The sequence below is a fragment of the Micromonospora sp. NPDC049081 genome (genome assembly GCF_040648835.1).
Classification (GTDB): domain Bacteria; phylum Actinomycetota; class Actinomycetes; order Mycobacteriales; family Micromonosporaceae; genus Micromonospora; species Micromonospora antibiotica.
Window position 1 is genome coordinate 557,244 of the sequence record NZ_JBEZEK010000002.1, and the last position, 98,781, is coordinate 656,024.

Genomic DNA, 98,781 nt, shown 5'->3' on the forward strand with positions numbered 1-98,781 from the left:
CCTGCGGCGACGGGTAGAACGGCGACAGCCAGACGGCGTCGACACCCAGCTCGGCCAGGTGCCCGAGCCGGGCGGTGATGCCGGGCAGGTCACCGATGCCGTCGCCGTCGGAGTCGGCGAAGGACCGCGGGTAGATCTGGTAGATGACGGCTTCGGTCCACCATCCGTGGGCCACGCCCATGGACTGGTCCTGCTGCCTCGCGTCGGTGTTCAGAGCCTTCTCCCTGTGTCGAACGTGCCGTGCCGTGCGGGGGTGAATCCGTTCAGTGTGCCCGGGGAGGGGCGGTCGATTCCCGTACCACCAGCCGAGTGGGCAGGATCACCGGCGGCATCGGTGTGGTGCCGTCGCCGCCGGCCCCGCGGGGAGCCGGCACCCGTCCGGCGTACGGCTCGACGGTGCCGGTGCCCAGCGGATCGAGCAGCAACCGGGCGGCGAGGCGGCCCTGCTCGGCGGCGGGCTGGGCGATGGTGCTCAGCCCGAGCACGCCGGACAGGTCGTGGTCGTCCACGCCGATCACGCTGACGTCCTGCGGCACCCGCAACCCGGCGTCGCGCAGCGCGGTCATCGCGCCCATCGCGATCTCGTCGCAGGCGGCGAAGATCGCCGTGGGTGGTTCGCCCCGGGCCAGCAGTTCGACGGTGGCCTGGTTGCCGCCGTCGATGGTGAACTGCGACTCCATGTCCAGGCTGGGATCGGGGCGCAGACCCGCGCGGCGCAGCGCCTCCCGGTAGCCCCGACGACGGTCGGTGTGGGTGGTGAAGGCCAACTCGTCGGTCGGGTCGCCGGAGATGTGGGCGATCCGTCGGTGGCCCAGGTCGAGCAGGTGCCGGGTGGCGGTCCGGGCCGCCGCGACGTCGTCGATCCGGACGCAGGGCCAACCCGGCACCGTGCTGCCGGAGCTGATGGTGATGCCGGGCAGGTCCAGCTCGGCCAGGGCGGTCAGGTCGGCCGGCCGCAGCGGGGTGGCGACCAGCACGATCGCGTCGACCCGCTTGTGCAGGTTGGCGGTGCGCAGCACCCGCTGCCGCACCTGCTCCCGCCCGCCGAGGTTGTAGAGCAGCAGGTCGTAACCGGAGTCGTGGAGGAACTCCTCGACCGCCTCGACGACGGTGCCGAAGAACCAGCGGGTGATCCGGGGGACCACCACGGCGACGGTGCCGGTCCGGCCGCCGGCCAGTCGGGAGGCGCTCGGCGACACCGCGTACTGGAGCTGTTCGGCGGCGGCGAGCACCCGGCGGCGCGTCGCGGCCGACACCGTCGGCAGGCCGCGCAACGCCCGTGAGACGGTGGCGGTGGAGACCCCGGCCAGCCGGGCCACGTCGTCGATCCTGGTCACGCTGTGGTTCCCCCGCTCCGCGCCGCCCTCCGCCGCCGCCCGGTGCTGCCGGGCGGCGGCGAACGGACCTCAACCCTTGACGCTGCCGGCGAGCAGACCGCGCACGAAGAAGCGCTGCAACGACAGGAACACGACAAGCGGTACGACGATCGAGACGAACGCGCCGGCCGTGAGCCGCTGCCACTCGTTGCCCCGGGTGCCGGCCATCTCGGCCAGCCGCACGGTGAGCGGGGCGGTCTCGTTGCCGCCCCCGGCGAAGATCAGTGCGACCAGCAGGTCGTTCCAGACCCAGAGGAACTGGAAGATGCCGAAGGCAGCCAGGGCCGGGGTGATCAGCGGTAGCACGATGGTGCGGAAGATCTTGGGGTGGGTGGCCCCGTCGACCCGGGCCGCCTCCATCAGGTCCCGGGGCAGCTGCGAGACGAAGTTGTGCAGCAGGAACACCGCGAAGGGCAGCGCGAAGCAGGTGTGCGCGAACCACACCTGGGCGAACTTCTGCTCGTCCACCAGGTTCCAGGCCGGCATCAGCTGCACACCGGCCACGGTGACCCCGGTCGAGAAGAACTTCAGCAGCGGCACCAGGGCCATCTGCAACGGCACGATCTGCATCGCGAAGATCGCGATGTAGAGCCAGTCCCGCCCCCGGAAGTTGATCCAGGCCAGTGCGTACGCGGCGAGCGAGGCGAAGGCCAACGGGAACAGCACCGAGGGGATGGTGATGGCCAGCGAGTTGATGAAGTAGCTGGCCAGCTGGCCCGACGAGGAGGAGGAGCCGAAGAGCACGTCCTGGTAGTTCTCCAGGGTGAACTGCGGGTCGGTGAAGAACGTCCACCAGCCGGTGGACTTGATCTCCGCCTCGGGGCGGAACGAGGAGATGAACAGGCCGAAGGTCGGGATCGTCCAGAGCAGTGCGATCACGATCGAGACCAGGGTGGCGGTGCGGCTGTTGAGCCGGTTACGGACCCGGCCGGCGGTGGTGGTCGGTTTCCCGGCGGCCTGGGCCCCGGCTCCGACGGTGGGCGTGGCGGTGGTCATCTCAGCCCTCCCGCTGTTGACGCAGGTTGCGGATCTGGTAGATCACGATCGGGATCACCAGGATGAAGAGGAAGACCGCCAGGGCGGAGCCCTGCCCGTTCTCGCCGTACCGGAACGCCTGGTTGTACATCTCGTTGGCGATCACGCTGGTGTCGTAGTTGCCGTTGGTGGCCGTCCGGACGATGTCGAAGACCTTGAGCGTGGCGATCGACAGGGTCACCACCACCACGATCAGCGCCGGACGGATGCTCGGCATGGTGATCTGCCAGAACATCTGCCACGGGCTGACCCCGTCGAGGCGGGCCGCCTCCACGATGTCCGCCGGGATCGCCTTGATCGCCGCGGAGAGCACGACCATGGCGAAACCGGCCTGGATCCAGACCATGATGACGATGAGCAGGAAGGTGTTCAGCGGTGAGTCGAGCAGCCACTGCCGGGGTTCTCCGCCGAGGCTGACCACGACCTGGTTGAGCAGGCCGATCTGGTCCTGGTCCTCGCTGCGGTAGGCGTAGACGAACTTCCAGATGATGCTGGCGCCGACGAACGAGATCGCCATCGGCAGGAAGATCAGTGACTTGGCGATGGACTCGAACCGGGCCTTGTCCACCATCACGGCGTAGAGCAGGCCGAAGCTGGTGGCCACCAGCGGCACCAGCAGCACCCAGATCAGGGTGTTGAGCAGGACCCGGACGATCGAGTCCTCGGAGAACATCCAGCTGTAGTTGCTCAGCCCCACCCAGTCTTTGCTGCCGGCGTCCATGAAGGAGAGCAGGACGGTCCGCAGCGCCGGCACCACCAACCCGATGCTGAGCAGCAGCAACGTCGGCAACAGGAAGAACAGCGCGAACAGCCCCTCCCGCGGCTTGCGTCGGCGGGGCAGTGGACCACCGCCGGTCGAGGCGGCGACCAACTGCGCCTCCCGACGGCGGGCGAACCAGGCCGGCACCACGTCGAGGAGCAGGAGCAGACCGCCCACCACCGCGACGAAAGCGATCAGCCCGTACATCAGCATGAGGAACTTCGGCTGTTCCTCAGCGAAGTCGAACTCCATCGACCCTCCCTCTCAAGGGTTCGTTACCCGACGGTGGCCCGGTCCGTCACCACGGACCGGGCCACCGTCTCAGCTCACTTCCAGGTGCTCTCGATGCCGTTCAGCACCGTGTTGGTGTCCTTGCCGTTGATCCAGTCGACCATGCCCTTCCAGAAGGTGCCGTTGCCGACGGCGGCCGGCATCAGGTCGGAACCGTCGAAGCGGAACACGGTCTTCGGGTCCTGGAGGATGCCCACGGAGAGCTTGTCCACCGGGTTCGGGACGTTGGCCAGGTCGAGCTTCTTGTTCGCCGACACCCAGTCACCGATCTTGGCGCGGCTGTTGGCGTACTCGCCGGAGGCGAGGTAGGTCTGCACCGCCTGGACCTCGGGACGGTCGGTGAAGGCCGCGACGAACTCGCCGCCACCCAGCACCGGCTTGCCCTTGGCCGGGTCGATGGACGGGAAGTAGAACGCGAAGACGTCGCCGTCCTCGGCCACCTTGGTGCCCTCGGGCCACTGGTTGGCGTAGAAGGACGCCTGCCGGTGCAGGGCGCACTTGCCGGTGGTGATCGGCACGCCGGCCTCCTGGAAGGAGGTGGTGGCGATGCTCTTCACGCCGCCGAAGCCGCCGTTGACGTACTTGTCGTTCTTGAGGATCGTGCCGGCCCGGTTGAGCGCGTCGACGACCTGCGGGTCGTTGAACGGGATGCCGTGGGTGGTCCACTTGTCGTAGGCCTCGGGTCCGGCCGTACGCAGCAGCACGTCCTCGATCCAGTCGGTGGCCGGCCAGCCGGTGGCGTCACCGGACTCGATGCCGGCGCACCACGGCTTGGTGCCGCTGGCCGCGATGGTGTCGGAGAGCTTGATCAGCTCGTCCCAGGTGGTCGGGGTCGACCAGCCCTTTTCCTTGAAGGTCTTCGGCGAGTACCAGACGAACGACTTGACGTTCGAGCCCAGCGGGGCGCCGTAGAACTGGCCGTTGATGGTGGTGTACTTCAGCCAGTCGGGGGAGTAGTTCGCCTCGGCCTCGGTCTTGGTGGCGGCGGAGACCGGCTTGAGGTTGCCGCCGTCGACGAACCGCTTGATCAGGCCCGGCTGCGGGATGAAGGCGATGTCGGGCGCGTTGCCACCCTGCACCCGGACGGGGAGCTGGGCCTCGAACTCGCCGGAGCCCTCGTGGTCGATCTCGATGCCGGTGCAGTCCTCGAACTGCTTCCAGGACTGGGCCAGCCGGTCGGCCTCGATGTCCCGGATCGACGAGTAGGCGGTGACCTTCTTGCCGTCGAGGTCGCCGTACTTCTCATATGCGGCGCACTCGGCCGAGCCCGCGTCGCTGCTCTTCTTGTCGTTGCCGGTGCCACAGGCGGCGGCGCCGAGCGCCAGCCCCAGCACGCCGGCGATCGCGAGAGCCTGGCGTGATCTGGCAAACGCCATGCCGTTCTCCTTCCTTGCCGGCGCGCCCACAGGTGGGGGAAACCCGACGCCGGTCCGATGAGTCGTCCCCACATGTAAGCGCTTGCATCCCGATCGGTCCACCCCCTGGTGGACACGGCCCGGTAACAATCACGAAACCCTCTCACCGCAGGTGGGCGCGCTCCCACCCGTGGTCACCGAATAGGGGTGGGCAGGGGTCCGTACCGCTTCCCATCGATGGCGATATCTGCCACCCTCAGGGCAGGATATCGAAGAATCTCTACATCGGAGGTGCTGGATGCGTAAACGGTGGTGGAGTCTGCTGGCAGCGTTCCTGCTGGTCACCGGAATCCTGGTGCCGGCCGGCCCGGCGTGGGCCGCACCCACGTTCAAGGTGCCCTTCCCCTGCAACCAGTCCTGGTCCGGCCAGACCCGGTCGGACCACAGCCCGGCGAACGCGATCGACTTCAACCGCACCGACGACGTCGGTGACCCGGTGGTCGCCAGCGCCCCCGGCACCGTCGACCGGGTCACCGACCTCGGCGGTACGAGCTACGGCAAGTACGTCCGGATCGACCACGGCGGCGGCTACACGACCTACTACGCCCACCTCAACGGCTTCAACGTCTCGGTCGGGCAGCAGGTCGGCTACGGCAAGGTGATCGGCTGGGTCGGCTCCACCGGCGGCTCCACCGGCCCGCACCTGCACTACGAGCAGCGCCTCAACGGCGACGACATCAAGGTCAAGTTCAACGGCACGGTCGCGCTGTACTGGGGCACCAAGACGTACACCAGCGGCAACGGCTGCTCCAGCGGCACCGGGTCGGGCACGGTCGACACCGCCGGCACCCCGCTGACCGTGCGGTCCGGGCCGGGCACCGGCTACGCCTCGGTCGGCACGGTCGCCGACGGCACCAAGGTCACCATCGGCTGCCAGACCAGCGGCACCACGGTCACCGGCACCTACGGCACCAGCGCGATCTGGGACCGGATCGGCTCCGGCCGGTTCATCGCCGACGCCTACGTCTACACCGGCCACGACGGCTACATCCCGAACGTGCCCCGCTGCTGAGACCGGACCCGTCGGGCCGGGGGCGGACCCGCCCCCGGCCCGACGACGACCCCCGGGTCGCCCCGGGGCGGCGACGTCAGCTGTTGAGCTGCCAGATCGAGAAGTTCAACGCGGCGGCGAAGGTGACCCAGGCCCAGTAGGGCACCATCAGGGCCGCCGCCGGCCGGGAGATCCGCCAGAAGGCGACCACCGTCACGGCGATCGCCAGCCACATCAGCACGATCTCGGCGAAGGCCAGCCCGTAGCGGCCCGCGCCGAAGAAGAGCGGGGTCCAGATCGCGTTCAGCACCAGCTGGGCCACCCAGGCCCAGACCGCCGGGCCGAAGCCGACCCGCCGCCAGACCAGCCAGCCGGCGACCGCGATCATCGCGTAGAGCAGGGTCCAGACCGGGCCGAACAGCCACGAGGGTGGGGCCCAGGCCGGCTGGCGCAGGGCGGCGTACTCGTCGCTGGTGCCGGACACCCCCAGCCCGCCGATCGCGGCGGCGACGGTGACGGCCGCGCCGAAGGCGAGCAGCATCCACCAGGTCCGCGCGGTGCCGGTCCGCCGGTCGCTCCGGGTTGTCTCCATGGTCAAGATATTTCCCCGGTACGCCCCGGCAAAAACCCGCCCCCGGCCCGGCGTGGGCCGGCCCGGTCGCGTCACCGGGCAGCGGTCGCCCCGGGCGGGGTACCACCCCCGCACAGCATGACGCCGGGGTCGTCGATGCCGGAGGCCCCTGTCTGGGAGGACGGGGCTTCCGGGGGCGACGACCCCGGCGGGTCAGGTGCGGGTACCGGCGTCAATTGAAGATGCTGACACCACCCGGGCCGACCAGAAGGCCGACCACGATGAGGACGATGCCCCACAGGATCTGCCGGCGGAACAGCGCGAGGATGCCGGCGACCACGAGTACGACTGCGAGAATCCAGAGAATCAGCTCCATGGCTGCTGAATACCCGGCGGCCCGATCCCGAAAACCTGCTTCTCAGTCGATTTGATCTCCCAGGTGGAAGACGCTGTACGCCTGCTTGATCACCGGATGGGCGACGTTGCGTACCCGCACCCCGCCGGGCGTGACACCGCGTTCGGTGCCGGCGTGCGCGTGGCCGTGCAGGGCGAGCGCCGTCGGCGCCGAGTCGATCGCCTGACCCAGCTGGTACGACCCGAGGAACGGGTAGATCTCCAACGGCTCACCGGCCAGGGTGTCCGGTACCGGGGCGTAGTGGGTCAGCGCGACGAGCAGGTCGCAGTCCAGCCCGCGCAGCGCCTCACCCAACGCCGCCGCGCTCTCGTTGCTGGTCCGGACGAACGACTTCATCTCCGGCTCGCCGAAGTCGCTGGCGCACCGGCCGGCGAACCCGCCGCCGAAGCCCTTGACGCCGGCCACCCCGAGCCGGCCGCCGGGGCACTCCAGCACCGTGCCGGTCCCCTCCAGCACGGTGATCCCGGCATCCTCCAGCACCTTGACCACCTGCGGCACCTGGTCGCACTGGTGGTCGTGGTTGCCGAGCACGGTGACCACCGGCACCCCGAGGCCGCCGAACTCCTGGGCGACGCAGCGCGCCTCGGCCTCGGTGCCGTGCCGGGTCAGGTCACCGGCGAGCAGCAGCACGTCGGCGCAGTCGGGCAGCTCCTCCAGGGCCGGGCGGAACCGGCCCAGCACGTCGGCGTCCAGGTGGACGTCGCCGACGGCGGCGATCCGGATCATCGGGTCCTCCTCACGGCAGCTCCTCGACCTGGGCCGGCGCCTGGGCGCGGATCACCCCGATGTCGCTGGTGATCGCCTCGTCCGGGAACCGTTCGGCCACCCGACGCAGGATCTCGGCCCGCCGTTGCGGGCTCTCCACCTCGCCGGTGAGGACCAGGCCGCGTTCCCGACGGGCCACGGTGATGCCCTGCTCGGCGACGTCCGGGTCCTCGGTCAGCAGCCGTTGGATCGCCGCCTCGACGTACTCGTCCGGCGGGCCGGCGCTGTGCTCGGTCACGGGGTCTCCCTCTCCTCGGGGATACGGGCGTACGGCACCGGCGTCCCCCCGTACGGGACGACGTCGAGCCGGTCCAGCAACATCAGGAACGCTTCGGCGTACGGCGAGTGCTGGGTCTCCTTGCGTACCCGCTCCCAGTCGATCTGTTCGCGCAGCGACCGGGCCAGCGGCAGGCCCCGGGCGAAGTCGCAGTAGTGCTGGGAGAAGCTGAGCAGCTTGTGCACCATCAGCCGGGTCGCCGACAGCACCGGCATCCGGATGGCGTCCACCGGGCGGATCACGGTGTCGGCGAGGGTCTCGTGCGTGACCGGGGTCTCCACCGGCCGGTGGATCAGGTCCACCATCCGCCCGTCGTCGTAGACCTTGACCAGCCAGTCCTCCGGCGGGCGTTCGGCGGTGAAGCCCTCGTCGGTCAGCGCCTCCAACGCCCGCTCGACGTGCTCCTCGGGGAGCAGGAAGTCCACGTCGTGCTCGCTGGAGTGGCCGCCGTGCGCATAGACGGCGAAGCTGCCGCCGAGCGCGAAGGGGATCTCGTTCTGCTTGAGCACGGCGGCGACCCGCTTGAGGGTGTGCAGGAGGCTGACGTCCCCGCGCTCGGCCATCTGGTCTCTCCCGTCGTGGATGGTCGGTGGGAAATGACGTTGCGTACCCGGCTGCCCGCCCGCCCACACCTGGGCCGGTGGACCGATGCGGTCATCGCGCCCACCGGGCACCCGATCGGACAGCGGGTGTGCGCGGGTCGGATAGTCTGTGCAGGGTGGCCAGATCACGGCGCGCGACCGACGGTAGGCCCCGACTGCGTCGCGTCGCGTTGATCGGCATCGACGGTTCGGGCAAGACCACCCAGGCGCACCGGCTCGCCGCCGCGTTGACCTCGGCCGGGCGGCCGGCCACCTACCACCGCAACGCGAGCGGTCGGCGTTGGCTCGGCCGGGTCGCCCACCGGTTCGGCCGCTCCGACGCACAGGGGCTGGTGGGCCGGGACGGGATGCTCGCCGTGGAGTCCGTGCTGCGCTGGCTGGCGATCGCCGCCGCGCTGCTCAGTTGCCTGGTGACCGGGCGGACCGCCGTGATGGACCGCTACTCCGCCTGCCAGTACGCCAGCATCCGGGCGCACGGTGGCCAGCGGTGGGAGCGGCTGGCGCGGGCCGGCTACCGGGTCTTTCCCGCGCCGCAGGTCACCTTTCTGCTCACCGTCGACCCGGTCGAGGCGTACCGGCGCATCGAGCGACGGGGTGAGGACCACGAGACGATGGGCTGGTTGACCGCCGCCGACGCGGCCTACCGGTCGTTGCCCGAGTACCCGGGTTTCGTGGTGGTCGACGCGGGAGGCGGGCCGGACGAGGTGTCCCGGCGGATCCGGGCGCACCTGGCGCGTTGGCTGCCGCCGGAGGAGGGGGCCGTCCCGGTGGCCGTCGATCCGCCGGACGACACCGGACCGTCCGCCCCGGCGACCGACGGCGTCGGGCGGGAGCCGGTCGCCGCCCAGGCCCGACCGTAGACCGAGGCGATTCCACCGGACCGGCCGAGGTGCGTCAGGCTGCGCAAATGGGAGTCTGTGCCGGAACGCCCCCGGTGCCGGGGGATACTTCCTGTCGGATACGCGCGGTCATGGTTGACGGCTCGCGGCTCATGAAAGTAAGTTTCATCCGTGGCGAAGAGTCCGAAGATTTCTGTGAGTCACGAGCCGGGTGGGCTGATCGTCCACATCAGCGGCCTGCTCCCGTCGCTGTCCCCCGCCGAGCAGCGGGTCGCCCGCCTGGTCGTCGCCGACCCCGCCGACGCCGCCCGACGGACCATCACCGACCTCGCCACCGCCGCCGAGACCTCCGAGGCCACCGTCATCCGGTTCTGCCGGTCCGTCGGCATGGACGGCTATCCGCAGCTGCGGATCCGGCTCGCCGCCGAGGCCGCCCGCCGGATCGAGCCGCCGGACGCCCGGGTGGTCGGTGGGGACATCCCGCCCGGCGCCGACCTGGCCCAGATCATCGCCACCATCGCCTTCAACGACGCCCGGGCCGTCGAGGAGACCGCCCAGCAGCTCGACCCGGCCGTCTGCGAGCAGGTCGTCGAGGCGATCGTCGGCGCGGGCCGGATCGAGGTCTACGGTGCCGGCGCGAGCGGGTTCGTCGCCTCCGACTTCCAGCAGAAGCTGCACCGCATCGGCCGGATCGCCTTCTCCTTCCCGGACGTGCACACCGCGCTGACCTCCGCCGCGCTGCTCGGCAAGGGCGACGTGGCGGTCGGCATCTCGCACACCGGCACCACCTCCGACGTGATCGAGGTGCTCGAACAGGCCCGCACCCGGGGCGCGGTCACCGTCGCGCTGACCAACTTCCCCCGTTCGCCGATCACCGAGGTCGCCGACTTCGTCCTCACCACCGCCGCCCGCGAGACGACGTACCGCTCGGGCGCGATGGCAAGCCGGCTGGCGCAGCTCACCGTGGTCGACTGCCTCTTCGTGGGGGTGGCCGCCCGGAACCGGGCACGGGCCCGCCGGGCGCTGGAGGTCACCGCCGAGGCGGTGCGGACACACCGGGTGGGCGGCAGCCGGAGGCGTTCGTGACCACCGGCCCGACCCGGCCGGACGACACGGTGGAGCAGCAGGGCACCGAGGGTGTGGTCGACCTGCGGCCGGTGGTCCGGGTCGGTGCGCCCACCGAACGGCGCAACCCGCACAGCACCGATCTCGACCTGATGTCGACCCGCGACGTGCTCACCGTCATCAACGACGCCGACCGGAAGGTGCCCGCGGCGGTGGCGGCCGTGCTGGACGAGATCGCGGTGACCGTCGACCTCGCGGTGACCGCGCTGCGCGGCGGGCACCGGGTGCACTACTTCGGCGCCGGCACGTCCGGCCGGCTCGGAGTGATCGACGCCGCCGAGCTGGCCCCCACCTTCAACTCGCCGCGCGGCTGGTTCTGCGCGCACCTGGCCGGTGGCCCGGACGCGATGTGGCAGGCCGTGGAGGACGCCGAGGACGACCTGCGCGGCGGCGCGGCGGAGGCCGCCCGGTGCGTGGCCGCCGGGGACCTGGTGGTCGGACTGGCGGCCAGCGGGCGCACACCGTACGTCCTCGGTGCGCTCGGTGCGTCCCGGGAGCGCAGCGCCTCGACCGTGTTGCTCTGTGCCAATCCGGAGGTCCGGGCAGCCGGCGAGGTCGACGTGGTCATCGGGGTCGACACCGGCCCCGAGGTGGTGACCGGTTCGACCCGGATGAAGGCGGGCACCGCGCAGAAGTTGGTGCTGAACACCTTCTCCACGGCGGTGATGGTGCGACTGGGTCGGGTCTACTCCAACCTGATGATCGACATGGTGGCCACCAACGCCAAGCTGCGGGGCCGCATGATCTCCATCCTGATCGAGGCGACCGGGTGCACCGAGGAGGTCTCCCGGCGGGCCCTGCACGAGGCCGACGGCGACCTCAAGACCGCACTGGTCTCGCTGCTCTCCGGCGCCGAGATCGCCGTGGCACGGGCCGCGCTGGCCCGTACCGCGCACCAGGTCCGTGGCGCGATCGCCCTGCTCGCGTCCTGATCCGTCCCGGTTCCCACCCCCGTGCCGTTCCCGACCCCTGCCGTGGCGTCCCACCGGCCCGGACGCCGGGCCGCAGTGATGGAGAACACCGTGCCACCGGGACGTCCGTCACGACGCCGATTGTTGTTCGGGGCGTGGGGTAATCCAGGAGTGCCGGATGAACCAACCGGTCCACCGGCCCGTATCTGGCAGTGACCGGGATCGCCGTCGGGCGGTGACGAGGGTCGCTCCGGGTCGGAGTGTCGCAATGGCGCGACACTCGGAATTCGGTCGGCGACACCACGTCCCACCAGCGCCGACCCGGAGGACGTCAGCAGTCCCACGGGGAGGCTGACAGCAAACGTGGACCGGGCTTTCAGCTGGCACTCAGGCATTCGTGACACTTTCGACTCACGACATGGAATCCCCGACCCGTCCGAACTGTTGTGCAGGTGTCAGCACCGGCTGGGCAGCGGGGGAGGGCTGATGGACGTGGGGATGGCAAGGAACCGGGCAACCGGCGCGAGCGAGGGGACCGTGGACACCGTGGACAAGAACATCGGCATGCGAACCGACGAGGTCGCCGAGGAGCGTGACCTGGTCGGCGTCTACCTTCACGAGATCTCCCGGACGCCACTGCTGGACGCCGCCAAGGAGGTCGACCTCTCCAAGGCGATCGAGGCCGGGCTCTACGCCGAGCACCTGCTCGGCGAGGACCGGGTTCCCGACGGGGCCGACCGGGACGACCTGGAGCGGCTGGTCGTCGAGGGGGAACGGGCGAAGGATCTCTTCATCCGGGCCAACCTGCGGCTGGTCGTGTCGATCGCCCGCCGGTACGTGCGGTCCGGGATGCCCATGCTGGATCTGATCCAGGAGGGCAACACCGGTCTGGTGCGCGCGGTCGAGAAGTTCGACTACGAGCGGGGCTACAAGTTCTCCACCTACGCCACCTGGTGGATCCGTCAGGCGATCAGCCGGGCGATCGCCCAGCAGGAGCGTACGGTGCGGCTGCCCGTGCACCTGGTCGAGGACGTCAACCGGATGCGCAACGTGGCCCGCCAACTCACCCGTGAGCTGGGCAGCGACCCGGAGCCGGAGCAGATCGCGACGGCACTGGGCGTCACCGTGGAGCGGGTCAACGAGCTGCGGCGCTGGTCGCAGGACACCGTTTCGCTGGACACCCCGGTCGGCGACGACGGTGACACCAACCTCGGTGACCTGGTCGCCGACAGTGACGCCCCGTCGCCGGAGGACATCGTCCTCACCGGGTTGGAGCGGCAGCGCATCGAGGGTCTGCTCAACCACCTCGACGACCGGTCCGCCGGCATCATGCGGGCCCGGTACGGCCTGGAGGACGGGCGGGAGCACTCGCTGACCGAGGTCGCGTCGCGCTTCTCGCTCTCCCGGGAGCGGATCCGGCAGTTGGAGATCCAGGCGCTCGGCCGGCTGCGCGAGCTGGCCCGTGCGGAGGGCCTCCAGGCGGCCTGAGTCGGCCCGGTCGGGCGTACCACCCGACCCGAACCGAGCGGCCCGTCAACGGTCTGAGCTGGTAGTAATGACGGCGAACGGCCGGCGTCCGATAGGGGGACGCCGGCCGTTCGCCGTTGCCGTACCGGTCAGCGGACCCGACCGTAGCCGGCGATGCTCATCATGTTCATCTTGCGTTTGAGCACGTTGCGGCCCGCGCTCGGCGCGTCGATCACCTGACCGTCGCCGACGTAGAGGGCCACGTGCCCCAACCCCGAATAGAAGACCAGGTCACCGGGGCGTAGCTCGCCACGGCTGACCCGGGAGGTCGCGTTCCACTGCATCGCCGCGTTGTGCGGCAGCCGCTTGCCGGCGGACCGCCACGCGGCCAGGGTCAGGCCGGAGCAGTCGTACCCGTTGGGTCCTTCGGCCCCCCAGACGTACGGCTTGCCGATCGCGCCGTAGGCGTACCGGACGGCGGCTCCGGCGCTGCCGGAGACGGCCGGTGCGTCGGGGGTGTCGGCGGAGGCGGAACTCTTCGGCTTCTTCACCGGTGCCTCGGTCGCCCGACCGTACGCCGCCCGGCGCATCTCGTAGAGCTCCGCCAGGTCCTGCTCGATGCGCTTCTTGGTCTTGGCGACCGCCCGGGACTGGGCGGCCTGCCGGGCCAGGGTGCTGTCGAGGCGGGCCTTCTGGTCGAGCAACGCCCGCTGGTCGGCGGTGTACCCGTCGATCTGCTGTTGGCGGTGCCGGGTGAGCTGGTCGAGGGTGCCGAGCCGGTCGACCAGCGAGCCGCCGGCCGGGTCGAGGATCGCCTCGGCGGTGCGCAGCCCACCGGTCTTGTAGGCGGTGGCGGCGATCTGCCCCACGGCGGCGCGGCTCTGCGCGGCCTGGGCCTCCAGCGGGCCGATCCGCGCGTGCAGACCGGCTGCGGTGGCCTGGTTCGTCTTGATCTCCTCGTTGAGCTTGTTGTACGACTCGACGATCCGTTCCAGCTCCGCCGAGGACCTCTCGATCCGGGCGGTGAGGTCGGCGACCGACGGTTCGGCCCGGACCGGCGCCGACGGGGCGATCAGCGCGGCCGACAGGCCGGCGACCGCCAGGGTTCGCAGCAGCATCCGTAAGGACGACAAGAGCGGAAGACTCCTCTCCCACCGGTCACCGGAGGATGCTGAGCCCCCGGTGACACCGGCCGGGCCCGTCCGGATGGACGGCCGTTTACCGTGCCGGCCCGATCAACCTAACCTGTGGCGGGAGTGACGCGCAGACAAAGCCGCGGCGAATGTTGGCGGAGCGCTGCGGCGGGTCGTTGTGGCAGGTGACGCCGGTGGTGCCCGGCGGACGACCGGGCACCGACTTCTGAGTGGTTGGCGAGGAAGGTCCCATTCGTCGTTCCAGACGGATGCCGGCGTGGATCGAGACGGTAAAGCCGGATAAAACCGAATTGGTGGTCAGATGCCGGCGGTCGGGTAGGTGGCGCTCGTCGGAACTGTCGGAAATCGGAGCGCGGGCCGGGCGTGCCGGCAACAGAATGGAGCCCCGGCCGGGAATCCCGCCGTGCGCAGATGGCGTCGCGGTGGGGTCCACCGGCCCCGCCGGCCCCCTGGGAGGACGCCGTGCAGGCAGACCGCACCAGCACCCGACCGCCGCCACGCTGGTCCCGACCGACCACCCTGCTGTACGCCCGGCCCGGGATCGTGGTGACCACCGAACGGTTCACCGCCGGCCGGAGCAGCTACGCCGTCGCCGACCTCACCCACCTACGGACCGGACGGGGCCCGCACGACCGGCTCGCCGCCCGGATCGTCACGCTCGCCGCCGTCGGCGCGGGCACGGCCGGTGTGCTGCTCGGTTTCACCGGAGGGCTGGAGCGGCTCACCGCCGGGGCGTACCTGGGGCTGGGCGCGGTGTGCCTACTGCCCGTGCTGCTGGTGCTGCTCGGGGACCGCTGGCGGCCACCGGCCCACGAACTGCACGGCCACTGCCACGGCACCGAGCTGCTGCTGTTCAGCAGCGACGACCGGGACCAGTTCGACCAGGTGGTCGACGCCCTGCACCAGGCCCGCGAACAACACCGCTACCCCGACGCCGACGACCCGTCACCCACCACCCGCCACTGGCGACCGACCCGCTGACACCGGCCCCCGTCAGAGAGCGGCAGGCTCCGGCGTACGGGGGTGCGCGGTCGCCGCCAGCTCGCGGGTCACCTTCCGCTCCGCCACGAACGACACGAACGGCACCGTGCCGGCGAGCATCACCAGCAGCATCCGCTTCAACGGCCAGTCCACCCGACGCCCCAGATCGAAGGTGGCGGCCAGATAGAGCAGATAGAGCCAGCCGTGTGCGGTGCCGACGACCGCCACCACGATCGGCTCGTCGAACGCGTACTTCAGTGGCATGCCGATCAGCACCAGCACGGCCAGCGCCACGCCCACGATCCAGGCGATCACGCGGTACCGGGTAAGGGCTCCGCCCACCGTCGTCCGTCCTTCCGACCGGCCTCAGCCGGGATAGTCGCCGGGCCTCGCGCCCGGATTGTCGTTCAACCAGGTCAGATAGCGGTTGTACGCGGCCAGGTCGGCGTCGTCCGCACCGTCGGCCGGGGCGGCCGGCACCCGGGCGACCCGCACCGGACGGCGTACCGTCGGGGTGGCCGGTCCGGGGGAGGACGCCCCGCCGGGGTCCGGCGCGGTGGTCGACGGCGACCCGGCGCGCGGACCACGCAGCGTGTGCCGGACCTCACGCCACCAGACGAAGACCACGAAGCCGGCGAAGATCGGCCACTCCACCGCGTACGCCCAGCTCAGCGTGTTGCCGGAAGCGGCCCGGCTGATCTGCCACCAGCCCAGCGCCAGAAAGCCCGTCACCAGGACGACCAGGGCCACGTGGCGGAGGATCCACGCCGGTGTCCAGAGCCGCTTCATGCCGTCGAGGGTACCGGGACGGCACGCCGTCTCCGACGCGGCGTCGTAGCCAGCGCGCCGACGGGTTTGGTGACACCTGGGCTGGGCAACCGTCTAGACACCAGCCCAGTCGAGCCCGAGGGGGCGACATGACCGCATCAGCGCACCGGTCCGGCGACGGCAGCCCGGAGCAGCGCATGCCCGAGTGGGACGGCGACCACGTCCACCACCCGACCACCGTGCTCTCCGAAACCGACGGCGAACTGATCGGGGTGGACCCGGCCGAACTCGGCGACGACGACCTGATCCGCGAGTTGCAGAGCCTGCACCGCACCCGGCTCGACACGCTCCGGCACGCCGCCGACTCGGCGCTCGCCAACCACCTGCGGCGCACCGCCGAACTGGAGACCGAGTACCTGGCCCGGCACCCCGGCCGCGAGGTGGACCCGCACCGGCTGCGGGGGGCGTGATGGCCACCCCCGCCGAGCGCGGCATGTCCGCGCCGCCCGAGGTGGTGTTCAGCACCGCCACCGACCCCGACCGGATCGACGCCTGGTTGCCCGCGCCGCTGCGGGCCGACGGCGCGGCCCCGACCAGCCGGTACGACCACGAGTTACGGGCCCGCTGGGACGGCCCGGACGGGACGGCCGAACTGGAGGTCACCCCGGGCGACTCCGGCGGTGCCCGGGTGCGGCTGGAACTGCCCGCCGGGTCGGCCGCCGGGCTGGCCGACGAGTCCCTGGCCAACCTCGAACGCGAGGTCGCCGAGAACCTCACCGCGGGTTGATCCGACGGATGCCACGAACCGCCCACTGATGCGAACGACGAGCGAGGAGCCCCGGTGACCGACGGTGGTCTGAAGCAGAAGGTGGCGCGACTGCGCCAGGCGTACGCGCCGCACGAGCACCGGCCGCTGGGCGGCTACCTGGCCGCGATGGGCACCTACGCCGGGGTGACCGCGTCCATCGCGGCACTGGTGAAGGCGACCGGCCGGCCGGTGCCCGAACGACCCGCCCCGGGCGACGTGGTGCTGCTCGCCGTCGCCACCCACAAGCTGAGCCGGCTGCTGTCCAAGGACGCGGTGACCAGCCCGCTACGGGCCCCGTTCACCCGCTACGACCGCCCGATCGGCAGCGGCGAGGTGATGGAGCAGGTCCGCGACCAGGGCAGCTCCACCCGGCACGCGATCGGTGAGCTGCTCAGCTGCCCGTTCTGCCTGGCCGTGTGGGTGGCCACCGGGCTCACCGGCGGCCTGGTGCTGGCCCCCCGGCTGACCCGGCTGGTGGCGACCGCGCTGACCGCCGTCGCCGCGTCCGACTTCCTCCAGATGGGGTACGCGGTGGCACAGCAGGCCGCCGAGGGCGGCCGGCACGACGAGGGGTGACCCGTACACCCGGAAGGGGCCGGCGGATCGTGTCCGCCGGCCCCTTCCCGTCATCCGTCGCCACCCGCTCAGGTGGGGGTGGTGCCGTGGTCCTCGCCCGCCCAACCGCGCGACGCCTCCGGTTCCCGCTCGTCGGCGTCCGCGCCGGTGATCACGTCCCGGTCGACGGCGGTCCGCTCGTGCTCGTTGGCGAAATCCGGCTCGGGCAGGGTGTCCTGTCCCTCGGGGGGCTGGCCGAGGGCCGGCACCCGCTCGTGGTGTTCCTCATGGTCGGACATCTCGATCTCCTCTCGCCAGCCGGCGGCGTGACCCCGGCATCAGCTCGCCCCGGTGACGGCCGGTCAGCCTGCCGACCCACCCAGCAGGTCGGCCACCTCGTCGACCGCGTACTCCCCCTCGGGGAGGGCGGCGACCCGGGTGAGCAGCTCCGCCGGCAGGTCCGCGCTGACCGCCGAGCGGTAGATGTCGGCCTGGCTGAGCCGTTCCTGGCCGTGGTAGATCTCGTCCAGCAGCTCGTCGAGCTGCCGGAGGTCCGGCTGGTCGGTCCCGGGCAGGTCGCCGGTCATGGGCGCGTCGTCGGTCACCCCGCCCTGCTACCCGGGGCCGAAACGGTCAAACCCGTCAGGCCGGGGTGGGCAGGGTGGCCCGGCGGGCCCGGACGGCGGCCCCGAGGTGCTCCAGCACCTCCGCGGTGGTGTCCCAGTCGATGCAGGCGTCGGTGACCGACCGGCCGTAGGTCAGCTCCCGGGTCGGGTCCAGGTCCTGGCGGCCCTCCAGCAGGAAACTCTCCAACATGATGCCGACGATGCCGCGCTGACCGGCGGCGAGCTGGGCGGCCACGTCGGCGGCCACCCTCGGCTGGTTGCGGTGGTCCTTGCCGCTGTTGGCGTGGCTGGCGTCGACCACCAGCCGCTCCGGCAGCCCGGCCGCCCGCAGCAGGTCCAACGCCCCGGCCACCGACTCGGCGTCGTAGTTGGGTCGGCCCCCGCCGCCGCGCAGCACCAGGTGCCCGTCGGCGTTGCCCCGGGTGTGCATGATCGCCGGGGTGCCGGAGACGTCGATGCCGGGGAAGACGTGCGGCACCCCGGCCGCCCGGATCGCGTCCACGGCGGTGCCGATGCTGCCGTCGGGGCGGTTCTTCATGCCGATCGGCATGGACAGGCCGGAGGCGAGCTGCCGGTGCACCTGGCTCTCCACCGTCCGGGCCCCGATCGCGCCCCAGGCCACCGTGTCGGCGATGTACTGCGGGGTGATCGGGTCGAGGAACTCGCAGCCCACCGGCAGCCCCAACCGGACCACGTCGCGCAGCAGCGCCCGCGCGGTACGCAGGCCGGTGTTCACGTCACCGGAACCGTCAAGCGCCGGATCATTGATCAGGCCCTTCCAACCGACCGTGGAACGCGGCTTCTCGAAGTAGACCCGCATCACCACCAGCAGGTCGTCGGCGTGCCGGTCGGCGGCCTCGCGCAGCAGGTGCGCGTACTCCAGTGCCGCCGCCGGGTCGTGCACCGAGCACGGGCCGACCACCACCAGCAGCCGGTCGTCGGCCCGGTCCAGCACCCGGCCGACGTCACGCCGACCGGCCAACACGGCCGAGGCCAGCGGCGGGTCCAGGGGCAGCTCGTGCAGGAGCAGGGCGGGGGTGGTCAGCGGCACGACACGGTCGATCCGCTGGTCGATGACCGCGCCGTTGTCCGGGGTGGGCCCGTTGTCCGGGGTCGTCACGGTGGGAGTCCTTCCGCCGACCGTGCCCGGGGCCGGTGCCCGGGTCGAGCCGGCTGCTCGTAAACAGAAGGGCAGGAAGCTCAAGGCTCCTGCCCGGCCGGCTCGAAACGCGGTGACGTCAGCTCATGGTGAGGTCACCGGCTCCGCAGCCGGCTGCCTAAACCATCGATACGTACGCGTCACGCCGGCAAGCGTACCCGACCGGAGGCAAGGACTCATCCGCTCGTCGGCCGGTCCTCGTCTGACGTTCACCTCCGGCACCGCCACCGTCGGTAACTTCGGCGGCACCGCTCGCATCCCCCGGAGGTTCCGATGGACCGTCGTACCGTCCTGCGCGCCACCGTCGCCGGTGGGGCCGCCGCCTTCGCCGGCAGCCTCTGGTCCGGCGCCGCGTCCGCCGCACCGGCCCAGCCCGGCACCGGCCCCTACGGGCCGCTCGGCAGCGCCGACGGCAACGGCATCCAACTCCCCGCCGGCTTCACCAGCCGGGTGATCGCCCGCTCCCGGCAGACGGTGCCCGGCACCTCGTACACCTGGCATCCCGCGCCCGACGGCGGCGCCTGCTTCGCCGCCGGCACCGGCTGGATCTACGTCTCCAACTCGGAGGTCACCCCCAGCGGCGGCGCGTCGGCGGTGCGGTTCGCCGCCGACGGCACGGTCACCTCCGCGTACCGCATCCTGTCCGGCACCAACCAGAACTGCGCCGGTGGCGCGACCCCGTGGGGCACCTGGCTGTCCTGCGAGGAGACCAGCCGGGGCTTCGTCTACGAGACCTACCCGCAGGGCGGCACCGCCGCGGTGCAGCGCCCCGCGCTGGGCCGGTTCAAACACGAGGCGGCGGCGGCCGACCCGGTCCGCCAGGTGATCTACCTGACCGAGGACGAGACCGACGGCTGCTTCTACCGGTTCCGCCCCACCGTCTGGGGCGACCTCTCCGCCGGCACCCTGGAGGTACTGGTCGCCGGCACCGCCACCAGCGGCCCGGTGAGCTGGGCCCGGGTGCCCGACCCGGACGGCTCGCCGACGGCCACCCGCAACCAGGTCGCCGGGGCGAAGCGGTTCACCGGCGGCGAGGGCTGCTGGTACGCCGACGGCACCTGCTGGTTCACCACCAAGGGCGACAACCGGGTCTGGGCGTACGACGCGGTCGGCCAGCGCATCGACCTCGCGTACGACGACTCGCTGGTGACCGGTGGCGCCGCCCCACTGACCGGGGTGGACAACATCACCGGCACCCGCTCCGGTGACCTCTACGTCGCCGAGGACGGCGGCAACATGGAGATCAACATGATCACCCCGAGCGGGGTGGTGACGCCGTTCCTGCGGATCACCGGGCAGTCCTCCTCGGAGATCACCGGGCCGGCGTTCTCCCCCGACGGCAGCCGGCTCTACTTCTCCTCCCAGCGCGGCACGGCCGGCATCTCCGCCGGTGGCATCACCTACGAGGTACGCGGCCCGTTCCGTTCCTGACCCCGCCCGCCCCCGCCCCGCCTCCCGCCCTACGCCTCGCCCCGTCCCACCCTGCCCCGCCCTGCGCCTCGCGCCTCGCCCTGCCCGCCCCGCCCTGCGCCTCGCGCCTCGCTCTGCCCGCCCCGCTCCACCCTCGCGACCACCCTTTTGTCCGCCCTGCGCGGCCCCGCCTCCCGTCCGACCCGAATCCATGATCATCACGCGTGGTCTTCGTTGAAGATCGTGCTCGAACCAGGATGTAGTGGCCTCGGGTCAGTGAGAGGCCACTACATCCTGGTTCGAGGGTGATCTTGGGCGGTGGGGTCACGGTGGGGGAGGGGGTGACCTTGGGCAGCGAGGGCGGGGCGGGCAGGTCGAGGGGCGGGGCAGGGCGAGGGGCGGGGTGGGCCGGGTTCGAGGCGGTGTCCGGGTGGCATGTGTGAAGGTTTGTTGCGGGTGGGGGAGTTTGTGGCGTGGCGGGGGCGTCGATGGGGTATCGACATCGACATGATGACCCACGAGCAGAGCGACCAGGAACGGGTGGAGTCCCGGGCCCACCTGCTGCCCGAGGAGGCGGCGGTCGGCAGCGACGACCCGCAGGCCCAGGCCGAGGCGATCCTCGCCGAGTCGGATCTCCGCGAGGCCGACCAGGGGGCCGCCCCCGACACGGTGCTGGAACACCGCACCTCCGAAGAGACCGTGCCCCCGATCGAACCCCCCGACTGACCCGCCCGACTGCCGCCAGACTGACCCGCCCGGCGCCCCGCCCCGCCCCGCCCCGGCCGCCGCCCTGTTCCTGTCCACGGCTCACCAGTCCAGTCCCGTCCTGATCCATTCCGTACCGCGTTGGCCCGTTCCAGTCCCGTCCTGATCGAAAGCGGGAAGCGGGATGGCCGGGGCGAGGGGCGGCCGGGCGGTCAGGAGCGGGATGGCCGGGGTGCGGGGCGGCGGGGGCGAGGGCGGTCGGGGCAAGAGGCGGTCGGGGCGAGGGCGGTCGGGGCAAGAGGCGGTCGGGGCAAGAGATGATCAGGGCAAGAGGTGGTCGGGAGTGGGGTGGCGGCGCGGCGTGGCCGGGTGACGACACGTCGCCATCGCGACCTGGAGATCGGATAGCGTCGGGTCATGCCCGACAGCGGTTACCCCTGGCCCATCGAGACGACCCGACTGGACAACGGCCTGCGCGTGGTGGTGAGCGAGGACCGCACCGCCCCGGCGGTCGCGGTCAACCTCTGGTACGACGTGGGCTCCCGCCACGAGCCGGCGGGCCAGACCGGCTTCGCCCACCTCTTCGAGCACCTGATGTTCGAGGGCTCGGTCAACGTCGCCAAGACCGAACACATGAAACTGATCCAGGGCTCCGGTGGCTCACTCAACGCCACTACCAACCCGGACCGCACGAACTACTTCGAGACCGTCCCGGCCGAGCATCTGGAACTGGCCCTGTGGCTGGAGGCCGACCGGATGGGCGGTCTGGTCCCCGCGCTGACCCAGCATACCCTGGACAACCAGCGGGACGTGGTCAAGAACGAGCGTCGACAGCGCTACGAGAACGTCCCGTACGGCGACGCGTGGCTGCGGCTGCTCCCGCTGCTCTATCCGCCGGGGCACCCTTACCACCACGCGACGATCGGGTCGATGGCCGATCTGAACGCCGCCGACCTGGCCACCTTCCAGGCGTTCCACCAGACCTACTACGCGCCGGACAACGCCGTGCTCACCGTGGTCGGTGACGCCACCGCCGCCGAGGTGTTCGCGCTGGCCCAGCGGTACTTCGGGGCGATCCCGGCCCGTGGGGACATCCCCGCCGCGCCGGACGGCCACACCGTCGCCCGCACCGGTCGGCCCGCCGTCGAGACGGTCACCGCCGAGGTGCCGGCCGCCCGGGTGTACGTCGCGCACCGCACCCACCCGTTCGGCAGCCCCGGCTACGACGTGGCCACGGTGGCCGCCACCGTGCTCGGCAGCGGCCGGGGCAGCCGGCTCTACCAGCGGCTCGCCGACGGCGAACGGCTCGCCCAACCGGACCTGGTCGGCGCGTACGGGGTGGACCTGGCGCATGCCCCGGCACCGGTGATCGCCACCGCCACCGCCCGCCCCGGGGTGAGCGCGCAACGGCTCGCCGCAGGGGTCGCCGAGGTGGTCGACGAACTCGCCACCGTGCCGGTCACCGCCACCGAGCTGGACCGGGCCAAGGCGTTGCTCAGCACCGCGTGGTGGCGGCAGATGGCCACGGTGGACGGCCGGGCCGACGCCCTCGGCCGGTACGCCACCCAGTTCGGCGACCCGGCGAAGACCGCCGACCGGCTGCCCGGCTGGCTGTCGGTGACCGCCGGGCAGATCGCCGAGCTGGCCGCCGACCTGCTCACCCCCACCGACCGGGTGACCCTGACCTACCTGCCGGAGGAGACCTCATGACGCTGATCACCACCCGGCCGGGCCCGGGCACCGCCCGCCCGTACCGGTTCCCGACGGTGGTCCGGCGGGACGTCGCCGGTGGCCGGGTGGTCGCCGCGCACCTGCCCGGTCAGAATCTCGCCGTGGCGCTGCTGCTGCTCGACGCGGGCGCCGGCCGGGAACCGGTGGGCAAGGAGGGGCTCGGCGCGGTGCTGGCCAAGGCGTTGGAGGAGGGCACCGCGCACCGGGACGCCACCGGTTTCGCGCTGGCCGTCGAGGGCCTCGGCACCGAACTGGCCACCGGCCTGGACTGGGACACCTTCCAGGTCAGCGTGCAGGTGCCGGTGGACCGGCTCGGCGCGGCCGTGGAGTTGCTCGCCGAGGCGGTGCGGACGCCCCGGCTCGACCCGGACGACGTGCGTCGGGTCCGCGACGACGAGGCGACCGCGTTGCGGATGGACTGGGCCAACCCCGGCCCGCGCGCCGACGCGGTGTTGCGCGCCGACCTGTTCGGTGCGCAGCACCGGTGGGGCCGTCCGTTGTACGGCGACCCCGACTCGGTGGCCGGGCTGGACGTGGAGGACGTCACCGTCTTCCACTCCGAGTGGTTCCTGCGCCCCGGCACCCTGGTCGTCGCCGGTGACCTGGACCGGCTCGACCTGGACGCGTTGGGCGCGGCGGCCTTCGCCGGCACCGGCGGCGGTCCCGTCGAGCGGGGCGGCCCGATCGAGGTGCCGTTGCCCACCGGCCGGCGGATCATCCTGGTGGACCGGCCCGGGTCGGTGCAGTCCACGCTGCGGCTGGGGCACCCGGCGCCGCACCGCGCCCACCCCGACCACGTGCCGATGACGCTCGCCGGCACCGTGCTGGGTGGGGCGTTCACCTCCCGCCTCAACCACCTGATCCGCGAGGTACGCGGCTACACGTACGGCATCCGGGGCGACTTCGCCTCGTCCCGCCGGTTCGGCCGGTTCGCGGTCAGCTCCGGGGTGCAGACGGCGGTGACCGCGCCGGCCCTGGTCGAGGCGGTCGGCGAGATCACCCGTACCCGGGTGGGTGGGGTGACCGAGGACGAGCTGGCGGTGGCCCGGTCCTGGCGGGCGGGCCAGCTCTCGGTCGAGTTGCAGAGCCCGCGGGCGATCGCCTCGGCGTTGACCACCCTGGTCGTGCACGACCTGCCCGACGACTACCACGCCCGGTTGCGGGAGGCGTTGCTCGCCGCCGACGTGGCGCAGGTCTCCGCCGCTGCCGCCACCCACCTGCACCCGGAGGCGTTGACCCTGGTCATCGAGGGCGACGCGGCACTGATTCGCGACGAACTGGTCGCCTCCGGCCTCGGCGAGGTGACCGACCACGTCGGTTGACCGGCGTCCGGTGGGGGTGAGCGGCCACGCCGGTTGACCGGCGCCCGGCGGGGTGACCGGCCATGCCGGTTGACTGGCGTCCGGCGGGGTGAGCGGCCACGCCGGTGGGATGGCGTCCGGTGGGTGCGTGGCCACGGGGGTGAGGACCGGGTGGTGCCCGGGGCGGTGTGATTCCGGTCGCGTCGCCCCGGGCGGGCCGGGCCCGGCCGGCGGCGCGGATGCTGCGGCCGGACGGCCCGGTCGCGGCCGATCCTGCGGGAGTTCGGGGCGTACCGTCGGGTGGTTTGCGGTCCGGTGGCCGGCCGGGGCGGCGGCCCGACGGGCGGGCGGTGACCCGGGCGGTGGGAAACGTTTCCCGCCGTGGGCCTGCGGCTGGGTAGCCTCGCGGGCATGAGGATCGGCATTGTGGGAGCCACCGGCCAGGTCGGTGGGGTCATGCGGCAGGTGCTGGCGGAACGCGAGTTCCCGGCGGAGCAGGTGCGGTTGTTCGCCTCGGCCCGGTCGGCCGGGCGCACTCTGCCCTGGCGGGACGGCGAGGTCGCGGTGGAGGACGCGGCGACCGCCGACTACTCCGGGCTGGACATCGTGCTCTTCTCCGCCGGCAAGGGCACCGCGAAGGAGCTGGCCCCCCGGGTCGCCGCGACCGGCGCGGTGGTGATCGACAACTCGTCGGCGTTCCGCACCGACCCGCAGGTGCCGCTGGTCGTCGCCGAGGTCAACCCGCACGCGCTCGCCGACCGGCCGAAGGGCATCGTCGCCAACCCGAACTGCACCACGATGGCCGCGATGCCGGTGCTGCGCCCGCTGCACGACGAGGCCGGGCTGATCAGCCTGGTCGTCGCCACCTACCAGGCGGTCTCCGGGGCCGGCCTGGCCGGGGTCGCCGAGCTGGACGAGCAGGTCCGCAAGGTCGTCGAGGGGGCCACCGCACTGGCCCACGACGGGTCGGCCCTGGAGTTCCCCGCGCCGCGCTCCTTCGCCCGGCCGATCGCCTTCAACGTGCTCCCGCTGGCCGGTTCGATCGTCGACGACGGCTCGTTCGAGACCGACGAGGAGCAGAAGCTGCGCCACGAGAGCCGCAGGATCCTGGAGATCCCCGAGCTGAAGGTCTCCGGCACCTGCGTCCGGGTGCCCGTGTTCACCGGCCACTCGTTGCAGATCAACGCCCGGTTCGCCCGGCCGATCACCCCGCAGCGGGCCCGGGAGCTGCTCGACGGTGCGCCCGGGGTGGCCCTGTCGGACATCCCGACGCCGTTGCAGGCGGCCGGCCAGGACCCGACCTTCGTCGGCCGGCTGCGCGCCGACGAGACCGTCGAGCACGGCCTGGCGCTGTTCTGCTCCAACGACAACCTGCGCAAGGGCGCCGCGTTGAACGCGGTGCAGCTCGCCGAGCTGGTCGCCGCCGAGCTGCGTTGACGGTCGCGGAGCTGGACTGACGGTCGCCGGGCTGCGCTGGTGGTCGCGGAGTTGGACTGACGGTCGCCGGGCTGGACTGACGGCTGCCGGGCTGCGCTGAGCGGGGTGTTACCTGCTCGGGGCCGGCGGGTAGACCGCCGTGCCGACACCGAGAGGGGAGCACCATGACAACGGTCGGAGAGTTCATGACGACCCGGTTGGTGACGATGGACGGCAACGACACCCTCGCCGCCGCCGCGCAGGAGATGCGGGACAGCGCCATCGGTGACGTGGTGGTGACCAACGGTGATGACGTGGTGGGGATCGTGACGGACCGGGACATCACGGTCCGGGGGGTGGCCCAGGATCTGGACCCGAACCGGACCCGGCTCAGCGAGATCACCAGCCGGGACGTGATCACGGTCAGCCAGTACGACGACGCGGTCGCCGCCGCCGACCTGATGCGCACCTACGCCGTACGCCGGCTGCCGGTGGTGGACGACGGTCGGCTGGTGGGCCTGGTGTCGATGGGTGATCTCGCGGTGGAGCGGGAACCCCAGTCGGTGCTCGCGGACATCAGCGCCGACGACCCCAACAACTGACCTGCCGCCACGGCCACGACGCCGGCCCCCGGGAACCTCCGGGGGCCGGCGTCGTCGCTGTCTACGGGTGCCGCTGGCCGCCCTCCGCCGGGTGGGGCCGGGCCGGCCGCCGGGCGGGCGGGTCCTCACCCGATCCGGGCGAGGTTGGCGACGGGCCCGGCGGGCACCCGGTGCGGGTACTGGCAGGCGTATGGACGACGGGGGAGAGGGCCCGATGGTGGACGCGACCACGAGGTTCTTCGAGAGCCTGGACCGGCGGGAGCACGAGCCGCTGCTGAACAAGGCGGTCGGGACGCTGCGCTTCGATCTGCACGAGGGGGCGCAGACCACCCACTGGCTGCTCCGGGTGGACCGGGGAGACCTGACGGTCAGCCAGGAGGACCGGGAGGCGGACACCGTCGTCGGCACCACTCCGGCGCTGTTCGAGGAGATGGCCGCCGGCCGGGAGAACGGCCTGGCGGCGGTGCTGCGCGGCGACATGACGGTGACCGGTGACGCCCGGCTGGTGGTCCAGATCGAGCGGATCTTCCCGGGCTCCCCGGACGCCCGGGGGCCCCGCGGCCGCCACCAGCGGGAGGTGCGGTGATGGGACAGAGCAACACGATCCGGATCCTGGACGGCAACACGTTCGTCGTCTCGGAGGAGACCGGTGACATCGAGGCGACGCCGAGCGAGCCGACCGGCCTGTTCTCCCTGGACATGCGGTTCCTGTCCCGCTGGGTGCTGACGGTCAACGGGGAACGGCTCAACGCGCTGTCCTACGACGACCTCCAGTACTACGAGGCGCGGTTCTTCCTGGTGCCCGGGATGGCCACCCACTACGTCGACGCCAAGCTGTCGATCATCCGGGAACGCGCGGTCGGCGGTAGCTTCCGCGAACAGTTGACCATCCTCAACCACGACGAGAAGGCGGTCGACCTGGAGGTCCGGATGGACGCCGGGGCCGACTTCGCCGACCTCTTCCAGGTCAAGGACGAGATCCTCAACAAGAAGGGCGAGCTGTACGCCGAGGCCGAGTCCGACCGGCTGCGGTTGGGCTACCGGCGGGGCAACTTCGTGCGGGAGACGGTCATCTCGTCGTCCCGGCCGGCCCGCTACGACCGCAACGGTTTCGTGTACTCGGTGCACCTGGAGCCCAACGAGCAGTGGAACGCCGAGATCGACGTGCAGACCTTCGCGCTCGGCCCCGGGGGCCGGGACCTGCGGCTGGGGGTGACGGCGCACGGCCACGAGCGGCTCGCCCTCCAGCACGACCTGGAGGAGTGGATCGCCAAGGCCCCCAAGGTCAACAGCGAGCACGACAAGTTGGCCGCCATCTACCGGCGCAGCCTGGTCGACCTGGCGGCGCTGCGGTTCGCGCCGCTGTCGCTGGGCGGCCAGACCCTGCCCGCCGCTGGCCTGCCCTGGTTCATGACCATGTTCGGGCGGGACAGCATCCTGACCTGCCTACAGGTGCTGCCGTTCGCCCCGGAACTGTCCAAGACCACGCTGCGGATCCTGGCGTCGCTGCAGGGCAGCCGGTTCGACGATTTCCGCGACGAGGACCCGGGCCGCATCCTGCACGAGATGCGCTACGGCGAGACGGCCGCGTTCGAGGAGCAGCCGCACTCGCCCTACTACGGCTCGGTGGACGCCACCCCGCTGTTCGTGGTGCTGCTCGACGAGTACGAGCGGTGGAGCGGTGACGTCGCGCTGGTCAAAGAGCTGGAACGGGAGTGCCGGGCCGCGCTGAAGTGGATCGACGACTACGCCGACCTGGCCGGCAACGGCTACATCTGGTACGAGCGGCGTAACACCGAGACCGGCCTGGAGAACCAGTGCTGGAAGGACTCCTGGGACTCCATCTCGTACGCCGACGGCAGCCTGCCACCGTTCCCCCGGGCCACCTGCGAGGTGCAGGGGTACGCGTACGACGCGAAGCTGCGGGCGGCCCGGATGGCCCGGGAGTTCTGGGGTGACCCCGCGTTCGCCGACCGGCTGGAGCAGGAGGCGGCGGCGCTGAAGGAACGCTTCAACCGGGACTGGTGGGTGGCCGACGGGGAGTTCTACGCGCTGGCCCTGGACCCGGACGGCCGACAGTGCGACGTGCTCAGCTCCAACATCGGGCACCTGCTGTGGAGCGGGATCGTCGACCACGACCGGGCCGAGAAGATCGCCGAGCACATGGTCGGGCCCCGGCTGTTCACCGGGTGGGGGGTGCGGACCCTCGCCGAGGGGGAGGTGCGGTACAACCCGATCGGCTACCACAACGGCACGATCTGGCCGTTCGACAACTCCTTCATCGCCTGGGGCCTGCGCCGGTACGGCTTCGCCGAGGAGGCCGCCACCATCGCCAGCGGCATCCTCGACGCGGCGACGTACTTCGACGGGCGGCTGCCCGAGGCGTTCGGCGGCTATCCCCGGGAGCAGACCAAGTTCCCGGTCGAGTACCCGACGGCGTGCAGCCCGCAGGCCTGGTCGACGGGGGCGCCGCTGCTGCTGCTGCGCACCATGCTCGGGTTGGAGCCGCACGAGGGGCACCTGGCGGTGGAGCCGGTGCTGCCGGTCGGGATGGGCCGCATCGAGGTGTTGGACATTCCGGGTCGGTGGGGGCGGGTGGACGCCTTCGCCCGGGGCCGCCTCGACCTGGACAGGCTGGCCGACTGACCGGGGTTCCGCCCGTCGGCCGGGGTCGGCCGGGGTCCCGCTGCGGCGGCTCCGTCCGACGGTCGCGCAACCCTCGCGGGGTAAAGTCACCGGATGCCGGAACTCGTGTACCCGCCCGTGATCACCGCTGCCAAGACGCTGTTCCGGGTCCTCGACCTGCGCCTGACCGTCGACGGGAACCACCACGTCCCCCGGACCGGTGGGGTGGTGCTGGCCAGCAACCACGTCAGTTACCTCGACTTCATCTTCTGCGGGTACGGGGCGCACGCCTCCCGGCGGTTGGTGCGGTTCATGGCCAAGCACGAGGTCTTCGCGCACAAGGTCTCCGGCCCGCTGATGCGCGGCATGAAGCACATTCCGGTCAACCGGTCGGCGGGCGTCGGCTCGTACAACACGGCGGTGGACGCGCTGCGTCGCGGCGAGGCGGTCGGTCTCTTCCCGGAGGGCACGATCAGCCGCTCGTTCACCGTCAAGGAGCTGAAGAGCGGGGCGGCCCGGATGGCGCAGGCGGCGGAGGTGCCGCTGGTGCCGGTGGCGCTGTGGGGCACCCAGCGGCTGTGGACCAAGGGGCGGCCGAAGACCCTGACCCGGCGGCACACCCCGATCACCATCCTGCTCGGTGAGCCGATGGACCCGGGTGCGTACCCGGACGCCAACGCGATGACGGCGGAGCTGAAGACCCGGCTGTCCGCGTTGGTCGACCGGGCCCAGCAGGAGTACCCGGACAAGCCCTCCGGCCCGGACGACACCTGGTGGCAGCCGGCCCACCTGGGCGGGACCGCGCCCAACCTGCAGGAGGCCGCCGAACTGGACCGCCGCCCCCGCCGCTCGACCGCCTCCTGACCTCCTGACTGCCGGTCGCCCTCCCTGCCCGGTCTCCCCGCCGCTCGGCCGTTTCTCGGACGGTCGTCCTACCCCTCGACCCTTTCCCGACGGTCGTCCTGGCCGTTCTTCCGGCCGCCGTTCGGGTGGGCCTCGTGACCACCGTTAGCTGCCGCTGCCGCTGCCGCTGCCGCTGCCGCTGCCGCTGCCGCTGCCGCTGCCGCTGCCGCTGCCGCTGCCGCTGCCGCTGCCGCTGCCGCCGCCGCCGCCGCCGCAGGCGCAGGTGCGGCGCGGGCGGTGCTGGGGGTGCGGCGCGGGCGGTGCTGGGGGCGGTGCGGACATTCCGGGCGGACGGAGGCTGGCGGGTCGGGAGGAGAGGGTGGTGTTCGCGTCCTTTCGAGCTGATGACGTCAGCGATTCAGGCATGACCGGTCCGACCGGCCGACCCGATCGGCGTGGCCGGCTGGTCCCCGCCTAGCCGGGGCGGACTACCCGGTTCGCCGGGCGGACCTGGCCGGTTCGGACAACCTGGCTCGCTGGTCCCGGCCTGGTCGGGGCGGACTACCTGGCTCGCTGATCCGGCCTGGCCGGTCCGAACAACCCGATTCGCTGGGCGGACCTGGCCCGGCCGGACTACCCGGTTCGCTGGGCGGACCTGGCCGGTTCGGACTACCTGGCTCGCTGGTCCCGGCCTGGTCGGGCCGGACTACCCGGTTCGCTGGGCGGACCTGGCCCGGCCGGACAACCTGGCTCGCTGGGCCGACCTGGCTGGGGTTGGTCGACGCGGCTGCCGGGTTCCGACCCGGCCAGGTTGGTCGACGCGGTGGCTCGACATCTGTGGGGGAAGCCGATACACGCCCCACCACTGAGAGCTTGCGACGCAACCGCCGCCCACCGGTCCGGTACCCGGGGGACGAGCATCGTCGGCGATTCGTCAACGTCATCAGGTCGAAAGGACGCTGAGTGGTACACCTACCGGCCGTCCCGGCCAGGCAGATTGGGCCATATCCAGGCCCAGCCCAGCCCAGCCCAGTCCAGCCCAGCCCAGACCCACAGCAGGCTCAGGCCCAGACCCACAGCATGCCCAGACCAGACCCAGACCAGACCCAGACCAGACCCAGACCAGACCCAGCCCCAGCCCAGGCCAACACCAGGCCTAGGTCCAGGCCCAGACCAGGCCCACAGCAGGCCCAGGTCAGGGTGGGGTCAGCTGCCGACCGCGTCCTTGCCGGCCCGTTCCGGGACGCGGTAGTAGTCCTCGCGGGACAGGAACTCCACCGGCAGTGATCCGGGCAGGGTCACCCGCCCCTCGCCGGTCACCGGTGCGGCGGTGGCCCGCCGGATCAGCACGTCCCGCTCCGGGGGCGCCAACTCCACCAGCTCGGGTCGGGTGACCCGGAAGCAGGCCACCGTCCGGCGGATCAGCCGGGCCAGTTCGGTCACCGTGCCGACCGTGCCGCCCAGCGCCAGGGCCGGCTGCTGGATCGTACGCAGCGCGTCGCAGACGACCAGCAGTTCCGCCTCCGCAGTGGCGTCCTGGGTGGGGCCGGTGGTCCGCAGCTCCAGCCGGGACGGCCACTGCCAGCGGATCTGTCCGCTGACCAGGCGGGGCAGCCGGACGTTGCGCCGGTGCCGGACCCCCGTCGAGTCGATCTTCCCGGCGACCAGGGCCAGGTCACCGGCGAGGCAGACGTAGGCGAGCCGGCGGTCGGTGACGGTGACCGAGGCGGGGGCGGGGAGCACCCAGTGTCCCCGGGCCCCGGTCGGGCTGACCAGGCAGCCGGCCACCGAAGTCGGATAGCGGCCGAGCACCCGTTCGCCGGGTTCCGGGACCAGCTCGTAACGGCGGTCGAGCACCGGGGCGGCGTCGTCCTCCGGTGCGTCGAACCGGTGTGGCGCGATGAAGAACGGGGACTTGTCCTCGCGCATGGTCACGACCTCCCCCGCGCAGTGGTCTTCGGGCGTTCAGCCTTGTCGACCCCTGGTGTGCTGTCATGACACCCGTTAGGGGGTCGGCCGGTCGTACGACGCCTGTGACCGGTAGATGCCGATCTCCTCCGGCCGGACGAGGCCGTCCTCGATCGCCCGGGCCAGTAACGCGGCCTTCGTGGCGGCCGGTCGGCCCGCCCGGGTGTACTTGATCCGTGCCCGGTCCACATATTGTTTGACGGTGTGCTCGCTGATCTGCATCCGGCGGGCCACCGACGCCTTCGACATCGACTGGAACCACAGCAGCAGCGCTTCCCGTTCCTTGTCCGACAGGGCCGGTCGGTCCGGGCGTGGATCGCCCACCATCGCCCCGGCCAGCGCCGGCGGCACGTACGGGCGGTCGCTGGCGGCGGCCAGCACCGTCGCCACGCAGTGTTCCCGCCCCTCGTGCTTGGCCAGGAACGCGGTCGCCCCGGCGTCGAGCACGGCGAGCATGGTCGCCGGGTCGGTGTGCTCGGAGTAGACCACCACCCGCCGGCCGGCGGCGCTCAGCTCGGCCAGCTTGTCGAGCATCATCCGCCCGTGCAGTCGCAGATCCAGCAGGATCACGTCGGCCTCCGGCGCGGCCCGCAGCACCAGGTCCGGGTCGTCACCGGTGGCGAGCACCCGCAGTCGGGGCTCGGTGGTCAGCCAGGCCCGGACCCCGTCGATCACCACCGGATGGTCGTCGACGATCGACACCCCGATCGGGGCTTCCCAGCTCATGGCCGACGCCATCGGGTCTGCGTCCACCTGATCTCCCCGTCCCGTTCGAGTACGTGTTCCACCTGCTCGCCCACCGGGTCGGCTGGCGCATCGACGGCCGCTGGACCGTCCACGTCCGGCGTCACCAGGCTGATCACCACCTCCTGCGGGTTGGCCACCACCGTCAGCCGGGCCCAGCCGGTGGCGTCGGCGAGCGCGGCGGCCAGCGGGTCGGCCAGCCGTCGGCGGATCTCGACCGGCATGGGTGGCGGCGTGCCGATGGCGATCAACTCGATCGGCAGCCCGTTGCGTTCGGCCAGGTCGGCGGCGGCCCGCAGCTCGTGCAGCAGCGGGTCCGGCACGTCGTCGGACTCGGCGATCAGCCGACGCAGCCGGGTCGCGGCGAGCACGCACCGGCGTTGCACGAGCGGGTCGGTCGGGTCGGCGCGGCCGTCGGCCAACTCCGCCAGCACCTGTTCGGCGGCCCCGCCGACCAGCGCCAGCCGGGCCCGCCGGTCCGCCCAGGCCCGTTCGGCGGCGTCCCGTTCGGCGCGGACGGCGAAGGTCGCCGTGGCGGTGTCGGCGCGTTCCCGGGCGAGGGTGGCGATCACCGCAGCCCCGGTGAAGACCGCCACCGGCAGCGACGAGGTGCCGTAGACGTACATCGCGTAGCGGGTCAGGTCGGCGGGGGCGGTCGCCCCGTCACCGACCAGCGCGGCGAGTGCGATCACCGCGTGCCCGGCCAGCAGGACGATCATCCAGCGGATCCGCCGGCTCCACAGCACCACCACGAAGAACCAGGCCAGCCCCGTCCACGCCCAGTTCGCGGCGGCGAAGAGCTGCTCGCGGCCGGCCGCCGCGAAGACCGCCGCGTCGACCACCAGCAGGGCCGCCGCCAGTGGCAGCGCCGGTGGCAGCAGGCCGTGCAGCAGCCGGTGCGCGGCGTACCCGCCGATGGCGCAGGCGGCCAGCCAACCCGCCGCCACCACCGTGGGGGCGGTCAGCGTGGGCCAGGCGCCGAGCAGTGCCGGCAGCCCGATCGCGACGTGCCACACCAGGGCGATGGCGACCGCCGCGATCCGGGCCCCCCGGTCCGAGGCGCGGGCCACGTCGACCGCCGGGCCTTCGGCCGCCACCGGGTCCGTCGCCCTCTGCTCCGGCCGGGGTACGCGGGCCGAGGCGGTCGGCCTGAGGTCAGCCGTGCCGAGGTCAGTCGCGCCTAGGTCGGTCGTGCCGAGGTCAGTTGTGCCGAGACCGGTTGCGTCGAGGTCAGTCGGGCTGAGGTCGGTCGTGCCGAGCTCGGTCGCGCCGAGACCGGTCGCGTTGAGGTCAGTCGACATGCGGCCACTCCAGCGTGATCCGGGTGCCCATGCCAGGGGCGGAAGTCACCACCGCCCGGCCACCGACCTCGGCCATCCTGCCCCGGATCGACTCGCGGACCCCGTACCGGTGCAGGGGGATGGTGGCCGGGTCGAAACCGGGACCGTCGTCGACCACCTCGACCACGATGCCGCCGTGGCTGCGGCCCAGCCGCACGGTCACGGTGGCGTCCGGCGCGTGCCGGGCCACGTTGGCCAGCGCGGCGGCGGTGGCGTCGACGAGGGCGGCGGTCACCCCGGCGGGTGCCGCGCAGGGCGGCAGCGTTGCCGTCACCCGCAACTGCGGGTGGGTGGCGAGCAGCGCGCGCAGGCCGGCGTCGACGTCGACCGGACCGGCGTCGACCGGGCCGACTTCGGTCGGGCCGGCGTCGGTCGGATCGCCCACCGGGCCGGCCCGGGCGTGCGCGAGGCGGACCAGGGTACGCAGGTCGGCGGCGGCCCGGTCGCGTAACGCCGCCGAGCCGGCCGGTAGGGCACCCAACCCGACCATGGTGAGCGTGGCCAGGACGGTGTCGTGCAGGTCCCGGTTCTGCCGCCGTTCGACCTCGCGGGCCGTGCGGGCCAGCACCACGTGCCGGCGCAGGCGCTGGAAGTCGGCGAAAGCGGTGTCGGCCCGGCCGATCCAGCGGCGCATCACCGCCGCCATCATCGCCGTGCAGGCCGTCTGCATGAGCAGGGTCGCCGCGTGCGCGCCGGCCTCGACGGTGTTGCCGGCGGCCGAGGTGCCGGCCGCGTATCCGGCGGTGACCAGCAGGCCGGCCGGCACCGACCAGCGGGCCGGCGCGGTGGCCTGCGCGTTGATCACGGTGGTGCTGGCCAGCACGGCGAGCCAGCTACCCTCGCCGGGCAGCACCTCCGGGGCGACCAGCAGCGGGGCCAGCAGGCTCGCCGCGACGGTGAACGTGACGTCCCCGGCGACGAGCCCCGGGCCGATGCCGACCCGCAGGGCGCGCGCCGCGTACCACAGCGACCAGCCGGTGAGTGCGGCCACGGCGGCCAGCAGCAGCGGCACCCGCACCGGTGGGGTACGCACCGCCAGCGCGGTCACCGCACCGAACAGCCCGCAGGTCAGCCGCAGCAGCGCCGGCAGGGTGGTGAAGATGAGCTGGAGTGCGCCACCGGCCGGCCGGTCCAGCAACGACGGTGACGAGGTCGGAGCGGGCAGGGCCGACATCGGGGGGAGTGCGTCCTTCGGGCGGTGACCCGTCCGGGTCTGCTCGGCGGTGCATCGACGCCGGAGAATAACATGAGCAGCCCTAACTGTTCACCTTTGGTGTGCGGCGTGTCGCGTTGCGTTCGGTGAACATGTCGGTCAACATCCGGTGCCGATCAGCGGCGGAGCCACTCCAGGGCGGCCGGCGCACCACCCAGCACCGACAGGTGCCCGTCGTCGTCGGTGATCCGCAGCTCGGCCGCCGGGCAGACCCCGGCCAACCAGCGGCTGTGGCTGGCCGGCACCACCCGGTCGCGCCCACCGTGCAGCAGCAGCACCGGGACGGTCACCCGGGCCGGGTCGAAACCCCACGGGGTGACGTAGGCGAGGTCGTCGTCGACCAGGCCGTCCGGGCCGCCCCGCACCGCCGGACCCACCACCTCTTCGAGCCAGGCCCACGGCCCGGCCAGGGTGGCGAGGTCGGCCGGGGTGAACTCCGGGTCGTAGTCGGTGTCGGACGCCGCGTGCCGCTCCTTGACCGCCCGGCCCTGGGTGGCGGCCCGCAGTGACTCCTGCCCGGACGGCGTCATCCCGGCGAACCAGTCGAGCCCGGCCGCACCGTAGGGGGCGAGGCCGGCGACGGCGACGACCCCGACCACCCGGTCGGGGTGCAACGCGCCGCTGGCCAGCGCGTGCGGTGCCCCGCCGGAGTGACCCATCGTGGCGTACCGGGGCAGGCCCAGCGCGTCGGCGACCCGGGCGACGTCACCGGCGGCCGAGGCCACGTCCCGCCCGGGGCGTCGGGCCGAACCGCCGTAACCGGGCCGGTCGTAGGACACCCAGCGCAGGCCGAGCCGGTCGGCGGCGGCGAACAGCGGTGCCGGCGGGGTGCCGATGTTGGGGGTGCCGTGATGCCAGACGACCGGCAGCCGGCCGGTGCCGTCGTCGCCGGTGTCGTAGACGTGCAGGGTGCCGCCGTCGGGCAGCGCCACGTCACGCTCGGTCAGCACGACGACTCCCCGACGGGTGCGCGGCTCACCGGTCGGCCCAGCCGGTCGGGTTCATGCAGGACTCCCGGGAAATGCCGGAGCCGGTCTGGGGCGACTCGCCGAAGCGCTGCTGGTGCAGGCGGGCGAAGAAGTAGCCCATGCCCTGGAGGTAGCCGTCGGGCAATGCCCAGGTCGGGTCGGCCCGGACCGCCTCGTAGAACTCCCGCCCGAGCGCCACCACGTGGCCCCGGCCATAGAGGAAGCCGTCGTCGGAACCGTCGATCACCGCGTGCACGTCGGCCCGGTCGATGTCGTACAGCTTGCGTTCGACGACCCGGTCGAGGGCGGTCAGCTCGGGGCCGGACAGGTCGGCGCAGAGCTGGCCCAACTGGTCGAGGAAGGCGTCCAGCCAGCCGTCGATCGCATACACGCTGTCGTCGTCGGCGGCCTGGTCACGGGTGAGCAGCGCCCGGCGCAGCGCGGCCGGCTCGGGGCCGAGCCGCTCCCAGGCGGCCTCCACCAGGCCCCAGAACCGGGCCTCCTCCTCGGCCGTGGGCAGCCGATTCGCGGTTTCCGTGTCACTCATGAGCAGCACCGTAGCGGGTCACCCCGACGTTCTCCGGGCGACGCCGTGGCACCGACACGGGGCGTCGGGGCCGCCCGCCGGGGCGGGCGGCCCCGCGAGGGTTCAGCGTCGTCCGCGAGGTACCGCGTGGACGAAGGTGGACCAGGCGGTGGGGTGGAACCGTAACGCCGGGCCGGACCGGTCCTTGCTGTCCCGTACGCCGATCAGGCCGGGCAGGTTGTCGGCCACCTCGACGCAGTTTCCGCCGCTCCCGCCGCTGCGGGTGCTCTTGCGCCAGACGGCCCCGGCCAGGTCAGTCATGCTCGCTCCTCGATGATCGCCCGGATGATCTTTTCTGTCGCCGCCTCGTCCGCCGCGAGCGTCTCCAGGTCGGCCCAGACGCGGTCGTAGGCGGCGACCTCCGCCGGCTTGTCCAGATAGAGCGCGCCGGTGATGTTCTCCAGGTAGACGGTAGTCGGCTCCGTCGATGCCCGCCCGAACGCCTGCGGGAAGTCCAGCAGGACGAACGTGCCCGTCTCGCTGGCCAGCGGCGGGCCGGCGGTGAACGGCAGGACGCGCAGGCTCACGTTGGGCAGGGTGGCCATGTCGAGCAGGTGGCGGAGCTGCCCGGCCATCGCCTGCCGGTCGGGGAGGGTGCGCCGCAGCACCGCCTCGCTCAGCACCACCCTGAGGGTGGGCGCGCTGGGCAGCCGGCGGGTCAGGACGTGCTGGCGCTGCATCCGGACCTCGACGAGCTTTTCCCGATCCGCCGCGCTCATGGTGGGATTCTTGCGAAGAAACAATTCTGCGGCGTACTCGCGGGTCTGGAGCAGGCCCGGGATCAGCTCCGAATCGTATTGACGCAGCGTCGACGCCGACGATTCGAGGCCGACGTAGAGCGAGAACCAGGACGGGACCACGTCGCCGTAGGAATGCCACCAGCCCTTGGCGCGGGTCTCCCGGGCGAGCCCGGCGACGATGGACGTCATCTCCTCCGGCACCCGGTACATCGCACACATGGCACGGGCGTCCACCACCCGCACCGGCACCAGGCCCTTTTCGATGCGCCACACCTTCTGCCGGGAGCAGTCCAGCCCCTCGGCCGCGCTGTCCAGGGAGACCGAGGCGTCCTCACGGAGCTGGGTGAGCAGCCGGCCGAGCTGCCGTCGGGGAACGGTCGACCCGCTTGTTTCATCCGTCATGCAACATCACCGCACCCCTGGTGCAACAACAATTGTTTCCTCCGACGCATTTGTCCCCTCCATTCCTCGCGGATCAATTCGACCCGAGGTTAGGGGGAGGGGTGGGCGTTGCGCAAGGTGTGCGGCATGTTGCAGGCTGTGTATTGCCGGACGGAGATCCGAGGTGCCGGAAATGGCACCGACAATAGCCCGCTGTCCCGTCCGCTGCGAATAGCGCGTGGGCGGGGCGGCGCTATTTCCGGGAAGGACACCCGATGCGCGTGACCTATGAGGACTACCTGCTCGCCGCCGCGCTGACCCTGGCCCGTCGGCACCGGCCGACCTGGAGCTGGACCCGGTGGCGTCGGGTCTGCCGCTGCGGCGCGGAGTTGCCCTGCCGCGCCGGCCGCCGCAGCCTCCCCGCCCCGGGGCACTGGCCCGAGGCGGCGTCGTGACGGCCCGCCGTGCGCTGCCGGTGCTGATCCGGGTGGCGACGTGACGGCTCCCCGCGAGTTGCCGGTGCTGATCCTGGCGGCGTGGGACTGCCTGGACCGGCACCGCCGCAGTCGCTGTCCGAAGTGCGCCGAGACCGGGTTCTGCCCGCTGGTGGAGGCCGCCCGGGGCCGGATCAGGCAGTGGCGCAGATTCCGGCACGTCTGGGGACGGCGGTGATCGCCCCACCGCCGAAAGCGGGTGACCTGGTGGTGGTCGGCCGGGCGGCCAGTGTGCAGTTCGTCGAGCCGATCAGGTGCCGGGTGATCCGGGTGCTGGACTGGATCACGTACGACGGGTGGTGCTGGCTCGACGTCTACCAACTCGATGCCAAGGGGGATGCGGTGGCCCGGCGGTCGATCTTCGTACAACCGGCGGGGTTGCAGGTGTCGCCGGCCGCGCCGACGCCCCGGACGCCGGCCCGGTCGGGTGTGGCCCCGAACGCCGGGCGGCGGGCCCGGCCGGCCGGGGTGCCGCCGTCGGCACCGCGCCCGGCGGGCGGTGGCCGGTAGCGGCGTCAGCGGGTCGGGACATCAGCGGGGCGGGGCTTCGGCAGGCCGGGACGTCAGCGGGACGGGACGTCAGCGGGACGGGACGTCAGCGGGGCAGGGCTTCGGCAGGCCGGGGCGTCAGCGGGTCGGCGCGCTGGAGAAGTGGGGCTCGGCCGCCTCCAGCCTGGGCACCCGCACACCCCGCCGGCGGGCCTCCGCCAGGGTGTCGCGGCAGACCGCGCGCAACTCCTCGGGGTTGGCGTGCGCCTGCGTCACCCGGCGCATCGGCGGAAAATGCCCCATCAGCCAGGACATCGCCGGTGCCGCCAGCCAGAGGGGCGCGGTGAACGGCAGCAGCTCGGCGCGGTGCCGTCGCAGGTCGACGCCCCGGGCCTCGACCAGCGGCAGCAGCTCGCGGGTGGCGAGGATCGCCTCGCGGAGGTCCCGGGTGGTCAGCCCGGACAGGGTGCCCCGCCGCAGGCTCTGGGTGTGCAGGCCGGCGTTCTGGACGAAGTGGACCGACAGCCAGCCACGGAAGTCGGCGTTCTCCCGGACCTTGAACCCGGCCGCCCGGAACACCTGGCGTACGGCCCGCTCGCGGTCGGTCGGCGGCCGGTCGAGCGTGCCGAGGAAGACCACGGGCAGCAGGGACGCGTGCAGCACGCCGTCGTCGCCGAACCCACCGCCGGCCCCGGGAAAGCCCCAGGCCACCTGGTCGACGGGCAGGTCGGCGGTCGCGGTCAGCGGCTCCACCCACAGGTTGTTGAAGACGAGCACGGTGGCTCCGCCCACCCGGGGCCCCAGGAAGGCCGCCGCCTCGGCGAAGTTGTAGTGCTGCACGCTCAGCACGATCAGGTCGAAGTCGTGGTCGGGCTCCAACGTCTCGCGGTAGCGCACCGGCCACGTCTCGACGACCCGCCGACCCCAGGGCCGCCGCCGGGCGTCGAGCAGGTCGAGGTCGATCGCCTCCCCGTACGCCGCCGCCCGCCCCGGGCGGACGTAGAACTCCACGTGGTGGCCCGCCCGTTCCAGGGCCCATCCGTAGGTCGCGCTGATCACGCCCCGGCCGAACATCAAGATCTTCACGCGCACCTCAGGAGCTACAATCGGAGACCATCTCCACTTCCAAAATATGGAGACAGTCTCCACTTGTCAACGCGAGGCCCCCACATGACCGACCCCAAGCCGCTGCGCGCCGACGCCCGCCGCAACCGCGACGCCCTGCTCGCCAAGGCCCGCGAACTGTTCGCCGAGGGCCGCTACGACCTGCGCTTCGACGACTTCGCCACGCTGGCCGGGGTCGGCGTCGGCACGCTCTACCGGCACTTCCCCACCCGGGAAGCCCTGGCCGAGGCGGTCTACCGGGAAGAACTCGCCGCCATGTGCGACCGGGCCCGCGAGGCGCAGACCACCCTGCCCGCCGACGAGGCGCTGGAGTCGTTCCTGCGGGGATTCGTGGCCCACCTGCACGACCACGAGGGCCTCGCCCGCACCCTGTCCACACTGATGGCCGCCCGCTCCGGCGCGCTGGCCGAGGGCGCAGAGGCCCTCGGTCGGGCCGTCACCGACCTGCTGGCCGCCGCCGTGCGGGCCGGGAAGATCCGCGACGACGTGGGAGCCGGCGCGGTCATGATGGCCCTCCAGGGCATCTGCGCGGCCTACGGCCACCCGGCCTACCGGCCCGACGCGGACGGGGTGATCACCCTCGTCCTCGCCGGACTGCGCCGACCGGCACGATGAGCGCGGCCCGCGCCCCTACCGCTGGTGGCGGGGGAACGCGGGCCGGGCAGGAAGCCGGGGCGGGGTGCGGGCCGCTCGTGGCTGCCCGTACCCCCGCCGATGGCTCAGGTGTCGTAGCGGCAGGTACCGCCGGTGTTCGCCGTGCAGTCGTTGAGCTGGAGGCTGTCCAGGTTGATGGCCTGGTTGCCGGTGGTCGACTGGGTCGGCACGTTCACCGTGATCCGCACGCTGGCGGCGTTCGCCGGGGCGGTGGCGGTCGTCCGGTACTCCAGCCAGTTGCTGGCGAGCGTCTCGGTCGCCCCGGTGCTGGTCGACAGCAGGGTGCCGCCCGAGTTGTACCAGGCGAGCTGGAGTTGGGTGTTGACCGCCACGCCACTGCGCAACCGGGTGAACAACTTGTACGTCCGGCCGGCGGTGACCGTTGCCCGGTTCGTCAGCGAGATCGACGACGTGTTGGACGGCCCGGTGTAGGTGTTGAGCTGGACCGACCGGCGGCCGTCGAAGTAGGTGCAGGAGTTCGTCGAGATGCCGCAGGCGGGCGTCACCTGGTGCCAGCCGCCCGACGTGGTGAACGTCGACGTGCTGCTGCTCGGGGTGGCGGCCTCGACGGTGCGCTGTTCGGCGGTGAGCAGGTCGTTGTTCGCGCCCACGTCGCAGCAGACCGGGGCGGTCAGCATCGGGTGGTTCGCGACGTTCACCTTCGCCGTCGACGGGCTCGGGTCGATGTAGAAGCTGGCCGACAGCTCACTCGGGTCGTAGTAGCTGCGGAACCCCGGGTCGGTGTTCCAGTTGTCCCACCAGCCGTACATGATGTCGGGGACGTAGGAGGCCCCCGTCTCGGCCATCCAGGCGTGCCCCGCGCCGAGGACGTGCAACAGTTCGTGCCCGGCGACACCGGTGGTCCACGACTCGGTGACCGCCGAGCAGTGCACGCCGCTGGAGTTGCCGCCGGTCGGGCACTGGTAGGCGTCGGAGTTCGACGCGAAATCGGTGAAGACCAGGTAGATCCGGTTGCTGTCCTGGTATCCGGCGGAGATCAGGTCACTGCGGACCGTGCTGGCGGGGGTGTTCGGGTTCGCCCCGGCGTCGATCTTCTCGGGCACGACCAGGGAGCGGGCGTAGCCGGCGTACGTGCTGGTGTCGTACCCGGTGCGGCAGCTGAAGTTGTAGTGCTGGTCGTAGTTGGTCGACTCGTCGAGCGCCCAGTCGATCCGGTCCACCACCTTGGCGATGTACTCGACGTTGGCCTCGTAGTTGTTGCCGACGCCGTCGTGCCAGGCGTAGATCACCTGGACGGCGGGGGTCGCCCCCGTCGGTGCGGCCGGGTTGGCGACGGTGGACTGGCAGCCGCGCTTGGGCACGGTGGGCATGCTCGGTTGCGCGTACGGCTGGGCCGCCTCGGTGCCTGGCCCCCAGGCCAGGGCAGCGGTGGGGGCGGAGACCACCGCGAGGGCGGTGGCCAGGGCGGCGGTGACGACGGCGGTGAGGGTACGCGGCCGTCGGGTCCGGAACGGGGACCGGGGCAAGGGTGCTCCTCGATTGGTGGGGGCACTGCCGGTGGGCAGCGCTTTCCATCCAAACCGAGTGACATGACATACATCAATGTAAATGAATGGTGAGCAAGGTCATTCCCAGGTCCTGGGTAAATGCTTGTCCCGGCGCACATAACGTGCAGTAAGCGAACGGTCACGGTGGGCGTCGGTGGTGGAGCCGGCTCACGCGGGCCACCCCGACCTGCCCGACCTTCGACCACCGCTCCGCAGGGCGGTGGATCCCCACCCGCGAGGCGTTGCCGTCAGCCGCGCTCCGGCCGCTGGCGGCAGAGGTACACGTCGTAGCCGCCGAGCTCGTACCGAGAAACCACGTCGACGCCGAGCGCCTGGGTGGACCGGGCGAAGTTGACCGACATCGCGCCCGACGAGGGAAGGACGTAGGCCACCCGAGCGGACCCACGGACCTGGTCCCGGTACGGCCGATAGCGATCGAGACCGGGCGACAGGTCCTCATCGAGGACGGCGCACCGCACCTGCTCCCGACTGCGGTAAGCGAGCCGGTTGCACGTCCAGTACCCGGAATAGACGTGGCTGACGCCGGCCGTTCGCAGACCGTCCACAAGTCGCTGTTCATCGTCGGCCTGAGCGGCGTAGTCGGACCGGTGGGCGATCAACTGCCCGGTGGCGACCGACAGACCGACGAAGAACGCACCGGCGAGTGCGATACAACCAGCGGCCAGGAATGCACCGCCCAGGCTCGGACCGGTCACCCGCCGTCGGATTCCACCATGGTCGCCAGAGGTGCCGGACCCCACCTTGCCGACCACGGAGGCCGCACCGACCCACAGCGGCCAGAGAACGGCTGGCAGCGACACCAGCCCATAGTGGAGGTAGCGGGCACTCTCGACGGGGGTCATCGCCGACGAGGAACTCGCGACATACGCGGCGAGGGTCATCGCGGCACCGGCGACGAGCGCCAACCGGCCGGCGTGCACGCGACGTCCACCGCCGTCGGCGCGACGAAACGCGGCGACCGCGACGGCCGTCGCCGCCACCAGCAGGACAAGATAGGTCGGCCCCCACCACAATTGCCAGGTGGCACAGTGGCTCGGCGCACACAACCCGGAACTCAGCGGTAGGCCGACCAGGACCGCGCCGTGCAACCTGTCCGACCAGGCGGCCGGCTCGGTCGCACCACTGAGGGAAAGCAACACCGAAAACGAATCGGGGCGGCCCGGGCGAAGATTGAACACGATCAGTGGCGCCGCACCGAGGAGGAATCCGCAGACCGCCAGGGACACCCGACGTAGCGTCATCCCCGCCCGTCCCACCCATGCCACGAGCAGGACGGCGGCGGCAACGTACGGCAGGGCGAGCCAGTGGGTCCAGACGATGTAGCCGGCCAACCCGCCCCACACGACGAGCATCGTCCTTTGCTTCTCCGGCCGCAGGACCAGCAGTACGGACGCCAGCATGAGGCCGGCGACGGCGGTGGCGACGTCGGAATAGCCGCCGGCGCCGATGATCTGATCCTTGACCACCCGATCAGACCCGAACGCCAAGACTGCCGTGACGAAGACGGCAAACCAGGAAGAATAGAGGGTACGCGTCAACCGGAAAACGAGGAGGAGGAACACGGCGTACATGACGAGTGCCGGCAGCCGCAGGGTCCACCAGTGCGTGCCGAACACCTGCACCAACGGAGCCGCAAGATAGGAATAGAAGGTGCCCATGTAGTCCTGGCCGTAAAAGAAGGTCGGCCAATCCCGGCCCTCTCCGATGTGCAGAGCCGCCAGGCCGGCGGTGCCCTCGTCGCTGTTGGCCGGCGGGACGTCCACAGCTATCAGAATCGCCCGGTAGACGACACCCACAAGGCCGAGAATTGCTGCCGCGCACCATGGAAGCGACTTCCGCAGGCGAATCCCCGCAGTGGCTCCCACTGCCGTGTCTCCTGCGTTTCCCACCCGCCCGACGAGGTTGTTGCTTTCCGCCAGCTTTGCCACGGCCCCCCTTTCCGAGCGGCGTCCACATCCCCATCGGGCCGTACCGGGCGATTCTGCCACAGCGTGCGGCGGGCACCGGCCGCTGCGGAGCGGTTGTCGTTGGCCTGCCCGGCCGGGCCGCAAAGGTGGACGGTGGCGGCAACGCGCCCCATCTACCGACGGAGGGGTATCTGTGCGCCCGGCAGGATTCGAACCTGCGGCCTTGGGATTAGAAGTCCCCTGCTCTATCCGCTGAGCTACGGGCGCGCGGCGTACGTGTCGCGCCAAGAGGGTACCGCCGACCCCCTGCCATCCGGGGGCACGGGTCGCGTCCGGACAGGCGTGATCAGCGTCGCACGACACCCCCCATCCGGGCACCCGGCTTCCGGCCGGCGCGTCGGCCCGTACCCTCGGTCCGTGCTGCTGGAACCGGACACCGAGAACGAGGTCGCCTACGAGCTGTGCCAGCTCCTGGGCCGGGCCATCCTGCCGGTTCACACGGCAGGTGACCCGGGCACCGCCTTCTTCCTCGACCACCCCGGGGGCGGTTTCCTGCTGACCGCCGATGTGGTCGCCGCGCAGGCGCGGTGGCTCGGCCTGCGGCCCAGCATCACGGAGCCGACCGGCACGGCCGGGGAGTCGCTGACGCTTACGGACCTGCCGGCGCGGTGGGTGCGCGATGCCCGGCTCGGGGTGGCCGTCCTGCCGGCCGCCGCCCTGCACGGGTTCGCCGCCGGGCAGGGCTGGCGGTGGCGGGTGCAGCCGGTGCCGGCCGCGGTCGCCGTCCGGGCGGACGACCTGGCCGGCTTCGGTGCCGGGCCGGTCACCGCGATCGTGCTGGCCCTCGGCGTCGGCGTCGACGGCGCCCGACCGCTGGAGGTCGCCGTCGAGCGTGCCGTCCGCGACGGCGACTCGCTGCGCATCGCCGCCGTCCTCCCCGCCGGCTACGTCGGCGCCCCCGTCTTCGGGGTACGCCCCGACGCCGACGGGGAGATCGGCCTGCGCTGCCTCGGCGTGGTCCTGCCCGGGGACGGTGCACCCGGGGACGGGCATCCGGTGGCGACCCTCGACCGCGTGCTCGCCGCCCTCCCCGCCACCTGACCCGCCGCCGTGCCCGCCTAACCAGGCGGCGTGGTCGTCGACCCGGCGGCGGAAGGCGTCGGGCCGGCACCGAGGAACGCGTCGGCCCAGCGACCGGCCTCGGCGAAGACCTGCTCGCGGACGGCGGGGCCGGACAGCACCAGGTCGTGCTTGCCGCCGTCGAAGCGGGTCACGGTGACGTGCCGGCCGAGTCGGGGCGCCCAGCGGACCATGTGTTCCACGTCCAGCACCGCGTCGGCCAGCGCCGCCGAGTCGTGCCAGCGGGTGCCCCGGAAACTCCGGGTCGAGCAGGCCATCAGCACCGGAACAGGGATGTCCAGCCCGGCGCGGAGCTGCCGTTGGGCGGTACGGATCGCGGTCAGCCAGCCGGCCCGGACGGGGAACCCGGCGAGCGGCTTCCAGGCCAGGTCGTACGTCCACTCGCCGCGATGGTCGGCGTGCAGGCTCTCGCCGTACACGGTGCCCAGGCCGAAGGGGAGGATGCGGTGCGGCGCGCGACGGCCCAGCCGGGCGACGGCCGCCGCGAGGGGTCGACGGACCACCCAGGGGGCGTTGAGGTCGAAGAAGGGGCTGTTGAGGACGAGCCCGTCGACTCTGCCGGCGTCGCGGCGGGCGTGCGCCCAGAGCGAGATGATCAGGCCGCCGGTGGAGTGGCCCATGGCGAGCAGGGTGTCGTGCCCGTCCTCGTCGCGGATGATCTTGGCGGCGGCGTCCAGCTCGGGGAAGTAGTCGCTCAGGTCGCGGCAGAAGTTCGGGGTCTGGTGGGGTAGCAGGCTGCGGCCGTACTTGCGCAGGTCGAGGGCGTAGAAGTCCCAACCGCGCTCGGCGTAGAAGTCGGCCAGGTGGGTCTGGAAGAAGTAGTCGACGAAGCCGTGCACGTACAGCACCGCACGCCCGGTCGGGCGCTCGGCACGCCGCCGGACCAGCGTCGCGACCACCGGCCCCTCGTCGTCGGTGCCCAGGTCGATCGTCTGCCGCTCGTACGGCGGCCCCAGCACGTCCTGTTCCACGACCGCGACGCTACGCCCGCCGACTACCCGGCGGTAGCCCCGGTGCCGGGGTGGCCGAACCCCACGTCGACGCGACGGGTCACCCCCACCCGGCGTGACGCCTGGGCAGGGGCGACCCGGTGACCGGTCAGGCGGTTTCGGCGTCCACCCGGTCGGTGTCGTTGTCGGCGTCGAGGTCCGGCAGCGGCGCGGGGACGGGCTGGGCCATCTCCCGGATGTGCTTGTTGTGCCGGGGCTCCTGCTTGGTCTTGGCGTCGTTGAGCTTGCGGCGCAGGTCGTCCCGGGCGTCGTTGAGGGCGGCCCGCAGATCCTCCTCGCTCGACGTGGTGACGATCTTCTGCCGACCGGCGATCCAGCACTCCAGGGTGACCTTCTGCCCGCGCGCCTCCCGGTCCTTGACCGACACCTCCAGCTCGGTGGCGTCGGCGTGGAAGGCGGCCAGCCGGGCGTCCAGGGTGCCGAACTGCTCGACGATCCAGTTCCGGTCGCCCTGGGAGAAGCCCGCGCCCATCCGCAGGCACTCGGCCACGGTCGCCGGGTTCGTCACCGCGCTCATCGCCGCACCTCCCGCTCGGTGCGGACGGAACCGGTGGTGCGGAGCGGGGTCCGAATCATCAGCACTGCCTTTCTCTTCGGACGTCGTGCCTGGTGGTACCTGGTTGATCAACTCATTACCCAGTCGGGGTCGACCTCACTCCGGGTAACGCCGTCTTCTCGGTGTCGTTGTCGCTCGATGCCGGTCGTTGCCTCCGATGCCGGTCGTCGCCCCGCCCCTGCGGTGGCCTCTGGTCCCATCCTGGTCCCGGCCCGGCAGGGTCCTCCAGGGCCGGTCGACCTAGCACGACGGGACCTTGATCAGGTCGTCGTCCACAGGCGCTCCGGTTGTCCACAGGGCGGGGCGCGGGGCTCGCGTCGTCCCGCCGCGCGGGTCAGGCTCGGTCCGAGTCGACTCGCCACCGCATCCACAGGACCCCTGGGAGGGGGAACGATGTTTGACACTTATGTAACTGTTGTCGGCAACGTACTGACCGCGCCGGAGTGGCGTCGTACCGCGCAGAGCAACACCCTGGTCGCCAACTTCAAGGTGGCCTCGACCGCCCGCCGCCTCAACCGGGACAGCGGCCGGTGGGTGGACGGCAACAGCCTCCGCGTCCGGGTCAACTGCTGGCGCAAGCTGGCCGAGGGGGTGGCCGCCTCCGTCATGGTCGGCGACCCGGTGGTGGTCGCCGGGCGGCTCTACACCCGCGACTGGACCGACGACGCCGGCAACCACCGGGTCCTCTACGAGTTGGAGGCGGTCGCGGTCGGCCACGACCTGTCCCGGGGCCGGTCCCGCTTCCTGCGCAACCGGCCGAGCATGGCCACCAGCGCGGTGGAGGACGACGAGGCGGCCCAGCGGGTGCAGGGTGAGCCGACCGAGCCGGTCCCGGTCGGGCAGGCTCCCGCCGGGCCCGACGACCGGCCCCTCGACGACGACTTCGAGCTGTCCGGCTTCGGCTTCCCGCGCGCCGGCCACGACCTGCCCGGCAGCGGGTACGCCCCGGCGACCGACCCGTTCGACGACGAGCCCGACGACGACCTCACCCCGCTGCCCGACGACGGGACCGACACCGGTGACGACCCGACGGCCCGGTCCGGCGACTGGGCCGAGCCGCACCGGTCGGGCGAACAGAGCCGGTCGGACGGACCGGGCGGGCCCGGCGGTGCGGTGCGATCGGTCGGCGAGGGGCAGCCCGACGGCGCGGAGCAGCCGACCGACGAGGGGCAGCCGACCGACGAGGGGCAGCCGACCGACGAGGGGCAGCCGGCCGACGGAGGGCAGCCGGGCGACGGAGGGCAGCCGGGCGACGGGGACCGGTCCGGTGGCGCGGGCCGGTCGGGTGGTGCGGTGGCGACGCCGGGCGAGGTGGCCCTCGGTCCGGCGGGTCGGGCCCGACGTGGCCGGGGCCGGGTGCCGGCCCCCGCCTGAGCCGCCGACCCGCGCCGGGGAAGGGGCGCGGGTCGCGGTGCGTACGAACGGGGGCGGGGTGGCGACGGCGACGTGGCCACCCCGCGTACGACTAGGCTGGCCGGCCGGAGGTGGTGCGGGTGGGGCGGCGCACAGCGGCGGCGGACGCGGTCGGCCTGGTGGCCGGATACGCGCTGGACAGCCTGCTCGGCGATCCACGGCGCTGGCATCCGGTGGCCGGTTTCGGTCGGGCCGCCGGTGCCCTGGAACGTCGGGTCTACCGCGCCGATCGTCGGGCGGGAACGGTCTTCACCGCCGTGGCCGTGGGTGCGCCGGTGCTGCTCGGTGCGGTCGCCAGCCGGGCCACCCGGCGACACCCGGTGGCCCGGGCCCTGGTCGTGGCCGCCGGCACCTGGACCGTGCTCGGCGGTCGGACCCTGCGCCACGAGGCGACGGTGATGGGCGCCGCCCTGCGCGCCGGTGACCTGCCGACGGCCCGGCACCGGCTCGGACACCTCTGCGGCCGGGACCCGTCCCGGCTCGACGAGAGCGAGTTGGCCCGCGCCACCGTCGAGTCGGTCGCCGAGAACACCTCCGACGCGGTGGTCGCCCCGCTGGTCTGGGGTGCCCTCGCCGGGCTGCCCGGCCTGCTCGGCTACCGGGCGGCCAACACCCTCGACGCGATGGTCGGGCACCGCTCACCCCGCTACGCCCGGTTCGGCACCCCGGCCGCCCGGCTCGACGACCTGCTCAACCTGGTGCCGGCCCGACTGACCGGGCTGCTCACCGTCGCCGCCGCGCCCACCGTGCACGGCGACCGGGAGCGGGCCTGGCAGGTCTGGCGACGGGACCGCCACGACCACCCCAGCCCCAACGCCGGGCAGTGCGAGGCGGCCATGGCCGGCGCGCTGGGCGTCCGGCTGGGTGGCCGCAACGTCTACTTCGGGCGGTCCGAGGTGCGACCGTTCCTCGGTGACGGCCCACGCCCCGAGGCCCGGCACCTGAAACGGGCCGGCCGGCTGTCCGGGACGGTCGGCCTGGCCGCCCTCGCGCTGGCTGCCGCCTGGCCGTTGACCGGCCGCCCGCTGACCACCGCCGCCGGCCGCACCCTGCTGCGTCGACCGGCCCGGCAGATCGTCGCCCGTCTCGGCACCCCCGGCCGGGTGAGCGGACGGTGAGCGGAGGGCTGCTCGTCGCGGGCACCACCTCCGACGCGGGAAAGAGCGTGCTGACCGCCGGCATCTGCCGCTGGTTGCACCGGCAGGGGGTCGCCGTCGCGCCGTTCAAGGCGCAGAACATGTCGAACAACTCCGCCGTGGTTGTCGGCCCCGACGGACGCGGCGGCGAGATCGGTCGGGCCCAGGCGATGCAGGCCGCCGCCTGTGGCCTCACCCCCGACCTGCGGTTCAACCCGGTGCTGCTCAAGCCGGGCAGCGACCTGGCCAGTCAGGTGGTGCTGCTCGGGGAGGCCGTCGACACGGTCACCGCCGGCAACTTCCGTACCCTGCGACCCAGGCTCGCCGAGACGGCGTACGCGGCGCTGGCCGAACTGCGGGCAACGTACGACGTGGTGATCTGTGAGGGGGCCGGCAGTCCCGCCGAGATCAACCTGCGGGCCGGCGACTACGTCAACATGGGGCTCGCCCGGCACGCCGGTCTGCCCACCATCGTGGTCGGTGACATCGACCGGGGCGGCGTGTTCGCCTCGATGTTCGGCACGGTCGCCCTGCTCGACCCCGCCGACCAGGCGCTGATCGCCGGCTTCGTGATCAACAAGTTCCGGGGTGATCTGGGTCTGCTCCGCCCCGGGCTCGACATGCTGCACCGGGTGACCGGCCGGCCCACCTACGGGGTGCTGCCCTGGCAGCTCGACCTGTGGCTCGACGCCGAGGACTCGCTGGCCTACGGGCGGGTGCTCGGCCGGCCCGCCGCCCCGTACGGCACCGAATGGCTCGACGTCGCGGTGGTCCGGCTGCCCCGGATCAGCAACGCCACCGACGTGGAGGCCCTCGCCACCGAGCCGGGGGTCCGGGTCCGGCTCACCGTCGAACCCGCCGAGTTGGCCGCCGCCGACCTGGTCGTCCTGCCCGGCTCCAAGTCCACCGTCGCCGACCTGGCCTGGCTGCGGGAGACCGGGCTCGCCGAGGCGGTCACCGCGCACGCCGCCGCCGGCCGGCCGCTGCTCGGTATCTGCGGCGGGTTCCAGATGCTCGCCACGGCCATCCACGACCCGGTGGAGAGCCGGCAGGGCAGCGTCCCCGGCCTGGGCCTGCTGCCCATCGAGATCACCTTCGATCCGGGCAAGACCGTCCGGCCCGCCGTCGGCACCGCCGCACCCGACGTCCCGGTGCGCGGCTACGAGATCCACCACGGGTTCGTCTCCGCCGCCGATCCGGCGCTGCCCCCGCTGCTGCACCACGCCGACGGCCGTCCCGAAGGTGCCCGGCTCGGCGCGGTGCACGGCACCCACTGGCACGGTGCGTTCGAGTCCGACGGGTTCCGCCGCCGGTTCCTCACCGAGGTGGCCCGGTCGGCCGGGCGGCACGGCTTCACGGTCGCACCCGACACCAGCTTCGCCGCCGCCCGCGAACGCTCCCTCGACCTGCTCGGTGACCTGGTCGAGGAGCACCTGGACACGGCCGCGCTGTGGCGGCTCGTCGAGACCGGCGCCCCCGCCGGCCTGCCGTTCATCCCGCCCGGCGCACCACCGACGAACTGACCGTCCTGCCCGCACCGGGCCGGTCGCGGCGATCGTGCCGCCCGTGGCCCGGCCACCGGCGGGTCGTCAGAGCCGGACGTCGGTGGCCCCCGCCGGGCACCTTTCAGAAGCGGGCCTCGCCGTCGCCGGCCCGCTCAGAGCCGGACGTCGGCGGGGCGGTCGGACAGGGGCAGCCCCGCCTCCCGCCACGCCTGCACACCGCCCGTCATGTCGGTGGCGTTGCGCAGGCCCAACGCCTGGAGGCTGGCCGCCGCCAGGCTGGAGCTGTAGCCGTGCCGGCACACCACCACGATCTCCCGGTCGTAGCCGGTCGACTCGGGGATGCGCCAGTCGCTGGCCGGGTCCAGCCGCCACTCCAGCACCGTCCGGTCGATGACGATCGCGCCGGGCAGTTCCCCCTGCTCGCGGCGTTGACCCTCGGTACGCGTGTCGACCAGCAGCGCACCCGCCCGTACCGCCTCGACCGTCTGTTGAGGACTCAGCCGCCGCAGCCCGGCTCGGGCCTGTTCCAGCAGGGCGTCCACACCGGGACTCATCACGTCATTGAGCACGTCCAGATCATGCCCCGGCCCCCGCACCCCCGCCTGACGAACAGCACTCCCCACGGCGGAACCAGGCTCACGGGGGACACCCGCTAGCGTCACCGGTGTGACGGTGGCCCTGGTGGAGGCGTACGCGACGCTGGCCCGCCGGGTGCTCGGCGGACCCGCCCGGTTGGGGCGTACCCGACTGGTGGCCGTTGACGGGCCCAGCGGCGCGGGCAAGAGCGTGTTCACCGCGCGCCTCGCGGACGCCCTGGCCGCCCTGCCCGACGGCGGGCGGCCACCGGTGGTGCACACCGACGACCTGCTCGACGGCTGGGACGACCAGTTCACCTTCTGGGCCCGGCTGGAGCGACGGGTGCTCGCCCCGCTGCGGGCCGGCCGACCGGGGTCCTACCAGCGGTACAGCTGGGTGCGGCGGGCGTTCCTGCCCCGCGCGGTGCCGGTGCCGGTCGTGCCGGTGCTGCTGCTGGAGGGGGTGAGCGCGGCGCGGGCGGCGATCCGGCCGGAGCTGACCCTGTCGGTACAGGTCACCGCCCCGGCCGGGCTGCGGCTGCGCCGCGCGCTGGACCGGGACGGGGTGCAGCTCCTGCCGGAGCTGCGGCGCTGGCACGCCGGGGAGGAGGCCCACTTCGCCGCCGACCGGACGGCCGCCGCCGTGGACCTGGTGGTCGACGGGGCACCGACGCTGCCGCACGACCGGGACCACTACTACGTCCGCCGCCCGCCGCCCGTCACCCCGGTCGACCCGGCCTGACTCCGTTGACCCCGGTCTGACGCCCGTGCAGGGGACGGCCGCGCGGCCCGGCCGCTGCCGGTTCCGGCTCGCCGGGTACCTCCCGGTAAGGCCGGCATACGATGCCGGTCATGACCTCACCGATCATGTCCGAGTCCGAGGTACGGGCCGCCGTCGCGCGGGAGCTGCCCGGTGTCCGTGCCGACCTCGAACGCCTCGTCCGCATCCCCGGCATCGCGTTCGAGGGCTTCGACCACTCGCACGTCGAGCGCTCCGCCGAGGCGGTCGCCGAGTTGCTGCGCGGCTGCGACCTCGACGTGCGGATCGTGCGGTCGGGCGGCCAACCCGCCGTGATCGGGACGAGGGCCGCCCCGCCCGGCGCACCCACCGTGCTGATGTACGCCCACCACGACGTCCAGCCCGTCGGCGACCTGTCGCTGTGGGAGTCCGAGCCGTTCGAGCCGGTCGAGCGGGACGGCCGCCTCTACGGGCGCGGCGCGGCCGACGACAAGGCCGGCATCATGGCGCACGTCGCCGCCCTGCGCGCCTTCGGTGACCGGCTCCCGGTCGGCGTGGTGCTGTTCATCGAGGGTGAGGAGGAGTACGGCTCCGACTCGCTGGAGCGGCTGCTCGCCGAGCACCGGGAGGAGATCGCCTCGGACGTCATCGTGATCGCCGACTCCACCAACTGGGACGTGGGCGTACCGGCCCTGACCACCTCGCTGCGCGGCGTGGTCAACCTGTTCGTCGAGCTGCGCACCCTGGACCACGCGGTGCACAGCGGCATGTTCGGCGGTGCCGTGCCGGATGCGCTGACCGCGCTGGTGCGCCTGCTGGCGACCCTGCACGACGATGCCGGAGACGTGGCCGTCGCGGGCCTGACCAGCCGGACCGGTGCCGCCGTCGACTATCCGCAGGACCGGTTCCGGGCCGAGGCCGGGCTGGTCGAGGGGGTGTCGCTGATCGGCAGCGGCCGGATCACCGACCGGCTGTGGACGAGGCCGGCGTTGGCCGTGCTCGGCATCGACGCCCCGGCCACCGGTGAGGCACCGAACGCGCTGGTCCCGGCGGCGAAGGCCAAGCTGAGCGTACGGCTGGCGCCGGGTGACGACCCCAAGCGGGCGTACGACGCGGTGTGTGCCCATCTGGAGCAGCACGCCCCGTGGGGTGCCCGGGTGGCGGTGACCCTGGAGCACGACGGCGACCCGTGTGTCATCGACGCGTCGGGGCCGATGTTCGACGCGGCCCGCGCGGCGTTCCGGGCCGCCTGGGACGGCACCGAGCCGGTGGACATCGGCGTCGGCGGTTCGATCCCGTTCATCGCCACCTTCCAGGAGATGTTCCCGCAGGCGGCGATCCTGGTCACCGGGGTGGAGGACCCGCACGCGCGGGCGCACGGCCCGAACGAGAGCCTGCACCTCGGTGAGTTCGCCCGGGTCTGCCTGGCCGAGGCGCTGTTGCTGGCCGGGGTGGCCGAGCAGGGGCGGCAGGCCGGTTAGGCCGCGGAACCACAAATTTCGGGGTCGTTGTCGGAGTTTGCGGCGTGTCGGACGGCAGCCTGGTATAGCCTTTCGAACATGCGTACGAACGACGTGATGACGCGGCTGGAAGCCGCCGTGAGCGCTCTGGGAGACGTCGACGTCTCCGCGTGGCCCGAGGACACGCTCAAGGAACAGCTCGGCGAGCTTTCGGCGGTGTTGGTCGCCCTGGACGGGGTGTTGTCCCGGGTCGCCGACGGCGTCCGCGCCCGGGGTCTGCGCATCGAGGAGCCCGTCTCGGCCTGAGCCGTGGTCCGGGTGGTCACACCCGGTGCCGTTGGGGAGGACGGCCCGATCGGGACGACCCGGGTACGGCAATACCCGGGTGATGTCGGGGGTGGCTGGCAGGATGAGGTGCGTGCGGTTCCTCGACCTGGCAGCCACCTCCGCGGCCGTCGCGGCCACCTCCGGCCGACGCGCCAAGGTGGAGTTGCTGGCTGGCGCGCTGCGGGCGCTCGACCCGTCCGAGGTGTCGGTCGGCTCCGGCTATCTCGCCGGTGAGCTGCGCCAGCGGCAGACCGGCGTGGGCTGGGCCAGCCTGCGCGAGCTGCCGCCACCGGCCGCCGAGCCGACCCTGACCGTGACCGCTGTCGACGCGGCGATCGACGAGATCGCCGCCGTGCACGGCCCCGGTTCCCAGGCCCGCCGCCGGCACCTGCTCGCCGCCCTCCTGGGTGCCGCCACCGCCGACGAGCAGCGGCTGCTGGTCGACCTGTTCCGTGGCGAGCTGCGCCAGGGCGCCCAGGCGGGCCTGCTCGCCGATGCCATCGCCCGGGCCGCCGAGGTGCCGGTGACGGCGGTCCGCCGCGCCCTGCTGCTCGCCGGTGACCTGCGGGCCGTCGCGCTGGCCGCACGCACCGGCGGGGCCGCCGCGCTGGCCGGGTTCGGGCTCCAGGTGGGCCGGCCGCTCGCGCCGATGCTGGCCCAGAGCGCACCCTCGGTCGATGCCGCGCTCCAGGCCACCGGGGTCCCGGCGGTGGTCGACGTGAAACTCGACGGCATCCGCATCCAGGTGCACCGCAACGGCGACGACGTCGCGGTCTTCACCCGCAGCCTCGACGAGATCACCGACCGGGTGCCCGGCGTGGTGGCCGCCGTGCGTGCGTTGCCGGCCCGGGAGCTGGTGCTCGACGGCGAGGCGATCGGGTTGGACACCGCCGGCCGTCCGTTGCCGTTCCCGCAGACCTCCAGCCGGGCGGCCCGCCGGGCCACCGCCACCGCTGCGACCTCCGCCGACGGTGCCACTGCCGCCGACGGTGCCCCCGCCGCCAGCGCTGCGGCCGACGTGGCCCCGCTGGCCGAGGCGACCGCGCTCACGCCGTACTTCTTCGATCTGCTGCACCTCGACGGCGACGACCTGATCGACCTGCCCGGCCGGCAGCGGTGGGCCCGGCTCGCCGACGTGGTCGACGGGTCGCTGCTGGTCGGTCGGGTCGAGGTCGACGACCCCGAGCAGGCCGGCGCGGCGTTCGCCGCCGCGCTCGACGCCGGTCAGGAGGGGGTGGTGGTCAAGTCTCCGGACGCCCCCTACGACGCCGGTCGCCGGGGCACGGCCTGGGTCAAGGTCAAGCCCCGGCACACCCTCGACCTGGTCGTGCTGGCAGTGGAGTGGGGCAGCGGCCGGCGGGAGGGCTGGCTGTCCAACCTCCATCTCGGCGCGAGGGACCCGCGCACCGGCGAGTTCGTCATGCTCGGCAAGACCTTCAAGGGGCTCACCGACGAGTTGCTGCGTTGGCAGACCGAACGCTTCCTCGGGCTGGCCGTGGAGCGCGGCGACTGGGTGGTGCGGGTCCGTCCCGAGCAGGTGGTCGAGATCGCCTTCGACGGGGTGCTCGCCAGCACCCGCTACCCGGGCGGGGTGGCGCTGCGGTTCGCCCGGGTGCTGCGTTACCGCGACGACAAGTCGGCTGCCGAGGCCGACACCATCGACACGGTCCGGGCACTGCACGCCGGCCGGCTCACCGACTGAGCCGCACCCGGCCATCCCACCGACTGAGCCGCACCCGGTGGGACGGCCGGTCAGAGCGTGGACAGCGACCGGGCGTAGTTGACCTGGTTGTTGATCTGCTGGACCTGCGCCTGGTCGACGACCGGGATGCGGGCCACGTACTGGTGTCCGCCGTTGGTCACCGTCACCTGCACGGTGCCGTGATGCCGCGTCTCCTTGATCAGCAGGAAGAGCAGGCTGAAGATGGTCAGGCAGAAGAAGCCGAGGATGGCGCAGACGATCGCCCAACTGGCGATCTTCTCCTCCCGCTGCCAGTAGTCGGCCACGTACCAGGTGGCGCCGGCCAGGGGCAGCACGCCGGTCGGGGTGCGGATCACCGGCGGGGTGACCATGATCTCGCCGATCTGCACCGCCACCGGCTGCTGACCACCCATCGCCCCCGGCAGCGGCGGGGTGAAGTGCGGCGGGTACGGCCCCGGCTGGCCCATCGAGGCGGCGTACGGGTCGACCCCGGCGGGTGCCGGGAACGGTCCCGATGACGTGGAGAACTGGGCCGGTGGGGCCGAGAACTGGCCTGGCGATGCGGAGAACTGGGCGGGCGGGGCCGAGTACGGTCCGCCGCCCATCGACGGGGTGGAGAGGTCGACCGGCACCGCCGGGGGAGGTGCGGCCGGGAACGGGGCCGTGGGAGGTGTCTGCTGCGCCGGGGCCGGGGGCACGTCCGGCGACGGCGCCCAGGGATCGTAGGCGGGGTTCGCCGGCGTGGGCGGATCGGACGGGTACGACGGGGCGGGGTCGGAGGTCACCGCGACACCTCACGCGCGTTGAACATCCTGCGGACCATACAGCGTCCGGCGTCGCCCCGTGTTCCGGCGTTGCCCGGTGTTGCGGCGCGCAGCCCGGTGTTCCGGCGTTGCCCCGGTGTTCCGGTGTTCCGGCGTTGCCCGGTGTTTCGGCGTGGTGCCGGCCTGTCGGCCCGGCCGGGTAGATGCCTGTCGTGCGTCCTTTCGAGGTGATGACGAGAACGAGTCAGGTCGACCGGGGCGTGGTGGGCCGGGTCGCGCGGTCCCGGCGGTCGACCGGTTGATGCTGTGACGTCATCAGCTCGAAAGGACGCGTACCCATGATGCGCCGCCCCCGGCTGGTGCCAGGTCCGCCGGCGGTGGGGCGGCGCGGGTCGGCTGGGACCCGCACGGTCCGTCCGGCGGAACCGACCTGGTCGGCCGAGCCTGGTCGGCAGTGGAGCGTCGGGTGTTGCGCGAGCGGACCGTTCAGCGGGGATGGCGGCCAGGCGGAGGTGCCGGTCCGGCGGAGGTGCCGGTCCGGCGAAAGTGCCGGCCGGGCGGTCAGGCGGGCGTGACGGGTTCGGCGGCCCGGTCGACGGGCGGCTTCGGGGCGTCCAGGCCGGCGGCGCGGCGGGCCTCCCGCCGGGCCACCCAGCCGTAACCGAAGAGCGTCATCGCGGCGAACAACCACCACTGGACGACGTAGCCGAAGTTCTGCCAGTTGTTGGTGTGCCCGATCGGCACCGCCCGGAACGTCGGGTCGTTCGCCGGGGTCTGCTCGTCGAGCAGCAGGTACGCCCCGTGCAGCGGGTACGGCAGCTCGCGGGCCAGCTTGTCCACGGTCACCCGGCGGGTCTCCAACCGGCCCTCGCGCCGGTCCACCCCGTTGCCGCCGCTCTCGGTGGGGTGCACCCGGCCGACGACGGTCACCTGACCGGTCGGCAGCGCCGGCACCTCGGGCATCGCCAGCGCGCCGCCGGGTGCCGGGGGGACCCAACCCCGGTCGACCAGCACCGCCGTGCCGTCGTCGAGCACCAGCGGGGCGAGCACCTCGAAGCCGACCCTGCTCTCCACCGTCCGGCCCCGGACCAGGACGACGTTCGCGGCGTCGTACCGGCCGCTGACGGTGACCCGGCTCCATTCGTCCTGCTCGGCGGGGGCTGGGCCGACCGTGCCCGCGCCGCCGGTCGGGGCGGGCAGCGTCGACCGTAGCGGTGCGGGGGTGCCCGCGGTGCCGGCGTCGATGCGTTCGTTGACGGCGGTGCGCTCCCGGTAGCGGTCCAGCTGCCAGTTGCCGAGCAGCACCATGACGGCGGCGGCGACCAGGGTCAGCGCGAGGATGCCCAGCCAGCGTGGGGTCAGCAGGAACCGGTACACAGCACGAGGCTACCCGTATGACCGGGGCCACCCTCCGCGACGGCCCGGGACCGGCCCGGGTGGCACCGGATCGGCGGTCCCACCTGTTGATGCGGGCGGGTATGGTCACGCGAGCGGATCGCCGCCGGTGTTCCTGGCGGCCGTCCGGGTCACCGTCCGTCACCACCGAGGAGTCGATGATGACTGCCGTGCCGCGCCTCGTGTTCAGCGCGCCGTCCTCCGGTCACGGCACCAATGCGCTCTCCGTCGGCCTGCTGGCGGCGCTGGCCGACCGGGGGCTCGACGTCGCCGGTTTCAAGGTCGGCCCGGACCACGTGGACGCCGCGTACCTCGGCCTGGCGGCCGGCCGTCCCGGTCGTAACCTCGACCCCCGGCTGATCGGGGCCGACCGCCTCGGGCCGCTCTTCGCCCACGGCGCGCAGGGTGCCGCGTTGGCCCTGGTCCAGGGCACCATGGGGCTGTACGACTCGGTTGCCGGCCGCCCCGAGGCGGAGTCCACCGCCGCGGTCGCGACCGCCCTGCGCAGCCCCGTCGTGCTGGTGGTCGACGTGGCGGCGATGGGGCAGTCGGTGGCGGCCCTGGTGCACGGTTTCCGCTCGTACGACGAGCAGCTCTGGTTGGGTGGGGTGATCCTCACCCAGGTCGCCTCCGGCCGGCACGAGTCCATGCTGCGGGAGGCGCTCGACGATGTCGGGGTGCCGGTCTACGGGGCGTTGCGCCGCCACGAGCTGCCCCCGGTGCTGCCTGCGCGCCGGCACGGCGTGGTGCCGGTCCTCGCCCGCGACGCCGAGGCGACCCGGGCGGTCCGCCGGCTCGGTGAGGCGGTCGCCGGCACGGTCGACCTGGAGCGCCTGCTCGCGCTGGCCCGCTCGGCACCGGCGCTGTCCGTCGCGGCCTGGTCGCCGGCCACCGGGACCCCGGTGGCGGACGCGCCGGTGGTGGCGCTGGCCGGGGGGCCCGGCGGCAGCTACGGCCACCCGGAGACCGCCGAGCTGCTGCGGGCCGCCGGGGCGCAGGTCGTCACCGTCGACCCGCTGCGTGACGAGGCGTTGCCCGCCGGGACCCGCGCGCTGGTCGTCGGGGGTGCGCTACCCGAGTCGTACGCGCGGGACCTGTCGGCCAACCGGCGGCTCTGCATCGCGGTGGCCGAGCTGGCCCGTACCGGCCGCCCGGTGCTCGCCGAGGGCACCGGCCTGCTGTGGCTGGCCCGCGAACTGGACGGGTTGCCGATGTGCGGGGTGCTGGACGCGATCGGCGCGAGCCGGGACGGTCTGGTGGTGGGCTACCGGGAGGCGACCGCCCAGTCCGACAGCGTGGTCGCCCGGGCGGGTACGACGGTGGTGGGCTACAAGCAGCACGGCGCGGTGCTCACCCCCCGGTCCGGGCCACGGGCGGCCTGGAGCTGGGAGGGTGGCACGCCCGAGGGTTTCGTCTGGCGGGGGGTGCACGCCTCCCAGCTCGGCCTGCACTGGGTGGCGTACCCCGAGATCGCGACCCGGTTGGTGACGGCGGCGGCGCTGCCGGCACCGGTCGAGGGCGTCGCCGCCCCGGCCTGACCGGCCCGGTCGGCCCCACGGACCGGCCCGACCGCCGCCCCGCCCGGGACTGCCGCCGTCGGCCCGGGTTTCAGCCGACGATGGCGTCCGACGGTGGGGTGAACTGGCGGGTCGGGGTGCCCTTGAGACCGTCGCGCAGGGTCTGGGCGACCGCGTTGACCGGCACCTGGGACTGCCCGTCGCCGACGGCGTTGAACGGGTTGTCCGGGTCGGCGATGAAGCTCGCCGCCGCCAGTTCCGGGGTGTAGCCGACGAACCAGGCCGACCGGGTGCTGTCCGTGGTGCCGGTCTTGCCGGCGACCGGACGGCCCACCGTGCGGCGGACGCTGTCCGCCGTCGACCAGCCGCCGCAGGTGCCCTTGGCCGGGGTGTCGCCGGTGGGGCAGCGGGCGGCGTCGGTGGCGGCGCGGGCCGCGTCGGCGTTGACCACCTGCCGGCAGCGGGGCTTGGCCACCTCCCGTTCGATGCCACCGGCGGTCCGGTACGTGGCCGGGGTGCCGTCCCGGTTGGTGATCGAGTTGACCGGCATCGCCTCGCAGTACCGGCCGTCGGCGGCGATCGCGGCGTACGCGTTGGCCATCTCCAGCGGGGTGGCGTCGGAGACGCCCAGGGTGAACGCGCCCCACTTCTTGGCCTTCGCCGGTGACGCCTGCTCCTTGTCGACGTCGGTACGCCAGCGCAGGCCCAGCTGTTCCGCGAGGTGCACCCCCCGGTCCGCGCCGATCTTCTCCTCCAGCTGGACGAAGTAGGTGTTCACCGACTTGCCGAACCCGGACCACATGGTCTGCCGGCCGGTCATCGCCCCGCTGGCGTTGGACGGCGCCCACCCGTCGTAGACGGCAGACTTGTACCGGTACGGCGAGTCGAACGCGGTGGACAGCGGCATCCCGGCGTCCAGGGCGGCCAGCATCGGGAACATCTTGAACGTCGAGCCGGCCTGGTAGCCCGGGAGGGTGCCGCCGCCGAGCAGCGGGGCGACCGTGTTCGGGTAGTTCGCCTTCATCTTCGGATCGGCCTCGGGGTTCGAGCTGGGTCCGTTCTCGCTGACGTCCAGGGAGTACGTCCGGTTCACCGCCATCGCCTTGATCCGTCCGGTGCCCGGTTCGGCGACCACGATCCCGTTGGCGAAGGGACTGTCGACGCGGTCCTTCGCACCGACGTTCTTCTCGGCGGCGGCCTGCACCTTGGGGTCGAGGCTCAGCACGATCCGGTAGCCGCCCCGGCGCAGCTTGTCCATCCGCTCCAGCCGGTTCTCCCCGAACGCGGGCTGCGCGCTCCACCAGTTCTTCACGTAGTCGCAGGCGAAGCCCCAGGTGTTGTACTTGTTGGGGATCGCGGCGCAGTCGTTGGCCGGGGTGGTGGGTCGGGTCCGGATGGGTTCGCTCTTGGCCACCGCGGCGGCGTCCGGGGACAGGTAGCCGAGCTGGGTCATCTTGTCGAGCACGTAGTTGCGCCGGCCGGTGGCCTCCTTCTGGTCCGAGCTGAGCGGGTCGTACTCGGAGGGGGACTTGACCAGGCCGGCGAGGGTGGCCGCCTCGACGGGGGTGAGGGTGGCCGGGGTCTTGGAGAAGAAGATCTGCGCCGCCGCGTAGATGCCGTACGCCCGGTGGCCGAAGTACGCCGAGTTGAGGTAGCGCTCCAGGATCTGCTCCTTGGTCAGCTCCTTCTCGATGTCCAGCGCCATCCGCATCTCCTTGACCTTGCGCAGGCTGGTCTGCTGGGTGGCCTCCTGGACCTCCTGCGGCGTCTGTGCGCTGTCCCGTAGCGCCATCCGGACGTACTGCATGGTCAGGGTGGAGGCGCCCTGGGAGACGCCGCTGGAGCGGGCGTTGGCCACGAAGGCACGGGCCACGCCCTTCGGGTCGACGCCCGAGTGCTGGTAGAAGCGGTTGTCCTCGGCGGCGACGATGGCCTGCTGGATGTTCGGCGACATGTCCGACAACTTGGTGTACTGCCGGTACTCCTCGTAGAACATCGTCAGGATCGTCGTGCCGTCCGGCGCGTAGAGGTAGGACGTCTCGGCGGGCAGGGCGGTGCGCAGGATGTTCGTCTTGTGCTCCACGGCGTGCGCGGTGGCCTTGGCGCCCAGGCCGGTCACGGCGGCCAGCGGGTACGCCACGGCGGCGAGCACGACGCCGGCGATCAGCCCGGCGCGGAGGAGGGGAACGGAACGGCCTGCGGCGGAAAGGGGTCGATTGCTCACCTGGTCAAGTTATGACATTTCCGAATCATCCATGAGAAGAACTCGTGAACGCCTCCGAGGTGCGGCCCCATGCCGTGATGTGGCCCACGCCGGGATCGGCTGTCCCCCGCGCCGGCTTCCCGGCAGGATCGCGGTCATGCGTGGGCAATCGACCGGCACCGAGCCGCCGACCGGCCCGGGGCCCGTCGTTCCCGGCCCGCCGACCGGCCCCGGGCCCGCCGGCACCGGGCCGTCCGCCGGCACCGGGCCGTCCGCCGGGACCGAGCCGTCTGCCGGGACCGAGCCGGATCTCGCGCACCACGGGGACGCCGAGGCCACCCCCGGCCTGGTCGATCTGGCCGTCAACGTGCGCCGCGACCCGATGCCGGACTGGCTGGCCGGCCCGCTCACCGCCGCCCTCGCCGACCTGACCGGCTACCCCGACCCCCGGGAGGCCCGGGCCGCCGTCGCCGCCCGGCACGGCCGCCCACCGGCGGAGGTGCTGCTCACCGCCGGTGCCGCGGAGGGCTTCGTGCTGCTCGCCCGCGCCCTGGGCGGGGTACGCCGGCCGGTGGTGGTGCACCCGCAGTTCACCGAGCCGGAGGCCGCGCTGCGGGCCGCCGGGCACCGGGTCGAGCGGGTGCTGCTCGACCCGGACGACGACTTCCGGCTCGACCCGGCCCGGGTGCCGGCCGACGCCGACCTGGTCATGATCGGCAACCCGACCAACCCGACCTCGGTGCTGCACCCCGCCGCCGACCTGGCCGCCCTGGCCCGGCCCGGCCGGGTGCTCGTCGTCGACGAGGCGTTCGCCGACACCACAGGCGTACCCGGCGTCGAGGGTGAGCCGGAGTCGCTCGCCACCCGCCGCGACCTGCCCGGCCTGGTGGTGGTGCGCAGCCTCACCAAGACCTGGGGCCTGGCCGGCCTGCGGATCGGCTACCTGCTGGGTGAGGCCGCGCTGCTGACGCGGCTGGCCGCCGTCCAGCCGCTCTGGGCCGTCTCCACCCCGGCGCTGGCCGCCGCCACCGCCGTCGCGTCCCCGACCGGGGTCGCCGCCGAGCGCGCCATCGCCGCCCGGCTCGCCGTCGACCGCGATCACCTGGTGCGCCGCCTGTCGGCCCTGCCCGGGGTACGCGTCGTGGGCCGACCGGCCAGCGCCTTCGTCCTGATCCACCGCCCCGGGGCCGACCGGTTGCGCCAGGTGCTGCGCGAGCGCGGGTGGGCCGTCCGACGCGGTGACACCTTCCCCGGGCTGGGGCCGGACTGGCTGCGGATCGCCGTCCGCGACCCGGCGACCACCGACGCGTTCATCGAGGTACTGAGGGAGATCCTGGAGGCATGATGCTGGAGACGACGATCGCGGCGATCGGTGCGCTGGACGGGTCGGCGATGACCGCAGCCCGGGACCTCCAGGCCCGGCTGACCAAGCCGGCCGGCTCACTCGGCGCCCTGGAGGAGCTGTCCGTACGCCTGGCCGGCCTGGCCGGGGCCTGCCCACCGCCGCTGCCCGAACCGGCGGCGGTCGCGATCTTCGCCGGTGACCACGGTGTGCACGCCCAGCGGGTCACCCCGTGGCCGCAGGAGGTCACCGCCCAGATGATCGGGAACTTCCTGGCCGGCGGGGCGGTGGTCAACGCGTTCGCCCGACAGGCCGGCGCCTCGGTCACCGTGGTCGACGTCGGCGTGGCCGCGCCGCTGCCGTTCCCGCCCGCCGACGCCGCGCCCGCCGACGTGCCCGCCCCGACCGGCACCACCCTGGCACCGCCGCGTCTGCTCGACGCGAACGTACGGCGGGGCACCCGGGACATGACGGTCACCGCCGCGCTCACCCGGGACGAGGCGCGGGCGGCGGTGGAGGTCGGCATCCGGGTCGCCGGTGAGCTGCTCGACGCCGGGGTGGGCGTGCTGCTCACCGGCGACATGGGGATCGCCAACACCACGCCGGCCGCCGCGCTGATCGCCGCGTTCACCGGGGTGGACCCGGCCGAGGCGACCGGCCGGGGCACCGGGGTGGACGACGAGACGTACCGACGCAAGGTCGGCGTGGTGCGCGCGGCGCTGGACCGGCACCGGCCCGACCCGGCCGACCCGCTGGGGGTGCTGGCCGCCGTCGGTGGCCTGGAGCACGCGGCGCTGACCGGGCTGATCCTCGGCGCGGCGGCCCGCCGGGTGCCGGTGCTGCTCGACGGGGTGATCGCGGTCAGTGCCGCGCTCGCCGCCGCCGCCCTCGCCCCCGACGCGGTCGGCGCGATGGTCGCCGGGCACCGCTCCGCCGAGCCGGGCGCCACCGTGGCGCTGCGGCACCTCGGTCTCGACCCGCTGGTCGACCTCGGGCTGCGCCTCGGCGAGGGCACCGGCGCGCTGCTGGCCCTGCCGGTGGTCACCGGAGCGGTCCGGGTACTGCACGAGGTGGCGACATTCGACGCGGCGGGGGTTTCCGAGAAGTGAGCACCAACCCGTACCCCCTCGGCCTGCGGCTCGCCGGACGCCGGGTGGTCGTGGTGGGCGGCGGCGCCGTGGCCAGCCGCCGGGTGCCCGCCCTGCTGGATGCCGGCGCGGACGTCCTGCTGGTCGCCCCCGAGGTGACCCCGGCCCTGCAAGCGCACGTCGACGCCGGACGGTTGCACTGGCGGCCGCGCCGGTTCGCCCCCGACGACCTCGACGGGGCGTGGCTGGTGCAGGTCGCGGTGGACGATCCGCTCGCCGCCGCCTCGGTCAGCGCCGTCGCCGCCGAACGGCGGATCTTCTGCGTCCGCGCCGACGACCGGACGGCGGCCACCGCGTGGACCCCGGCGGTCACCCGGCACGGACCGGTGACGGTGGCCGTGCTGGGCGGCGGGGACCCGCACCGGGCGATGGGGGTCCGGGACGCCGTCCGGGAGCTGCTCGCCGCCCGGACGGGCCCGCTCGTCGACCCCGGGGAGGTCGACCCGGGCGAACCGGTGGCGGACGCGCCCCTCGCGGGCCCGCCGGAGCCGACGCCGGTCGGGTCCGGCGACGCCGCGACCCGGCCGGGTGGCCCGGTCGGTCGGGTGTCGCTGGTCGGCGCGGGACCGGGCGACCCGGAGCTGATCACCGTGAAGGGGTGGCGGCTGCTCACCGAGGCTGAGGTGGTGGTCGCCGACCGGCTGGTGCCCGGGTTGCTCCTGGACGAGCTGCGCCCCGACGTCGAGCTGGTCGACGCCGCGAAGATCCCCTACGGGCCGTCCCGCGCCCAGGAGGAGATCAACCGGATCCTGGTCGACCGGGCGCTCGCCGGCAAGGTCGTGGTACGCCTCAAGGGTGGCGACCCGTACGTCTTCGGGCGTGGCGGGGAGGAGCTGCTGGCCTGCGCGGAAGCCGGCGTACCGGTGACCGTGGTGCCCGGGGTGACCAGCGCCGTGGCCGTGCCGGCGGCGGCCGGTGTCCCGGTGACCCACCGGGCGGTGGCGCACGAGTTCACGGTGGTCTCCGGCCACGTCGCCCCGGACTCGCCGGTCTCCCTGGTGCGTTGGGAGGCCCTCGCCGGCCTGCGGGGCACCCTGGTGGTGCTGATGGGGCTCAAGAACCTGGCCGCCATCGCCGACACCCTGACCCGGCACGGCCGGGACGCGGCCACCCCGGTCGCGGTGATCCAGGAGGGCACCACGGGTGGTCAGCGCAGCCTACGGTCGACGCTCGGCGCGGTGGCGGCCGACGTGGTCGCGGCGGGGCTGCGGCCCCCGGCCATCGTGGTGATCGGCGACGTGGTCGACGCCCTCGCCACCTGACCCCGCCGGCCGCGCCCACGGGGGGTGATCTGCTCCCGTTCGCGGAGGTGGCGGTGTCCCCGCCCGGGGACACCGCCACCTCCGACCAGATGAGTCGATCTACTGCTTGAGCATGTTGTCCAGCAGCAGGGCGCAGCGGATCAGCCCGAGGTGGCTGTACGCCTGCGGGTGGTTGCCCAGCCCCCGCTCGGCCAGCGGGTCGTACTGCTCGGGGAGCAGCCCGGTCGGACCGGCGGTGTCGACCATCTGGGCGAACAGTTCCTCGGCGTCGGTACGCCGACCGGTGCGCAGGTACGCCTCGATCAGCCACGCCGTGCAGATGTGGAAGCCGCCCTCGCGGCCCGGCAGACCGTCGTCCCAGTGGTAGCGGTAGACGACCGGGCCGCTACGCAGATCCGCCTCGATCTTGAGCACGGTGGAGAGGAAGCGCGGGTCGTCGCCCGGGAGCAGGCCGGACAGCCCGATCCAGAGCGAGGAGGCGTCCATGTCCTCGTCGCCGTACGCGACGCTGTACGCCTCGACCTCCTCGTGCCAGCCGTTCTCCAGCACGTTGGCGCCGATCCGGTCGCGCAGCTCCACCCACTCCGGCCGGTCCTCACCGTCGTGCTGACGCACCACGTGCAGGGCCCGGTCGACGGTCATCCAGCACATCACCTTGGAGAAGATGTGGTGCCGGGGTGGGAGGCGGGCCTCCCAGATGCCGTGGTCGGGCTCGTGCCAGCGGCGGCGGACCGCCTCGACCATGTTGTCCAGCACCCGCCACTCGTCGTCGCGGACCGAGCCGCGGGCGTCGGCGACGGCCGCGATCAGGTCGGCGATCGGGCCGAAGACGTCCAGTTGGAGCTGGTGGTTGGCGAGGTTGCCGACCCGGACCGGCCGGGAGCCGGCGTACCCGGGCAGGGTGTCGATGACCGCCTCGGCACCCAGCTCGTAGCCGTCCACCGTGTAGAGCGGGTGCAGCCGCTCGGGGTGCCCGCCGGTGCGCTCGATGCAGCCGTCGACCCAGCGCAGCAGCGCCTCGGCCTCCTCGATCGAGCCGAGGTCGACCAGGGCCCGCGCGGTCATCGCCGCGTCGCGCAGCCAGCAGTACCGGTAGTCCCAGTTGCGGACGCCGCCCAGCTCCTCCGGCAGCGAGGTGGTCGCCGCCGCCAGGATCGAGCCGGTCGCCTCGTGGCAGAGCCCGCGCAGGGTGAGTGCGCTGCGGGCGACCAGGTCCCGGGCGGTGGCGGGCAGCCGCAGCGAGGCCACCCAGTCCTTCCAGGGCTGCTCGGCCTTGGCCTGCCGGTCGTGGACGGCGACCGCGTGGTCCTCCAGGCTGTGCGTGCCGAAGCGCAGCTCCAGCACCACCTGGCCGCCGGTGGCGGAGAGGTCGACCACGGCGTGCGCGGTCTCGTAGCCGCCGTCGTTGCGGACCTGCCAGGTCACCCCGGGGGAGTAGAGCGCGACGGGTTCGTTGGAGCCGAGCACCAGCAGGCCGTCGTCCGACGGCTGGAGCTGGGTGGCGACCTGACCGAACTCCGGGCGGGGGGCGAACTCGATGCGGGCCCGGCCGGAGCCGGTGAGCACCCGGACGAGGGTGGAGTCGCCGGTGATGACGGCCGGGCCGTCCGGGGTGGTCTCCCGGGCCGGTAGGTCCAGCCAGTCGGTGACGGTGAGCCCCGACCAGCGGGTCTCCACGGTCATCGTGCCGTTGCGGTAGCGCTGGCCCAGCGGGATGCCGCCGCGCTCCGGCCCGACGGTGAAGTGCCCGGCCGGGCTGCCGCCGACCAGGTCGGCGAAGATCGCCGCCGAGTCGGGCTTGGGGTGGCAGAGCCAGCTGACCTTGGCCTCGGGGGTGAGCAGCGCGACGGTACGCCCGTTGGCCAGCATCGAGTGCCGTTCGATCGGCACCGCCCGCTCGCCGAAGAGCCAGTGCCGTCGGGTCTCCAGCAGCAGGCCGAGCGCCCGGGCCGCCTCGATCGGTTCGGCCACCCGGTAGTGCGCCTGGGTGTCCCCGGGGCCGATCTTGATGCCGAGGTCGGGGCCGCGCAGGGTGCCGAAGGCGTTCTCGTCGGTGACGTCGTCGCCGATGAAGAGCACCGCGCTGGCCGAGAGCTGGGTGCGTAGCTGGTCGACCGCGGTGCCCTTGTGGGTGGCGACCACCGACAGCTCGATGACCTCCTTGCCCTGGGTGACGGTGACGTCGTCCCACTTCGCGGGCCCGTTGCGGACGGCCTCGACGGCGGCGGCGGCGACCTGCGGGTCGACCCCGCGGGTGTGCACCGCGACGCTGGCCGGCTTGCGTTCCAGCCGTACCCCCGGGTGGGCCTGGGCGATCTCACGCAGCGCGTCGCGCAGCCGGGTGCGGACCGCGACCAGCTCGGGGGAGAGCCGCTCGACGAAGCCGATGTCGAACTCGGAGCCATGGCTGCCGACGAGGTGGATCTCGTTGGGCAGCCGGGACAGCGCGGCCAGGTCGCGCAGCGCGCGCCCGGAGACCACCGCGACGGTGGTCTGCGGCAGCGCGGCCAGGGCCCGGACGGCGGCGACCGACTCGGGCAGCGGCACCGCCTTGCTCGGGTCCTCGACGATCGGCGCGAGCGTGCCGTCGTAGTCGCAGGCGACCAGGAGCTGTGGTACGCGGGCGATGCGTCCGATCGCGGCGAGCAGCTCCGGGTCCATCGTCCCGGCGGCGGGGGTGATGATCTCGGCGGTGGGGGCGTTCACTCGGCCTCCGTCCCCGGTGCGCCCAACTCGGTCAGAAAGGACTTCGCCCAGTGCCCCACATCGTGGGTGCGCAGATGACGTTGCATGATCCGCATGCGTCTGCGGGCCTCCGGCTTCTCTACGTGTACAGCCCGCAGGAGGGCGTCCTTGACGGCGTCGGGGTCGTGCGGATTGCACAGGAACGCCTGACGCAGCTCGGTGGCCGCGCCGGCGAATTCGCTGAGCACGAGCGCACCGCCCTGGTCGGCGCGCGATGCGACGTACTCCTTGGCCACCAGGTTCATTCCGTCTCGCAGCGGGGTCACCATCATCACGTCGGCCGCGACGTACATCGCGGCCAGTTCGGAGCGACTGTACGACTGATGCAGATAATGCACCGCAGGCACGCCGACCCTGCCGAATTCGCCATTAATCCGACCAACCTCGCGTTCCACCTTGACCCGAAGTGCCTGGTAGTGCTCCACGCGCTCGCGGCTGGGCGTGGCGACCTGCACCATAACCGCGTCCGGAACTGTCAACTTTCCGTCAGAGAGGAGTTCCCGGAAGGCCTTGAGGCGGAGTTCGATGCCCTTGGTGTAGTCGAGCCGGTCGACGCCCAGGATGATCGTCTTCGGGTTGCCCAGCTCCTCGCGGATCTGCTTGGCGCGGGCCTGGATCGCCGGGTCCTCGGCCAGCCGCTCCATCTCCTTGGTCTCGATGGAGATCGGGAAGGCGCCCGCCTTCACCTGCCGCCCGTCGACCTGGATCATCTGGCCCTCGTAGCGCAGCCCGAGCAGGTGCCGGGCCAGCCGGACGAAGTTCTGCGCCGCCAACCGCTGCTGGAAACCGACCAGGTCGCTGCCGAGCAGACCGCGCAGGATCTCGGTACGGAACGGCATCTGCATGAACAGCTCGATCGGCGGGAACGGGATGTGCAGGAAGAAGCCGATCTTGAGATCCGGCCGCAGCTCGCGCAGCATCGCCGGGACCAGCTGGAGCTGGTAGTCCTGCACCCAGACCGTCGCGCCCTCGGCCGCGACGTCCGCCGCCGCCTCCGCGAACCGGGCGTTCACCAGCCGGTACGCCTCCCGCCAGCGACGCTTGTAGGCGGGGGTCTCGACTGCGTCGTGATAGAGCGGCCAGATGGTCGCGTTGGACTGGCCCTCGTAGTAGCGTTCCAACTCCTCGGCGCTCAACGGCACCGGATGCAGGCGGATGCCCTCCAGGTCGAACGGCTCCGGGGCGGCGCCGGTGCCACCGGCCCAGCCCACCCAGGTGCCCCGGTGTTCGGCCAGGACGGGGTGCAGCGCGGTGACCAGCCCACCCGGGCTGCGTCGCCACTGCCGCCCCTCGGGTGTGCTCACCTCGTCGACCGGCAGTCGGTTGGCCACAACGACAAAGGAGCTACGGACGGTCACGATCGGCCACCTCCGGGTGCTGACGGGTCCACCGCGATGAGCGTACTGAGCGTAGCTGCGGCATCTGGGACCCCGTGCCGGAGTTACCTACCCTTCCCACGCCCGCTGAACCCGTACCGTGATCTTGTCAACATCACCAGCTCAGCGGTAGCGAAAGTGACGAGGACCCGACCTGGCGGGGTGATGTGGGCGCGGCGGGCCGTACCTGTCAGGATTGACGGTGGCGTGCGTGTGGCCGGCCCCCGGCCGGCGGCGGGCGAAGTCGCAGCCCGCGCCGCGCCGCCGTCCAAGGCGACAGCAATCGACGGAGGTAGCCCGCACCGTGGCCCAGTTCATCTACGTCCTGGAAAAGGCGCGCAAGGCGCACGGCGACAAGGTCGTGCTCGACAACGTGACGCTGAACTTCCTGCCGGGGGCCAAGATCGGTGTGGTCGGCCCGAACGGCGCCGGTAAGTCCAGCCTGCTGAAGATCATGGCAGGGCTCGACAAGCCGAGTAACGGCGAGGCCCGGCTGATGCCCGGCTACACCGTCGGCATGCTCGCCCAGGAGCCCCCGCTCAACGACAGCAAGACCGTGCTCGGCAACGTCGAGGAGGCGGTCGCCGAGACCAAGGCCAAGCTGGACCGGTTCAACGCCATCGCCGAGCAGATGGCCACCGACTACTCCGACGAGCTGATGGAGGAGATGGGCCGGCTCCAGGAGGAGCTGGACCACCTCGACGCCTGGGACGTCGACTCCAAGCTCGAACTGGCCATGGACGCGCTGCGCTGCCCGCCGCCGGACGCCGACGTCACCCAGCTCTCCGGTGGGGAGCGTCGCCGGGTCGCCCTGTGCAAGCTGCTGCTGGAGGCCCCCGACCTGCTGCTGCTCGACGAGCCCACCAACCACCTCGACGCGGAGAGCGTCTCCTGGTTGGAACAGCACCTGGCCAAGTACGCGGGCACCGTCATGGCGATCACCCACGACCGGTACTTCCTCGACAACGTGGCCAACTGGATCCTGGAGCTGGACCGCGGCCGGACCTACCCGTACGAGGGCAACTACTCCACCTACCTGGAGAAGAAGGCCGCCCGGCTGGCCGTCGAGGGTCGCCGCGACGCCAAGATGAAGAAGCGGCTCACCGAGGAGTTGGAGTGGGTCCGCTCCAACGCCAAGGCCCGCCAGACCAAGTCCAAGGCCCGCCTGGACCGCTACGACGAGATGGCCAGCGAGGCGGAGAAGACCCGCAAGCTGGACTTCGAGGAGATCCAGATCCCGCCGGGCCCGCGCCTGGGCAGCACGGTGATCGAGGCCAACCACCTCAGCAAGGGCTTCGGCGACCGGCTGCTGATCGACGACCTGTCCTTCTCGCTGCCGCGCAACGGCATCGTCGGCATCATCGGCCCGAACGGCGTCGGCAAGACCACCCTGTTCAAGACGATCGTCGGGCTGGAGCAGCCGACCGACGGCGAGGTCCGGGTGGGCCCCACCGTCTCCCTGTCGTACGTCGACCAGAACCGGCAGGGCCTCGACGGCGACAAGACGGTCTGGGAGGTCGTCTCCGACGGGCTCGACTACCTGATGGTGGGCAAGGTCGAGATGCCGTCCCGGGCGTACATCGCCGCCTTCGGGTTCAAGGGACCCGACCAGCAGAAGCCGACCAAGGTGCTCTCCGGTGGCGAGCGCAACCGGCTCAACCTGGCGCTCACCCTCAAGATCGGCGGCAACGTCATCCTGCTCGACGAGCCGACCAACGACCTGGACGTCGAGACGCTGTCCAGCCTGGAGAACGCGCTGCTGGAGTTCCCCGGGTGCGCCGTGGTCATCTCCCACGACCGGATGTTCCTCGACCGGGTCGCCACCCACATCCTGGCCTGGGAGGGCGACGACGAGAACCCGTCGAAGTGGTTCTGGTTCGAGGGCAACTTCGACGCGTACGAGAAGAACAAGATCGACCGGCTCGGCGCCGAGGCGGCCCGCCCGCACCGGGTGACCTACCGCAAGCTGACCCGCGACTGAGCATGGCGGACCGTTTCGTCTACCACTGCACCCTGCGCTGGTCCGACCTGGACGCGTACGGCCACGTCAACAACTCGCGCTTCCTCACCCTGTACGAGGAGGCGCGGGTGGCGTTGATGTTCGCCGGCGGCAAGGCGTGGGGGGTCGGCTCGTTCGCCGACGGGGTCGTCATCCGCCGGCACGAGGTCGACTACCTGCGCCCGGTCGACTACGCGCTCGGTCGGGCCACCGCCCAGGCCGCGCCGACCGTCCGGATCGAACTGTGGGTGGAGCGCATCCGGGCCGCCTCGTTCACCGTCGCCTACGAGTTGTACGACGGTGAGGTGCTGGCCAGCACCGCCCGCTCGGTGCTGGTCCCGTTCGACCTGGTCGAGAAGCGGCCCCGGCGGATCAGCGACGACGAACGGGCCTTCCTGGAGTCGTGGGCGCTGACCGACGGGGCGGCGTGAACGGCGGGCCCACCGTCCGACCCGGGCACGGGCTGGCCGGTGCCGCCGACGCGGGAGCCTTCCTGGCCCGGCTGGTGCGCCTCGACCCGGCCGCGGTGGTCCGGTTACGCCCGCTGCCCGACGTCGGCCGTACCGCCCTCTGGGCCCGGTTGCCGTGGGACGTGCTGGTGGTCCGGACGGTGGCCGGCCTGGCCCCCGCCGACGTGACCGTGGTGGCGGCCGAGTTGCTGGCCCGGTTGGCGGCGGCCGACGCCGCGTTGCCTCCCGGCCGCGACGACCGGTGGCGCTGGCCGTTGCCGCCGGGGGCGAGTCGACCGGTCGAGGTGCTGCCCGCGGCCGGGTTGCGGCGGATCGCCGAAGCCGCGGCCGGCACCCTGCGCACGGCCGCCACCGAGGGGGTACGCGGCCGCGCGGTGGGGCAGCGGGTGCTGCGCGACGCGTTGCTCGACCACGTCGCGGTGACCGTCACGCCGGACGCCGACCCCACCGAGCCGGTGGAGGTGACCCAGCGGTTGGTGCAGGGGGTGGTCCGGATGGGCTTCCTCGGCCCGGCCGAGGTGACCGGGGCGCAGGAGGTCCAGGTGCGGGTGGCGGGCCGGTGGGTCGGCCTGGTGGGACCATATGGAGCCGCCTGGTCGCGGAAAGTTTCGGATCTCGCAATTCGTCCGGCACGGGATCAGCCGAAAGTATGACCCCGGCTCATTCTTCCGGGTTGGTGCTGCCGTTGGGGGGGTGTCTCAACCCGGCTGTCCGGGTACCGTCCATCCTCGGATCCAACGCACCGTAGGCGATTGGATCCGCTGGGGAGTGAGGTGCGCGAGCGATGCCGTGGTGGTCATGGCGCCCTGGTCCCGCCGCTGGCGGCGACACGGAAACTCGAAGCGGGATCTCGGTGGACAGCCCCCGGGTGGGGCCACCGGCTCCCCGCCAACCGGCGGAGGACTGCCCCAACACCGAGCGGCCCGTGGTGACCGACCGACCCGTCTCCGTGGCACCGGTCACCCTGGCCCGGGTGTGCGACGCACTCGACCTGCTCGACGTGCGTTACCTCGCCGACGGCGACGGCAACCTGCTGGCCATGTGGGAGCGGCACGCGGTGCTGGTCACCCTCGAAGGCCCGGAGGACGAGATCCTGGTGATGCGGGCCCGTCCGCACGCGACCGTCCCGCCGGACTGGGCCGACCGGGCCTACCGGGTGGTCAACGAGTGGAACCACACCCGCCGGTTCTGCAAGGCCTACATCGGTGACCCGACCGAGCGCGGCCAGTTGCCCATCTACGCCGAGTTGCAGGTGCCGCTCGGTGCCGGGGCGCACGACGCGCTGCTGGTGGAGATGCTGGACTGCGGGGCGGCCGTGGCCACCACCTTCGTCGACTGGCTGCACGACGAGGGTGCCCTGCTCTGACGGGCGACCGGAGGACCCGCCCCCGCCGGTTCACCGGGCGGCCGGGTCCTCCATCACGTTGACCATGAAGTAGGCCGACCGCTCCAGGTAGTCCCAGAGCGTGGCGGCGAGCTCCGGTGGCAGCGCCAACTCGTCCACCGCCCGGCGCATGTGGCTCAGCCACGCGTCCCGCTCGGCCGCGCCGATCCGGAACGGTGCGTGCCGCATCCGCAGCCGGGGATGCCCCCGCTGGGCGGAGTAGGTGTTCGGGCCGCCCCAGTACTGCATCAGGAACAGGGTCATCCGCTCGGCAGCCGGCCCGAGGTCGCCCTCCGGGTACATGGGACGCAGCAGCGGGTCGGCGGCGATACCGGCATAGAACCTGTCGACCAGCCTGCGGAAAGTGGGCTCGCCACCGACCGCGTCGAAGAGGGTCGTCGGCGGAACGGGCCGGGATTCGCCTGCGGAGGTCACCCTCTCATCCTGCCAGGTGTGCCGGTGCCACGGCCGCCGCCCGCCGGCCGATCACGTCACAGCGTGCCGTTGGGGGGCCCGCTCCCCGGGCCGTGTCGCCGTGCTGTCGGGTCGGTCCTCGGCGGGCCTGCCGGTGCCGGCGTTGGCCCGGTCGGCGGCGTTCACGGCGGCGTCGACCGTCGTGCGGTCCGGCCAGTGCAACGCGGTGAACAGCATCAGCACCACCCCGGCGGCGCTCCACACCCCGACCACCACCGGCACCGAGAAACGGTCGGCGAGCAGGCCGGTGGCGAGCACCGCACCGCCCTGGATCACCTGGATCCCGGTCGCCATCACGCCGAACGCGCGGGCCCGGTAGCCGTTGGGCAGGGCCCGCACGAACAGACCGTTCGCGGTCGGGATCAACCCGGCGACCGCGAAGCCGCAGGCCGCCGCGAGCAGGGCGACCACCACCGGCGGAGGATTCAGCAGGGCCGGCACCAGCGCCAACGGGGCCAGCACCGCCAGCGGGCGCATCAGGGCGAGCCGGCCGCCGGGTGACACCAACCGCCCCACCAGCAACCCGCCGACGATGTAGCCGACCGGGTTGGCCGCCATGATGACGGCCTGGGCGGCACCGGAGTTCAGGCCGTTGCCGGAGCGCTCCCCGGCCCAGGCTGCGGCCAGTCCCTCCGGCACGATCGAGAAGAGCATCGCGCTGAACACCAGCAGGCTGATCGCCCGCAGGACGGGCGTGCCGAACACGATCCGGAAGCCCTCACCGGTCTCCCGCAGCAGATGGGTCCGGTGGGCCGCGCTCAGTGCGGGCTCACGGTCCCGTACGCCGAACTGGACGATCAGGGCCGACAGCCCGAACGTGGCCGCGTTGAGCAGCAGCGCCGCTGTCGGACTGACCGCGGCGACCGCCGCGCCGGCCAGGTAACCGACCACCTGCGCGGCCTGGCCGGCGCTGGCGTTGAGCGACAGCCCGAGCACCAGCCGGTCGCCGGTGAGGATCGCCGGCAGCAGCGCCGACCGGGCCGCCTGGCCGGGTGGGTTGGCCAGGGTGGCGGCGAAGAGCAGGGCCAGGATCGCCCAGACCGGCAGACCGGGCAGCACGATCAGGGCGGTCAGCACCATCCGGATCACGTCGCAGGTCACCATCACCTGCCGGTGCCGGTAGCGTTCGGCGAGGGCGGCGAGCAGCGGACCACCGACCAGCCAGGGCAGGTAGCTGACCGCGAACGCGGCGGCGGAGAGGGCGACTGACCGGCTCTCCTGGTAGACCAGCACGGTGACCGCGGCCTTGGCGACGTAGTCGCCGACCCAGGACAGGATGCTGGCGGTGAAGACCGCTCGGAACTCGGCCCGCCCGAACACCTCACGGAAGGTGGCCGGTTGGTCCGGGGCCGGTCGATCGTCGGACACCGTCGCCTCCATCGGGCCCCGGCACCGGCCACTTGTGATGGCCCGGCGGGGCCCCGTCGTCAGATTCGCGGATCAGCGATGACGTGATCACGCTCCCGGGAACGCGTGCACCGGATTCTGCCCGATCGTCTGACAACTGACTAGGGCGAACGGATTGATCGTCGCATCCCCGACTGAACGAACGGACGATACCCGAGGGGCCGGCCGGTAGGCGAGCCCCGACTTTCGGGCCGGTGTGCACGGTGGTGCCGACCGGGTGGAGGTGTGTCCACCAGGGGCGGAGCCCACGATCCGCCCCGTCGGGCAGATGCCGCGAGACCTGCCCGACCGGTCGACCGGCACTGTGGACCCCGACCCCGACCCCGACCCCGACCCCGACCCCGACCCTGATCCGGTCCGGGCCCGCCGGACGGCTTCCCGGTGGTCGTCAGGTCCGGTCGCCGGACCCGGTGCCGCCGGACCCGGTCGGACCGGTGGTGGTGGGTGCTGCCGGGCCGGTGCCGGCCGGCCCGGAGCCGGCGGGGGTCGCCGGGAAGGTGGTCGTGCCCATCGGGGGCAGTCCCGGATAGAGCCGGGCGGCGGCGATCCGCGCGGTGATGCCCGAGTTCTCGAGCGCCTCGGCGAGTCGGCGGCGCAACTCCCGGCCCACCGCGAACTGCCCCTCCGCAGTGGTCTTGACCACCGTACGGAGCACCGCACCGTCGACCGTGACCTGTTCCACCCCGAGCACCTCGGGCGGCTCGACGATCTCCGGGGCCAGGTCCGGGTCCATCGCGACCGAGGCGGCGGCCGTGCGCAGGACCGCGTTGGCCTCCTCGGTGCCGGCGAACCCGATCGGCAGGTCGATCACGACCAGCGCCCAGCCCTGACTCTTGTTGCCCACCCGGATGATCTCGCCATTGCGGATGTACCAGAGCACCCCGCGCCCGTCGCGGACCGTGGTGACCCGCAGCCCCACCGACTCGACCACCCCGGTCGCCTCGCCCAGGTCGACCGTGTCACCGACGCCGTACTGGTCCTCGATGAGCATGAACAGCCCGGCGATCAGGTCCTTCACCAGACTCTGCGCGCCGAAACCGAGGGCCACCCCCGCGATGCCGGCGCTGGCCAGCAGTGGGGCCAGGTCGAAGCTGAACTCGCGCAGGATCATCAGCAGGGCGATGCCGAAGACGAAGGCGGTGACCATGCTGCGCAGCACCGAACCGATCGCCTCGGCCCGTTGGCGACGCCGCTCGGGGACGAACTCGGTCGGATCGAGCGCGGCCGTCGGCACCCGCTCCCGCAGGGGACGCAGCAACGTGGGCACCGACCCGTGCGCGGTGGTACGGACCAGCCGGTCGATCGTCCGGTGCAGCGCCCAGCGGGCCACGAACGCCAGCAGCAGGATCAGCACCACCCGCAGCGGCTTGAGCAGGATCCAGTAGCTGCCCTCGGCGAACCAGGCCGACCCGGTCAGCCGGTACAGGTATTCGCAGGAGGTGCTGCCCAGACAGTCGGCACCCGAGCCGCTCCCGGCCCCCGGGCTGCCACTCGGCGTCGGGGTCGGTGCGGCGGACAGGACGACGGTCGACAGGCTGAGGGCGCTCACCCTGTCTTAGTACCGCAGCGGGTGCGGCGGCCGACGGCCGGCCCACCGGGGAGTCCCGGCCCATGATCGTACGACGTCGAACCGGACATCTTCCTACACCGTGCGGAGGGTTCCGCGGGTACCCCGGATTAGTGCGTGCATTACGGGGTCCGATCAGGGACGATTGGCGTCAACGGACGACGGTGATCCCGCCGGAGTCGGTCGTGGCCCTCGGCTGCCCGGGGGTCGACCGGCGCAGCCAGCGGTGGGAGCGGCTGGACCGGGAGGGTGAGCACGATGCCTGACATACGACCCACGGTGGGCTCCGGCGCGCTGGTTCTCAACGCCACCTACGAGCCGCTGTGCGTCGTGTCCGTGCGTCGGGCCGCGATCCTGGTGCTCACCGCCAAGGCTGTCTGTGTCGCCGACGGCGACGGCATCCTGCACAGCGCCCACGACGCGTTACCGGTCCCCTCGGTGGTGCGGCTGACCCGTTTCGTCCGGGTGCCCTACCGCACCCACGTCGGGCTGTCCCGCCGGGCCATCTTCGCCCGCGACGGTGGCCGGTGTGCCTACTGCCGGGGGCCGGCCGAGACCATCGACCACGTCTTCCCGCGCAGCCGGGGTGGTCGGCACGCGTGGGAGAACGTGGTCGCCGCGTGCGCCCGGTGCAACCACACCAAGGGCGACAAGACCCCCGCCGAGCTGGGCTGGCGGCTGCACAGCCTGCCGGCGGCACCGAAGGGCAACGCCTGGCGGGTGCTCGGCCACCGCGCGCCGGACCCCCGCTGGGCGGACTGGCTGGACCTGCGCGACCCGCTGCGCGAGGCCGAGGCCGCCTGACCGGGGTTGCCCGACCGGTCAGTGGGCCCGGACCAGGGTGGCGTAGACCACGACGTTGTCGGCGTAGCCCGTCGCGCCGCCGACCCAGCGGCCACCGCAGGTGATCAACCGCAGGTTGGGGCGGCTGAAGTCGCCGAATATCTGGTCGGTCGGCAACCGCTCCTTGCCGTACCGCTGCACCTCGTCGACCGTGAAGACGGCCACCTGACGGTCGGCGCGGGTCACCTCGATCTCGTCACCGTCGCGTAGTTCCTTCAACCCGTGGAAGACCGCCGGCCCGGTGGTGGTGTCCACGTGCCCGACGATCACCGCCGGGCCGTACTGGCCGGGGGTGGGGCCCTGGTCGTACCAGCCGGCCTCCTGGGCGCGGGTGGCGTCCGGGACGGCGATGCTGCCGTCCGGGGCGATGCCGACCTGGTGCACGGGGGCGCGCAGGTCGAGCCGGGAGATGGCGATCTGCGTCGGAGGGCTCCCCGACAGCACGGGGAACTTCTTCGGTGGTGGACGCAGGCCGGCGATGAACCGGTCCGGCAGGACGCTCAGCCCGGTGACCCGTTCCACCCCGAGCATCGTCACGATCAGCAGCATCACGGCGGCGATCGCCAGCACCGGAAGGCCCGGCCCGGTGCCGGCGAACCGGCCGCCGAACGCCGGTTGCCGGGGCACCGGGCGTACCGGACGGGCCTGGGTGACCGGGTCGGCGGTGGTCACGCTGGCGGAGAACGCCTGCCCGGCCACCCGGCGGAAGCGGACGGCCACCCGGCGGAGGCGGCGTGCGGTCCGGCGGGCGCGGGCGGCGACCCGGCCGGCGGCCCGGCGGCAGCGGGCGGCGGCCCGCCCGGTCCGCCGGGCCGCCGCCCGCATCCGGTTGCCGCCCGGCCGGGGCCGACGGTGACGGGTACGGCCCATGGCGGCGGGCGGTCAGGAACCCGGCCGGGTCCGCCGACGGTTGCCGCCGAAGACGCCGAGCCCGGCGACCACGGCGACCACGGCCAGCCCGCCGACCAGCAGCAGTGAACCGGCACCCCGGTCGCCCGCCATGCCACCGCCGCCGGTCGCCGGACCCTTGCTCGGCTGCGCCATGTTCAGCACGGTCAGCATGGTGGAGGCGGTGTTGCCGTTGGCGCAGCGCAGGTCGACCGGGTAGTCCCCGGCCTGCTTGTTGCCCGGGATGGTGACCGCACCGGTGAGGAACCCGTTGCCGGGGCGCAGCACCACCCGCCCGAAGGCGTCCGAGTGCACGGTGGCCTGCTGGTTGTTGGCGTTGTCGCAGTTGGCCCGGACGGTGACCCGGGTGCCGGCCTGCGTGCTGTTCGGCGTGACCTCGACGAAGGTGTTCTCGCCGGCCCGCGCCGCTGGGGCCGCCATCAGGACGAATGCCCCGACCAGGGCGAACATTGTGATTACGGTGTGGATGGCACGACGGTGCAGAGTGAGCCCCCGCATGATTCCCCCCTCCCGGCGACGATTCGCCGGAATCCTGCGACGGGTGTGCGGACCTGCATTCCCGCTGGCCCGGGGGCAAACCCGGACTCAGGCCCGCCCGGGGGCGGGGGTGGGCGGCAGCGGGGTGACCGGATGCCACTGCAACGGGCTGGACAGCACCATCGTGCTGGAGGGCTGCCCGTACGGGGCGAGTCGGTCGATGACCGCCTCGAACTGCCCGATCGAACCGGCGGCGACCTTGAGCACGCTGCACGCGTCCCCGGTGATCCGGTGGATCTCCTGGATCTCCGGCCAGTCGACGACCTGCGGGTCGTGCAGGATGCAGCGCGAGCCGTAACAGGACATCCGGATCAGCGCCACCACCGGTCGGCCGGCGCGGGCCAGGTCGACGTGGGCGTGGTAGCCGGTGATCACCCCGGACTCCTCCAGTCGCCGGACCCGCTCGGCGACCGCAGGTGGGGACAGGTGCACCCGCCGGGACAACTCGCTGTACGACAGCCGTGCGTCGGCCTGCAACTCGCGCAGCAGGGCCCAGTCCATCTCGTCCACGCACCGACCTTATCTTCGGCAGGCTGATCCGCCGAAGTGCCTTTCGTTCGTGAAGTGAGAGTCGCCCAGCGCCGTCGAAGCGGCATTCCACCACCCCGGCCCGTCGGGAGATCATGTCGGACAAGGCATCCGGAGGAGGCGAGACGGTGGAACAGACGGACCTGCGGGCGCGCGCCACCACCCCGGCGGTGCGCCCGGTCACCCCGCAGCAGCGCAGCGCCCGGGCCGCCCGCAACGGCGGCGAACCCACCCTGGAGTTCGCCGACCGGGTGCCCTACGACGCGTACGTGCACGCCAGCACCCTGCACACCCTCCAGCAGCCGCTGAGCAGCGACCCGGGGGAGATGTCCTTCCTGATGGTCAGCCAGATCATGGAGCTGTACTTCGGGTTGACCTGCCACGAGCTGCGCCAGGCCCGGGACGACCTGCGGGCCGACCGGGTCTGGCCGGCGCTCGCCCCGCTGCGCCGCGCCGCGCTGCACCTGGAAGGGCTCAACGCCGCCTGGCGCGGGCTGCGCTGGATGACCCCGGCCGACTTCAACCGGTTCCGCAACCTGCTCGGTGAGGGCTCCGGTTTCCAGTCCGCGATGTACCGCCAGCTGGAGTTCCTGCTCGGGCTGCGCGAACCGGCGCTGATCCGCCCCTTCCGCAGGCAGACCCAGGTCTACGACGAGCTGCACGCCGCGCTGGCCGAGCCGAGCCTCTGGGACGAGGTGGTCGCCCTGCTCGGCCGGCACGGTCACGACCTGCCCGCCGAGCTGCTCGACCGGGACGTCGCCGTCGAACACCTGCCGCATCCCCGGGTCGAGGCGGCCTGGGTGGCGGTCTACGACGACGACGGCCCGGACAACCACCTGCGGCAGCTCGGCGACGCGCTGGCCGACGTGGCCGAGCAGTTCGGCGACTGGCGCTGGAACCACGTCAAGGCCGTGCAGCGCACCATGGGTGCCAAGGTGGGCAGCGGCGGGTCGGCCGGGCTGGCCTGGTTGCAGCGCAGCATGTCCCGGGTGGTCTTCCCCGAACTGTGGTCGGCCCGCACCGCGATGTGACCCCGGCGGCCCGCGCCCGCGGCGGGCCACGGCACCGCGTCCGGTCCACGGGCCGGCCCCGCCGCCGGGCGGGGCGACGGGACCGGCCGGTGTGCGGTCAGGAGTGCGGGCAGGTGTCCCGGTACTCCTGGATCGCGCTGCCCCGGGGCGCCGGGCAGAGGAACTGCTCGTAGCGGGTGTCGTCGTCGACGAACCGCTTCAGCCAGGAGATGCTGTACTTCGCCACGGTGACGTTGGGTGAGGTCGGCGCGGAGTGACCGGCCGCATTCAACTCCAGGTACGCCTTGTCCAGGCTCGCCGGCAGGCTGGTGTAGAACGGCTCCGAGTGCGAGGCCACCGGGGCGGTCGAGTCGTTCTCCGCGCCGATCACCAGCGTCGGCACCCGTACCGACGACCAGTTCTTGACCGTGTGCCAGCCGGTGAGCGGGATGGCGGCCTGCAATGCGGGCCGGGTGTTCGCCGCCGACAGGCTGCCGCCGCCGCCCATCGAGTGCCCCATCACCGCGAGCCGGGTGCGGTCGATCCGGGTCCGCACCGCGCTGCTGCCGGTCAGGTAGTCCAACGCGGCGAGCAGCTGGGTGCCCCGGGAGGCCGGCTGGTCGTACACGGAGAGGGTGTCGATGGTGATCACCACGAAGCCCTGCGAGGCCAGCCGGGGGCCGAGCCAGGCGACGCTGGACTGGCTGGCGGTGTAACCGGGGGAGATCGCCACCGCGCCGAAGGTGCCCTCGGCGGTGCTGGTCGGGTAGTAGATCGTGCCACCCCGGAACCCGCTCACGGCGGACGCCGCGACGGTGCTCTGGGCGATGGCGAACGGGCCCCGGGTGGCCTCGATGCTGGCCGTCGTCGGGGCGGGGCCCCGCTCGTAGGGATTGGCGGCGACCGCCGCGACCGTCCGGCCGTCGACGGGTGCGGCGGTCGCGGCGGGTGCGGCGACCGCGCTGCCGCCGACCAGGGCGAGCGCGAGCAGCGGGCGGGTGACCAGTCGGGGCCAGGGCCGACGGGACCGGGGCCGGGTGGGGTGGGGGTGGAGGGCGGGCACGGGTTGCACGGGGGCTCCTGCGGGTGGGCGGACCGGAATCGATCGAAAACGTCCGATCGGTACGGGCCATCCTCCGGGTCCCGGCACCGAGACCGGCAATCCCGGCCGGGTCATGTCAGACGGAATATGGGGCGCACGCCACACCCGTGCCGGTCGTGTCGTCCCGGCCCGATCGGGTGCCGAACCGGCAGGATGGGACCGGTTCGACCCGACTCGTCGCCACCGCGGGGCCGCTGGAACACTGGAGTGACAGATGGGATCGGCACCCCGCAGGCTCGCGGGGCGTCGGCTCCGCTAACGTGAATGGCAGCGGAGTCGGGAGCCTGTCGTCACGATCGTCCACCCGACCCGGAAGCTCTGGTCTCTCTTACCGCCTGGGGGCGTTGGGATTGTCTGTCACTGACACGTTGCTGATCTTCGTCGGCATCCCGGCGGCGGTGGTGCTGGTGATCGTCGGGCTGGTCTTCGCCGCCAACCACGGCAGCGCCGGCGGCGCCAAGCGTTACCGGCCGGGCCGACGCTTCGACTTCACGCCGGTCTGGTTCCTGGGCCGCCCGGAGCAGCTGGCCGACTCGGCCGGCACCGCCCTGGCCGCCGGTGCCCAGGCGCCGGCGCTGACCAGCCACAAGCAGCAGCAGGCCGGCATCGAGGCGCCGGCAGGTGGAACCGGAGGCGCAAGTGACCGTTGGTGAGCAGGTCGACCAGGCCGGTACGGGCACCCCGCCCGAGGTGCTGGACGGGCCGTTCTCGACCCGGCAACTGCTGCGCATCGACGAGGCGCTGCGCCTGGCCGACCACGGCAGCGGCCTGGTCTTCTCGGTCTATGTCGGAGGTCTCGACGAGCCGGTCCGGGAGCACGCCGAGCGGCTGCACCGGCAGCTCGCCGAGCCGGACAAGTCGGTGCTGATCGCCGTGTCGCCCAACCAGCGCCAGCTGGAGGTCGTCACCGGCCGGTACGCCCGCAAGCGCATCCCCGACACGTACGTCAAGCTGGCCGCGCTGTCCATGGTGGCGTCCTTCGGCGGCGGTGACCTGGCCGGCGGCATCATCCAGGGCCTCGACCAGCTCGCCAGCCACGCCGGTCGGGCCTGAGCCCCACCCGCACGTCCCGAACAGTCCGGAGCCCGGCCCGCACCACGCGGACCGGGCTCCGTCGCATCCGTCACACCCGTCGGGGCCCGATCTCGCGGATCACCCGCCAGCCGGCCGGCGCGTTCTGCCGCAACGCCATCCGGATGTCGTCCGCGAGCTCGTGATGGTACGGGCCGGCCGGAGGGGTCCCGTGCAGACTCCCGTCGACGATCTCGTAGCGGCTCCCGTCCTCGGGCAGCTCACCCAGGTCCTGTTCGCGCCAGTCCCGCCCGGTGGCCGCCACCCGTACGTCGGCTGTGCCACCGCTCACCTCCTCGGCCCACGGTAACGGCCCGGGGCCGGCGTGGGCTCGCACCCGCGCCGGCCCCGGGCCGTGCCGTTCCGCGTCAGCTGCTGCGGGCGTCCCGCGCGCGGGCCTTCAGCGCCCGGACCACCCCGTCGCGCCCCTCGGCCACCAACCGGCGCAGCGACGCCGGGTGGCCGTCGCCGGCCAGCCACGCGTCGGTGGCCGCCACCGTCTCCTCCTCGACCAGGTACGCCGGGTACGCCAGCTGCACGAACTCCTGCGCCGGCTCGCTGTCGCGCTGCGCCCACACCTGCGCCACCGTGGCGAAGTACCGCTCCCGGTACGGCGCGACCAGCGCGACCTGCGCCGGGTGGGTCAACCCCTGCAACAGCGCCCGGTTACGCCAGTTCGGCAGCGCGTCCGGGCCGGTCAGCAGGGACCACACCGTCGCCTTGTTCGCCTCGGTCGGCACCAGCGCGTGCGCGTACGCGGCCTCCCGCTCACCGGAGGCCGTCCGGTCGCCGGCCAGTTCCGCCTCGATCTCGGCGGTGCCGGCCGCCCCGTTGGCCACCAGCGACTGCAGGATCGTCCAGCGCAGCTCGGTGTCGACGGTCAGACCGGTGGGCACGTCGGTGCCGGTCAGCCAGCCGCGCAGCGTCGCCAGGTCCTCGTCGGCGCGGGCCGCCGAGGCGTACGCGCGGGCCCAGGCGAGCTGGAATCCGCTGCCCGGCTCGGCCGCCGCCAGCGCGTCCTTCGCGGCCCGGGACAGCCCGGCCCAGCCGGTCGGTGCCCACGCCGGGTCGGCGTAGAAGATCAGCGCCGTGCTGGCCTGCCGCAGGGTGGCGGTGACCAGGTTGATGTCGGTCTCGGCAGGCAGCCCGGCCAGCACCAGCGCCACGTAGTCGCGGGCGGACAGCTCGGCGTCGCGGACCATGTCCCAGGCGGCCGTCCAGCACAGCGCCCGGGCCAGCGACGAGTCGAAGCCGGCGATGTGCTGCACCACCGTCGCCATCGACCGCTCGTCGAGGCGCAGCTTGGTGTAGGTCAGGTCGTCGTCGTTGAGCAGCAGCACGTCGGCGGCCGGGCGGCCGTGCAGCACCGACAGGTCGGTCGCCTCGCCGGTGACGTCGACCTCGACCCGTTCCCGGCGGACCAGCCGGCCCTCGGTCAGGTCGTACAGGCCCACCCCGATCCGGTGGGTACGCAGCGTCGGGTGGCCGGCCGGTGCCTCCTGCCGGACCAGCACCCGCTCGTAGCCGCCGTCGGCGTCGATGGTCACCTCGGGGCGCAGGGTGTTGACCTGGGCGGTCTCCAGCCACTGGGCGGCGAACTTGCGCAGCTCCCGGCCGGAGGCCGTCTCCAGCTCCGACAGCAGGTCGTCGAAGGTGGCGTTGCCCCAGGCGTGCTTGGCGAAGTAGGCCCGCAGCCCGGCCAGGAACGGCTCCTCACCGACGTACGCCACGAGCTGCTTGAGCACGCTGGCGCCCTTGGCGTACGTGATGCCGTCGAAGTTGACCTCGACGGCCTCCAGGTCGGGCATCTCGCAGTAGACCGGGTGGGTGGAGGAGAGCTGGTCCTGCCGGTAACCCCAGTTCTTGCGGATCGACAGGAAGGTCGTCCACGCCTCGGAGAACCGGGTGGCGTGGGTGTTGCACCAGTGGCTGGCCCACTCGGCGAACGACTCGTTGAGCCATAGGTCGTTCCACCAGCGCATGGTGACCAGGTCACCGAACCACATGTGGGCCAGCTCGTGCAGGATCGTGTTGGCCCGCTGCTCGTACTCGAAGTCGGTGACCTGCGAGCGGAACAGGTAGTGCGACTCGGCGTGGGTGACGCAGCCGAAGTTCTCCATCGCGCCGGCGTTGAAGTCGGGCACCCAGAGCTGGTCGTACTTGGGCAGCGGGTAGCGCACCCCGAACTGCTCGTGGAAGAAGTCGAAGCCCTGCTTGGTGATCAGGAACAGGTCGTCGGCCTCCAGGTGGGGGGCCATCGACGCCCGGCAGAAGACCCCCAGGTCGATGCCGTCGTGGCTGTCGCGCACCTCGTGGTACGGCCCGGCGCAGAGCGCGGTGACGTAGGTGCTCATCCGCGCCGAGGTGGTGAAGTGGACGGTCTTGAGCCCCTCGCCGGCCGGTTCCTCCCGCTCGACGGGCATGTTGGACACCACCCGCCAGTGCGCCGGGACGGTGGCGTGCCAGGTGTAGACGCTCTTCAGGTCGGGCTGGTCGAAGCAGGCGAAGACCTTCTGCGCGTCGGCCGTCTCGAACTGGCTGTAGAGGTAGGTCTCGCCGTCGACCGGGTCGACCGTGCGGTGCAGGCCCTGCCCACTGTTGGAGTAGCCGAAGTCGGCCTCCACCACGAGCACGTTCTCGGGGGCCAGCCCGGTCAGCGCCAGGCCCTTCTCGGCCGACCAGCCGGCGAGGTCCACCGGTTCGCCGTTGAGCGTGGCCGCGTGCACCGCCTCGGCGGCGGTCTCGATGAAGGTGCCGGCGCCGGGTTCGGCGCAGCGGAACCTGACCTCGGTCACCGACCGGAAGGTGCGGCCCTCGGCCTGCACCGCGGTGGACAGGTCGAGGTTGATGTCGTACCCGGTGACCTCCAGCAGGCGGGCCCGCTCGGTGGCCTCGACCTGGGTCAGGTTGCGCACTCCTGGCACTTTCGTCTCCATCCCACTCTCGCCGCCTTCCGGCTGCGCCAGCCCCTGCCGGCCGCTCGTGGCGGCGACCCGAGCCGAGTCTTCCATGCACCGACCCTGCGGTGGTCGACGTCACGCTCTCATTCCGCTACCGATCGATGCCGTTCGGGGTGAGGATCGAATCAGCCGCGTCGGGTCCGCCGACGTGCCTGATGTCACGAAGGGACTCCACCGTGACCGAACGTGTCGCCGTCGACATGTGGTTCGACCCGCTGTGCCCGTGGGCCTGGATCACCTCCCGTTGGCTCCTGGAGGTCGAACAGGTCCGGGAGGTGGACATCAGCTACCACGTGATGAGCCTGTCCGTGCTCAACGAGGGCCGGGAACTGCCCGAGCAGTACCAGGAGATGATGAAGCTGGGTTGGGGGCCGGTGCGGGTCTGCATCGCCGTGGAGCAGGCGCACGGCGGCGCGACGCTGGCGAAGCTCTACACCGCGATGGGCACCCGGATCCACCTCGGCAAGGAGTCGCTCGGCCGGGAGATGATCACCGCGGCGCTCGCCGACGTCGGGCTGGACCCGTCGTTCGCCGACGCCGCCGACTCCACCGAGTACGACGAGGCGCTGCGGGCCAGCCACGAGGCCGGGATGCGGCCGGTCGGCACCGACGTCGGCACCCCCGTGGTGCACGCCCCCGGCCCGGACGGCGAGAAGATCGCCTTCTTCGGCCCGGTCATCACCCCGTCGCCGAAGGGGGAGGCCGCCGGTCGGCTCTGGGACGGCGTACTGCTGGTCGCCGGCACCCCCGGCTTCTACGAGCTGAAGCGGTCCCGCGAGCTGGGCCCGATCTTCGACTGATCCCCACCCCGGTCGGGTCCCGGTCCGGTCGGGCCGGGACCCGACCGGGGGACGGTTCATCTGGTGGACCCGGCGCGGGGTCGGCGTCGCCTGGGCCGTCGTCGCCGGTAGCGTCAACCCCCATGACGGTCGTACATCCGATCGCCCGGGCCTGGATCACCACTGGCGGCACCGGCGCGCAGAACTACGACGAGTTCGCCGACGACGCGGAGATCACCGCGATCATCGAGGCGAACCCGCACAGTGCCCTCGGCATCGAGATGCCCCACCGGGCGCCGGAGAGCCTGGGGAAGTCCTTCCTCGACGCGCTCGGCGACGCGGTGTCCCGGCTCACCGAGGCCAAGGACGACGGCAGCTACACCCCGGCCGAGCAGGTGGTGGTCCTCTACCGGATCAGCGCCCCGGGGGAGGAGTCGGCGTACGGGCTGTTCGCCATGGTCGACACCGACCAGATCTCCACCAGCGCCGACGAGCCCGGCCTGGTGATCCGCAACGAGGACGTGTTCATCGCCAAGGTGCGGGAGCGCGTCGCCCTGGCCGAGGCGCTGGGGCACCTGCTGTCCCCCGTACTCCTGCTCCAGACCGGGCGCGGTGACGAGCTGCACGCCGCGCTCGCGGCGGCCACCGACCAGGCCGGGGTGCCGGCCGCCACCGACACCGACCAGGCCGGCCGCACGCACGCCATCTGGCTGGTCGGCCCCGGCCCGGAGCAGGACGCGCTGACCGCGCTGGCCGGCGGCGGCGAGCTGGTGGTCGCCGACGGCAACCACCGCAGCCTGGCCGCGCAGACCGGCGGCTTCCCGCGCTTCCTCGCGGTGGTCACCACCCCGGCGTCGGTCGCCATCCAGCCCTACAACCGGCTGGTCAGCGAGCTGCCCTGCACCCCCGACGAGCTGCTCGACCGGCTGCGCGCCGCCGGGGCGCAGCTCGCCCCGGTCGACGGCCCGGTCGAGGTCCCGGCGGCCGGCGGCACCGTGCACCTCCGCCTCGCCGGCCAGGGGTACGCGGTGACCCTGCCGCACGACGCGGACGCCGCCCGGCTGGAGAACCTCGACCACGCCCTGGTGGAGCGGCTGCTGCTGCGTGACGCCCTCGGCCTCGACCCGGGCGACAAGCGGATCACCTATGTCGGCGGCGACTACCCGGCGAGCTGGCTCACCGGCGAGGTCGACGCCGGCCGGGCGGAGCTCGCCGTCCTGATCGCCCCGGTGACCGTGGACGACTTCGTCGCGGTGAACCTGGCCCGGGAGAAGATGCCCCGCAAGAGCACCTGGTTCACCCCGAAGGCACGCGGCGGTCTGGTCGTCGCCGAGCTGCCCCGCTGATCCCGGCCCGCTGCTGATCGTGGCTCCGGCGGTGGTCGCCGTCCTGGCGTACCCCCGCTCCCGGTTGTGACGAATTCGCCCCGGCACGCCGCCCCCACGGCGGGCCGGGGCGCGGCCCTGACAGACTGCCCGGTATGCGCGTCTACCTGGGATCCGATCACGCCGGTTTCGAGTTGAAGGTGCACCTGGCCAATCATCTGGCCAAGCAGGGCTACGAGCTGGTCGACGTCGGCCCGCACGCCTTCGACCCCGACGACGACTACCCGACCTTCTGCCTGCACACCGGCGACCGGGTGGTGGCCGACCCGGGCAGCCTGGGTGTGGTCATCGGCGGCTCCGGCAACGGCGAGCAGATCGCCGCCAACAAGGTCGCCGGCATCCGGGCGGCGCTGGCCTGGAGCGTCGAGACCGCCCAGCTCGGCCGGCAGCACAACGACGCCAACGTGGTGGCCGTCGGCGCCCGCCAGCACACCCTGGACGAGGCCGCCGCCATCGTCGAGGCGTTCCTCACCACCCCGTTCTCGGGCAACGAGCGGCACGCCCGGCGGATCGCCCAGGTGGCCGAGTACGAGCGCACCCACGAGCTGCCCGAGCTGCCCGCCCCCGCCGAGCTGCCCTGACCCCCGCCCCCGTCCTGACCTCTCGACCGGGCCGGCCGCCGCCGGCCCGGTCACCGGCCCGAGCGGGGCAACTCCTCCCGGGGCACCCAGTTCCGTCGGATGATCACCAGTCGTTCCTCGGCCTCGGCGAGATCCTGCTCGGTGGGGCGGGCGGCGTCCCGGGCCCGCAGCGCGGAACCCACCCCGACCTGGGACGAGCCGGAACCGACCAGCCCGCGCAGCCCCCGCTCGCTGTCCTCCGCCCCCGGGCCACCGCGTCGGGGCCGGGGGGCCGGTGTCCCGTCGTGCACCGGTGCCGTCGCCGCCGTCGGAAGCTCACCGCCACCGTCCGTCGCCTCCGGCTGGTGCCGTAACCGGCGTCGCCGCCGCTCCGCATCCGCCATCTCCCGACCGTACCGTCCGGCAGGCCCCCGGGCCGGGCCGGTCGAGGCAGTTTGTCCGCTCGCTACCCTCGGAGGTGGTGGACCGGTCGACGGCCGGCACCGGTCATGGGGAGGAAACGAGATGGCAGACCAGACACAGCCGTGGGCGGAGCGGACCGTCGAGGTGCCACCCCAGCCCGGTGTCGGGGTCCCGCCGCAGCGGGAGCCGTTCCGTCGGGGCGTCGCCTCGGTGGGGCAGTCCCGGGCTCCGCGTACCGAGCCGTTCCCGGTGGTCGAGCACGACACGTCCGGCTGGTCCGAGCCGGCGACGCCGCGCCGGCCGATGAGCTGGCACGTGGAGCAGTTGCGCCGGGGCGGCGAGTGGAGCGCGGCCGGCGCGTTGTTCGCGTTCGTCTGCTGGGGGATCTGGGCCATCTCCGGCCGGGGCGAACTGGGCACCCCGCTGCTCACCTTCCTGCTCAGCCTGCTGGTGGCGGCGGGCCTGTTCGCGCTCTCCCGGCTGCTCGGCCGGGTGGTCCTGGAACGCCAACTGGGCCGGGTACGCCGCAGCGCGCGCGGCGCGCACCTGGTGACCGCGGTGTTCCTGGTCGGGGTAGGCATCGCCTACCTCCAGCAGACCCAGTGGGTGATGGACGCCTGGAACTTCCTCACCGGCAACTGAGCCGGCCGCCTGGCCGGGCCGGACGCCACCGCCTCCCACCCGGGCCGGACGGCACCGCCTCCCACCCGGGCCGGCCCCGGACGGCACCGCGGGCGGGCCGGGTGTGACCCGGTCCGCCCGCGTCCGGTCGCGGGGACGCCCCGCGACACCGGTCGACACTCCTCCAGGCCGGGGGCTGTCTTACCCCGCCGCGACGGCTTCATCCCCGTCCGGCCGGGTGACCCTTGGCGGCGGGACCACGATCGTATGACCCCATCGAGATGTTGAACTGTGTCAATTTATCGCCCTAGGCTCCCGCCATCGAACCGGCGCCCAACCAAGCGCGCCGCCGAGGGTTGGAGGCCCAGTGAACCGTTGGCGCAGTCTCATCGGCCGGATGGCCGCCACACTGGTGGCGGTCACCGCCGGATCGCTCGTCCTGACCGCCCCGGCCACCGCCGCGCCCACCCCCGACGCGGCCCCGTCCGTCGTCGGCGGCACCCGGGCGGCGCAGGGCGAGTTCCCGTTCATGGTCCGGCTCTCCATGGGCTGCGGCGGGGCGCTCTACAGCCCCCGGCTGGTGCTCACCGCCGCTCACTGCGTGAACCGCACCGGCACGAACACCAGCATCACCGCGACCCTCGGCGCGGTCGACCTCCAGTCGAGCAGCCGGATCCAGGTCAAGTCGAACTACGTATACCGGGCCCCCGGCTACAACGGCACCGGTAAGGACTGGGCGCTCATCCGGCTCGCCACCCCGGTCACCTCACAGGCCACCCTGCCGATCGCCACCACCACCGCGTACGACAGCGGCACCTTCACCATCGCCGGTTGGGGTGCGGCCCGCGAGGGCGGTGCGCAGCAGCGTTACCTGCTCAAGGCGACGGTGCCCTTCGTCAGCGACGCCAGCTGCTCCGCCTCCTACCCCGGTGAGCTGGTCGCCGCCGAGGAGATCTGCGCCGGCTACGCCAGTGGCGGCACCGACACCTGCCAGGGCGACTCCGGCGGCCCGATGTTCCGCCGCGACGCCGCGAACGCCTGGATCCAGGTGGGCATCGTCAGCTGGGGCGACGGCTGCGCCCGGCCCAACGCCCCCGGCGTCTACACCCAGGTGAGCACGTTCGCCGCGTCGATCGCCTCGGCCGCCGCCAGCCTCGGCGGCTGACCCGCCCGGTCCGCAACCGGGACCACCCGCACCACGCACCACCGCGCCACCGACCGCCCTGCCGGGCCGTCGGTGGCGCGGTCACGTCCGACCCGTCGGGGCCCACGTGCGGGGGCGCTGCCGGCTCAGGGCGCTGCCGGCTCAGCCGCCCCCGTGTGGACGGCGCTGTCGGCTCGGCCGTCCCGGTGCGGACGGCGCTACCGGCTCGACCGTCCCGGCGCGGACGGTGCTACCGGCTCAGCCGTCCCCGGCGAACCGGTACAGCACGAAGTCCCGTTCCGCCCCGCAGACGATCACCGAGGTGTTCCACGCACACGACTCGCTGCGGACGCCCTGGAGCTGCCCCATCTCGGTCAGGTCGCCGGCCTTGGACACCCCGGCGAGGCTGTGGTCGTCCTCGACACTGCTCGGCGTCTCGGCGAAGAGCAGCAGGTTGCCGGCGTCGACCCGGGCCGCCGTGCCCTGGCGGTCGGTCAGCACCGCCTTCCCGGCCGGGTCGTACAGGCTCACCGTGGTCTTCGGCGACTGCCGCCGGACGAGCAGGTGCTCACCCACCGGCACCAGGTCCGCGCCGCCCGGCGTCGCCCAACGCCGGCTGCCCTTGCCCTCGGTGGCGGCGACCACCTCGGTACGCTCGGCGTCACCCTCCGGCACCTCCAACAGGCAGGCCCGGTGCTCGCCGCAGGCCACCAGCCCGGTGACCCGTCGCTGCTGACCCGCGCTGTAGAGCACCGTCGGCTCGGCGAAGCTGCCCAGGTCGTAGCCGAGCAGCTTGTATCCCTGGTCCTCCTCCACGACGTAGAACCGGTCGCCGTACGCGACCATCCGGTCGCTGACGTCGGCCACCCCGTCGCGGCGACGCAGCACCTCGCCACTGTCCATGTCGAGCACCCGGACCGAGCGGTCGGCACCCACCTGCACCAGCCGGTCGGTGTCACCGAGCCAGGGGGCGCGGGAGACGCCGTCGAACCCGGCGGGGCCGACCTCGGCCTGCTCGGTGCCGACCGGCAGCACCGTGCTGCGGGTGTCGCCGTACTCGCTGCGCGGGTTGTCCTGTGCCCAGCCCTGCCGTCCGTCGCGCAGCCGCAGCCCGACCAGGCGGCTGCCGGCGCGGTCCACCCACACCAGGGTCTCCCGGGTGACGTGCACCGCGTCGTCCCCGTGCACGGGCAGCCGCCACCGTTCCCCGCCGTCGCCGGCGTCGAGCACCACCACGTCGCGGGGGGTGCTGTCGCCGGCCGCGTCGGCGACGGCCAGCACCGCGCCCGGCACCGCCCGCAGACCGGCCCACCGCTGGCTGCCCGCCGAGATCGTGCTCCGCCACGCCTGCTTGCCGGTGCCGGCGTCGACCGCCACCACCGTCAGCCGGTCGTCGGACAGCTGGTAGGCGAGGTAGGCGCGGTCGTCGAGGACGGTGGTGAACATCGCCGTCGGCCGGTCCCCGTCGGCAGCGGGCCGGGCCACCTGGGTGAGGGTGTGGAACTCCAGCGCCGGATAGCGGTCCCGGGTGAACCAGAGCGCCGCCGCGCCGAGCACGCCGAGCAGCGCCAGGCCCGCGCCGAGCCCGATCCACAGCCGGCGACGCCCGCGCCGCACCGGCGTCGGGGGGCCGGCACCGGTCCCCGGTGGTGGCACCGCCCCCGGTGGTACGCCCGGCCAGCCCGCCGGATACCCGGCCGGGGCGGGCGCGCTGCCCGGCCCGGTCCCGTGCGGCGGCATCCCGCCCAGGGTCGGCACCGGCGTTCCGCCTGATCCGGCCACCGGTGTCCCACCGAGCGGGGTACCCGCCCCGGCCACCAGCGTCGCGCCGGGTCCCGCCGGCAGGGTGGCGCCTGGCCCTGGCAGGAGGGTGTGGCTCGTGCCGGCGGTCGGCGCTACGCCTGCCGGCAGGGTGGCGGCCGTGCCGGCAGGTTGGCCGTCATCCGACCCGACCGGGGCGGACACGGCGTCGGGTGCCCACGGCGCGGCGTCGTGCGTCGCAGCGGGCGGGGCGGGCGGGGCCTGCACCGGGGCGGGCGACGGCGGTGCCGGGGCGGGCCCGGCTGCGCCGGCCGGCCCGGGACGTCGGCCCGGCCGGGGCAGCGGCAGGTCGGTGAGCGCCCCCTCGGCCACCGGCAGCTCGGGCTGCTCCAGCACGGTCGGCGCGACCCCCAGCTCGCCGTGCAGCAGCCGGGCCACCAGCGGCACCCGGGACGAGCCGCCGACGAGGAACAACCCGGCGAGCCGGTCCGGGGTGAGGCCCGCCTCGGCGACCACCTCCCGGGTCCGGGCGACCGCCCGGATCAGCAGGGGAGTGGCGAGTTGCTCCAGCTCCGCCCGGGTGAGCGGGACGGCGGTTTCCAGGCCGGGCACCGCGACCGGTGCCACCGCGACCCGGGACAGCATCTCCTTCGCCCCCCGGACGTTGTCCCAGAGCTGCTGCCGGTCCCGCCACTGCCCGGTCGTCTCCGGCCGGGTCAGCCGGGCCCACAGCGCCGCCTGCGCGTCGCCGAGCCGCTCACCGAGCCGTCCGAGCAGGGCCGCGTCCAGGTCCAGTCCGCCGAGGTCGGCCATCCCGCCGGTGGCGATCACCGTGAAACCCGAGTCGCCCCAGGGGTCGGCGCCCTCGTTGCGGACCACCGCCACGTCCAGCGTGCCGCCGCCGAAGTCGAACACGGCGACCGCCTCGCCCACCGGCACCGGTCGGCGCAGCACCTCGGTGTAGTAGCGGGCCGCCGCGACCGGTTCCCGCAGCAGCCGGGTGCCGACCGGCACCGGACCGGACATGGTGTGCTCGGCGGCCGACGGCCAACCGGCCAGGGCCAGCGCGTCGTGCAGCACCTGCCGTCGGGGGGCTTCCCAGGCGGCGGGGTAGGTGAGTACCGCCGGGGGCAGGAACCCCACCGTCGCCACCGTCTGCTCGGCGACCGCCCACAGGGTCGCGGCGAGCAGCTCCGCCGGGGCGTACGACCGGTCGCCGAGGAGGACCGTCGGGTCGTCCACCCGACGCTTCGGGTTCGGCTCGTAGCGCGTCGGGTCCGCCTGGGCCAGCCGTTGGGCGTCCCGGCCGACGTGCAGCCGGCCGTCGGTGTCGGCGTACACGCCGGAGGGGAGGATCGGGTGACCGTCGACGAGCAGAGGTCGGGTCCGCCCGTCCGGCCAGCGCAACACGGCCACCGTGTTGGAGGTGCCCAGGTCGATCCCGAGGGCGTATCCGTCCTGCTGGCCTGCCATCCGTCGCTACCTCCACCGGGCGAGGGGATGCCCGGTCCCGCATGGTACGCAGCCCGTGCCGCCCCGCCGCCGGCCGTGCTCACTGCCGTCATGACCCCGGGGCCGGACCACCGGGCCCGCTCAGCCCCGACGGCCGGGTTCGCGGGGCGGGATCGCGTCGGCGTAGGAGCCGGCCGGCCCCGAGTAGCGCACCCCGTCGCGGTACGGCATGCCGTTCGCGGTGCACCCGTGCAGGCCCAGCGTCTGCTGCTGCATCACCGGCGCAGGTCGGCCCCGCCCCGGGCACCGCTCGTGGCCGTGGCCCAGCCGGTGCCCGACCTCGTGGTTGACCATGTACCGCCGGTAGACGGCCAGGCTCGCGCCGTAACCCGGCACCCCCTTCACCCAGCGGGCCACGTTGATCACCACCCGGTTGCCGTTGCGGCACGAGGTGTAGCCGTCCGCCGCGTCCCCGCACAGCTCGTCGCGGGTGCCCGGGGTGGCCAGGTGGACGGTGAAGTCGGCCGGGCCGCCGGGGCCGACCCGCCACAGCCGCAGCGTCCCGCCCGTGGTCCACCCCTGCGGGGCGGTCAACGTCGTGCCGACCTCGGCCGCGAACTGCGCCACCGGCAGCCCCCGGATGTCGCCTTCCACGGCGACCCGGTACCGCAGCAGCCGCCCGGTTCCCGCCGGGGCCGCCGGCTCACCGGCCGCCACCTGCCAGCGGTTGGTCCCGTCCGCCGGATAACTGACCGGTGCGGGTGCCGCCCCGCCAGGTCCGCCCGCCCCGCCAGGTCCGCCCGCCCCGCCAGGTCCGCCCGCCCCGCCAGGTCCGCCAGGTCCGCCCGCCCCACCAGGTCTGCCCGGCCCACCCGCCGGGCCGGAGTCACCCGGCCCGATCGGCCCGCCCGCCCGGCCGGAGTCACCGGGCCGGTCCGACATCCCGGCGGGGACGGCCGGGGACGCCGGCCCCGCCGGGGGACGCTCTGCCGCCGGCATCCCGCAGCCGGTCAGCCAGGCCGCCATCAGCAGCGCCGTCACCGACCGTCCGCGTGGGCCGGTGCCGGTGCGGGGGCTAACCTTCGTCGCCATGGTGCCTCCTCCGCCCACCGCCGGGCGGCGTCGGGCAGCGGGAAGGACGGGCGGTCCGCCGGAACAGTTGATCCCGACGGGACTCAACCTTTCGGTGCCCCCGCCCGTCCTGTCCGGCGTGGTAGATGGGAAGAGCGGGCATGGCCCGGGGTGACGCCGAGTTCGTCGAGTTCGCCCGGTCCGCCTCCGGGCGGCTCAGACACGCCGCGTTCCTGATGACCGGCAACCACCACCAGGCCGAGGACGCCGCGCAGACCGCCCTGGTCCGCACGTACGCGTCCTGGTCCCGGATCCGCGACGAGGACGCCTACGGGTACGCCCGCACGGTGCTGGTCAACCACCTCGTCGACGGGTGGCGGCGGCCGATCCGGGAGTACCCCACCGACGACCTGCCCGAGCAGCGGCGCGGCGACGTCGCCGACGACGTGGCCACCCGCCGTTGGCTGCTCGACATCCTCGGCGCGCTCAGCCCTCGCGAGCGGGCCATCGTCGTGCTCCGCTACTACTTCGACCTACCGGAGGCACAGGTGGCCCGCGAACTGGGCGTATCGCTCGGCACGGTGAAGAGCACCGGTTCCCGGGCGTTGCAGAAGCTGCGCGCCACCGGGACCCCGGCGACCCAGGGGACCGGCCGATGACCGAGCTGGAGCAGTTGCGCCGGGCGATGCGGGCGACCGAACGGCCGTACCCAGAGGACCTCGACCTGACCGTGATCATGCGCGACGGCCGGCGGTTGCGTCGCCGCCGCCGGCTCGCCGGGGCGGGCGCGGCGGCGCTGGTCACCGTGCTGGTGGCCGGCGGTGTGGGGCTCGGCGTGCGGTGGACCCGGCCGCCGGCACCGGACCGCCCACCCGCCCGGGTGGCCACCGTGCCCGACGCGACGCCCCCGGCGACGTCGCCGCCGACCCCCGGACCCACCCGGTGGAGGCCGCCCTCCCCGCAGCCGATCGGCGAGGTGGTCGACACCGGCATCCGGTACGGCGTCGACCAGCGGGTGTTCTACCTGGTGGCGGTCGACGTGCCCGAGGAGCCCAGGGTGCGGGTCGGGTTGATGGCCGGCCGCCGCAGCCCCGCCGGCGGGTTGACCAACGACATGGTCATCAACGACGTGCAGGGCAGCGACCGGCGACCGGGCTTCCACGAGATCGGGTACGACGAGGCGACCCCCCCGGACGACGACCGCCCGCCGGTGCCGACGTTCGGGTACTTCGTCGGGCCGGCGACCCGGATCGTCGGCACCGTCAGGGGCCGGCAGGTCGACGCCCGGCTGGCCCGGTGGAGCACCGACCCGGAACTGGTGATCTTCTGGTTCGATCCGGTCGACCTCACCCCCGGCGTACGACTCGACGGCATCGTCGCCCGGGACGCGGCCGGCCGGCGGCTCTGACCCGGACGCCCGCCCAGATCCGCCGGACGCGGCCCGGTGTCGGCCCCCGCTCTGTCGGCCCCCGTTCGGTCGGTCTCCGCTTCGTGGGCCGGTGTCGGCCTCGGCTCCGTGGGCCGGTGTCGGCCTCCGCTTCGTGGGCCGGTGTCGGAGCCGCCCACCGCAGCGGTGGCGGCCCCGGGGGCCGACAGCCGCACCGGCTTGTATCCTCCCCGGCGTGACGCGCCCCGACTGGTCAGACGTCCGCGGACGACTCGCGCTGCTGGCCGCAGCCCCCGGTGCCGGCGCGGTGTTCGGTGCCGCCGACCACGGGTGGCAGCTCGAACCGCCGTTGACCACCGAGGAGCTGGCGCAGGCCGAGGCGCAGTTCCAGGTCGAGCTGCCCGCCGAGTACCGGTCGTTCCTGCTGGAGGCGGGACGGGGTGGAGCCGGGCCGGCCTACGGGCTCTTCCCGATGCGGCGGCTCGACGGCCGGTGGCAGTGGGAGGGCGACGGCGCCGACCTCACCACCCCGGAGGCGCTCGGGCGTCCCTTCGCCCACGTCGCGGCATTCAACCCGGCCGACGGCCTGCCCGCCCACCCGGACGAGGACGACTACGACTCGCAGGAGGCGTTCACCGCCGCGCAGGACGCCTACGAGGAGCAGTACGAGAGGCTCGTCTTCACGCCCGAGCACTCGATGGGCATGCTGTACCTGTGCCATCTCGGCTGCGCGCTGCGGGAGGCGCTCGTGGTCAGCGGCCCCGCCCGGGGTCGGATGTGGGCGGACGACATCGCCGAGGGTGGTGGTTTCCGGCCCCTGCACGACGACGACGGCACGCCGCTCGGCTTCGCCCGCTGGTACCGGCGCTGGCTGGCGGCAGCCGAGGCCCAGGTCGCAACCGGATCCGCCCCGGCATAGCCGCCCCGGGCCGGCCCGGCTGCGCGCCGGTTACGACGGCCCACGGTGGCGGGCCCGCTGCCGACCGGCACCCGCACGGCGGTCCAACCTAGCCGTCCCCGTCGACCGTGAACGGGCGGTATCCCGGTGGCACCTCGCTGACCTGCAGGTCGGAGAAGACCAGGGTGAGCACGTGGGCGTTGGTCTCGATCAACACCTCGTGGAAGTCGAGCCCGGTCGCCTCGGCCCAGCTCCGCGCGGTGGCCGACTCCGCCTGGACCCGGGCCCCCGGATAGAGCGCGTGCCACTTCACCCCCCACACGTACCCGTCCAGGTCGACGCCTGTCTCGTGGCCGATCAGGCGATCGTCCAGGGACGCCCGCCAGGTGACCGGCGGGACCGAGGTCCGGCAGTGCGCCTCGACGCAGTACCGGAACCGGTAGCGCAGGTAGGTCGGCGCGATCTCGGTGCGGGGATCCGCGGTCACGTGGACGATGGCCTCGTAGTCCCGCATGTAGTCGGTGAACCCGTGGTAGACCAGCGCGTGGTCGAACACGTCGTCGAGGGCACGGCCGAGGGTCTCGAGGTCCACGGCGCTGTTCTACCCCACACGTCGACGTGTCGCACCGCGCCGACCGGCGGGCCGGAGGGTGCGGGGGGCCGGAGGGTGCGGCGGGCCGGACGGCGTCACCTGCGAGGACCGCCGTCGGTGAGAAGCTGGACGCGGATCGACCGGCTCGGGTGACGCGCCCGGTCGTCGGCGGGTAAATCGCTGTGAGGGGACCGCCCTGCCTCCTACCGTGAGGCGGATGGGGCATCGACAGGATCGGATTCGACGCGAACTCGGATCGTTCATGAGGGCGTACGGCCGGGTGGCGGCCAGCAACTGCAGCGATCCCAATGACCGCAATTACAGCCACAAGTTCGAAGCTGAGATCAAGCGGATGAAACCGGAAGACCTCGATCGCCTGCTGCGCGACGAAGACGATGGCGACGAGGACGACTGACTGTCGAACCCGGATCCGCCGAGCGTGGCGGACCTGCGCTCAGCTGGCGCGGCACCTTGATGGCGGTACGACGGAGCCGCAGGCGGATGAGTCGTAGCGTGACGTGACCGGTCGGGGTGAGGGGGTCCGCGACCTGATCACCGAGGTCTCGGCTGCCATCCCGGCGATCCCGCCCGAACCGGCTCGTGACGCCGGGAGCCGATGCCAGTCACCTAGTGGGGGAAGTAGCCGACCCAGGTGCCGCGATCAGGCGGTTCACCTGGTCTTTTGGGTGGAGCGGGCGACGGGAATCGAACCCGCACCGTCAGTTTGGAAGATCGTTCTCGGCGGTCATGATCTGCCCGGATCGCCTGGTCAGTGGTCGGGTCGTCGTGCCCGATCATGACCGCTGGGGACCGTCTGGCACACCGGCTACTGGCACGTGGCTGGCACGGCTGCGCGGTGGGCGCGTGGCTGTCCGGCGGCGTGCGGCTTACCGCCCCCGGCCTCTCGGGCCGGGGGCGGCTTGCCGTGTTGCCGGCTCTCCGCGCGCCTGGACCCGGTACCCGGTGGCAAGCCGCGAAGCGGCGCGGCAGCCGATCGCCCCAGCCTCTGCGGTGGTTGACCGTCCTGCGATCGTCACGACCGCAAGTCGCTGGTCAGTCGCCATGCGGACAGTTTCGATGTCCGGTCTCCGGTACGGTCCCGCAGTGGACCTTCGATCCCGGCGAGCTGACACCAGACGAGTAGTAGGCACCTCTGCGTCGCTCGCAGGCTTGCTGATCTCCGCGCTTACTGTGGCAAGCGACGCAGGGAGGGCGGAGTTGCATGTCCTCGCTGGCCTTCTTGTGCTTGTTGGCGTTGGACTGCGCATAGAGGCTGCGATCATTGCTCCCCAGGCGTAGCAAGAGCCATGGTTGGCCGCGTGCGGCCGATGCCGGCCGGAGGCCGCCAGCAGGCCAGTGCGCGGCCAACGCGCCGGGGTCTGCTGCACCGATAGGTGACAGTTTCAGTCACGCGGCCTGATTGGCCGGTGGGGTCATGATGGTCTCGTACTCGATGGGGGTCAACCGGGA

99 protein-coding genes, 1 tRNA gene and 1 pseudogene (1 of these 101 cut by a window edge) are annotated in these 98,781 nt (G+C 72.9%); 51 read left to right on the forward strand and 50 right to left on the reverse strand.

All coding sequences use genetic code 11. From position 1 onward, the window contains the following. The 5 genes from AB0B63_RS06280 to AB0B63_RS06300 form a co-directional block, all read right to left on the reverse strand. Positions 1-181 carry the 5' portion of a glycoside hydrolase family 13 protein gene (locus AB0B63_RS06280; protein WP_208568459.1) on the reverse strand. 1,460 nt of this gene lie to the left of the window's left edge, so 181 of the gene's 1,641 nt are visible here — the first part of the coding sequence; it begins with the start codon at positions 179-181; its stop codon lies beyond the left edge, outside the window. A gap of 82 nt (positions 182-263) precedes the next feature. Continuing rightward, positions 264-1,337, reverse strand: a complete 1,074-nt coding sequence (locus AB0B63_RS06285) for a LacI family DNA-binding transcriptional regulator (RefSeq protein WP_208568460.1) — start codon at positions 1,335-1,337, stop codon at positions 264-266. 69 nt (positions 1,338-1,406) lie between these two features. Then, positions 1,407-2,372 carry a carbohydrate ABC transporter permease gene (locus tag AB0B63_RS06290; protein ID WP_208568461.1) on the reverse strand — a complete coding sequence of 322 codons (966 nt, stop codon included), beginning with the start codon at positions 2,370-2,372 and terminating at the stop codon, positions 1,407-1,409. A 1-nt stretch (position 2,373) separates the two neighbouring features. Beyond that, entirely contained in the window at positions 2,374-3,423 is a 1,050-nt protein-coding gene (locus AB0B63_RS06295; RefSeq protein ID WP_208568462.1) for a sugar ABC transporter permease, read from the reverse strand. 74 nt (positions 3,424-3,497) lie between these two features. After that, positions 3,498-4,838 (reverse strand): ABC transporter substrate-binding protein, encoded by a 1,341-nt coding sequence (locus AB0B63_RS06300; protein ID WP_357015025.1) that lies wholly within the window; start codon positions 4,836-4,838, stop codon positions 3,498-3,500. Positions 4,839-5,115: 277 nt separating this feature from the next. Here AB0B63_RS06300 and AB0B63_RS06305 point away from each other — a divergent pair, with 277 nt between their 5' ends. Then, positions 5,116-5,889: a M23 family metallopeptidase gene (locus AB0B63_RS06305; RefSeq protein WP_208568464.1), complete on the forward strand. Its 774-nt coding sequence runs from the start codon at positions 5,116-5,118 to the stop codon at positions 5,887-5,889. Between the two features lie 76 nt (positions 5,890-5,965). Here the strand turns inward: AB0B63_RS06305 and AB0B63_RS06310 are convergent, their stop codons facing one another. The 5 genes from AB0B63_RS06310 to AB0B63_RS06330 form a co-directional block, all read right to left on the reverse strand. Then, entirely contained in the window at positions 5,966-6,460 is a 495-nt protein-coding gene (locus AB0B63_RS06310) for a TspO/MBR family protein (protein WP_357015027.1), read from the reverse strand. A gap of 211 nt (positions 6,461-6,671) precedes the next feature. After that, complete coding sequence (locus AB0B63_RS06315; RefSeq protein WP_007464364.1) at positions 6,672-6,815, reverse strand: GPGG-motif small membrane protein; 144 nt, start codon at positions 6,813-6,815, stop codon at positions 6,672-6,674. Positions 6,816-6,857: 42 nt separating this feature from the next. Continuing rightward, positions 6,858-7,580: a metallophosphoesterase gene (locus AB0B63_RS06320; RefSeq protein WP_208568466.1), complete on the reverse strand. Its 723-nt coding sequence runs from the start codon at positions 7,578-7,580 to the stop codon at positions 6,858-6,860. A gap of 10 nt (positions 7,581-7,590) precedes the next feature. Next, positions 7,591-7,857, reverse strand: a complete 267-nt coding sequence (locus AB0B63_RS06325; RefSeq protein WP_208568467.1) for a hypothetical protein — start codon at positions 7,855-7,857, stop codon at positions 7,591-7,593. Beyond that, the gene (locus AB0B63_RS06330) at positions 7,854-8,459 is read right to left on the reverse strand and encodes a nucleotidyltransferase (RefSeq protein ID WP_208568468.1); all 606 of its coding nucleotides are present in this window, start codon (positions 8,457-8,459) and stop codon (positions 7,854-7,856) included. Before AB0B63_RS06330 ends, AB0B63_RS06325 begins: the two co-directional genes overlap by 4 nt. Before the next feature lie 155 nt (positions 8,460-8,614). Here AB0B63_RS06330 and AB0B63_RS06335 point away from each other — a divergent pair, with 155 nt between their 5' ends. From AB0B63_RS06335 to AB0B63_RS06350, 4 genes are all read left to right on the forward strand, one after another. Continuing rightward, the gene (locus AB0B63_RS06335) at positions 8,615-9,358 is read left to right on the forward strand and encodes a thymidylate kinase (RefSeq protein WP_208568469.1); all 744 of its coding nucleotides are present in this window, start codon (positions 8,615-8,617) and stop codon (positions 9,356-9,358) included. A 150-nt stretch (positions 9,359-9,508) separates the two neighbouring features. Beyond that, positions 9,509-10,423, forward strand: a complete 915-nt coding sequence (locus tag AB0B63_RS06340; RefSeq protein WP_208568470.1) for a MurR/RpiR family transcriptional regulator — start codon at positions 9,509-9,511, stop codon at positions 10,421-10,423. Positions 10,424-10,494: 71 nt separating this feature from the next. After that, positions 10,495-11,394, forward strand: coding sequence for an N-acetylmuramic acid 6-phosphate etherase (locus AB0B63_RS06345; RefSeq protein ID WP_208568507.1), 900 nt, complete (start codon positions 10,495-10,497; stop codon positions 11,392-11,394). 477 nt (positions 11,395-11,871) lie between these two features. Further along, positions 11,872-12,861 carry a sigma-70 family RNA polymerase sigma factor gene (locus tag AB0B63_RS06350; protein WP_208568471.1) on the forward strand — a complete coding sequence of 330 codons (990 nt, stop codon included), beginning with the start codon at positions 11,872-11,874 and terminating at the stop codon, positions 12,859-12,861. A 128-nt stretch (positions 12,862-12,989) separates the two neighbouring features. Here AB0B63_RS06350 and AB0B63_RS06355 read toward each other — a convergent pair whose 3' ends face one another. Then, on the reverse strand, positions 12,990-13,973 hold the full coding sequence (locus AB0B63_RS06355; protein ID WP_208568472.1) for a C40 family peptidase: 984 nt from the start codon (positions 13,971-13,973) through the stop codon (positions 12,990-12,992). Positions 13,974-14,456: 483 nt separating this feature from the next. On the opposite strand from AB0B63_RS06355, the gene AB0B63_RS06360 reads away from it, so the two are divergent. Next, positions 14,457-14,975 carry a DUF6232 family protein gene (locus AB0B63_RS06360; RefSeq protein WP_357015033.1) on the forward strand — a complete coding sequence of 173 codons (519 nt, stop codon included), beginning with the start codon at positions 14,457-14,459 and terminating at the stop codon, positions 14,973-14,975. Between the two features lie 12 nt (positions 14,976-14,987). Here the strand turns inward: AB0B63_RS06360 and AB0B63_RS06365 are convergent, their stop codons facing one another. Together AB0B63_RS06365 and AB0B63_RS06370 are read right to left on the reverse strand one after the other, a co-directional pair. Further along, a complete protein-coding gene (locus tag AB0B63_RS06365; RefSeq protein WP_208568474.1) occupies positions 14,988-15,317 on the reverse strand; it encodes a DUF3817 domain-containing protein in 330 nt (109 codons plus the stop codon). A gap of 24 nt (positions 15,318-15,341) precedes the next feature. After that, positions 15,342-15,764 carry a hypothetical protein gene (locus tag AB0B63_RS06370; RefSeq protein WP_208568475.1) on the reverse strand — a complete coding sequence of 141 codons (423 nt, stop codon included), beginning with the start codon at positions 15,762-15,764 and terminating at the stop codon, positions 15,342-15,344. A gap of 128 nt (positions 15,765-15,892) precedes the next feature. Between AB0B63_RS06370 and AB0B63_RS06375 the strand changes: the two genes are divergently transcribed. Genes AB0B63_RS06375 through AB0B63_RS06385 form a run of 3 tightly spaced genes read left to right on the forward strand, consistent with a single transcriptional unit; the run spans position 15,893 to position 17,127 of the window. Next, positions 15,893-16,213, forward strand: a complete 321-nt coding sequence (locus AB0B63_RS06375) for a DUF6158 family protein (protein ID WP_208568476.1) — start codon at positions 15,893-15,895, stop codon at positions 16,211-16,213. Beyond that, entirely contained in the window at positions 16,213-16,530 is a 318-nt protein-coding gene (locus tag AB0B63_RS06380) for a hypothetical protein (RefSeq protein WP_208568477.1), read from the forward strand. Before AB0B63_RS06375 ends, AB0B63_RS06380 begins: the two co-directional genes overlap by 1 nt. 54 nt (positions 16,531-16,584) lie before the next feature. Next, positions 16,585-17,127, forward strand: a complete 543-nt coding sequence (locus tag AB0B63_RS06385) for a DUF1360 domain-containing protein (protein WP_208568478.1) — start codon at positions 16,585-16,587, stop codon at positions 17,125-17,127. Positions 17,128-17,195: 68 nt separating this feature from the next. Here the strand turns inward: AB0B63_RS06385 and AB0B63_RS06390 are convergent, their stop codons facing one another. From AB0B63_RS06390 to AB0B63_RS06400, 3 genes are all read right to left on the reverse strand, one after another. Further along, positions 17,196-17,405 (reverse strand): hypothetical protein, encoded by a 210-nt coding sequence (locus AB0B63_RS06390; protein WP_208568479.1) that lies wholly within the window; start codon positions 17,403-17,405, stop codon positions 17,196-17,198. A 63-nt stretch (positions 17,406-17,468) separates the two neighbouring features. After that, positions 17,469-17,711 (reverse strand): hypothetical protein, encoded by a 243-nt coding sequence (locus tag AB0B63_RS06395; protein WP_208568480.1) that lies wholly within the window; start codon positions 17,709-17,711, stop codon positions 17,469-17,471. 37 nt (positions 17,712-17,748) lie between these two features. After that, complete coding sequence (locus tag AB0B63_RS06400; RefSeq protein WP_208568481.1) at positions 17,749-18,852, reverse strand: 3-deoxy-7-phosphoheptulonate synthase; 1,104 nt, start codon at positions 18,850-18,852, stop codon at positions 17,749-17,751. A gap of 312 nt (positions 18,853-19,164) precedes the next feature. Between AB0B63_RS06400 and AB0B63_RS06405 the strand changes: the two genes are divergently transcribed. From AB0B63_RS06405 to AB0B63_RS06445, 9 genes are all read left to right on the forward strand, one after another. Then, entirely contained in the window at positions 19,165-20,322 is a 1,158-nt protein-coding gene (locus AB0B63_RS06405) for an alkaline phosphatase PhoX (protein WP_357015038.1), read from the forward strand. Positions 20,323-20,757: 435 nt separating this feature from the next. Next, entirely contained in the window at positions 20,758-21,027 is a 270-nt protein-coding gene (locus AB0B63_RS06410; RefSeq protein WP_307799436.1) for a hypothetical protein, read from the forward strand. A gap of 396 nt (positions 21,028-21,423) precedes the next feature. Further along, positions 21,424-22,716, forward strand: a complete 1,293-nt coding sequence (locus AB0B63_RS06415) for a pitrilysin family protein (RefSeq protein WP_208568483.1) — start codon at positions 21,424-21,426, stop codon at positions 22,714-22,716. Continuing rightward, on the forward strand, positions 22,713-24,059 hold the full coding sequence (locus AB0B63_RS06420) for a pitrilysin family protein (protein ID WP_357015041.1): 1,347 nt from the start codon (positions 22,713-22,715) through the stop codon (positions 24,057-24,059). Before AB0B63_RS06415 ends, AB0B63_RS06420 begins: the two co-directional genes overlap by 4 nt. Before the next feature lie 390 nt (positions 24,060-24,449). After that, on the forward strand, positions 24,450-25,475 hold the full coding sequence (locus tag AB0B63_RS06425; RefSeq protein WP_357015043.1) for an aspartate-semialdehyde dehydrogenase: 1,026 nt from the start codon (positions 24,450-24,452) through the stop codon (positions 25,473-25,475). Positions 25,476-25,639: 164 nt separating this feature from the next. Further along, positions 25,640-26,056 (forward strand): CBS domain-containing protein, encoded by a 417-nt coding sequence (locus AB0B63_RS06430; protein ID WP_208568486.1) that lies wholly within the window; start codon positions 25,640-25,642, stop codon positions 26,054-26,056. A gap of 214 nt (positions 26,057-26,270) precedes the next feature. Then, positions 26,271-26,642, forward strand: a complete 372-nt coding sequence (locus tag AB0B63_RS06435) for an SCP2 sterol-binding domain-containing protein (protein ID WP_208568487.1) — start codon at positions 26,271-26,273, stop codon at positions 26,640-26,642. Continuing rightward, positions 26,642-28,702: an amylo-alpha-1,6-glucosidase gene (locus AB0B63_RS06440; RefSeq protein ID WP_208568488.1), complete on the forward strand. Its 2,061-nt coding sequence runs from the start codon at positions 26,642-26,644 to the stop codon at positions 28,700-28,702. Before AB0B63_RS06435 ends, AB0B63_RS06440 begins: the two co-directional genes overlap by 1 nt. A gap of 93 nt (positions 28,703-28,795) precedes the next feature. Then, positions 28,796-29,545, forward strand: coding sequence for a lysophospholipid acyltransferase family protein (locus tag AB0B63_RS06445; RefSeq protein WP_208568489.1), 750 nt, complete (start codon positions 28,796-28,798; stop codon positions 29,543-29,545). A 144-nt stretch (positions 29,546-29,689) separates the two neighbouring features. Here AB0B63_RS06445 and AB0B63_RS06450 read toward each other — a convergent pair whose 3' ends face one another. The 9 genes from AB0B63_RS06450 to AB0B63_RS06490 all read right to left on the reverse strand — a co-directional run bounded on the left by AB0B63_RS06450 (position 29,690) and on the right by AB0B63_RS06490 (position 37,485). Beyond that, the gene (locus AB0B63_RS06450) at positions 29,690-29,866 is read right to left on the reverse strand and encodes a hypothetical protein (protein WP_357015047.1); all 177 of its coding nucleotides are present in this window, start codon (positions 29,864-29,866) and stop codon (positions 29,690-29,692) included. 864 nt (positions 29,867-30,730) lie between these two features. After that, positions 30,731-31,453, reverse strand: coding sequence for a hypothetical protein (locus AB0B63_RS06455; protein WP_208570426.1), 723 nt, complete (start codon positions 31,451-31,453; stop codon positions 30,731-30,733). Between the two features lie 75 nt (positions 31,454-31,528). Beyond that, a complete protein-coding gene (locus AB0B63_RS06460) occupies positions 31,529-32,245 on the reverse strand; it encodes a response regulator transcription factor (protein WP_357015049.1) in 717 nt (238 codons plus the stop codon). Next, positions 32,215-33,333, reverse strand: a complete 1,119-nt coding sequence (locus AB0B63_RS06465; RefSeq protein ID WP_357015052.1) for a hypothetical protein — start codon at positions 33,331-33,333, stop codon at positions 32,215-32,217. The genes AB0B63_RS06460 and AB0B63_RS06465 overlap by 31 nt, the downstream gene beginning before the upstream one ends. Before the next feature lie 193 nt (positions 33,334-33,526). Further along, positions 33,527-34,750, reverse strand: a complete 1,224-nt coding sequence (locus AB0B63_RS06470) for an ATP-binding protein (protein WP_357015054.1) — start codon at positions 34,748-34,750, stop codon at positions 33,527-33,529. Between the two features lie 155 nt (positions 34,751-34,905). Beyond that, positions 34,906-35,739, reverse strand: coding sequence for an alpha/beta fold hydrolase (locus AB0B63_RS06475; RefSeq protein ID WP_357015056.1), 834 nt, complete (start codon positions 35,737-35,739; stop codon positions 34,906-34,908). 25 nt (positions 35,740-35,764) lie between these two features. After that, on the reverse strand, positions 35,765-36,304 hold the full coding sequence (locus tag AB0B63_RS06480; protein WP_357015058.1) for a DUF4240 domain-containing protein: 540 nt from the start codon (positions 36,302-36,304) through the stop codon (positions 35,765-35,767). Between the two features lie 102 nt (positions 36,305-36,406). Further along, positions 36,407-36,604 (reverse strand): DUF397 domain-containing protein, encoded by a 198-nt coding sequence (locus AB0B63_RS06485; RefSeq protein ID WP_357015060.1) that lies wholly within the window; start codon positions 36,602-36,604, stop codon positions 36,407-36,409. After that, positions 36,601-37,485 (reverse strand): helix-turn-helix transcriptional regulator, encoded by an 885-nt coding sequence (locus tag AB0B63_RS06490; RefSeq protein ID WP_357015062.1) that lies wholly within the window; start codon positions 37,483-37,485, stop codon positions 36,601-36,603. The genes AB0B63_RS06485 and AB0B63_RS06490 overlap by 4 nt, the downstream gene beginning before the upstream one ends. Before the next feature lie 254 nt (positions 37,486-37,739). On the opposite strand from AB0B63_RS06490, the gene AB0B63_RS06495 reads away from it, so the two are divergent. From AB0B63_RS06495 to AB0B63_RS06505, 3 genes are read left to right on the forward strand one after another with little or no spacing between them, the layout of a single operon-like run. Continuing rightward, on the forward strand, positions 37,740-37,919 hold the full coding sequence (locus AB0B63_RS06495; RefSeq protein ID WP_357015064.1) for a hypothetical protein: 180 nt from the start codon (positions 37,740-37,742) through the stop codon (positions 37,917-37,919). A gap of 40 nt (positions 37,920-37,959) precedes the next feature. Next, the gene (locus tag AB0B63_RS06500) at positions 37,960-38,136 is read left to right on the forward strand and encodes a hypothetical protein (protein ID WP_357015066.1); all 177 of its coding nucleotides are present in this window, start codon (positions 37,960-37,962) and stop codon (positions 38,134-38,136) included. After that, positions 38,136-38,468, forward strand: a complete 333-nt coding sequence (locus tag AB0B63_RS06505) for a hypothetical protein (protein WP_357015179.1) — start codon at positions 38,136-38,138, stop codon at positions 38,466-38,468. The genes AB0B63_RS06500 and AB0B63_RS06505 overlap by 1 nt, the downstream gene beginning before the upstream one ends. A gap of 117 nt (positions 38,469-38,585) precedes the next feature. Here the strand turns inward: AB0B63_RS06505 and AB0B63_RS06510 are convergent, their stop codons facing one another. Continuing rightward, positions 38,586-39,533: a 2-dehydropantoate 2-reductase N-terminal domain-containing protein gene (locus AB0B63_RS06510; RefSeq protein ID WP_357015068.1), complete on the reverse strand. Its 948-nt coding sequence runs from the start codon at positions 39,531-39,533 to the stop codon at positions 38,586-38,588. 84 nt (positions 39,534-39,617) lie between these two features. On the opposite strand from AB0B63_RS06510, the gene AB0B63_RS06515 reads away from it, so the two are divergent. Continuing rightward, a complete protein-coding gene (locus AB0B63_RS06515; RefSeq protein ID WP_357015070.1) occupies positions 39,618-40,187 on the forward strand; it encodes a TetR/AcrR family transcriptional regulator in 570 nt (189 codons plus the stop codon). Between the two features lie 104 nt (positions 40,188-40,291). Here the strand turns inward: AB0B63_RS06515 and AB0B63_RS06520 are convergent, their stop codons facing one another. From AB0B63_RS06520 to AB0B63_RS06530, 3 genes are all read right to left on the reverse strand, one after another. Further along, positions 40,292-41,713, reverse strand: coding sequence for a hypothetical protein (locus tag AB0B63_RS06520; protein WP_208570435.1), 1,422 nt, complete (start codon positions 41,711-41,713; stop codon positions 40,292-40,294). Positions 41,714-41,982: 269 nt separating this feature from the next. Beyond that, entirely contained in the window at positions 41,983-43,683 is a 1,701-nt protein-coding gene (locus AB0B63_RS06525) for a hypothetical protein (protein ID WP_357015073.1), read from the reverse strand. A 173-nt stretch (positions 43,684-43,856) separates the two neighbouring features. Then, a tRNA-Arg gene (locus AB0B63_RS06530) sits at positions 43,857-43,929 on the reverse strand. A gap of 150 nt (positions 43,930-44,079) precedes the next feature. On the opposite strand from AB0B63_RS06530, the gene AB0B63_RS06535 reads away from it, so the two are divergent. After that, positions 44,080-44,763, forward strand: coding sequence for a hypothetical protein (locus AB0B63_RS06535; protein WP_357015075.1), 684 nt, complete (start codon positions 44,080-44,082; stop codon positions 44,761-44,763). Positions 44,764-44,780: 17 nt separating this feature from the next. On the opposite strand, the gene AB0B63_RS06540 is transcribed toward AB0B63_RS06535, so the two are convergent. Together AB0B63_RS06540 and AB0B63_RS06545 are read right to left on the reverse strand one after the other, a co-directional pair. After that, a complete protein-coding gene (locus AB0B63_RS06540; RefSeq protein WP_357015077.1) occupies positions 44,781-45,773 on the reverse strand; it encodes an alpha/beta hydrolase in 993 nt (330 codons plus the stop codon). Between the two features lie 127 nt (positions 45,774-45,900). Then, positions 45,901-46,329 carry an HPF/RaiA family ribosome-associated protein gene (locus tag AB0B63_RS06545; protein ID WP_208570439.1) on the reverse strand — a complete coding sequence of 143 codons (429 nt, stop codon included), beginning with the start codon at positions 46,327-46,329 and terminating at the stop codon, positions 45,901-45,903. A gap of 432 nt (positions 46,330-46,761) precedes the next feature. Here AB0B63_RS06545 and AB0B63_RS06550 point away from each other — a divergent pair, with 432 nt between their 5' ends. The 3 genes from AB0B63_RS06550 to AB0B63_RS06560 all read left to right on the forward strand — a co-directional run bounded on the left by AB0B63_RS06550 (position 46,762) and on the right by AB0B63_RS06560 (position 50,440). Beyond that, a complete protein-coding gene (locus tag AB0B63_RS06550) occupies positions 46,762-47,742 on the forward strand; it encodes a single-stranded DNA-binding protein (RefSeq protein WP_357015080.1) in 981 nt (326 codons plus the stop codon). A gap of 119 nt (positions 47,743-47,861) precedes the next feature. Beyond that, positions 47,862-48,899: a cobalamin biosynthesis protein gene (locus AB0B63_RS06555; RefSeq protein ID WP_357015082.1), complete on the forward strand. Its 1,038-nt coding sequence runs from the start codon at positions 47,862-47,864 to the stop codon at positions 48,897-48,899. Next, complete coding sequence (locus AB0B63_RS06560) at positions 48,896-50,440, forward strand: cobyric acid synthase (protein ID WP_357015084.1); 1,545 nt, start codon at positions 48,896-48,898, stop codon at positions 50,438-50,440. Before AB0B63_RS06555 ends, AB0B63_RS06560 begins: the two co-directional genes overlap by 4 nt. A gap of 134 nt (positions 50,441-50,574) precedes the next feature. Here AB0B63_RS06560 and AB0B63_RS06565 read toward each other — a convergent pair whose 3' ends face one another. Beyond that, on the reverse strand, positions 50,575-50,976 hold the full coding sequence (locus AB0B63_RS06565; RefSeq protein ID WP_208570481.1) for a rhodanese-like domain-containing protein: 402 nt from the start codon (positions 50,974-50,976) through the stop codon (positions 50,575-50,577). A gap of 112 nt (positions 50,977-51,088) precedes the next feature. On the opposite strand from AB0B63_RS06565, the gene AB0B63_RS06570 reads away from it, so the two are divergent. The 4 genes from AB0B63_RS06570 (at position 51,089) to AB0B63_RS06585 (ending at position 55,225) form a co-directional block, all read left to right on the forward strand. After that, positions 51,089-51,739 (forward strand): hypothetical protein, encoded by a 651-nt coding sequence (locus AB0B63_RS06570; protein WP_357015086.1) that lies wholly within the window; start codon positions 51,089-51,091, stop codon positions 51,737-51,739. Positions 51,740-51,864: 125 nt separating this feature from the next. Further along, positions 51,865-53,217 (forward strand): dipeptidase, encoded by a 1,353-nt coding sequence (locus AB0B63_RS06575; protein ID WP_208570482.1) that lies wholly within the window; start codon positions 51,865-51,867, stop codon positions 53,215-53,217. Between the two features lie 78 nt (positions 53,218-53,295). Further along, positions 53,296-53,502: a hypothetical protein gene (locus AB0B63_RS06580; RefSeq protein WP_208570443.1), complete on the forward strand. Its 207-nt coding sequence runs from the start codon at positions 53,296-53,298 to the stop codon at positions 53,500-53,502. Between the two features lie 103 nt (positions 53,503-53,605). Further along, positions 53,606-55,225 carry an ATP-dependent DNA ligase gene (locus tag AB0B63_RS06585; RefSeq protein ID WP_357015089.1) on the forward strand — a complete coding sequence of 540 codons (1,620 nt, stop codon included), beginning with the start codon at positions 53,606-53,608 and terminating at the stop codon, positions 55,223-55,225. A 50-nt stretch (positions 55,226-55,275) separates the two neighbouring features. Here AB0B63_RS06585 and AB0B63_RS06590 read toward each other — a convergent pair whose 3' ends face one another. Further along, positions 55,276-56,010, reverse strand: coding sequence for a hypothetical protein (locus AB0B63_RS06590; RefSeq protein ID WP_357015091.1), 735 nt, complete (start codon positions 56,008-56,010; stop codon positions 55,276-55,278). Between the two features lie 540 nt (positions 56,011-56,550). Beyond that, positions 56,551-57,366 (reverse strand): SURF1 family protein, encoded by an 816-nt coding sequence (locus tag AB0B63_RS06595; protein ID WP_357015093.1) that lies wholly within the window; start codon positions 57,364-57,366, stop codon positions 56,551-56,553. A gap of 179 nt (positions 57,367-57,545) precedes the next feature. On the opposite strand from AB0B63_RS06595, the gene AB0B63_RS06600 reads away from it, so the two are divergent. Beyond that, a complete protein-coding gene (locus AB0B63_RS06600) occupies positions 57,546-58,922 on the forward strand; it encodes a cobyrinate a,c-diamide synthase (RefSeq protein WP_357015095.1) in 1,377 nt (458 codons plus the stop codon). Between the two features lie 70 nt (positions 58,923-58,992). Here the strand turns inward: AB0B63_RS06600 and AB0B63_RS06605 are convergent, their stop codons facing one another. Beyond that, positions 58,993-61,125, reverse strand: coding sequence for a transglycosylase domain-containing protein (locus AB0B63_RS06605; protein ID WP_208570447.1), 2,133 nt, complete (start codon positions 61,123-61,125; stop codon positions 58,993-58,995). A gap of 136 nt (positions 61,126-61,261) precedes the next feature. Between AB0B63_RS06605 and cobC the strand changes: the two genes are divergently transcribed. From cobC to cobA, 3 genes are read left to right on the forward strand one after another with little or no spacing between them, the layout of a single operon-like run. Continuing rightward, complete coding sequence (cobC, locus tag AB0B63_RS06610) at positions 61,262-62,449, forward strand: Rv2231c family pyridoxal phosphate-dependent protein CobC (RefSeq protein WP_357015097.1); 1,188 nt, start codon at positions 61,262-61,264, stop codon at positions 62,447-62,449. After that, entirely contained in the window at positions 62,449-63,555 is a 1,107-nt protein-coding gene (cobT, locus tag AB0B63_RS06615) for a nicotinate-nucleotide--dimethylbenzimidazole phosphoribosyltransferase (RefSeq protein WP_357015182.1), read from the forward strand. The genes cobC and cobT overlap by 1 nt, the downstream gene beginning before the upstream one ends. Beyond that, on the forward strand, positions 63,552-64,856 hold the full coding sequence (cobA, locus tag AB0B63_RS06620; protein ID WP_357015100.1) for a uroporphyrinogen-III C-methyltransferase: 1,305 nt from the start codon (positions 63,552-63,554) through the stop codon (positions 64,854-64,856). Before cobT ends, cobA begins: the two co-directional genes overlap by 4 nt. A gap of 99 nt (positions 64,857-64,955) precedes the next feature. Here cobA and otsB read toward each other — a convergent pair whose 3' ends face one another. Further along, complete coding sequence (gene otsB / locus AB0B63_RS06625) at positions 64,956-67,517, reverse strand: trehalose-phosphatase (protein ID WP_208570485.1); 2,562 nt, start codon at positions 67,515-67,517, stop codon at positions 64,956-64,958. 41 nt (positions 67,518-67,558) lie between these two features. Then, on the reverse strand, positions 67,559-68,959 hold the full coding sequence (locus AB0B63_RS06630) for a trehalose-6-phosphate synthase (RefSeq protein ID WP_208570450.1): 1,401 nt from the start codon (positions 68,957-68,959) through the stop codon (positions 67,559-67,561). Positions 68,960-69,281: 322 nt separating this feature from the next. On the opposite strand from AB0B63_RS06630, the gene ettA reads away from it, so the two are divergent. The 4 genes from ettA to AB0B63_RS06650 all read left to right on the forward strand — a co-directional run bounded on the left by ettA (position 69,282) and on the right by AB0B63_RS06650 (position 72,812). Continuing rightward, positions 69,282-70,958, forward strand: coding sequence for an energy-dependent translational throttle protein EttA (gene ettA / locus AB0B63_RS06635; RefSeq protein ID WP_219464347.1), 1,677 nt, complete (start codon positions 69,282-69,284; stop codon positions 70,956-70,958). Positions 70,959-70,960: 2 nt separating this feature from the next. Next, positions 70,961-71,407, forward strand: coding sequence for a thioesterase family protein (locus AB0B63_RS06640; protein WP_208570452.1), 447 nt, complete (start codon positions 70,961-70,963; stop codon positions 71,405-71,407). Then, positions 71,380-72,099 carry a hypothetical protein gene (locus tag AB0B63_RS06645; RefSeq protein WP_208570453.1) on the forward strand — a complete coding sequence of 240 codons (720 nt, stop codon included), beginning with the start codon at positions 71,380-71,382 and terminating at the stop codon, positions 72,097-72,099. Before AB0B63_RS06640 ends, AB0B63_RS06645 begins: the two co-directional genes overlap by 28 nt. A 131-nt stretch (positions 72,100-72,230) precedes the next feature. Beyond that, entirely contained in the window at positions 72,231-72,812 is a 582-nt protein-coding gene (locus tag AB0B63_RS06650; RefSeq protein ID WP_208570454.1) for a YbjN domain-containing protein, read from the forward strand. A gap of 30 nt (positions 72,813-72,842) precedes the next feature. Here the strand turns inward: AB0B63_RS06650 and AB0B63_RS06655 are convergent, their stop codons facing one another. The 3 genes and pseudogenes from AB0B63_RS06655 to AB0B63_RS06665 all read right to left on the reverse strand — a co-directional run. After that, positions 72,843-73,265, reverse strand: coding sequence for a globin (locus AB0B63_RS06655; RefSeq protein WP_208570455.1), 423 nt, complete (start codon positions 73,263-73,265; stop codon positions 72,843-72,845). Between the two features lie 51 nt (positions 73,266-73,316). Beyond that, positions 73,317-74,684 (reverse strand): MFS transporter, encoded by a 1,368-nt coding sequence (locus AB0B63_RS06660; RefSeq protein WP_208570456.1) that lies wholly within the window; start codon positions 74,682-74,684, stop codon positions 73,317-73,319. A gap of 541 nt (positions 74,685-75,225) precedes the next feature. Continuing rightward, a pseudogene (locus AB0B63_RS06665) lies at positions 75,226-76,260 on the reverse strand (mechanosensitive ion channel family protein); the annotation flags it as partial. A 276-nt stretch (positions 76,261-76,536) separates the two neighbouring features. On the opposite strand from AB0B63_RS06665, the gene AB0B63_RS06670 reads away from it, so the two are divergent. After that, positions 76,537-77,082, forward strand: a complete 546-nt coding sequence (locus AB0B63_RS06670) for an HNH endonuclease (protein ID WP_208570457.1) — start codon at positions 76,537-76,539, stop codon at positions 77,080-77,082. An 18-nt stretch (positions 77,083-77,100) separates the two neighbouring features. On the opposite strand, the gene AB0B63_RS06675 is transcribed toward AB0B63_RS06670, so the two are convergent. The 3 genes from AB0B63_RS06675 to AB0B63_RS06685 form a co-directional block, all read right to left on the reverse strand. After that, positions 77,101-77,946 (reverse strand): class F sortase, encoded by an 846-nt coding sequence (locus AB0B63_RS06675; RefSeq protein ID WP_357015184.1) that lies wholly within the window; start codon positions 77,944-77,946, stop codon positions 77,101-77,103. Positions 77,947-78,003: 57 nt separating this feature from the next. Next, entirely contained in the window at positions 78,004-78,480 is a 477-nt protein-coding gene (locus AB0B63_RS06680; protein WP_357015105.1) for a hypothetical protein, read from the reverse strand. Between the two features lie 135 nt (positions 78,481-78,615). Continuing rightward, positions 78,616-79,077, reverse strand: a complete 462-nt coding sequence (locus AB0B63_RS06685) for an Lrp/AsnC family transcriptional regulator (RefSeq protein ID WP_208570459.1) — start codon at positions 79,075-79,077, stop codon at positions 78,616-78,618. 146 nt (positions 79,078-79,223) lie between these two features. Between AB0B63_RS06685 and AB0B63_RS06690 the strand changes: the two genes are divergently transcribed. Beyond that, positions 79,224-80,126, forward strand: coding sequence for a tryptophan 2,3-dioxygenase family protein (locus tag AB0B63_RS06690; protein ID WP_208570460.1), 903 nt, complete (start codon positions 79,224-79,226; stop codon positions 80,124-80,126). Positions 80,127-80,223: 97 nt separating this feature from the next. On the opposite strand, the gene AB0B63_RS06695 is transcribed toward AB0B63_RS06690, so the two are convergent. After that, positions 80,224-81,177 carry an alpha/beta hydrolase gene (locus tag AB0B63_RS06695; protein WP_357015108.1) on the reverse strand — a complete coding sequence of 318 codons (954 nt, stop codon included), beginning with the start codon at positions 81,175-81,177 and terminating at the stop codon, positions 80,224-80,226. A gap of 398 nt (positions 81,178-81,575) precedes the next feature. Here AB0B63_RS06695 and AB0B63_RS06700 point away from each other — a divergent pair, with 398 nt between their 5' ends. Both AB0B63_RS06700 and AB0B63_RS06705 read left to right on the forward strand, forming a co-directional pair. Continuing rightward, positions 81,576-81,860, forward strand: coding sequence for a hypothetical protein (locus AB0B63_RS06700; protein ID WP_208570488.1), 285 nt, complete (start codon positions 81,576-81,578; stop codon positions 81,858-81,860). Continuing rightward, positions 81,847-82,260, forward strand: coding sequence for a DUF5130 family protein (locus tag AB0B63_RS06705; protein ID WP_208570461.1), 414 nt, complete (start codon positions 81,847-81,849; stop codon positions 82,258-82,260). The genes AB0B63_RS06700 and AB0B63_RS06705 overlap by 14 nt, the downstream gene beginning before the upstream one ends. Positions 82,261-82,330: 70 nt before the next feature. Here the strand turns inward: AB0B63_RS06705 and AB0B63_RS06710 are convergent, their stop codons facing one another. Together AB0B63_RS06710 and pepN are read right to left on the reverse strand one after the other, a co-directional pair. After that, the gene (locus tag AB0B63_RS06710; RefSeq protein WP_357015111.1) at positions 82,331-82,570 is read right to left on the reverse strand and encodes a hypothetical protein; all 240 of its coding nucleotides are present in this window, start codon (positions 82,568-82,570) and stop codon (positions 82,331-82,333) included. A 76-nt stretch (positions 82,571-82,646) separates the two neighbouring features. Further along, the gene (gene pepN / locus AB0B63_RS06715; RefSeq protein WP_357015186.1) at positions 82,647-85,193 is read right to left on the reverse strand and encodes an aminopeptidase N; all 2,547 of its coding nucleotides are present in this window, start codon (positions 85,191-85,193) and stop codon (positions 82,647-82,649) included. 221 nt (positions 85,194-85,414) lie between these two features. Here pepN and AB0B63_RS06720 point away from each other — a divergent pair, with 221 nt between their 5' ends. The 3 genes from AB0B63_RS06720 (at position 85,415) to AB0B63_RS06730 (ending at position 87,983) form a co-directional block, all read left to right on the forward strand. Continuing rightward, a complete protein-coding gene (locus tag AB0B63_RS06720) occupies positions 85,415-86,038 on the forward strand; it encodes a DsbA family protein (protein WP_208570462.1) in 624 nt (207 codons plus the stop codon). A 122-nt stretch (positions 86,039-86,160) separates the two neighbouring features. After that, positions 86,161-87,363: a DUF1015 family protein gene (locus AB0B63_RS06725; RefSeq protein ID WP_357015113.1), complete on the forward strand. Its 1,203-nt coding sequence runs from the start codon at positions 86,161-86,163 to the stop codon at positions 87,361-87,363. A 134-nt stretch (positions 87,364-87,497) separates the two neighbouring features. Continuing rightward, complete coding sequence (locus AB0B63_RS06730; protein ID WP_208570464.1) at positions 87,498-87,983, forward strand: ribose-5-phosphate isomerase; 486 nt, start codon at positions 87,498-87,500, stop codon at positions 87,981-87,983. A gap of 50 nt (positions 87,984-88,033) precedes the next feature. On the opposite strand, the gene AB0B63_RS06735 is transcribed toward AB0B63_RS06730, so the two are convergent. Further along, positions 88,034-88,366, reverse strand: a complete 333-nt coding sequence (locus AB0B63_RS06735) for a hypothetical protein (protein WP_208570465.1) — start codon at positions 88,364-88,366, stop codon at positions 88,034-88,036. A 121-nt stretch (positions 88,367-88,487) separates the two neighbouring features. Between AB0B63_RS06735 and AB0B63_RS06740 the strand changes: the two genes are divergently transcribed. Together AB0B63_RS06740 and AB0B63_RS06745 are read left to right on the forward strand one after the other, a co-directional pair. Continuing rightward, a complete protein-coding gene (locus AB0B63_RS06740) occupies positions 88,488-89,027 on the forward strand; it encodes a hypothetical protein (protein WP_208570466.1) in 540 nt (179 codons plus the stop codon). A 346-nt stretch (positions 89,028-89,373) separates the two neighbouring features. Next, entirely contained in the window at positions 89,374-90,171 is a 798-nt protein-coding gene (locus AB0B63_RS06745) for a serine protease (RefSeq protein WP_219464337.1), read from the forward strand. A 237-nt stretch (positions 90,172-90,408) separates the two neighbouring features. On the opposite strand, the gene AB0B63_RS06750 is transcribed toward AB0B63_RS06745, so the two are convergent. Both AB0B63_RS06750 and AB0B63_RS06755 read right to left on the reverse strand, forming a co-directional pair. After that, positions 90,409-93,384, reverse strand: a complete 2,976-nt coding sequence (locus tag AB0B63_RS06750; protein ID WP_357015117.1) for an Hsp70 family protein — start codon at positions 93,382-93,384, stop codon at positions 90,409-90,411. Positions 93,385-93,504: 120 nt separating this feature from the next. After that, the gene (locus AB0B63_RS06755) at positions 93,505-94,455 is read right to left on the reverse strand and encodes a DUF3152 domain-containing protein (RefSeq protein WP_357015119.1); all 951 of its coding nucleotides are present in this window, start codon (positions 94,453-94,455) and stop codon (positions 93,505-93,507) included. Positions 94,456-94,595: 140 nt separating this feature from the next. Here AB0B63_RS06755 and AB0B63_RS06760 point away from each other — a divergent pair, with 140 nt between their 5' ends. From AB0B63_RS06760 to AB0B63_RS06770, 3 genes are all read left to right on the forward strand, one after another. Beyond that, positions 94,596-95,093, forward strand: coding sequence for a SigE family RNA polymerase sigma factor (locus tag AB0B63_RS06760; RefSeq protein WP_357015121.1), 498 nt, complete (start codon positions 94,596-94,598; stop codon positions 95,091-95,093). After that, a complete protein-coding gene (locus tag AB0B63_RS06765) occupies positions 95,090-95,842 on the forward strand; it encodes a hypothetical protein (RefSeq protein ID WP_208570471.1) in 753 nt (250 codons plus the stop codon). Before AB0B63_RS06760 ends, AB0B63_RS06765 begins: the two co-directional genes overlap by 4 nt. 214 nt (positions 95,843-96,056) lie before the next feature. Further along, positions 96,057-96,740 (forward strand): SMI1/KNR4 family protein, encoded by a 684-nt coding sequence (locus AB0B63_RS06770; RefSeq protein WP_357015123.1) that lies wholly within the window; start codon positions 96,057-96,059, stop codon positions 96,738-96,740. 88 nt (positions 96,741-96,828) lie between these two features. Here AB0B63_RS06770 and AB0B63_RS06775 read toward each other — a convergent pair whose 3' ends face one another. Continuing rightward, a complete protein-coding gene (locus AB0B63_RS06775; RefSeq protein ID WP_357015125.1) occupies positions 96,829-97,311 on the reverse strand; it encodes a hypothetical protein in 483 nt (160 codons plus the stop codon). Between the two features lie 217 nt (positions 97,312-97,528). On the opposite strand from AB0B63_RS06775, the gene AB0B63_RS06780 reads away from it, so the two are divergent. Then, a complete protein-coding gene (locus AB0B63_RS06780; RefSeq protein ID WP_208570474.1) occupies positions 97,529-97,726 on the forward strand; it encodes a hypothetical protein in 198 nt (65 codons plus the stop codon). Positions 97,727-98,781: the final 1,055 nt, after the last annotated feature.

Coding starts and splice junctions, on each gene's coding strand:
- cobT (WP_357015182.1), top strand. CDS start 62,449: ATGCTGGAGACGACGATCGCGGCGATCGGTGCGCTGGACGGGTCGGCG.
- AB0B63_RS06640 (WP_208570452.1), top strand. CDS start 70,961: ATGGCGGACCGTTTCGTCTACCACTGCACCCTGCGCTGGTCCGACCTG.
- AB0B63_RS06370 (WP_208568475.1), bottom strand. CDS start 15,764: ATGAAGCGGCTCTGGACACCGGCGTGGATCCTCCGCCACGTGGCCCTG.
- AB0B63_RS06455 (WP_208570426.1), bottom strand. CDS start 31,453: ATGCGCGAGGACAAGTCCCCGTTCTTCATCGCGCCACACCGGTTCGAC.
- AB0B63_RS06305 (WP_208568464.1), top strand. CDS start 5,116: ATGCGTAAACGGTGGTGGAGTCTGCTGGCAGCGTTCCTGCTGGTCACC.
- AB0B63_RS06310 (WP_357015027.1), bottom strand. CDS start 6,460: ATGGAGACAACCCGGAGCGACCGGCGGACCGGCACCGCGCGGACCTGG.
- AB0B63_RS06390 (WP_208568479.1), bottom strand. CDS start 17,405: ATGTCCGACCATGAGGAACACCACGAGCGGGTGCCGGCCCTCGGCCAG.
- AB0B63_RS06480 (WP_357015058.1), bottom strand. CDS start 36,304: ATGAGTGACACGGAAACCGCGAATCGGCTGCCCACGGCCGAGGAGGAG.
- AB0B63_RS06295 (WP_208568462.1), bottom strand. CDS start 3,423: ATGGAGTTCGACTTCGCTGAGGAACAGCCGAAGTTCCTCATGCTGATG.
- AB0B63_RS06740 (WP_208570466.1), top strand. CDS start 88,488: ATGGCAGACCAGACACAGCCGTGGGCGGAGCGGACCGTCGAGGTGCCA.
- AB0B63_RS06735 (WP_208570465.1), bottom strand. CDS start 88,366: ATGGCGGATGCGGAGCGGCGGCGACGCCGGTTACGGCACCAGCCGGAG.
- AB0B63_RS06375 (WP_208568476.1), top strand. CDS start 15,893: ATGACCGCATCAGCGCACCGGTCCGGCGACGGCAGCCCGGAGCAGCGC.
- AB0B63_RS06545 (WP_208570439.1), bottom strand. CDS start 46,329: ATGAGCGCGGTGACGAACCCGGCGACCGTGGCCGAGTGCCTGCGGATG.
- AB0B63_RS06330 (WP_208568468.1), bottom strand. CDS start 8,459: ATGGCCGAGCGCGGGGACGTCAGCCTCCTGCACACCCTCAAGCGGGTC.
- AB0B63_RS06350 (WP_208568471.1), top strand. CDS start 11,872: ATGGCAAGGAACCGGGCAACCGGCGCGAGCGAGGGGACCGTGGACACC.
- AB0B63_RS06485 (WP_357015060.1), bottom strand. CDS start 36,604: ATGACTGACCTGGCCGGGGCCGTCTGGCGCAAGAGCACCCGCAGCGGC.
- AB0B63_RS06490 (WP_357015062.1), bottom strand. CDS start 37,485: ATGACGGATGAAACAAGCGGGTCGACCGTTCCCCGACGGCAGCTCGGC.
- AB0B63_RS06320 (WP_208568466.1), bottom strand. CDS start 7,580: ATGATCCGGATCGCCGCCGTCGGCGACGTCCACCTGGACGCCGACGTG.
- AB0B63_RS06750 (WP_357015117.1), bottom strand. CDS start 93,384: ATGGCAGGCCAGCAGGACGGATACGCCCTCGGGATCGACCTGGGCACC.
- AB0B63_RS06550 (WP_357015080.1), top strand. CDS start 46,762: ATGTTTGACACTTATGTAACTGTTGTCGGCAACGTACTGACCGCGCCG.
- AB0B63_RS06565 (WP_208570481.1), bottom strand. CDS start 50,976: ATGAGTCCCGGTGTGGACGCCCTGCTGGAACAGGCCCGAGCCGGGCTG.
- AB0B63_RS06675 (WP_357015184.1), bottom strand. CDS start 77,946: ATGCGGGCGGCGGCCCGGCGGACCGGGCGGGCCGCCGCCCGCTGCCGC.
- AB0B63_RS06600 (WP_357015095.1), top strand. CDS start 57,546: ATGACTGCCGTGCCGCGCCTCGTGTTCAGCGCGCCGTCCTCCGGTCAC.
- cobC (WP_357015097.1), top strand. CDS start 61,262: ATGCGTGGGCAATCGACCGGCACCGAGCCGCCGACCGGCCCGGGGCCC.
- AB0B63_RS06445 (WP_208568489.1), top strand. CDS start 28,796: ATGCCGGAACTCGTGTACCCGCCCGTGATCACCGCTGCCAAGACGCTG.
- AB0B63_RS06425 (WP_357015043.1), top strand. CDS start 24,450: ATGAGGATCGGCATTGTGGGAGCCACCGGCCAGGTCGGTGGGGTCATG.
- AB0B63_RS06290 (WP_208568461.1), bottom strand. CDS start 2,372: ATGACCACCGCCACGCCCACCGTCGGAGCCGGGGCCCAGGCCGCCGGG.
- AB0B63_RS06420 (WP_357015041.1), top strand. CDS start 22,713: ATGACGCTGATCACCACCCGGCCGGGCCCGGGCACCGCCCGCCCGTAC.
- AB0B63_RS06315 (WP_007464364.1), bottom strand. CDS start 6,815: ATGGAGCTGATTCTCTGGATTCTCGCAGTCGTACTCGTGGTCGCCGGC.
- AB0B63_RS06440 (WP_208568488.1), top strand. CDS start 26,642: ATGGGACAGAGCAACACGATCCGGATCCTGGACGGCAACACGTTCGTC.
- AB0B63_RS06575 (WP_208570482.1), top strand. CDS start 51,865: ATGTCCGAGTCCGAGGTACGGGCCGCCGTCGCGCGGGAGCTGCCCGGT.
- AB0B63_RS06760 (WP_357015121.1), top strand. CDS start 94,596: ATGGCCCGGGGTGACGCCGAGTTCGTCGAGTTCGCCCGGTCCGCCTCC.
- AB0B63_RS06435 (WP_208568487.1), top strand. CDS start 26,271: ATGGTGGACGCGACCACGAGGTTCTTCGAGAGCCTGGACCGGCGGGAG.
- AB0B63_RS06780 (WP_208570474.1), top strand. CDS start 97,529: ATGGGGCATCGACAGGATCGGATTCGACGCGAACTCGGATCGTTCATG.
- AB0B63_RS06765 (WP_208570471.1), top strand. CDS start 95,090: ATGACCGAGCTGGAGCAGTTGCGCCGGGCGATGCGGGCGACCGAACGG.
- AB0B63_RS06415 (WP_208568483.1), top strand. CDS start 21,424: ATGCCCGACAGCGGTTACCCCTGGCCCATCGAGACGACCCGACTGGAC.
- AB0B63_RS06495 (WP_357015064.1), top strand. CDS start 37,740: ATGCGCGTGACCTATGAGGACTACCTGCTCGCCGCCGCGCTGACCCTG.
- AB0B63_RS06580 (WP_208570443.1), top strand. CDS start 53,296: ATGCGTACGAACGACGTGATGACGCGGCTGGAAGCCGCCGTGAGCGCT.
- AB0B63_RS06380 (WP_208568477.1), top strand. CDS start 16,213: ATGGCCACCCCCGCCGAGCGCGGCATGTCCGCGCCGCCCGAGGTGGTG.
- AB0B63_RS06650 (WP_208570454.1), top strand. CDS start 72,231: ATGCCGTGGTGGTCATGGCGCCCTGGTCCCGCCGCTGGCGGCGACACG.
- AB0B63_RS06660 (WP_208570456.1), bottom strand. CDS start 74,684: ATGGAGGCGACGGTGTCCGACGATCGACCGGCCCCGGACCAACCGGCC.
- AB0B63_RS06585 (WP_357015089.1), top strand. CDS start 53,606: ATGAGGTGCGTGCGGTTCCTCGACCTGGCAGCCACCTCCGCGGCCGTC.
- AB0B63_RS06450 (WP_357015047.1), bottom strand. CDS start 29,866: ATGTCCGCACCGCCCCCAGCACCGCCCGCGCCGCACCCCCAGCACCGC.
- AB0B63_RS06680 (WP_357015105.1), bottom strand. CDS start 78,480: ATGTTCGCCCTGGTCGGGGCATTCGTCCTGATGGCGGCCCCAGCGGCG.
- AB0B63_RS06670 (WP_208570457.1), top strand. CDS start 76,537: ATGCCTGACATACGACCCACGGTGGGCTCCGGCGCGCTGGTTCTCAAC.
- AB0B63_RS06430 (WP_208568486.1), top strand. CDS start 25,640: ATGACAACGGTCGGAGAGTTCATGACGACCCGGTTGGTGACGATGGAC.
- AB0B63_RS06755 (WP_357015119.1), bottom strand. CDS start 94,455: ATGGCGACGAAGGTTAGCCCCCGCACCGGCACCGGCCCACGCGGACGG.
- AB0B63_RS06470 (WP_357015054.1), bottom strand. CDS start 34,750: ATGTCGGCCCTGCCCGCTCCGACCTCGTCACCGTCGTTGCTGGACCGG.
- AB0B63_RS06515 (WP_357015070.1), top strand. CDS start 39,618: ATGACCGACCCCAAGCCGCTGCGCGCCGACGCCCGCCGCAACCGCGAC.
- otsB (WP_208570485.1), bottom strand. CDS start 67,517: ATGGACCCGGAGCTGCTCGCCGCGATCGGACGCATCGCCCGCGTACCA.
- AB0B63_RS06730 (WP_208570464.1), top strand. CDS start 87,498: ATGCGCGTCTACCTGGGATCCGATCACGCCGGTTTCGAGTTGAAGGTG.
- AB0B63_RS06405 (WP_357015038.1), top strand. CDS start 19,165: ATGGACCGTCGTACCGTCCTGCGCGCCACCGTCGCCGGTGGGGCCGCC.
- AB0B63_RS06725 (WP_357015113.1), top strand. CDS start 86,161: ATGACGGTCGTACATCCGATCGCCCGGGCCTGGATCACCACTGGCGGC.
- AB0B63_RS06300 (WP_357015025.1), bottom strand. CDS start 4,838: ATGGCGTTTGCCAGATCACGCCAGGCTCTCGCGATCGCCGGCGTGCTG.